This window comes from Sulfurospirillum sp. (genome assembly GCF_036802865.1).
In the GTDB taxonomy this organism is placed as follows: Bacteria; Campylobacterota; Campylobacteria; order Campylobacterales; family Sulfurospirillaceae; genus Sulfurospirillum.
In genome coordinates this window covers 115,344-230,686 of record NZ_DAIRVK010000001.1, presented here as the reverse complement: position 1 = coordinate 230,686, position 115,343 = coordinate 115,344, and the positions used below count along the sequence as shown (strand labels likewise).

Genomic DNA, 115,343 nt, shown 5'->3' with positions numbered 1-115,343 from the left:
TTTAAATTGTCTAAAACACTGTTAAATTGCATTCTTCATCCTCCACAAATATAGCTTCCAAGCCATTTAATATCGTATCTGTCTCTGTTTTCTTCGATTACTTTTTGGACATTTTCATCATCAATATGTCCTTCAAAATCCATATAAAAAATTGACTGAAACCCTTTCTCTTTTGTCGGGCGTGATTCAATCTTGGTTAGATTCACTTTTTGATCTTGAAACGTCTGTAAAAACTCCACAAGGCCACCTGGTTTATCATCTGTTTTTGCCAAAATAGAAGTTTTATTATGCACCCCTTTTTTGTTTTTAAAATCACTTAAAATCAAAAAGCGCGTTTGATTTGCCATATTGTCTTCAATTTTTCCAAATAAAATTGGCAAGTTTGACAATTTAGCAGCAATATGAGAACAAATCGCCGCAGCATCAGGATCTTCACTTGCTTTTTTTGCAGCTTCTGCGGTTGATTTGGTGGGGATAAACTCCACACCTAAAAGCATATGCTCTTCTAAAAATCTTCGACACTGATTATACCCTTGAGGATGCGAATAGATACGTTTAATTTTTTTGATATCTTCGCATACCGTTGCAAAGGAGTGATGGATATCCATGTAAAGCTCAGCCACAATCTTGGCGCTAAACTTACCTAAACAGTCCAGTGTCGTCCCAACAGCTCCTGCGGTATTGTTTTCGACAGGTACAACGCCATACTTAGCTTCACCATTTTCAAGCACATGAAAAACAGCTTCAATGGAACTCACTTCAATATAACTTCCCATCGCACCAAAACGACTCTCTGCTGCTTGATGTGTATAGCTCCCTTCTGGTCCCATAAAGGCAATTTTCTCAGGAAATTCAAGGTTACGGCTTACAGCAAACACTTCCAAAAAGATAGCATCAATGGCTTGGTTGTTAAGAGCCCCTTTATTAAGCCCCTTAAGGCGATCCAAAATTTCTTTTTCGCGCTCAGGTCTATAAATTGCTGTTCCACTGGTTTGTTTAGCACGACCAATCTCTTTAACCAACTCCATACGTTCATTCAGAAGTTTTAAGATTTGATCGTCAATCTGATCAATCTTTTTTCGATAGTGTTCTATATTATCTTGCATTATTCGCCTTTAATATGCCCAAGGGTTGGCAAAATTGCATAACTCATACGTACTCTTTCTCCAAAGCAATCACATCTTCAAAGCTCTCACGTCTACGAATCAGACGATCTTCACCATTTTGTAAAGCCACTTCTGCCACCCTACTGCGTGTATTGTAGTTGCTACTCATGGTAAATCCATAGGCTCCAGCACTTTTAACAACCAAAAGATCATCATGCTCACATGCTGGTAATTCAATATTTTTCGCAAAAAAATCACCACTTTCGCAAATAGGACCAACTACATCGCACACGCTTGTCTCTTCATGCTCTTTACCTTCAACCTCAATGGCGTGATACGCTTGATAAAGGCTTGGGCGAATAAGATCGTTCATAGCACCATCAACGATTACAAAGCGTTTAAAGCCATTGTGTTTTTCATAAAGTACTTTTGTCAAAAAGTATCCACAATCTCCAACCAAGTAACGACCTGGCTCACAGACTAATGTTACATCAAGACCCGTGAGTGCTGCAAAAATAGATTGAGCATATTCATAAAGCGCTACTGTAGTTTCATCTTTGTATTGAATGCCTATACCGCCACCCACATCAAAAAATTTAATCTCAATACCCAAGGCTTTTAAGTTTCGCAATAAATTTGCCAACACCAATGCAGCTTCCCTAAAGGGTTCAACTTCTGTAATCTGACTTCCAATATGAAAGTGAATGCCCACAGGATCAAGCGAAACACTGTTTTTAGCATGAATATACATGCGCTTCGCACTTTCTAAATCAACACCAAATTTATTTTCATGAAGTCCTGTTGAAATATACGGGTGTGTTTTAGGGTCAATGTTTGGATTAACACGAATACTGATGCGCGCTACTACGCCTAATTTTTGAGCAATGGCTTCAACGCGCTTCATCTCTTCTTCACTTTCGAGATTAAGCATCAAAATATCATTTTTCAACGCCTCTTCGATTTCATCATCTCTTTTCCCTACACCACTGAAAATAATTTTATATTTTGGAATTCCAGCAAACAGTGCGCGTTTTACTTCACCAATAGAAACACAATCACAACCAGCGCCTAATTCTGCCATATACTTCAAAACCGAGAGATTGGAATTTGATTTTACGGCAAAACAAATCAAGGATTTTCGTGCTTTAAAGACTTCTTTGAGAGCAGAAAATTTGTTAGTTATCGTATCAAAATCATAAACATATAAAGGAGTATCATATTTTTGTGCTAAAGCTTGGAATTTCGTCATTTTGAACCTTATTAGAGATAACAATAATTCTCTATTCTATCAAAAAGTTCAACAAAAAATGATTAAATACAACCTAACTTAGCGTTTAGAGTAAAAATACAAGGCTATTAAAAAAAGAATTATAATTGGTAGTATAATTGCAATCTCTGCAAAGATAACGCCATTGGATGCCAAGCGGCTTAATAAAAAGAGTCCGCTCCAAACTACAAGTGTGCTAAAAGCAAAAGAAGAAGCGATAACGGCCATATTAAAATAACGACCCATAACAGGTGCTTTATAATACAAAACAACGATCAAAAATGGTGCAAATAAAGGGAAAAAAAGTTGATAAAAAAGTGTCGCTTTGATCTTACTGGTATTAACCCCTTGCGTATCAAAAAAGCGTAATGCATCTATACCATCGGTGATAGAAAGCGTATATTCACTCTGATATACATTGTCCATAATTTTTGGCTTAAAATCTTGCATCGTTTGGAGTTTATCGACATGTTCAGTGCGATATCCATTATCATTCAATGAAGTAATTCGTGGTTTATGAATGATGCTTACGTTTTCCAACATCCAATGATTTTGAATAAATGAAGCAACGGAAGCTCTAATGATTTTGGTTAAATCCACATTATCAACTTCAAAAATAGTTACATCATAAGCGATTTGCTTCAATGGATCAAGTTTTTTGAAGTAGATATATTGATTGTCATGCTTTAAGAAAAGATCTTCTGAACTGGTTGAAATACGATTATACTTTTTGAGATTTGCACTGTACTCATAGGCATAGGCAAATTCTGTACAATTAAGTCCTATATAAAAAAGTGTTAGCACTAAAGAAGTGATAAAAAAAGGACGAACAAGTGCTTTTTTGCTAATACTGGAAGCATACATACAAATAAGTTCATTCGATTTTATCATGCTAAAATACGTTACGATCATACCAAAGACAACAGAGAGGGGCAAGACATAATTGACAGCATTCATGCCTTGAAAAAGAGCATAAAGAATTTGTAAATTTGCTGAATCAGGGATATTATTGTAATTTGTAAGAAGATCTACACCAACATAAAAAAGATCAAGTGCTAGAAAAATAACAAAGAAATTTTTGAGATAATTTTTAACAATATATTTCTCAAAAAGTTTCATACGTTATCCCCATCACACAATGTTTGTTTAAGTGAGTATTGTACCGAAACTTCTTTTAAATCCCCCGTGAGTAAAGCTTTAATGCTTTTCTTTACATGTAAAATAATTTCTGGTAAAAATTCTCGTTGACATCCCGAAAAATCAGAAAGTACATATTTGGCTACATCACTTTTATGCTCGGGTTTGCCAATGCCGATACGCACTCTAATATACTCAGCGCCAATATGTGCATCAATGGAGCGAAGTCCATTGTGTCCACCGTGACCCCCGCCAATTTTAAAACGTAAGGTTCCAAAAGGTAGGTCTAAATCATCATGAATCACAATAATCTGATCGGGTTTAAAGTAGTCATCAACCGAACGGACACTCTCTCCAGAAAGATTCATGTAAGTCATTGGTTTTAGAAGTAACATAGAAGGGGCTTTAAAAAGCTCACCTTTAAAATTTGATTTTGTGATTTTTTCGCATGAAGGGTGGTCATCGATTAATGCATCGATGACCATAAAGCCGACATTATGTCGATTATTTTTGTACTGTAAGTCTGGATTTCCAAGCCCTACGATCAGTGTCATATTAAGCGTTACTTCGCTTTAATAACTCCGGCAACGGAAACGCGTGTTTCATCCATGATTGTAACATTAGCTGGAACAGGAATATCACGTACCAAAACAGTTGCACCAACGTCTAATCCACTTACATCAACAACAAAGCTATTTGGTAAGTTCTCTGCTGTACATTTAACTGTTAAACGTTTTTTAGATTGGATTAGAACACCTTTGTTTTTTGTACCTACTGGAAGGCCTTCAAGAACAACTGGAACTAAGTATTTAGATAAAACACCTGGAAGTGCTAAACGTAAATCTACATGTAAAAGGTTGCTATTTACAGGATCTCTTTGGTAATCTTGAATTACAACATTGTACTCTTTACCCGCTACTTTAACTGGGAAAATAAGAGTCTCTTTGCTCTTTGCTGCTTTGATAAATTCATTTGCTTTAAATGCAGCATTGATGTTTTCTTCACCCTTACCGTAAATGTTTGCAATTAGATATCCATCTCTACGAAGCGCTTTAGTAGCCTTTTTTTCGATACTATCTCTAATGATGCCTTCTAACATAGTTTTCCTTTATAAAAAATAAGGCTATGATTGTACAAAAACAAACCTAAAAGCTGCATAAAGACATTATTGCTTTAAACCAATGATGTCTTTATCGTATTCTTTCATACCTTCAGGCAACTCTTCTTTACGAGCTTCCTTAAGACTTTTGTCGGCATCGTAAAAATCAAGTGCCATTGTAATGTCATTACGACTGGAAGAGGTTTGAATGGCAGCTTCGCGCGAAATTCGACTTTCTGCATAGAGTGCTAAAAGAGCTTGATCAAATGTTTGCGTTTTATAAACGTCTTTCCCCTCTTTAATGGCATCGGGAATTTCACCTTCCCTTCCTTCTAATATCAGTGCTTCGATTCTTGCATTTTTGACCAAAATTTCAACCGCAGCCGTTCGTCCATGATCAACTGTTCTAACCAAACGCTGCGCAATAACACCTTGTAAAACAGAAGATAAAGACATCTTAATTCTATTTTGCTCACTGCCAGGAAACATCCCAATAATGCGACCAATGGTCTCTTTAGCATCCATCGTATGCAATGTAGAGAGAACCAAGTGACCTGTTTCAGCCGCATGCATTGCTGTTTCTATTGTTTCAAGATCCCTCATCTCACCCACTAAAATAACATCGGGATCTTCACGAAGTGCTGCTCGAAGCGCATCAGAAAAAGAAATAGCATCTTGCCCAATGGCACGTTGGTTTACCACGCATAACTCATCTTTATAAATAAATTCAACTGGATCTTCAATAGTGATAATATGCTTTTTTTGTGTTTTGTTAATTCGGTTAATCATCGAAGCCAATGTAGTCGTTTTACCACAACCAGTTGGTCCTGTAACCAATATCAGTCCACGTGAAAGATCGCACAGTGAATTAATAATTTCAGGCAGATGAAGTGATTCTACTGTTGGGAGTACCATAGGAATCGTTCTAAATACTGCCGACACACCTTCCACTTGAAAAAACATATTGACACGAAAACGATACTCATCGTTGAGCTTAAAGGTAAAGTCAATATTTTTCTTCTCAACCAATTCAGGGAAACGACTTCTAAGCAACTCTTTTGCCAAAGTAAGACCATCAGGATAAGAGAGTATCTCTTCAGAAAAGGAGACAATTTCACCGTTAATACGCCCTCTAATCGTCGTTCCTGTTTTGACATGTAAGTCACTTCCATTTTGCTCGATAAGTTTACTGAGATAAAATCTCAGCTTTTCCATCATTTCAAATGTGAGTTCACTAACATTGACAGACTCTTTTGACATCAGACTTCCTTACTATTTGAGTTCGTTTAAAATCTCCACAAAAGCTTCTTTAAAGGCACTAAGCCCTTCATCCATTAATTCGTCACAGACCAGTTGCATATCAATTCCATTAGCAGAAAGTGAGTTAAAAAAGTTTTCAATCCAGTCAGATCTTAATTCGATGGGTGCAGACTCTTTAGAAGACGCGATAAAAGCCTTGATAGTTCCAAGAGGTGCTGTATTGATTGAATTTTCAAGCAAAAGTTCTTTAATATAATAATCAGGGCTCAAAGCATCGCCTTTAACACCTGTACTTGCGAACAATGCCCTTACATTGGATAAATGCGCTTTTTGAATAAGTTCATAACATCGCATTGCATTCATAATACCTACGCGCGAGGTCACAAAATCAATTTTTTTAAGCTGTTCATCTAGCTTGCGATCAAAACGGCTTACAAAAATGCTTATAACCGCTTTAGGAAGTTTTTTAGTCCCTTTTTGTACCAATGTTTCATTTGCACGAGAAAAAGCTTCCAAACATCCCTTCGTCTGAATATCAGAAAAAATCAGTGTAGCATTGACATTAATACCTTCGCTTAAAAGTGCTTCCATAGCGATAAAGCCCTCTTCAGTTGCAGGAACTTTAATCATCACATTGGGATAACCAATCGCTTTAAAAAGACGTTTGCCTTCTTCAACGGTTGCTTCAGCATCATCACATAAAAAGGGGTCAACTTCGATGCTAATAAAACCATCATCTCCTTTTTCATACGAAGGCAAAAGCTTTTTAGCTGCTAATTGAATATCGGTAATAGCTAATGCTTCATAAATCTCTTTGGCAGACTTACCCTGAAGCTTGACTTTGTCCTCGGCATAAGCAGGTGAACCCAAAAAAGCAGATTTAAAAATAGAAGGATTACTGGTTGCGGCATTGACAATATTTTTTTCAATTAACGCACTAAATTCACCCTCTAAAAAGCTTCTTTCAACAAAATCACACCATAATGAAAATTTTAAATCATTGTTATACATAAGTTTGCTCTTTTAAATAAATTGGAGAAGATTACGCATATCTTTCTCATCAATGACGATATTGGCCGCATTTTTCAAAATCGGTTTTGCACAAAATGCTACTTTTTTTGCAGCGCACTCAAACATCGAGATATCATTGGCACCATCACCCACAGCAATCGTATTTTCATAACTTATATGTAAAAGATTTTGTACGCGTCTTAACATATCACCTTTGGAAAAACCAAACATCATGTCGCCACCTACAAGACCACTTAAATGACCATCACGAGAATGTAGCACATTGGCAAAATCAGCATCAAATCCTAAAATTTCTTTCGCTGGTGTCGTTGCAATGCGAAAACCACCACTAAAAACAACTACGGTATAGCCTTTAGCTTTTAATCCAGCAATAGCTTCATAAGCACCTTTCATCAAAGGAAGTGCATGGCAAATTTCTTCTGCTTTTCGTGCATTCATACCTTTTAAAAGTCCTACACGAGTCGTTAAACTCTCAAAAAAATCAAGCTCGCCACGCATAGCAGCTTCTGTAATCATTGAAACTTCTTTTTCAACCCCATGCTCTTTTGCCAAAAAATCAATTGTTTCACCATCCATGAGTGTTGAATCAAAATCAAATACACACAACTTCATGCAAACCGCTCCTTCATTGCTATTAAAACCCTTATTATAGCAGTATCTTGCTTAGGTAAAAAACACTCTATAACTTTCATATTGATCAAAGGAACTACCCTCTTTTTCTACGTTTAAGTTATAATATGCAAAAGTTCACGATATGGAAAAAAAATGATTGAACCGTTTATTGAAAAACTAAAGCATGGCAGTTTCATAAGCTTAGAAACGACACCGATGCATGAACCAACCTTTGAGCCTATTATTGAAAAAATAGCACAACTAGGGCTCAATACAAAAGTAGATGGTTTTAGTACCACGGACAACCCGCTGGCCCGTCTCAAATTTAATGCCCTTTTTGGAGCACTTAAACTTCAAACGCGTTTTGGAAAACCTGTTATTGCAACCATGAGTATGAGAGATCGTAATAAAGTGGCTCTTCAGTCTGACCTTCTTGGAGCCAATGAGTTTGATCTACGAACCATTTTATGCCTTACGGGAGATCCTGCGAGCGCAAGTGATCAGCCTGCAGTTAAAGGTGTTTTTGAAGGAAATAGTACTCTTTTATTAGAAATTATTCAGTGCTTTAATGCTGGCATTGATTACTCAGGAAAACCATTTAAAACACAGCCTAAACCTATCTATCCTTTCGCTGTTTGCAACGCACATGCCAATACCCCTAAAAATTTAATGAAAAAAATGGCAACGAAGATAGAACATGGTGCTGCGGGAATTATTACGCAACCTGTTTACAGTGTTGAAAATGCAAAAATGCTTTTAGATCTTTTAAAAGATGCTAAAACAGCGGTCCATAAAGAACAGAGTCAAGCACAGCTTATTTTAGGTTTCTTCCCTATCGTAAAATTGCGTACAGCACAATTTTTGGCAGCACATGTGCCTGGGATTCATGTCCCGACATTGTGGATGGATAAACTAATAAAAGCTAAGAAAATCAGTGAAGAAGAAGAGAAAAAAGTAGGATTTGAACTCTCATTAAATGCCTTTTTAGAACTCAAAAAAGTACATCCGAAAATTCATATGATGAGTGCAAACAACTTTGAACTTGTAGCAGATTTATTGAAATATTAAGATACCTGGTAAAGAGCCAAACATTTAAGTTTGGCTCTTTAGAACTTTTAAAAATCTCTTTTTAAAAGCTGCTCTACTTTAAGAATTGTCAAGATATTATCGTCACGCATACCAATACCATAAACCAACCCTTTTTCTGCATGTATTGTCTCAGGTGGTGGTCCAATACGACTGCTTTTAATACGAATGGCTTCGGTCAAACGATCAATAACAAAGCCAGCCGTATTGTCATGACCTTTCATAACAATGTAGCGCGTATCTTCTGTCACTTTAACAGGATCCATTTTAAACTTACTTCTAAGATCAATCAAAGGAATAACACTTCCTCTGAGGTTAAAAACACCTAAGATATAAGTAGGTACACTTGGAACTCTGGTGTATTCAATTGGTTTAATAATCTCTTGAATACTCAAAATTGGCACTGCGTACTCTTCTTGTCCTATAATAAATCCAACAAGCTGAATAACATCATCCTCTTTTTTGTGTGGCTCGTCAACTTGCTCTTGCTGTTTTTTAAGAATTTGATTGAGTTTATCATTCATCGTTCTGCCCCACTTATAGTTTTATATTTTTTCTAACCACGCTCTCAAGATATTCTGGAGAGTATGGTTTAGTGATGTATTCACTCATGCCTGATTCAACACCTCTAAGTCTATCTGACTTTGAAGTACGTGATGTAACAGCGATCAATGGAAGGTTTTTATATTTAGAGTATTTACGAATCTCTCCTGCTAATGTATAACCATCCATTCTTGGCATCTCAATATCAATTAAAACCGCATCGATACTGTATTCAGCCGATTTAAGCATATTGAGTGCTTCTTGACCATTGCTTGCTTCAAGTACTTTTACACCAATAGGTTCCATTGATTTTTTCATAATATTACGATCCATCGCACTATCATCGACCGCTAAAACAATGTAATCACTTGGTACAGTTTTAGTTTTAACAACCGTTTCTGCACTCGCACGAATATCTACAGTAATGCCTTTTGCAAGATTCATCAGTGCCGCAACATCGACGATCAATGTTACACGTCCGTCCCCTCGAATGGTTGCACCCGCTATTCCTTCAATTCCTTGGAGATAATCACCGAGTGATTTAATAACGATCTCTTCTTGCCCTACTAAGGTATCGACAACAACACCTAACTTTGACTCAGCAAGACCGATGACAACAACATACGTATGCTCGCCACCTTCATAAACTTGCTTGACACCAAAGATGTCTGAAAGGCGTACCAAAGAGAGAACTTCATCACGAAGTCTTAAAACGTTTTTACCTTCAATTGTATAGATCTCATCAAGAGGAATACGAACTGTTTCTAAAACAGATGCAAGAGGAATTGCATAGTACTCTTCTTGTGCACCAACAAGCAACGCTTGAATAATGGCTAATGTTAAAGGAATTTTGAGTTTAATAACCGTACCTTGTCCCACTTCGCTATCTACATCAATAATACCGTTTAGTTTTTCAATATTTGTTTTAACGACATCCATTCCCACGCCACGCCCTGAAACGTTTGTGACAACTTTTGCTGTTGACAATGATGGTCTAAAGATAAGTGCAAAGGCCTCTTTGTCACTCATAGAATCAGCTTCTCTCTCCGTAATCATGCCTTTTTCAATTGCTTTAGTGCGAAGCAGATCAGGATCAAGTCCTTTTCCATCATCGGTAATCTCAATAACGATATGATTACCTTCATTGTAAGCTTTAAGTTGGATCAGTCCTGACTCAGGTTTACCATTTGCTCGTCTTGTTGCACCGTCTTCAATACCATGATCGCATGAGTTTCGAATAATGTGAACCAGTGGATCACCGATCTCTTCAACAATTGATTTATCAAGTTCTGTGTCTTCACCTGAAATTTCAAGCTCAATCTGCTTACCAAGCTCACGAGAAAGATCTCTAACCATTCTTGGGAATTTATTAAAGACTTTTGCAATTGGAAGCATTCTGGTTTTCATAACAGCAATTTGAAGATCTGTCGTAACCAGTGAAATCGATGAAACAACTTGATTAAGTTCTTCCAAGAATTTTTCACCCTCATAACGTTCTTCAACATCATCGTAAATTTTAAGCAATCTATTTTTGCCCAAAACAAGCTCACCAATAAGGTTCATTAAGTGGTCAAGTCGTTTAACCTCAACACGAATGGTTTGCTCCATTGCACTCGCAGACTCTTTTTTTGCAGGTGCAGTATTAGAAGATTCGCTTCCAACACTACGTCTTGCTACTGGCTCTGCCACTTTAGGCGCTTCATCATCACTATCATTGTCACTATTATCTTTTAAGCTCTCAAACGATGGAGTTGGTACAGCTGCGGCTTTTGTTGCCCCAGTGTTTTCTCTACGCTTGCGATCTTCTTCTTTTCGTACTTTTAGAAGTCGCTCAATTTCGTCTTCAACCTCTTTATCACTGAGTTTAGAATAATCTGTATTATCTTCCTCTTCAGATGAAGGTACGGCTGATTCATCCACTTCTTCTGCAACGACAACGCTTGCTGGCATTGTTTCACCATTAGAAATAATGTCCAAACGACGGCAAATGTCAGTAATATCAATACCAACAGAAGTATCGTTGCCATTATCGCGAATGGCATGAAGTAAACTTTTCATAAGATCAATTGACTCCAAAACAACATCCATAACTTCAGGTGTAAGTTTTAAATCACCATGACGCGCTTTATTAAGAACATCTTCCATATGATGTGTTAAGCCTGTTAGGATATCAAAATTTAAAAATGATGATGACCCTTTGATCGTATGTGCTACCCTAAAGATACTATTGAGTAATTCCAAATCATCAGGATTATTTTCGAGTTCCACTAAGTTTTGATCAAGTTGTTCAATAAGTTCGAACGCTTCAACCAAAAAATCTTCTAAAATTTCTTGAATATCTTCCATCGTTCTACCCCTATTGTGCTGTTTTCACGTGCGATTTAATTACTTTAGAAACTTCCTTGTAAAAAATCGACGCATCAAATTTCGTTAAATAGGCTTCACCGCCCGCCTCTTTGCCTCTGATCTCGCTAAAATGGTCACTAATGGATGAGTTAAAGACAATTGGGATATTTTTAAACCTTACATCTTCTTTCACATTAGCTGCAAAGTGAAATCCATCCATCTGAGGCATCTCGACATCGCTAATAATAATTTTAACTTCATCGGTTAAACGATCGCTGTAAGTCGCATAAAGCTCGTTCAGTCTTTGCAAGCCTTCCATCCCGTCTTTTGCCTCAATTACACGCATACCCATCTTTTTAAGTGCTTCACTGACAAGTTTTCTCGCTGTCATACTGTCATCAAGAATGAGTGCCGTGCCCTCTACTTTGAGAATTTGATCATCATTGATGTCCATCTTTGGCTGATAAATGCCAAGTGCTTGAACAACACTCTCAAGATCTAAGATCAAAAGTACTTCGTCATTTTCAATACGTGTTACACCTGTAATCTGACTTTTATCCAGTGATCCCATACCTGCAACAAATGACGCTGGTTCAATATCTTTCCAGCTAATACGACGAATTCGTTTCGCTTCATGAACCACAAAACCAATTAAAATATCGCTAAACTCTGTAATAATGATTCGAGGTTTAATCGATCCATCATCAGGTTCTTTAATATTCATCCATTTGGCAAGATTAACGACAGGAATAACGATACCACGAAGATCGAAAATTCCCTCGATATATTCAGGCACCCCTGGAAGTTCTGTGAGATTAGGAATTTTGATGATTTCGCGCACTTTTGCGACGTTCACGCCATAGATTCCCTCATATACACCGTTTTCTTCCTTTTTAAAAATACGGAAGTCCACCAACTCCATCTCATTGGAGCCTACTTTCAAAATACTTTCTTTAGCCATTGCAGCCCCTTAGTTGCTTTTGCGCAAATTCTGTCTCTGAAAAAGATTGTACACTAAAATAGCTTTGGTTGCACGCAAAAGATGAAAAATTTATATAATGCACACCAGAGTCCATAAAATGGACATTTTGATGGTAATGACCTTCTGCAATTACGTCTACTTTTGGATAGTAATGGAGCTTCTGTTGCATTAGCGTTGCAAAATTCTCAATTTGTTTGCACAATCTTTTTTTGGATTGATCATTTTGGATCTTTTTAGAAATAGCACCTTGCAGTAATACGTCCAATTTGTTTAATACAGAAAGAACGATCTTATTGCGGATTATTTTTGTGTAGCAGCGATGAATAAAACTTCCATATTTGTCACCATGTAACAAAAGACAGCTTTTACCATTAGGAAGCTCACATACAAGAGGTTGTTCTTCAATAGGAATAATCACAACATGTTTAAACAGCTTTGAAAGATTAAAGTCATGGTTACCCTCGAAGTAATAAACTTCACATTTGTACCCAATCTCTTCAATAAGATTAATATAACGCTGGTATTGGTTCACTCCATAAGTAACATTACCCACAAGCAGATCGAACATATCACCCATAAGGAAAAGTTGAGGTGGAGGATTTTGGTTTACGTGAACCAAGAAATCAAAGAAGAAAGTCCGCTCGGCTGAGTCATGCGCGTCAGCGATAAAGAAGGCTCCTTCTTTGATAATCAGTTTAGGGGACATAGGCAATAATAGGGATTCCAGCAGTCTCTTCAAAACCACACATGAGGTTAGCATTCACTACCGCTTGAGCTGAAGCTCCGCGTAAAAGATTGTCGATGCTTGAAGAGACAAAAATGGACTTACCTTTTTGGCTTACAAAAATATCACAAAAATTTGTTCCAGCCGTTGATTTAATATCCACAGGAACTTCGCGAATACGTACAAAACGCTCGTTTTTATAAAAGGCTTGAAGAACCGCTTTAGCATCAATGACTTCATTGGTTTGCAAGTAAGAGCTCACCAACATTCCGCGACTCACCGGAAGTAAGTGTGGTACAAAGTTGACCTCAAAAGGATGCCCACTCACGAGTCTGAGTTTTTCAGCAATCTCTGGCTCATGACGATGTTTGAGTGGATTGTAGGCAAAAATATTTTCATTGATAGTCACAAAATGTACTGTTTCTGTTGGTTTTTTACCCGCACCAGACACACCACTTTTGGCATCAATAAAAATAGGCGCTTCTTTATTTAAATAACTTAAAAATGGCACAATCCCCAAAATCGAAGCCGTTGGATAACACCCTGGATTTGCAATTAAATTCGCTTGTTTAATTTTTTCACGATTGATCTCAGGAAGCCCATAAATAGCCTCTTTTAAATTCTCTTTATCTTCATGCTCACAGTAATGTTTCTCATACGCTTCAAGTTCTAAACGATAATCTGCTGAAAGATCAACCACTTTAACATCTAAAGCTAAAAGCTCTTTTGCAAAACCCATGGCTGCTTTATGAGGAAGCGCTAAAAAAGCAAGCTTGGCATGTTTTGCCACATCAGTTGCATCGGCCTTTAAAACCTCTTGTTCAAAAACACTCGCTAAACTTGGGTGCAACTCAGAGGCTTTAACTCCACCTTCTGTGGTAGCAATATAGGTTATATTAAAATGCGGATGATTGATCAAAATTTTCATTAGCTCCAAGCCCGTATAACCGCTTGCTCCAATGATCGCTATATCTATTTTTGACATGATTTATCCCTCGAAATTGATCTCATGGTATGCAATCTCTAAAATTTCGTACTCTTGCTTACCCGATGGTAACTTTATAGTAACCTCTTCACCCTCACCTCGTCCCATTAACTGTATCGCTAATGGCGAATAGTAGGAGATAAGTCCACGATCAGGATTGCTCTCAGTACTTCCCACAATGGTATAAGTTACCTCTTCATTTGTATCCATATTTTCCAGCATAATGGTTGAGCCAAAACGCACTTTGTCGTGCTCATAAGAGCTTGGGTCAATCACATGCGTGCGCGAAACAAGATCACTAAGCTCCCCTATACGCCCATCAATAAACGCTAAACGCTCTTTTGCCGCATGGTATTCTGCATTTTCTTTTAAATCCCCATGACTTCGTGCAATATCAAGCTCGATGACCGTTTCTGGTCGTTGTCTTTTTTTCAAATCACTTAATTCATGTGTTAATTTTTTATAACCATATTCGGTCATTGGTTCTTTTACATTGCTCATGGTTATCTCCTTACTTCTATTTTAAATTGTTATATAGCGATTTTAGGCAAAGCCCACACTAGCGGCTATGGCATAAAACAAGGGCAATGCCCAAGATTTCTTTGAAAAACTTGTTTTTTTTGAGGCAGAAAATTCTTACAATTTTGGTAAGAATTTCAATTATACCTTCATTATGCTTATCATTGCCTCTTGGCTACCGTGCCCTAGTAGAGCACGAAGCTTTTTCGCATGGTTGAAAAATGTCTCTTTATCCATACTTTCATACGCTTGAAGTAAATTATCAACATTCACTTCTTCTTGTAAAAATTCTTGGTGTAAAGGCTCCATTTTCTCAAAATCAAAAATAAGATTGGCAAGACCTACATGTTTGAGTTTCACAAACTGCTTAGCGATCCAATAATCAATCGCCTTAGCTTTATACGCCAGTACAAAAGGAACACCAACCAGAGCTGCTTCAAGTGTGGCCGTTCCTGAACAAACAAAGGCAAACTCACTTTTTTCAAATGCCTCATAGGTATCTCGACAGATTTTAAAGTCATGTATATCGCCATAAATCTCTGCAATTTCTCGATAATCATAATGTGAAGGGATCACCAAGAGTTTTTCTTTGCCTTCTATCTTGGAAGCCAGTTCTTTGTAAATTGGCAATAAACTTCTAATTTCACTTTTACGACTTCCGGGTAAAAAAGCTATCACACCCGTCTCATCGGCTCTTAGTTTAAACAGTGGGATCTCATCTAAAAGCGGATGTCCCACATAGGTCGCTTTAGTGTAAAAATTTTGCTCAAATGGTAAGATCGAAGCTAAAACATCGCAATATTTTTCAACAACAGCTACCCGCTTAGGTTTCCATGCCCACACTTGAGGCAAAATGTAATAAATAATTTCAACATTAGGATTGATCGTCTTAATCGCTTTTGCCAAGGGAATATTGAACGCAGGCGAATCGATGAGCAAGACTTTGTCCACAAAAAAACTCATACGTGCCATCGTCTTGATCGCTTTTTTAGCTTTACGAATTTTCGGCAATGCATCTAAAAATCCCATAATCGAAAATGCTCGACTCGGAAGTAAGGGTTTTCCAAAGCGCTCATCAAAGATACCATACAGTTCACACTTTTCTAAAGCATTCAAAATAGGTTCTAAGTGTAAATTTGCCGATGGTTCTAGGGCGGAAACAAGTAATTTCAAAATTGTACCTTTTAAACTTTCTTCAAAACGAAGTCTATACAAAAATCTCTTAAAATTGTAAGCCTCTTTCGTTATAATGTAAATAAAAAATAGGTATTTCAATGAAACGTATTTTAATTACCAATGATGACGGCTTTGAAAGTCCAGGACTTCACGCTCTTGCCCGTGCCCTTCGTCCTTTAGGACATGTTACTATCGTAGCACCAACCTCTGAAAAATCCGCATGTGGACATTCACTCACTCTTACACGCCCTCTTCGCTTTGTTGCGATTGAAGATGATTTTTTTAAACTCGATGATGGCACACCAACAGACTGTATCTACCTCTCGCTCAATGCCCTTTTTGAGGGTGAAAGTAAGCCTGATTTGATCGTCAGTGGCATCAACAAAGGCTCAAATTTAGGTGAAGACATTACCTACAGTGGTACAGCAAGTGCGGCGATGGAAGCGGCATTGCATGGTGTTCCAGCCATCGCCATCTCTCAAGTCTATACCGGTGGACCTCAAAATATTGAGCTAACACACGGCTATGATCTTGCAGAGCAAACGGTATATGATCTGGCTAAACGCATTTTAGAAGGCACGTTTCCGCTCGGTGAACGTCGTTTTTTAAATGTCAACATTCCAGCTTTGAAACCCGAAGAGTGCAAGGGCTACAAAATTACCCGTGCAGGACATCGCATGTATGGCAATGACGCGCATCTGCACCGAAACCCACGAGGCGAAGAGTATTATTGGCTGGGTGTGCACACGCTTGAATGGAAAAAAAGTGAAAAAGCAGACTGTGACCTCAGTGCTATCGATGAAGGCTACATCTCCATCACGCCTATCAAACTCGACATGACCGCACACGATGAACTGGAAAATTTAAAGCAATGGATAAAATAATGGAAGATCGTTATTCACGTGTTAGAAGAGTTTTTGGTGAAGACTTTGAAAAACTGCAACGTGCAAAAGTCCTTCTTTTAGGCATTGGTGGTGTCGGAAGCCCTTGTTTGGATGCACTGTATCGCACAGGGATTAGTGACATCACCATCGTTGATTTTGATACCTACGATGTAACCAATCAAAACAGACAACTAGGCAGTGAAGCTGTAGGCGAAGTAAAAGTCTTACACATGGCAAGTCTTTATAAAGGGGTTACACCCATCGTTGCAAAAGTAACCCCTGAATGGGTTGAGAACTTTGACTTCGAGCCTTATGACATTGTAATTGACGCCATTGATGACATGGAAGCCAAAATCGCCGTAGCGCACAAAGCTCATACCAAACTTCTAAGTTCCGCTGGTGGTGCGAAAAAAATCGACCCAACCAAAATTCACTATGCTCCTATTTGGGACACATATGGCGATATGCTGGCAAAAGGCTTTAGAGATGGGCTTAAGAAAACAGGCTTTCAAGGCACATTTTTAACGGTATTTTCGGATGAAAAGCCTATTTGTAAAGAGATGGGAAGTTTGATGTGTGTGACCGCTTCGTTTGGCTTGACACTAGCTTCATTGGCGATTCGGAAGATTACGGGGAAGATGTAGTCATACATTTTGAAAAAACTTGAAAATAAGTATTAACTCTTTTATGGAATTAGCAAAAGAAAAGTTAAAAATTTAACTTCCATTGTTTAGTTTTGTTATGCCTGAATTCGTTCTTGAGATATTTCATTTATAACAATAGGGGTTGAGAAGTCTATTTGATTATCTAATGCAAGTGGAATTAACCACTTTAAATTTGGAACAATCCTATCAGGTATCTTACTAGTTTCTACTAGACAAACCTCTTCTTTCTCAACTGTCTTAACCTCATAGGCGAGATCAGAATGAGCATAATAGACATCTAGTTCGTAATAGTTTGGTCGATAAATTTTTGCATAACAAGTCCATTGATCACGTGTAATTGTAACTCCAGTTTCTTCTTCAAACTCTCTAGCCATTGCATCACATGATAATTCATTTTTTTCAATTTTTCCACCAACGCCATTTAATAAACCCTCTTGCCATGTTGGGTTTAGTTTTTTGATTAAGACTACGTGTGTAGAGTCTTTTGAAAATAAAAAACCAGTAACATACTTTTTCACGTTTAATCTTTTACTCAATTTTATCTCTTTATATGTAAAACTTTATTTGAAATGCAATGACTCTTCCATCGCTATCATCAAAAAGCCTGTAAATGAGGCGTTATCATCATGGCTTATCTTTTCACCAACATTTGCTTTCATTGTTTCTAACATGTTACTATATGCAACGTAAAATTCATAACTCGGTTTTGGCTTATACACCAAATTTTCTATTTCAAAAAAAGTGATGATATTTTTAGTAGTCGTTGGTTTAATGAAAAATGCTTTGCCTCGGTCGAAATAGTAAGGGATAAGCGTTACGATCGACCATTTTGCCAAACCGTAAAAAGACAAGACTTCAACAACAGTCTCAAAACCCTCTTTGACATCACCATACAGCATTTCGTACAAACCGATACTGAGCATATCTCTTCGCTCCATGCGCATGGACTTGACCATATCTCGCACTTTTGGTTTTTCAAAGAGTGATATAAGTGTTGACTTTGAGACGATTTTGGCAAAGTTTTCACAGATGATCTCAGACTGTGTAAAGTTCTCTTTTACAAATAGCTCGCGGACTTGCTCGCCTATTTTGGAAGTATTGTGTCGTTTGATGATAGGCAAAAGCCCTACATCTTTAAACCCCTCAGGATAGAGCTCTAAAAAATAATTTTCCGCATTTGTAAGTTTCTTGAAATTCATTAGCGTAGTTTCCTCATTTTTACTTTTCCAAGTTTATAAATGGATGAAGGTTTATTTTCAAAAAAACCTTTTTGAGTATAAACAATGACATCAGCTTTTTCTTCGGCAAATACTTCATCAAAGCCCATGCCACTAGGGTTGGACGAAGTTGAGTAGCTCCATTTAAGCTTTTTCAAAAACTGTAAATGTGCTTTATCTTTAACCACGCGAATGGCTAGACCGCATGGGTAGGCAAAGGTTGTTTTTCGGGCTCTTCTCACGCGATTTTTATGTGCTTTTGCAACTCTTGTAAAAGAGCGAAGCATGGCGAGTGAATCAACACTAATGAGAAACGATTTGCCGCTTGGGCGATTTTTGATGGTTGCTAGCGCATCCGCATTTTGGGAGAGGAACCCCGCCGTTGTCTCTGTTTGTGCTAGATAAACAAGGTCGGGATTCATGGTTTTTAGTTTAGATAGTCTTGCAACGCTCTTGGCTCAAGTGCGCTTTTGTCTTGAATGTACTCAATCGCCGTTGTTGCAGCCGCTGCTGCAGAAACAGTGGTAAAGTATGGGATTTTAAAGCGAAGAACCGCTTGGCGAATTTTCTTTGCATCGTCTTTGCTTGATTTATTATCACTCGTGTTAATCACGAGCGCAATGTCGCCATTTTTAAGTTTATCTTCGATGTTTGGGCGACCTTCAGAAATTTTATAGACAAACTCAGCATCTACACCTGCATCACGAAGTGCTTTATGTGTGCCGCCCGTTGCAACGACTTTAAAGCCAAGCGCTTCAAATTTTGTACCAATCTCTTTTGCAAATGATTTGTCGATGTCCACTAAAGAGATAAAGACTGAACCACTTTTTGGAAGCACGTTAGCCGAAGCAATTTGGCTTTTTGCAAATGATGCTGGGAAGTTTCGGCTAATGCCCATAACTTCGCCTGTTGATTTCATCTCAGGTCCTAGAATGAGGTCTGCACCTTGTAGTTTATTAAATGGGAAGACCGCTTCTTTAACAGCAACGTGGTCAAATTTCTTAGGTTTCAATATGCCATTGCCTTCGCGTACAACATCAAATTTGTCATAGAAAGCAAGTGCTTCTCTTAGATTTCCTTGGTACATAACACGTGTTGCGATTTTTGCCATTGGCATACCTGTCGCTTTACTGACAAATGGCACTGTACGACTCGCACGAGGGTTTACTTCGATCATGTAAACATCGTCTTGATAAATGGCATATTGAATGTTCATCAAACCTACAACGCCAAGGTTAAGGGCAATTTGTTTGGTTTGTGACTCAATTTTGGTAAGAATCTCATCGCTAAGGCTGATCGAAGGCAGTGAACATGCGCTATCACCACTGTGAATACCCGCTTCTTCAATGTGTTGCATAATGCCACCGATATACACCTCTTTACCATCGCAGATCGCGTCAACATCAACTTCAATAGCACGATCTAAGAATTGGTCGATAAGGACAGGTGAATTATGGCTTACGCTCACTGCTTCGTGCATATAAGTACGAAGTTCACTCTCGTTATAAACAATACGCATTGCACGTCCACCCAAAACATAACTTGGGCGAACAAGAACAGGATAACCGATCTCTTTTGCTTTTTCGATTGCCTCTTCTTCACTCGTTGCAGTTGCATTGTTTGGCTGTTTAATATTATTTTCGGTAATAAACTTTGAGAATTTCTCTCTATCTTCTGCCATATCAATCACACGAGCGGTTGTACCGATAATTTTTGCGCCCATAACTGTTAATCGCTTCGCAAGTTTAAGTGGTGTTTGTCCACCAAAATGAACAATGATACCATCTGGATTTTCTTTTTCAACTACGCTTCTGACGTGCTCTAAATCAATCGGCTCAAAGTAGAGAATATCGCTGGTGTCGTAATCTGTTGAAACGGTTTCTGGGTTACAGTTATACATAATTGTTTTAACACCCAAGTCATTTAACGCGTACGCAGCATGAACACAACAGTAGTCAAACTCAATACCTTGACCAATTCTGTTAGGTCCTCCACCGATAATCATAACTTTTTTCTGTGTGTCATTCTCTTTTACTTGTGCAGGAAGTTTTGTCACATTGGTTGTAGAGTAAAGGTATGGTGTTAATGCTTTAAACTCTGCTCCACATGTATCGACTTCATTATATTCAAAGTCAATGCCCAGTTTATTACGTGCAAAGTAGATGTCATTGGTTGTTAGCTCTAAATTGTCTTCTTTGTTGATAAGTTTTGCGATCATCTTGTCAGAGAAGCCCATTGTTTTGGCTTGACGTAACAATGTTTCATCATTCAAAATAAACATATCAATTTTTTTCTCAAAATCAATAATTTCTTTAATTTGATTTAAAAACCATGGATCGATTTTACTTAAGTTAAAGACATCTTCAACACTATAACCTCTACGGAATGCTTCACCCACATAGAGTGCTCTATCTGAATTAGGACGACGAATTTCATTTTTGAGTTTGTCTTCATCCACTTTAAGGCTTTCAAATCCACTGAGATTTGTCTCAAGTGAGCAAAGTGCTTTTTGGAAAGACTCTTTAAAAGTTCGACCAATCGCCATAACCTCCCCCACACTCTTCATCGAAGTTGTGAGCGTTGAATCTGCTAGTGGAAATTTTTCAAATGTGAAACGAGGAATTTTAGTAACGATGTAGTCAATAACTGGCTCAAAGCTTGCTGCTGTTCCTGTAATGTCATTTTTGATTTCATCGAGTGTAAAGCCAACTGCTAAAAGTGTCGCTACTTTGGCAATAGGATAGCCTGTCGCTTTTGAAGCAAGTGCAGAACTACGACTTACACGCGGGTTCATCTCAATAACTGTCATACGACCTGTACTAGGACAGATTGAGAATTGTACGTTACTACCGCCTGTATCGACACCAATTTCACGAAGAATTGCAAAGGATGCATTTCGCATACGTTGGTACTCTTTATCGGTTAAAGTCAATGCCGGAGCGATGGTAATACTATCTCCCGTATGCACACCCATTGGGTCAAAGTTTTCGATGGAGCAGACGATAATACAGTTATCGGCATGATCACGAATAACTTCCATCTCATACTCTTTCCAACCTAGGAGTGACTCTTCGATCAAAATCTCATTAATAGGACTGGCATCAATACCTGCCATTGCAAGCTCTTTAAATTCATCAATGTTATATGCAACACCACTACCACCACCTGCTAGAGTGTAAGAAGCACGAATAATAAGAGGAAAGCCGATTTTTTCAGCTGCTGCATACGCCTCTTCTAAATTATATGCATACGCGCTAATAGGTAAATCCATACCTATTTTAATCATCGCTTCTTTAAATGCTTGTCTATCTTCACCTTTTTTGATGGCAGCTGGATTTGCTCCTAAAAATTTAATGCCTTCTAACATACCTTGTTCATGCATACTCATAGCAACATTGAGTGCTGTTTGCCCGCCCATCGTTGGAAGCACAGCATCAACGCTCTCTTTCTCAATAATGCGTGCAATCACTTCAGGTGTAATTGGTTCAATATACGTTCGGTCTGCAAATTCAGGATCTGTCATAATGGTTGCTGGATTGGAGTTAACAAGAACAACTCTGTATCCAAGTTCTTTTAAAGTTTTTGCCGCTTGGGTTCCTGAATAGTCAAACTCACATGCCTGCCCGATGACAATAGGACCTGATCCGATTAATAATATGGTTTTAATATCTTGACGTTTTGGCATCTTTTTCCTTTAATCTACATGTAGTATTCAACCCAACACCTCTTAGGTTCTGGGTTCAAGACTAGTTTTGTACAATCACATGCATATAAGATGGTACATGTGTTGTTACATAAGGTTTTACAACAACGGTTTTTGATGATTCTTCATCGATTACTTCGGTTACAACACCGACTTTAATTCCCTCAAAAAAGATCTGATCCAGTCCACTTGTAATGACTTCGTCTCCGACTTGAGGCTGTAACCACTGCGAGATGTATTTAACAAGAACTTCTTTACGATTACCTTGGGCAATTCCTTGCATTTTTTGATTTCCAACATAGACTGCAAAAATAGCTTTAGGATCACTCAACAATAAACCTTGAGGATGTCCATCATTTGCTACAACAATCCCTGCCGCATAGCCTTGTTGCAGTAGCCCATAAATCTTATTTTGATCAAACGCATCAAACTTTAACCATACTTTTCCATAGTCATTAAGATTGGTATAGCCAATGGACTCAACCATTGTCACGCTAGGATGATATCCAGAGACATTGTGCTCTTTAAGCATGTCACTGAGTTTACTTGCAAAAGCGATGGAAAGAACAGCTGATTTTTGTAATGTTTGATTTTCAGAACGTAACCGCTGAATCTCTTCTTGTTGAGAAAGATGCTCATCGATTTTTTCCTGAATACGCATTTTCATATCAACATAGGAAGCGAGAATCTTTGTGTTAACGCCACCTATGATATGTCGAGCCTCTGTGCTGTACCTAAACGATACAAACACAAAGATACTCAACAAAATGATAATTTTAATTTTACTCATTCGACAATTGTTGTAAAAGTTCAATCTCTTCGAGCGCTTTTCCTGTACCTTTTGCAACCGCTAAAAGTGGCTCATCTGCAACAAAAACAGGCAACTTAACAATGTCTGAAAGGTATTTGTCAAATCCACGAATCAATGCACCGCCACCTGTAAGGACAACGCCGTTTTCAACGATATCTCCAGCAAGATCAGGCGGCATAACTTCGAGTACATCTTTGAGAGCATCGGCAATCTCTTTTAAAGGCTCTTTAATCGCATCTCTGACGTCTTCACTAGAGAGTTCAATACGACTTAAAAGTCCACTGACCTGATCGCGACCTTTAACCATCATAGAGAGTGGTTCATCCATAGGAACAGCTGAACCAATAGCAATTTTAATCTCTTCGCCGGTTCGCTCACCAATGAGAAGGTTGTATTTTTTCTTAACATAATCCACAATGGCCATATCAATTTTGTCACCCGCAACACGGATCGATTTACTGATAACCAAACCACCTAAAGATACAACACCAATCTCAGTAGTACCACCACCGATGTCAACCACTAAGCTACCTTGTGGCTCACGTACAGGAAGACCCGCACCAATCGCAGCTGCCATAGGCTCTTCAATCAAGAAAACTTCACGCGCACCTGCACTCATCGCAGACTCACGTACCGCTTTACGCTCAACTTGCGTAAGACCGTATGGAACACAAATGATAATACGAGGACGTAAAAAGCTTTTTCTTCTGTGTGCTTTTTCAATGAAGTAACGAATCATCTTTTCAGTCATATCAAAATCAGCAATAACACCATCACGCATTGGGCGGATCGCTTCAATATCACCTGGTGTTTTACCCACCATGTTTTTTGCCTCTTGACCGACTGCTAAGATATTTTGTTTACCATAGCGGTTACGTTGTACGGCAACAACGGAAGGCTCATTGATAATAATACCTTTACCTTTGACCAATACCAATGTATTTGCCGTTCCAAGGTCAATACTCATATCACTTGAGAAAAATCCTATTATCTTGTCCAAAATCATTTCATCAATCCTTTTTTACGCACTTTTTTTATCTTTTTTGATATAAAGCGGTTTTTCACCTTTTGTAACCACATCTTTGGTAATCATCACTTCATAGCCATTTAATTCTGGAAGCTCATACATAACATCTACCATAATGTCTTCCATAATACTGCGAAGTCCACGTGCACCTGTTTTACGCTTAATTGCAAGCTCAGCCACAGAATCCAGCGCTTCTTTTTCAAATGAAAGTTCAACATTATCAATTGCAAACAATTTTTTATACTGTTTGTAAATCGCATTTTTAGGCTCTGTCAAAATACGCACCATATCTTCTTGCGTAATTGGTGAAAGTTTTGCTGTTACATGTAAACGGCCAATAAGTTCTGGAATCAATCCATAATGCACTAAATCATCAGGTTCTACCAAATCAAAAAGCCCTTCATCCTGGCTCTTTGTACGTTTTTCTTGCTCAAAACCAAGCACATTTTTACCGATACGACGTTTGATGATCTCTTCTAAACCATCAAAAGCTCCTGCACACACAAATAAAATGTTAGTGGTATCGATCTGAATAAAATCTTGGTTAGGGTGTTTACGTCCACCTTTTGGTGGAATGTTTACAACACTTCCTTCAATGATTTTAAGCAGTGCTTGTTGAACACCTTCACCTGAAACATCTCTGGTGATTGAGCGGTTTTCACTCATACGGGCAATCTTATCGATCTCATCAATAAAAACAATACCTTGTTCTGCTTTTTTAATATCACCATTGGCACATTGAAGCAACTTTGTAAGAATGTTTTCAACATCTTCACCCACATAACCAGCTTCCGTTAAACTTGTCGCATCTGAGATAGCAATTGGTACATCTAAGAAACGCGCTAAAGTTTGTGCCATCAATGTTTTACCACTACCTGTTGGTCCAATGAGTAAAATATTAGATTTAGAGATTTCAGTATCATCTGCAATGGTACTTTGTTTAAAAATTCTTTTATAGTGGTTATAAACACCCACAGAAAAAATCTTTTTTGCTTGGTCTTGTCCAATGACAAAATCATCGAGTACTTTCTTCAACTCTTTTGGAGCTAAAAGCTCTTGGTTAAATGGCTCTTCACTACTACTTAGCGAAGGCTCTGGGATTTCTCCAAAAAAGATTTTATGGGCTGAAATGACACAATGCTCACAGATAAAAACATCATCACCTGCGATCAACCTTGTGTCACTACTCTCTTTCGTGCCACAAAAACTACACTCTCTATTGACCATTATTTTTCCTCTCAAATGGAATGCCTCGTGTGGACTCCATAATAAAATTGCACATTTGCAATACTTTTTCGTTCGTTTCACTTGCTAACAATTTCGCAGCAGTTTCTTTTATAGGGTTTTCACTTCTAAAAAGTTGTTTATAGGCACTTTGAATAGCCGTAATATCTTCTCGTTCAAAACGACGTTTTAAACCAACGCTATTAAGGCCTCGAACAACGGCTCGATTACCCTCAGCAAGGCAGAAATGAGGAATGTCTTGACTCACCGCACTCGCTCCACCGATCATAACACCTTCTCCAATATGGACAAACTGATGAATTGGTGTCATACCACCAATAACCGTGAAAGAGCCTATATGCACATGTCCTGCCAATGTAGCGTTATTTGCCATAATGACATTATTGCCTACTTGGCAATCATGCGCAATATGGCAATAAATCATAATAAAACAGTTATTACCAATACGTGTAACACCGCCACCTTTTTTGGTACCTGCGTTGATCGTTACAAATTCGCGGATCATAACATTGCGACCTATTTCAACGCGTACATCATCTTCTGGTGTATAGCCTGTATCTTGTGGGGGCATACCAATGACAGCGTAAGGACAGATCTTGGTATCTTCTCCAACCTTAGTCTCACCATAGATTTGCGCTCCTTGCATCACCTCAACACCACTTTTGAGTGTGGTATCTTTAGATACAAACGCATAAGCTCCGATTTTTACATCGTCAGCTAAACTCGCTCCCTCTTCAACAATGGCAGTTGGGTGAATATTTGGCATGTTATTTGTCCACAATCATAGCTTTTAATTCTGCTTCAGCAACAAGCTTGTCATCAACATAAGCTTTTGCATCTAAAACCCAAATATTACCTCTGTGTTTTAGAACAGTGAGTTTGTAAACCAGTTGATCTCCTGGTTTAACAGGACTTCTAAATTTAGCATTATCGATACTCATAAAATAAACTACTTTTTCTTTTGTATCTTCTTGCTTTTCTTCATCCATACTTTTAAATGCAAGTACCCCACCGGCTTGTGCCATACCCTCAATAATCATAACGCCTGGGTAAATAGGATGATCGGGAAAGTGTCCTTGGAAAATCTGCTCACCAATCGTAATATTTTTAAAACCTTCGATAGACTCACCTGGAACAAGCCCCGTTATTCTATCGACCAGTAAAAAAGGGAAGCGATGGGGAAGTATTTTTTGAATCTCTACAACATCAATTAACATCTTTGAAACCTTCTAACAAAATTCTAATATTTTAGCTAATTAATACTAAATTTTCTCTAATGTCAGGGTAGGTAAAACTTTGAATGAAGAGTTCATATGACTCTATTTTAACCTCATCGAGTACAATAAGAGGGGTTAAAGAGGTAAATGGTGACATTATAATACTGTTTCTAAAAGCCATTTCTACTGCAATCGTTGGAGGATTTTGTAGCATTTCTTGGACGTTTCTGTAATGCGTATTGGCAAAGGTATTGAACATTTTAAGCGAAATAAACCGTGCTTCTTCTTTATTTAAGAAACCTATATCTTGAATAATCGTCTCGATTTTTGCTTTGACATGCTCTTTTTTACATACAGAGTAAAATAAGATATAGCTAGGAATAACCTCTTTTTGGCTGTTCTTAATCCATGCACGGAGTAATCTATAATTTAAAAATTTTTCACGCACAAGTTTAAAAGGAGTCTCTTTTGTTTCAAGCTCCATCACTTTTTCATATAGGTCTATGCGATCTTCAATAGAAGAGGGTAAAATTTGAGGTCGTACAGGAGAACTTAGTTCATCTGCCCATCTTTTTTGCTGTTCTCTTTGTACACTTAACGCAAAAATGCACCCACAATAATCTTGATGATACAACATCGCCTCTTTGGCGAGTACAAACTGTTCTTGGGTACCACCATTTTTTCTAAAATCAGGTGCCACAATGTCTAAATGGTACTGATCAGCAATGGAGCGTAAAGCTTTTTCCAATTGATCCAATGATTTTTTAGGGCTTGTTAGCAATGTGGTTGTTATCACTTTTTCGCCTAGTTCTAGTGCTTTTTGAGCACTCATTTCTAACCTGTTATCGAAGCATACTTGACAGCGTTTGCCTTTTTCAGGCTCACCTTCTAAACCTCGAACTGCCTCGATCCATCCTTCATAGTTATACGCACCTACATGTAATGGAATACCCAACTTAGCGCAACTGCGTTTTACATCAAGAAGTCTGAGTTCATGTTCACTAAACGGATGAATATTGGGGTCATAAAAGAAACCTACAAGCTTCTCTCCTGGATAATTTTTTTGAAGTTTTTGTAAAAAAAAGTGACTGTCAACGGAGCAACAAATATGAACGAGCATGCTATATTCTTTAAAAGTATGTATTTTAAAAATTATAACATAGGTAACATATAACCAATCTATCCTCATAAAACTAATAGCACTTTTAAATAGAATTTTACATTTTGTAGTATAATAAATTAGCCCTATAAAAGGATGGTTCGATGCTAAAAAAGTGTCTTAAAAATGTTCTATTTTGGTTAATCTTTCTTCCCTTACTGTATACATTGAGTGGTTTTATCATTCTTCCATGGTGGGCACAAACAAAGTTACCTGATCTACTGAAAGAAAAACTTCACCTCACCATTTCAATTGAAAAAGTACTTTTTAATCCTTTTACCTTTGAATTACATATCAATAATTTTGCACTCCAAGACATTACGGGTAACAACGTAGCAACACTGGAACATCTTTATATCAATTATGAACCCTCGTATCTTTTTAAAAAAGAGTTTTTTGTTAAATCTTTGCTTGTAGAAAAACCCTTTGTTGATCTTAAAATTGATTCCAATGGAAGCCTCAAACTTCTAACTCTTTTTCCATCAAACGCTTCATCAGAAAACAATACAACACATGATGACAACATCGCAATGCCTTTTGTCATCGAACATGTTGATATTCAAAATGCTAAAACAAATTTTACCGATGAGAGACCAAGTGAGCCTTTTAAAATTGAAATTGGACCTATGAATTATTCTGTCAATAATCTTAGCTTTTACAAAGATGATCTCAGCATTCATGCCCTTAAAGTCATGCTCCAAAATGAAGAAAAAATAACACTCGCTAGCAGTGCTTCTTTTGAACCACTCAAATTTTACGGTGAACTCACTATACAGAGTCTTCCAATGGTTTCTTTTTGGAAATATGCCTTACCTACAATGCCCGCAAAACTTTCAAATGGCAACCTTTCATTAAAAGTTCCTTTTTTCATCGATCTTAGCAAAGATAAACCACTCGTTACTTTAGAAAAAGCAACGGCTTCTTTGGAAAATATTCGTTTTGAAGATGAACAGAAAAAAACAGTGATTGATATTCCTTTCATTAAAGCAGAAGAGATCGATTTTGATCTTCAAGCATCACACATTAGTATTGCTAAAACAATACTTCAAAAACCAACACTCAATCTTATTTTAGAAAAAGAGTATTCCTCTAATCTTGAACGACTTTTTACCTTGCCAAAACCCACTGTTGACGCACAAAAAAAAGTCTCTTCCACACCTTCTTCTGAATGGAAATTTTTACTCAAGCACTTGCTCGTTGACACATCACACATTCAGATTAATGATCAAAATGTTAAGGCTCCACCGATACTTCTTTCTCCACTTTCATTAAACCTTTTCCACATTACGAACAACAGCAATCAAAAAATTGATTTTGATCTTAATAGCACTATAGATGCGACTGCTTCTTTGAATTTAAAAGGTGCTTTTCTTCTGGCTAACTCCTCTTTGGAGATGAATATTGATGCCAAAGCACTTTCACTCGAAAAAGCACAACCTTACATTGTGCCTTTTACAACAGCTTTAATCCAAGATGGGACACTGTCTCTTAACGCCATGATGAAGGCTTCTTTTGATCAAAATATGACTTTTGAAATTAAGGGCAACGCAACAGTTGCAAAATTTTCACTCGGAGATAAAGACCATAAATCCCTGATTGCATGGGAAAATCTCGGCATTGATAAACTCGCATATAATCTCTCACCCGCAACACTGAGTATCCAAAACATTATGCTTGATAAACCTTACATCAACCTAGATGTTAAAAAAGATGGAAGTACTAATTTTACAGGGCTTTTAAAAACAACTACCACTCCTGCTCAAACAAAAAAAGGTGCACTAAAAACATCGGCTAGCAATGATTCTATGGCAATTTATCTTGGTAATATCACGTTCAATAAAGGAACAGCCCATTTTCAAGATGCTTCGTTACTCCTCCCTTTTGCTACCTTTGCCGATCGTCTCATAGGATCTATTTCTACCCTTGATACCAAAAGTACCAAACCTTCTTTGCTCAAATTAGAAGGAAAAGTCGATAAATACGGTTACACTAAAATTGAAGGATCCGTTTTACCCTTTGATCCAAAAAATCATGCTAATCTCAAAATACTCTTTAAAAATATTGATATGCCCTCCCTCACACCTTATTCTAGTAAATTTGTCGGATATGCCATTAAACAAGGGAAACTCTCAATGGATCTTAATTACAAGATCAAAAAAGGGTTGATGGAAGGAAGCAATAAGATCAATCTTGACTCTTTAACCCTTGGTGATAAGATCGAAAGTGAAGATGCTACTAATCTTCCGCTAGGTCTTGCAATTGCTATTTTAAAAGATTCTAAAGGGCAAATCGATCTTGATCTTCCTATTAGTGGAGATTTAAATGACCCCCAATTTCGTTACGGAAGCATTGTCTGGAAAGCTATTGGTAATCTTATTGGTAGCATTGTAACCTCACCATTTAAGCTTTTAGGCTCCATGCTTGGCATTGAAACTGAAAATCTAAAAAGTATTGATTTTGCAGCAGGAGAATATACGCTGATTGGTTCAGAAGAGGAAAAAATGGAGCAGTATCGTCAGATTTTGGAAAAAAGAAGTGAGCTCAAACTCATCATTACACCAAGTTTTAATGAAACACTCGATACCAAAATACTTCAAGAACAAAATGTAACAGCACAAATTGACGCAATCATTCCTAAAAAGAGTAGAGAAGATGACAGTTACGGTAAAGCCATCAAAAAACTCTACATTCAAAAATACTCTGATGATGCTTACAGCAAACTCATAAAAACATACAAAGAAGCAAGTTTAGATGCTGGTGCAATCAATGATGCTTTACTCTCTAAAATTACAGAGAGCGTTATCATACCACCTGAAGCGCTTCAAGCTTTAGCATCTAAACGTGCAGAAATTATCATTCAAAACCTTACAACCAAATATAAAATATCACCTGCTCGCGTTCTTAAAAATGAGCCTCAAGCCAGTGATGCTATACGTGAAGAATGGATTGGATGTGCTATTTCAGTAAGTAATTAAGCGCAACCTTTTTGCAACAAAAGAAGGCATAAAGTCTTCTTTTGTCATATCTTCTTATTGAAGTGCTTCTAATGCTTTTTTAACTTCATTGGCATGTTCTTTGACTTTGACATTGGACCAGAGCTTTGCAATTTTTCCACTTGGATCGATTAAAAACGTTGAGCGAACAATGCCCATATACTCTTTACCACAAAACTTTTTCAACTGCCAAACCCCGTAGCTTTGCGCCACTTCGGTGTTCACATCCGAAAGAAGCGTAATCTCCAAATTTTGTTTTGCAATAAACTTCTGATGCGATGTTGTGCTATCAGGGCTAACGCCTAAAACAACGGCATTAAGATCTTCAAATGAAGGAAGCGCTGCTGTAAAATCACATGCTTCTGTGGTACACCCAGGAGTGCTATCTTTAGGATAAAAATAAAGCACGATCCACTTGCCTTCTAAGTCTCTTAGAGAAATTTCTACATTATCTTGATTGGGAAGACTCAAAGAAGGAGCTTTATCGCCTATTGTTAACATCGTATGTCCTTTAGTTTATATTTTCAGCATATTACCACAGATTTTATCTGGGTATAGTCATCCATGAGAGCAAAATAAGGCCCTTCTTTACCAATGCCACTTTGTTTAATACCACCGTAAGGCTGAAGATCGAACCTGAGTGTAGGAATATCATTGATGACAATTCCGCCTGCATCAAGCTCATCAATGGCTTTTTGTGCCATGGCAAGATCGTTGCAAAAAATGGAGTATTGAAGCCCATACGATGAAGCGTTCATCTTTTCTTTGGCTTCTTCATAACCACTGACTTTCATAAGTGAAACAATCGGAGCAAACACCTCTTCACACACAATTTGCATCTGCTCTGTGACATCCGCCATGATAGTTGGCTCAAACATAAGATCGTTGCATATAGAACCGCACAGTGACTTTGCACCCTCATCTATAGCACGAGCAATCCATCGTTTGGCTTTTTCTACGGCGGCTTCATTCACCATCGGACCAATAAAGGTTTGCTCGTCATACGGAGAGCCTACCTGTAACATTTTTGTCTCCTCAACCAACGCTTTTGAAAAGCTTTCATAAATATTTTCGTTCACATAAATACGCTGCAACGAAATGCACACTTGCCCTGAGTTAATAAACGCCCCCACAGCACATCGTTTAGCGGCAATGGCAATGTTAGCCGAAACATCGATGTAAGTTGCCGCATTTCCACCCAATTCCAGTGCGACCTTTTTAATGCCTGCTTTTTGCATAATCTCACGCCCCACACCCACACTGCCTGTAAAGCTGATGACGCGAGGAATATCACTACCAATCAGTGTTTCATTCACTCCTTCGCCACTGTAAAGAATGCTGAGCGCATCGTTGGGCGCATTTGAGCTTTCAATGAAAAGCTTCACAAGCTCAAATGCGGTGCGTGGCGCTTGCGACGTAGGTTTGAGAATGACCGCATTACCTGCCACCAGAGCAGGCGCAATTTTGTGCGCTACCAAATTGAGCGGAAAATTAAACGGCGTAATCGCAAGTACAACACCTACAGGCTCTCGTTTGTAAAAAGCTAAGCTTTTTTTCCCACTGGACATGGCACTCGTATCAAACGTTTCACCGTTTACATGTAACATAGCATTAGCAGAGAGTTTAATCGTCTCAATACACCGATCAACCTCAACACGTGAAAAAGCAATCGGCTTGCCTACTTCATCGGTAATTATTTTAGCTATTTTTTCACGCTCAGATTCTAATTTTTGTGCCACATCCAAGAGCCAATTGATACGCTGATGCAATGGTGTTTGTTTTACACGTAACGCTGCTTTTTTAGCTGTTTCTAAAACGGCTTTAGCATCTACCACATCACAAAGGCAAAAGCTTGAAACTACACGTCCATCGTATGGTGAACGCACCTCTTTGTACTCATTTTTATCTTTACATGTAGAACCAATATAGAGCTTTGCTTTCATGAATGTACCTCTCTTTTTGTCACCAAATTATAACGCAACTTTTCATACTAAAACTCTCTTTAATTAATTTTTGGCTAACATAGTATCTCTTTAGAAAACGACTTTTAAGAAGGTAGAACAATGGATAAAGCAAAATACATTTGGATGGACGGCAAACTCGTTGCATGGGATGATGCAAAAGTACATATTTTGACGCATACGCTTCATTATGGTAACGGTGTTTTTGAAGGCACACGTGCGTACATGACCAAAGAGGGTTTGGCAATTTTCAAGCTTAGAGAGCACACCAAGCGCTTATTGAATTCTGCAAAAATCACCCGTATTAAAACAACCTATTCACTGGAAGAACTTGAAGCAGCACACATTGAAGTATTACGCTCAAACGACTTTACATCCAATGTTTATATTAGACCTCTTATCTATTTAGGATATGGCATCATGGGACTTAACCATGCATTAGCACCAGTCAATACTGCCATTGCGGCTTGGCAATGGGGCAGTTATCTTGGGGATGAGGGACTCGAAAATGGCATTCGTGTTAAAATCTCTTCATTTACAAGAAACCCTGTTAGCTCAACCATGGGCAAAGCCAAAGCGGCTGCAAATTACCTAAACTCACAAATGGCAAAATACGAAGCACTTGAGGCAGGTTACGAAGAAGCGTTATTGCTCGATGATGAAGGCTTTATCGCAGAAGGAAGTGGTGAGTGTTTCTTTATCGTAAGAAACGGTGTTTTAATTACACCTCCAAATGATACTTCACTTGAAAGTATCACCCAAGCAACGGTTTTAGACCTTGCAAAAGAAGCCGGTATTCCGATTGAGCGTAGACGCATTACACGTGATGAAGCGTATATCGCCGATGAGTCTTTCTTTACAGGAACAGCTGCGGAAGTTACGCCTATTAAAGACATTGACAATTATGTCATAGGTGATGGTAAACGAGGTCCTGTGACCAAGCAACTTCAAGACGCTTATTTTGATGTCGTTTACGGACGTAACCCAAAATACAAACACCTCTTAACATTTATTTAAACAACGTAAAGGAACATTATGCCAGCAGATTTGAACGATTATTTTAAAAAGAAAAATAGTGGAGGAAACAGTGGTGGAGGCGACAATGACAATCGCACACCTTTTAATATCGAACCTCCCGATTTTATGAAAAACCTTGGTAAAAAAGCAGGATTGCTCTATGTACTTATCGCAGTCGTTGTCATCGCAATTGTAGCGAAGCCTTTTGTCATTATTAACTCAGGTGAAATGGGTATTAAAGCAACTACAGGTAAATTTGAATCTACCCCAATGGATCCTGGTTTTCACCTCTTTATTCCTATTATTCAACAAGTATTTATTGTCGATACTAAAGTACGCATTATGAACTACTCTTCAACTGAAGATTTGGGTGAAGTAATGCAAAGAGGCTCAGGCATTAAACGAAATGCCGCTATTTCAGTCCTTGATGCGAGAGGTCTTCCTGTTTCCATTGAACTTACCGTTCAGTATAAACTAGAGCCAACCACAGCACCTCAAACCATTGCAACATGGGGTATGTCATGGGAAGATAAAATTATTAACCCTGTTGTACGTGACGTAACACGTGCCGTTATTGGTAAATTTAACGCTGAAGAACTTCCTCAAAAACGTAATGAAATTGCTGTCAATATTGAAGAAGGCATTCGTAAAGCGATTGATGCACAACCGGGTCAACCTGTAGAACTTCTCACCATGCAACTTCGTGAAATTGTTTTACCTTCAAAGATTAAAGAGCAAATTGAAAAAGTTCAAGTAGCTAAACAAGAAGTAGAGCGAACACGTTACGAAGTTGAAATTGCTAACCAACAAGCTCTCAAGCGTGCTGCTGAGGCTGAAGGTCAAGCCAAAGCAAGAGAGATTAATGCGCAAGGTCAGGCTAACGCTATCAAAATTGAAGCCGATGCTGATGCTTACGCCAATAAAAAGATTAGTGAAAGTATCTCGACACCACTTTTGACACTTCGTCAAATCGAAGTTCAAGGAAAGTTCAACGAAGCGCTTAAAGAGAACAAAGACGCTAAGATTTTCTTAACACCAGGGGGAGCTGTACCAAACATTTGGGTTGATACCAAAGATAGCCAAAAAGCAGCTAGTATCAGCAAATGAGTTCAACACTTTTAAATTCCATCAACTGGAATATTTCACCACTGCTACCGGTCATCGCACAAGATAGCCAAAGTGGTGAAGTGTTGATGTTAGCCTATATGAATCAAGAAGCACTCTCTTTAACATTACAAACTGGACTGGCACACTACTATTCTAGAAGTCGCCAAAGCCTTTGGAAGAAAGGTGAAACCAGCGGACACCTTCAACATGTAAAAGAAGCCTATTTGGATTGCGATAGCGATACATTGCTTCTTAAAGTAGAGCAAGAAGGCGTTGCCTGTCATACAGGACGCTCTTCATGCTTTTTTAACCGTATAGATGTTGAAGAAGCACCTAAAGAAGCTGCCAAAGAGGTTGAAGCTTATTCGATTAGTGATAAAATTTATCATATTATTCAAGAACGTAAACAAGCTGATCCTAAAAGCTCTTATGTTGCATCATTGCTTCAAAAAGGCGACAACAGCATCTTAAAAAAAGTAGTAGAAGAAGCAGGTGAATTTTGCTTTGCATGTAAAGATAATGATAGCAAAGAGATCATCTACGAAGCAGCTGATCTTATGTTTCATGCTTTAGTTGCTTTAGGGGCTAAAAATATTCATCCATCATTGATTTCTAAAGAATTAGAGAGACGCTTTGGTTTGAGTGGAATAGAGGAGAAAAATAGCCGAAATGAGCACTGATGCACTTAAATTATCGCTATTGACCTATGTTAAACACTTTGGTCTGTATGATTATTTAGCATTTGTCTGGCTACTTTTTACGTTTTTAGCATTAATTATTTTGGCAAGTTTGATCGCTAAAAAATCTTCTGTTACTTCACTTCTTTTAATTATTTTAGCGCTTGTTGTATTAATCGTTTCACCTTTTTTTATCAAAATAAAAATAGGTGAAACTTTGCGTGCGACTTCAACAGAAGTAACTATGGTCAAAAAATTAACATTCTCCGATTCATTGATCGTTGAAGGCACTCTTTATAATAACTCCAAGAAAGATTTTACACTCTGTTTAGTGCAAACCTTCGTTTTTAAACAACTTGATGAACAACAAGGTATTAAAACTTTTATCAATAAACTAAAGCCAATTGTCAATCAGTCGATATTTATTAAACAAGATTTTCCCAAAGAAGGTACTATGGAATTCCAAAGTGTCTTTGATGATTTCAAATACAGCGGTGATGTTAATGCAACGCTAAAAGCAGAATGCTACTAAAGGATCAATATTGACCTATTTTACGGTACTCCATTGGTTTGCTGTGATTGTTATCATCCTTCTTTTTACTTTGATTGTAACACTTACTCTTCGTAATAATGATGGTAAATCTTCAGTCACACCCTCTATTCTTGCTGCATTTTTTATTTCGTGTGTCTTTGCAATCTTTGCCATTTATGGTCTTGATAAATACACTAAAGTTGCACGACTTGAGAATGTTGTACAAAAAAAAGTGTTAATCAACGAGTCATTTTCAATTTCAGGTCAAATTCGTAATATCGGTAAATTTAAAATAGGACAATGTGTTCTAGAAGTTAAAATTTCTAATGAAGCTTTAGGGAGTTCAGGTTCAGATGGAATAAGTTTTGTTCCAAAATCTGCATTCGATAATCTTTTTAATTGGGGAGAAGTGACCCATACCATTGATACAACAAAGGAATTTGTCATTGCAGAGAATTTACATACTGGAGAGATGCGCAACTTTACTGTATTTATGCGTTACCCCCCATCCTATGCAAAACCTTATACACGTTATGAGCTTTTCTGCCACTAGCAGAATTTTTAATAAATTATTCCTTCTTTTTTAAGCGCCCCACGAATATTATATATCTGTTGATGCTTCGTATAGCACCATAAAGGTGAAAGTAATGAATCATCTTCGATCCCGGCACTGACACGCTGTAACATTACATTATCTGGCAAAAGTTTAATTGCTTTGATTAATGTTTGAATATAGCACTCTTCTGTTATTGGTGTAAAAGTTCCTTTATTAAAATCATTGGCTAGTGCTGTTCGCTTTACAACATAGAGTGGATGGAATTTGAAAGAGTGCACACCCAGTCTTAGTGCAAATTTAACACTTTCCAGTGCCATTTCAGGCGTTTCTCCTGGTAATCCAAATATAACATGCGCACACATTTTAAGCCCATATTGATGCGTTAAAGCAATATATTTTTCAATATTGGCACTATCATGTCCACGGTTTATGCGTTTTAGTGTTTCATCTGAAGATGATTGAACACCATACTCCACCCATATTTCATGTTCTTTGGAGAGTTCTGCCAAATAAGCAAGTACTTCTTCTGTAATACTATCCGTACGTGTTCCTATGCTAAGTCCTACAACGCCTTCAAAACTCAAAGCTTTTGTATAGAGCGCTTTCAATGTATCAAGAGGTGCATAAGTATTGGTAAATGATTGAAAATAGACAATAAATTTTTGTGCACCAAATTTTTTTGAAAGTACTTTTTTTGTTTTTTTATACTGTGCTTCCAATTGAATAAGTTGAAATTCTAAATAAGGATTTTCAGAAGTGGGATTTAAAAAAAATCGCTTTGGTTGATTGTGCTCTAAATTGGGACTAAAAGACTCATTTTCACAAAAAACACAACCACCACGAGCTACGGTTCCATCAATGTTTGGGCATGTAAATCCAGAAATAGAAATGGGGATTTTATAGACTTTTTCCCCAAATTTCCTCTTAAAGTACCGCCCCGCGGTTAAAATCTCGCGCATTATTTAATAAAATAGTTTCCATCAAAACTGACCAGTGAATACTTCATATCATTGCCAATACTCTCTTTTAGTGCTTCAATACTTAAAAAGGCAAGTGAATCTGCTTCAATATACTCTCTGACTTCTTCAACGTTTTTATTGGCACTGATAAGCTCTTTATAGCTTGGTGTATCAATACCATACAAACAAGGGTGCTCAATCGTAGGAGCTGCTATACGCATATGTACTTCAGCAGCACCTGCACGTTTAAGTAATTTGACGATCTGACGTGAAGTAGTTCCTCTTACAATACTATCATCAATCACAACGATTTTTTTGCCATCGAGTATCTTATGAATAGGTGAAAGTTTGAGTTTTACTTTAAGGTCACGTACCGCTTGTGTAGGCTCAATAAACGTTCTTCCAACGTAATGATTTCTCACAATAGCCATTTCAAAGGGAATCCCGCTCGCTTGGGCATAACCAAGAGCTGCACTTACACCACTATCAGGTACTGGTATAACAAAATCTGCTTCTACAGGAGCCAACTCTGCGAGTTTCATACCCATTTTTTTGCGCACTGAATAAACATTTTTTCCTTCAATGACACTATCAGGACGTGCAAAATAGATAAATTCAAAGGCACAGATGTGTGGATCAGGCTCAAAAAGTTGAATACTTTCAAATTCTTCTTTACCATGTTGAAATATAACCATCTCTCCAGGTCTTACGTCTCTTACAAATTCAGCATCGACAAGATCAAGTGCACAGGTTTCACTTGCAACGATATAACCACCCTCTTTCATTTTACCAATCGATAAAGGACGTACACCATAGCGATCACGCACTGCGAACATTTTAGACCTGCTTTGAATTAAAAGACAATAAGCGCCTTTGATGACATTAAGTGCTTCAATGATACGATCTTTGAGTTTTCCTTGTTGGGAACGTGCGATTAAATGAATAATATTTTCAGTGTCCATTGAAGACTGAAATATCGCACCTTGCTCAACCAATTTACTTCTAACTTCATGTTTATTAATCAAATTTCCATTATGTACAACTGAAATATCACCCAATTTATAACTTGCGGCAACAGGTTGAGCATCTCTTACAGAATCACTACCTGCCGTGGAATAGCGGTTATGACCAATTGCCATATCGCCATGTAAAAAAGCGAGTTTTTCTTCATTAAAAACTTCGGTTACTAAACCATTATCTTTAAGTGTTCGAATTTTTTTGCCATCACTGGCACTAATACCTGTAGCTTCTTGACCACGATGTTGCATCGCAAACAGAGCATAATAGGCTATTTTAGAAGCATGTTTTACATCAAATACACCAACAATTGCACACATAAGTTCATATCACCTTTTTTTAAAGACCTAAACAGTCACTAATCGTATAAAGACCATTAGGTTGATTAATGATCCACTTTGCGGCTTTAATAGCGCCTTTTGCAAAGGTATCACGACTGGTTGCAGTATGGTTCATCTCAATAAATTCGCCATCATTATAAAATCCTACGGTATGACGTCCTACGATATCACCACCGCGAAGTGCCATAATAGCAATTTCATCTTTCGTTCGCTCTCCAATGAGTCCATTACGTCCACTTATGCGTACATCATCTAAATTAAGACCACGACCACGTGCTGCGTGCTCACCAAGTGTTAACGCTGTACCACTTGGAGCATCTTTTTTAAAACGATGATGTTGTTCAACGATTTCAATGTCAAAATCACTCAAACTCTTAGAAGCAAGCTCAACCAAACGGTTCAATACTGCTACGCCTAAGGACATATTCGTAGAGTATAAAATTGGCATATTATTTGCAGCTTCTTTTAAAAGATTTTGTTGATGCTCATTCAAACCAGTGGTGCCAATAACTAAAGGTGTTGGATGTTTGAGTGCATTTTCTAATAACGCTTCAGTTCCCATAGAAATTGTGAAATCAATCACAACATCACTTTTTTGTAAAAGAGTACATACATCATCGGTAACCACAGCATCTTTAGGAGGAGTAAATCCAAAATCTTCAATTGCATGCAATACGTAAGGCTTTGCCTCTTTATCTTTCGCAAGATTATCAATAAGTAGTCTACCTACTCTACCAGTAGAGCCGTGAATTCCAACGTGTATCATTCTAAATTTTCCTTCTTCTTAATGGTTCACATATTCTAACGCTTGAATCCCAGCAGTTGCGCCATCACCTGCTGCACAAACAACTTGTTTCGAAGCTTTAATTCTCAAATCACCTGCTGCAAAGAGACCTTTGACAGATGTTTTCATATTGAGATCAACAACAACATTTCCACTCTCATCAGTCTCACATAAAAAGCTTCCGTCTTCTTGTTTTAAAATTGCATTATTAACATTCATTCCAACAAATACAAAAACGCCAGGAACAGCAATGTCTCTTTCGTTACCGGATGAATCGACAACAACAATGCCATTTAAACCCATTTTGTCACCGTATGCTTTTTTGACTGTCGCATTCAAAATAAGCTCAATTTTTGGATTATTTTTTACTTTTTCAATAGTACTTGGACTTGCTCTAAAAGTATCACGTCTGTGTACAAGATAAACTTTTGAACAGATATGTGAAAGGTAAAGTGCTTCTTCTAAGGCAGTATCGCCACCACCTAAAGCTACAACTTCTTTGTTTTTATAGAAAAAGCCATCACATGTGGCACATGTACTAACGCCTTTTCCAAAAAATTCAGCTTCACCTTCAAAATTAGCTTTTTTAGGAGTACTCCCTGTACAAACAACAACGCTTTTTGCTTGTTCACTTTTACCCCCAGCTAAAGCAATTTGAAATGTACCATCTGTATTTTTAGAGATACGTGTTACCTCTTCCATAGCATGTTTTAGACCAAAGCGCATACATTGTTCTGACCAAGGTGCCATAAAATCTAACCCACTCAATATCTCCGCAGTTCCTGGATAATTTTCTATTTCACTACTGCTGGTGATCTGTCCACCGGGAAGTCCCTTCTCAAACATAACAACGTTTTTTAACCCACCTCGTGTTGCATACAATCCTGCACTTAAACCTGCTGGACCACCACCAATAATTGCTAGATCTAACATGATTTTTCCTTATCTTTTTTAGACTGAGTAAATGACATGCTCTGCTACACAAGTCATGTTCATAGCTCGAAAGAGGTTACTGTAGTCGAGGAAGTCTAACGACTTCCTTACGAAATTTTGATTAAAGAAGTGAATTAACTTTGTCAGCTAAAACTTGTTTTGATGATGCACCAATCATTTGGTCCACTAACTCACCATTTTTGAAGAAAAGGATTGTTGGAATTGATCTAATGCCATACTTGATTGCAACATCTTGCTCTTCATCGGTATTAACTTTGCAAATTTTTGCTTTACCATCGAAATCACCTGCTAATTCTTCAATTACAGGAGCGATCATACGACAAGGTCCACACCATGGTGCCCAAAAGTCTACTAATGCAACGCCTTCAGCTACTGTACTATCAAAATTTGATGCGTTCAACTCTAAATATTTTCCCATTTTTTTCCCCTAAAACGTTATTTTATAGATAGTCAATTATACTCACTCTAACTTTAAAATTACCATAGCACATAAAGTTATTTTTTTAGTAACTAATATTTTTTATTATTTCTATATTTTCTGGCGTCACTAAAATAGCATCAATTTGATAATCATATGTGCTAGGATGGATCATTAAGTAATAGTTAACCGTTTTAATAATTTTGATCATTTTTGAAGGAGTAATTCGTGTAATGGGGTCATAATTTTTTGAAAATTTGACTTCGTAAAAATGGAGAACATTGTCTTTTAGAGCAATAATGTCTATCTCACCAAATTTAGAATGAAAATTACGAGCAAGAAGTCGATAGCCCTCTTTTACAAGATAGGAAGAGGCTTTTTCTTCAGCCTCTATTCCTATTTTTAAACTCATTTAGGCTTCGATACGTATCATTGCAGGTTTAAGTTCAACGAATTCTAATTCACTAAGCTCGTGTAGTGCTTTTTGAATATTACTCTCTTTACATGTATGGGTTGAAAAAAGAAGTACCGCACTCTCTTCACGTTTTGCATCTTGTTTTTGTAAAAAGCTACTGATAGAAATAGAATGTTTGCCCAAAATTTCTGAGATTTTGGATAAAACACCAATTTTATCGGCAACCGTAACACGTATATAATATTGTGTACAAATATTATCTCTATTCATCAATGTCAAACCACTTTTTTCAAGAGGTTTGATAAAGCCAAGCATTGGTGAATTTTGCGTATGACGAGCAATGTCGATAAGGTCTGAAACAACAGCACTTGCTGTTGCACTCCCACCTGCTCCTGGTCCATAATACATGGTCTCACCCACACGATCTCCTATAACGCTAATACCATTCATCACACCATCGACCTTAGCAATCATTTGCTTGATTGGCACAAGAGCTGGATGCACACGAAGTTCAACTTCATCACCGCTTTTTTTAGCAATCGTAAGAAGTTTAATGTTATAACCAAACTCTTTTGCAAAGTAAATATCTTCACTATTGATATGCTCAATGCCTTCAATGAGAATCTCTTCAGGCTTTACATCAATACCATAAGCAATACTCGCTAAAATGAGTAATTTGTGTGCTGCATCAAACCCACCGACATCAAAGGTAGGATCAGCTTCCGCATACCCCAACGCTTGAGCCTCTTTAAGCACATCAGCAAACTCTGCTTTTTCATTCATCATTTTGGTTAAAATAAAATTACATGTGCCATTCATAATCCCTTTAATCGCATCAATATGATTGGCACTAAGTCCTTCCCGAAGTGCTTTAATGATAGGGATTCCTCCCGCTACACTGGCTTCATAACCAATAGGCGTAGAACCTGCAAGATCACGTAATTCATAACGATGGTATGCTAAAAGTGCTTTATTGGCTGTCACAACGGCTTTTTTATTTTTAAGAGCTCGAGTGACAATTTTATATGCTTCATCCACGCCACCCATTAATTCCACAACAACATCAATTTCCGGATTTTCTAAAATATCATTGATATCACTGCTTAAAGGGATGTTAACATCTCTTTTTTTTGTAGTATCTTTGACCACTCCGATAATAGGAATAATTTTTTTGCCACTACGTGCTGTAATAATATCTTCGTTCTCTTGTAAAATTTTAACAACATGGCTACCGACAGTTCCTACACCAATAATTCCAACTTTGATCATTCTTTAACCTTCTAAACTCTTCAAATACTTCTTGATATTACGTGCAGCTTGACGAATTCTGTTTTCGTTTTCGATGAGAGCAATTCTGACATATCCTTCGCCACTTTCACCAAAACCTATACCAGGGCTTACTGCAATTTTTGCTTCTTTTAAGAGCTGCTTTGCAAACTCCATACTTCCTAAATGTTCTGCAACTTTTGGAATTTTTGCCCAAACAAACATTGTTGATTGAGGTTTTTCCATTGGCCAACCAGCATTATTAAAGCTCTCAACCAATACATCACGACGTTTACGGTATTTTTCTCTGATTTCATCCACACACTCTTGTGGACCATCTAGTGCAATGGTAGAAGCAACTTGAATAGGAGTAAACATACCATAATCAAACCAAGATTTAATTTTTTGTAATGCACCAACAAGCTTTTTATTACCCACAACAAAACCTACGCGCCATCCAGCCATATTGTAACTCTTAGAGAGTGTATAACACTCAACAGCAACATCTTTAGCGCCTTCTACTTGAAAAATGGAAGGTGTCTCATAGCCATCAAAAGAAAGATCAGCATATGCAATATCACTGATAATATAAAAGCGCTCTTCTTTAGCATAAGCAACCAACTCTTCGTAAAAAGCAATATCGGTTGTAACACAGGTTGGATTGTGTGGGAAGTTAACGACCACAAATTTTGGTTTTGGAGCTGATTCTTTAAATACTTTTTTGAGTTTAATAAAAAATTTCTCTTTATCGAGCTCATATTTCTCATTGTAATCTAAACCAAATTTATGAACATTTCCCCCTGCAATCATAAATGCATACGCATGAATTGGATATGCAGGATCTGGAACAACTGCCACATCACCTGGATTCATAATAGCTTGTGCTAAATGTACAAAACCCTCTTTACTACCAAGCGTTGCAACAGCTTCTGTGTTTGGGTCAAGTGTAACACCGTATTTACGTGCATACCAATTACAAATAGCAAGACGAAGTTTATAAATACCTTTACTAACCGAATAGCCATGGGTACCGTCTTTTTGTGCAGACTCTACGAGTTTATCAATAATATGTTGAGGCGTTCTGCCATCAGGGTTACCCATTGAAAAATCAATAATATCATCGCCTGCATGGCGTGCTGCTAACTTTATTTCATTAATTTCTGCAAAAACATACCCTGGCAATCTATCAATTGTATTAAATCTAATTTCATCAAACATAATCTTTTCCTCATTTATTCTTTTGCATGTAAAGATAATCCATGCTTTATATTCTCAAGCATAAAAGCATCGCCAATTTTGAGATAAGCGGCATTATTAGGAACCTTTAGCTTCAGCGTTCTTGTCGACTCTTCCGATTTAACATCGCTTAGCAGATGTAAATTTGCATCAAAGAAGACAACATCCGGGAACCATCTATCACCAGAATGAACCGTTACAGTAATTTCTTTCAAATTTTTCACATCAATCCAATAAGGTTTTAAAGGTTTCCCCAATGGTGTCGTGACACCACTTTCTACTTTTTTTGCACCTAAATACGCGTTATCAGAGTTAATATCATAAAACCAGTAATGGTCATCATTTTTTACAATGTTTGTTATCGTGCATCCTCTAGCCTCAAGGGCATTGGAAAAGGCTTCAGGATCAACAATATGCTCTGTCTGAAGATAAATCTCCCAAACAAAGCCTGCACTATCACGTAATGCGTTATTGGTTAAGAAATAGTTATATCCCATTGCTTCTAAAGATTCATTAACAATTTTTAAAAAAATAAGTGGGTCATGCTGCGTACGAAATGCTAATCTTAACTGTACTGGCTGAGTATAAAGTAATTGCAATAATCCATTCTTTTTGAGTACAGAGATTACTTTAACGCTATCTACTTCTCCACTTGGCTTCATAAACGTGTTACTTTGTGCAAAAAGAACTTGAATCAGATTTTTTTGTGTTTCGTATTTACTTGGTCCTACAAAACTTCGGATCTTCTCTTGAAGTGTTTGTGCTCCAAACAAAGAGAGCGAAAGGGTTAGTATAAGAAGTAACTTTTTCACCAATTTTTGCCTCGATTAAGCTCTATAAATTTTTCTTCGGAAATTTTCTTGATCGTACCATTTTCCACCAAAAAACGTGTTGAGCCTTGCTCTGTAAAATCCTCAATACTACCATCGTAAGAGAGTTTAAAGAAGCCATTACCTGTTTTGATAATTTGACGTTTACTTAAGTCAATCGTGATATTTTGATCGCTGGAACTCTCTTTACGGTTATAGGTTTCTAGGTTAATAAATCCTATCCAAATACGTCTGGTTGGTGCAATAATTGCATTATTTTTAGGGACAGTATTTACAAGTACTGTATTTGATTCTGGAAGCATAGGAAGAGGTATGCTTGTCGCATTACTGTCATTTGTTTCTGTTTTACGTGTCAAGTTTTCATCGATACTTACAACAACAGCCTGCACAGTACTGTTACTGCTATTGGTTTCAATCACGCGTTCTTCTACTTTAACACCCAAAGAAGTTGCAGTTTCTTGTACAACGGGAGCACTTTGAAAAGCACTGATCTGAGTTGTTTCACTTTTAGCTTTATCTAAAAAACTCATAATATCAAAATTAATCTCGATTTTAAAAATAGAAAAAACACCAAAAACTCCTGCTATTAAAACAATGAGCAAGAAAATCCACGCACCCTTTTTATAAGGACGATCACTTTTAGCCCGGATAAATATTTTCTCTTTTGTTGGATGCTCTTCAGCTTGAATCTCAGCCCAATAGTCATAAAAGCCCTCAAGCCAATTCGTAAGATCAAGCTTATACTCTCTGGATAAAATTTTAACAAAACCTAATGTGTTGATTTTGTTGAGCTTATCATACTGATTATTGATCATGTACTCTAGTTGTTTTACTTCGATATGGGTTCTTTTACAAACCTCTTGCAAACCAATCTTTTCCAATACCTTAATATCATTATCCATTGGCAATCCTATCACAAAGAACTGCAGCTGCAGCACTCACGTTTAAAGAGTCAAATGCTCTTGCCATTTTAATGGATACAATTGCATCCAATCGCTCTTTTACCTTAGGAGACAATCCCTTCCCTTCACTTCCCATAATCAAAGCACGTTTGGGAGCAAAAGTAATGTCTTTAACATCAACGCCACCCATATCGGCCCCATAGAGTGTAAATCCGATTTGTTTAAGTTCATTGAGCATATCACGGGTTGAGGGACATAATGCAATTGGCAATTCAAATGCTGCAGCACTACTCGTGCGTAAAATCGCTTCAAGATTACATGTTTTCATGCCACTTAATATTAAACCATCTGCTCCAAAAGCATAGGCACTTCGTACAATAGCCCCAATATTTCCTACATCGGTTACTTCATCCAATATTACCAAAAAAGAGCCATGTTTGATTTCATTAAACGGAGTCAGTTCAAGATCCTTAATCTCGGCAAGAAAACCTTGATGGTTTCCTCCATGACTCATGGCCTGTGCTTTTCGCTCATCAATCGTACAAATTTTTTGCGTTACACGCGCAATTTGCGAGAAGAGTTTAGGCTCACATTTTTTGGGTAAGAATACCGTCTCAATCCTTGAAGGATAGTGATTTAACAAATGTAAAAAGAGTTGTTTTCCATAGATTATCATAAAAAATATTTTATCCAAACTGGCTTAAAATAATACGAGTTTTTATCAAGAATGTTTTTTTTAGTACATTATTAGCTAAACTATGAGAATTGTGTAACCAAATAGAGGTATTAATTTTGAAGTTTAATGTACCACTCTTTAATGCTTTCACCTGTAAGTTTAGAGAGAAGTTTTGCTTTTTGTTTAGGAGGAAGATCAAGTGCTATCAAATCTTCTTTAGTAATTGCTTCACCACCGTGTTGTATCTCAGGAGTAATAACGACAACCCATTCACCTTTGAGATTAGCAGTTTTAGAAGCTTGTAAAATCTCTAAAGAAGTTCCTAAAAAGCGTTTTTCATACAGCTTGGTTGCCTCTTTGATTGCAAATATTTTACGTTCTGGAGCAAACTGAGTCAACTCTTCAAGAAGTTTTTCAATGCGATGAGGAGATTCATAAAGAATAACCGCATACGGAGAATTTAATGCTTCAAAAAGTTCATTTTGACGTTCCATTCCTTTATGCGATAAAAAGCCATAGAATAAAAACTGATGGGTTTCTATACCACTGGTGACATACGCAAGCAATGCTGCATTTGCTCCTGGAAGAATTTCATAAGGTAATGTATTTTCTTGGCAAAAACGCACCAATGCACTTCCTGGATCACTAATCCCTGGCATACCTGCATCACTTAAATAGCCCACGGTTTCCTCAAAAACTTTTTTATCAATAGAAGAAAGAACCGCATTTTCATTATGCGAATGCATGGAGATAAAGTTTTTAATTTGAAATTCTAAATTGTGTCGTTGAGAAAGAAGGGAAAGAAGTCTTTTGGTGATTCGTGTGTCTTCGCAGAAAAGTGTTTTACACTCAGCTAGAAGTTTTAGGCTTCTAACTGAGATGTCATCTAAGTTTCCTATAGGGGTAGGAATAAAATAGATCAATGGTTTTAAGAACTAATTTAAGCTATATTTTTTCTTAAATTTCTCAACACGACCAGCAGCATCAACAATCTTCTCACTGCCCGTGAAGAATGGATGGCATGAACTGCAAATATCGATTCTTAACTCTGCTTTGTTAGACATAGTCTCAAAACTATTTCCACATGCACAAGTTACAACGCACGGTACATATTCAGGATGAATATCTTTTTTCATAATGTTTTTCCTTAATTATTCATAAAAATAAAATCTATTATTTGGCACGTCTTGCCAAAGGGTGCAAATTATAGCACAAAAGATTCATTATTTCAAGTCATGCCAATATTTTAGAAGCTACAGCAACAACAGCCGTTTCACTTCGTAGAATGGTGTTACATTTTAGCCCCACAATGGACTGCTTTTGAAGCAACACTCTCTCTTTCTGACTAAATCCACCCTCTGGTCCAATTAAAATAGATGCTACCTCATCACACTCACGCAATTTTACTTCTGAAAAATCCAAAACATAACTATTGGAATAACATTCTAAATAATGTTGAAGACTTGGTAGAATTTCAATTTGCATGAGCGAACTTCGCCCACATTGTTGGGATGAGTTAATCAAAATTCGTTTCATACGTTCAAGATCAAGCTTATGACTTTTTTGTGAAAATTCGGCATAAAAAAAACTAATTTTTGAAACACCAAGTTCATTAAGCAATGGAAGAGTTTTTTCAATGATCTTAGAATCGATAATACTCCAGCCTACATGTAAAATATTTGAAGGGAGAAATGGTAGTTCTTTTTTGGAAATCAACGCTAATTCTGCCTCTTTTTTACCAATCTGCATAATTTCATACTCATACATAAACACATCGTCGAGATTTCGCCAATGAAGCCTCTCTCCAACACTGATGCGACGTACTTTAAAAATATGCTCATACTCTCTGGTGTCAACATTGAGTGTTGGATTACCTGCACAGGAATGATAAACAAACTGCATTCTAATGTACCGTATAAAAAAGTGCACTTGTGGCAATAAGTGCTAAAAAGTCTAAGCTATATTTTTTAATTGCGTAGCGTTTATAAGCACTTTGAGACTCTTCGGTTCGCTCTATTTTTTTATACATTTTATGCCCTCTAATACCAAAAGCAACGATTAACACCCAAACAATAATCATCAGCCAAACCGAAAAAGAGAAAGTAAATTGACGTACCGCCATAACAATAATACCCGTAAAAAAGATAGCGGAAAGTACAATATAGTACTGTGGAGCGATAAGTTCAAGTCTTTTTGAGAGTTTGAGAAATGTTTTGTCACTTTTGAGCAGATAAAGATTAAGTCCGATGAGTACGACCAAAAGAATAATAAAGACTAAGTGCAATTGACTCGCTAAGCGTATTAGCTCTTCCATGGTAAAAAATCCTTCACAAAAATAATCTCAGATTGTATCCATTTTAGTATAATAGTACCCATAAATCATAAGGTTAAACCATGCCTATTTCATATCAAGAAGCTCTTCATATTATTCGGACGGAGATTCAACCTTTACATGTAAAACAGTCATTACCTCTTTTAAAAGCGGTCAATCGCATCGCAAGTAGTAATGTTTATGCCAAATTTGCACTCCCTAAACATCCCATGAGCCTTAAAGAGGGTTATGGAATTGCCTTTGATGCCACGACAACTGTTTATACTCTCCTTAATCAACCCTATCCCGAAACTATTCCCTTAGGTTACGGCGTTAGACTATCAACAGGTGAGAGTATTCCACAAGGTGCCGATACAATCATCGCCGAAGAAGATATTCTTATTGACAAAGAAGACCGTATCAAAATTCCTTTACAGGTAACACAAGCACAGCACATTAAAAAAGAGGGGGAGGACATCGCAAAAGATGAGCTATTGCTCAAAAAATGTGAACGTATTAGTGCACAAAAAATTACCGCTCTCTCTTCTCAAGGTATCATACGCGTTAAAGCATTTCAAAAACCAACCATTAGTATCTTAAGTATTGGCACACAGCTTGCCTCCGGCGAAATTCACAACTCCAATGCTATGAGCTTAGCCGCGAGAGTTATTGAACTTGGTGGGAAAGTAGGTGAAATTGTCATTTGCGAAGAAGATGAGACGAAGATTTTAACAACATTGAAGCTTTTAATCCAAAAAGCAGATTGTGTCATAACAACAGGTGCACTCAGTCGTCATGATACTATGCGCCATTTATTAGAAACTAAAATGTTAATGCCACTTTTTCATCAAGTCCGTATTGCACCCGCAAAACCGAGTTCACTCACTTTAGTTGAGAATAAGCCTATTTTACATCTTCCAGGACTGCCACTTGGGTGTATGTTAGGATTTGAGATGCTAGGTGTTCCACTGTTGAGACAATTACAACATCAGCTCTGTATTATTCCTGATTTTATTACATGTGTTAATCAAAAACAAATTACCTGTAAAGATAATTGTATGAGTGCAATACCAGGATACAGTGATGGGAGAAATTTTGTGAATGCCCCATATTATGAGGCGGGAAGGCTCAATATTTTGAGTCAATGCAATGGCTACACGCTGGTTGAAGACAAAGAAATGATTGAAGAAGGGGAACTTATTCCCTTCTTCTACTTTACTCACCCACCTGTTTCATAAAAAGCGCGTGAAGAAGTTTCATTTTGATCATCATCGCTCCACTTATTTTTTTCAGGTTTATTGCGCAATACCTCTTTTAAAATATCGGCTGCTGCTTTGACATCGCCTTTATTAACAGCATCTTTAATGCTCATCGCCTCATCAAAATAGAGGCAAGGAATGAGCATACCCTCTGCCGTAAGACGAATGCGGTTACAATCTTCACAAAAATCGTGTTTATGTGGATCAATAATACCAAAGATATAGCCATCATCAAATTCAAACAATTGTGCAGGACTTGGACCTACACGACCTATAGCTTTAAAATGGTATTTTTCAGCGATTATCTTTTGGACTTCTTGACCACTCAGCCCTTTGAGTTGCTCTTTGGCATGGGTATTTTCCATGTATTCAATAAAGCGGATAGACATACCACGCGCTTTAGCATATTCAAGAACATCCAGCACTTCATCCGCATTGATCCCTTTGATCGGAACCATATTTATTTTAACTTTAAGCCCTACTTTGAGTGCTTCTTCAATACCCGCTTGTACTTTGGCTAAAACATCTTTTTGCGCCATTTTACCTGCAACATCAGGCTTTAAACTATCAAGAGAGATATTAACGCGTTGGAGTCCTGCATTTTTAAGTTTTTGTGCCGCATCTTTCAGTAAAAATCCATTGGTCGTCAGCGCTAAGTCCAAACCACTTTTATGATTATTTATCATAGAAATAAATTTATCTAAATCGGTTCTTAAAAGAGGTTCTCCACCAGTAATACGAATCTTTGTGATTCCTTCATCAATGGCAACTTTGACAAATAAAAAAAGTTCTTCAAAATTGAGTAAATTCTCTTTTGGTACCCATGAAAAAGGCTTTTCAGGCATACAATACTGACACCTAAAATTACATCGTTCGGTCACTGAAACCCTTAGATAAGTGACGTTTCTTCCAAATCCATCCACTAACATTATTGTTCCTTGTTGCTTTAATGCGAAGACCATTATACATAAATATAAACAATATAGATTGATTGAAAGCGGTTATCAGAACTTTCAAGCTTTCTCTAAAAAGGATTGAGCTAAAATATGTGACATTTTTCTTTATAAGGAGTATTAGGAATGCAACAGCCTATCCCTAATAACAAGGAACACAGTGTAAATGCCGATGCATTTTTAGTTTCTAAAACTGATACGCAAGGTAAAATAACATACTGCAATGAACCTTTCATCAAGATCGTAGGGGCCAGTGAACAAGAAATTCTTGGTAAACCACATAACATTATTAGACATCCTGATATGCCACGTATTGTTTTCAAACTCTTATGGGATCATGTTAAAAATAAAGAAGAAATTTTTGCGTATGTTAAGAATATGAGCTTTGACGGTGGCTATTACTGGGTTTATGCAAATGTAACTGCTTCAACAGATCAATCTGGAAAAATCATTGGCTATTATTCCGTAAGACGCAAAGCTAATCCTAAAGCGTTAGAGATTATCCAACCACTTTATGCCAAATTGTTAGAACTCGAAAAAAATGGTGGGATGGAAGCCTCACAAGCCTATCTTACCAATCTACTCAATGAAAAAGGAGTGAGTTATGAAGAACTTTCTAACACATTGCAACGATTATAAAATAGCTCTTTTTACCCTTTTTCTATTCTTGGCTTTAGGGTCATATTTTACAGGTTACACAAAAAGCTTTGCAACTTCAGGCATACTCTTTGGTGTTGCCGTTGGCTCTTTTTTTGGAAGCCGTAAAACCATGCAGTGCGATACAATAACATATGAAAAAGTACTCAATGTTGTCAAAGAAGCTGCTAAAGGTAACTTAGAACCGCGAATTGTCAATGTCGATGTAAAACAACCTATGGGTGAAGTGGCATATGCCATCAATGATCTTTTGGATCAGATGGAAGCTTTGATGAGAGAAACGAAAACATCTATCGAATCAGCGAGCCAAGGAAAAACTTACCGCAATATTTTCAATGAAGGGTTCCGTGGTCTATTTGCTATTAATGCACGCTACCTTTCAGAAGGTGTTCAAGGTATTTCTGAAGGACAAAAAGGCAAAGCAAGAGGTTTGCTTTCATCCGCATTTTCAGATCTTGGCAATGGAAACAATGGTGTACTGAGCATTCAGCAAGACCTCTCTAACAGCATAACAGAGATGCTACAAATTACCGATGTTTCGAACTTAACAGCTGAAAAATCCAATGAAAGTTTGGATACAGTTATTGCACTCTCTTCAGGTATTCAAGAGCTATTAGAACTTTTAACTAGCACCAATGAAGCTATTACATCTCTAAGTGAACGAACTTCTGAAATCTCTTCCGTGGTCAATCTTATCAAGGATATCGCAGATCAAACCAATCTTTTAGCCCTTAATGCGGCTATTGAAGCGGCACGGGCAGGTGAGCATGGTCGTGGATTTGCGGTTGTTGCGGATGAAGTACGAAAATTGGCTGAGCGTACTCAAAAAGCAACTCAAGAAATTGCTATGACGATTCAAACATTACAACAAGAGACCAATGGAATTCACTCCAATTCTGATCGCATTAGTGTTATTGCCAACACAAGTGGTAAAAATGTTATTCACTTTGAAGATGCGCTTCGTGCCTTTAACAAAGATGCTAACGATACAGCAGACATCTCTTACAAACTTGAAAATAAAATTTTCACTATTCTCGCTAAAATAGATCATATTGTCCATAAAACAAATGCTTATTCTGCTGTTCTGAACGAAAAAAGAGATACAAAATTTACAGATCATGAGAATTGCAGACTTGGTAAATGGTATCAAGATCCAACAACACAAGAACGATTTGGTAAAACAAAATCATATATATTACTTGGTGAACCGCATAAAGTGGTCCATCAATGTGTGAGTGAAAATATGCAAGAGCTACAACATGGTTACACAACCGAGACCATTTCATACTTTATTAATAATTTTAAAAAGATGGAAAATGCTAGTACAACACTCTTTAGTTTAATGGATGCAATGATCCAAGAGTCTGCTTCAGAATGTCGCGCTAAAAGAAAGTAAGAATAGGATGGGTTTACATGTAAACCCATCGTCTTAAAGAAGTCTATTTTAAATTAGCCAGTTTTAACACAAGATCAACTTCACCAATACCTATGCGTAAATCTTTCGCAATTTCTGCCTCACTTTTACCTTTAGCATAGTGAGAAATGATTACCTTTTCGTTGGACGTTGAAGGCGAAGAGGAAGAAAAACTCATCTCTTTGGCACGACTCTCAATACGGTCAATACGTGCACTTTGTTCATCCCTAAAGTTTTGCATGATTTTTTCAACATCTTTAAGCGATCCAAGAAGGGGTAACACACTTTGATGAATCTCTTCTTTTACACTTCCGAGTATTTTCTTTTCCAGTGCGTTAGTATCCAATGCAGGCTCTTTGGTAGCAGAAGATAACTCATTCAATGTTTTATTAAGAACATGATTTTGGTAGTTGAGTTCTTCAATACTTTTTTCATAAATGAGTAATTTTTTATTTACTTCACCATCACGAATATAAACCATCAAAAAGATGATAATCACAAGAGCAGCTAACGCAATAAACGCCAGTGTTTCAATACTCACTTTGACTCCCTTTCATTTGACGTATCATTGCACGTTCACATGCAACCATGTAAGTACTCCAATCTTTTTCATCATCCTCATGCATCATCACGATTTTTCCAACACTTGGGCTCAGAGCTTCAAAGAAAATTGGCATTTGGCGCTTAGGAAATGTTGGCATATCTATGCGTGCATAATAACTCTCTTTTACACTCAACACATCACCCTCACATTCTATGTACCCATGTCCAATCGCTTTGATATTCGTATTCAATGCAAGAGGAATATATAAAGGCTCATCACTGGTTACGAGATGTGTTAGTTTATCTATTTTTCGGTGAAGTTCAATCAAAAGTGTTAAAAGGACTTGGTCGCTTTCTTGAGTTTCTTTACGCACTTTAGAAGACTTAAGCCATAAGCCCAAAGGATCATCATTAAGTTGCATAAGTGCATAATATTCTTGAATAAAACGTGTATTTTCTAAGCTACTGGGTTCATACACCATCTTTAAAAATGCCGCTACAAAGCGAATATCTTCCATTCTCAAATCCTATCTAAGAAAATAAGTGCGAAAAAAATAACACCCAAGTAGCCATTGAGCGTAAAGAAAGCACGATCAATTTTGGAAAAATCTTTAAGGACGATTCGGTGTTCAAAAAAGAGTACTACTGCAGATATAACAACGCCAACATAGGCAAAGAAACCCAGTTCAGCACTGATGACAAAGAGTAACCAAAAAAGTACGGTTTGAGCATGAAAAAGACGTGAAATGAAAAACGTTGCATCTTGACCAAAACGTGAAGGTATCGAGAAAAGCCCATTGGCTTTATCATACTCCATATCTTGCAATGAATAGAGCAAATCAAACCCTGCAACCCAATACATAACACCAACCGAGAGTAATATCGACCACAAAGGTATAAACTCTTGTATCGCTACAACACCTGCAATAGGTGCAAGCCCTAAAGAAACACCCAGCACTAAGTGTGCATACGGAGAGAAACGTTTAAAGAGCGAATACCCACCTAATATAACTAAAATAGGCACACTGAGATAAAATGCAAGATCATTAATCATATAGGCTACACCTATGAAAACAAGTGCATTAAGGACAATAAAGAGTTGCATATTGGTTGTGCCAATTCTGCCATCCACACTTGGGCGATTAGCCGTTCTTGGATTGTATTTATCAATGTCACGATCTGCGTAACGATTGAATGCCATCGCAAAGTTGCGAGCACTCACTGCTGCTAAGAGTCCTAAAATTAAAAGTTTAAATCCAAACCACATTGTGCCATTGATTGCTTTGGAAGAGACGATCATTGCTACAAAAATAAATGGAAGTGCGAAAACAGAGTGTTTAAAGACGATTAAATCGCTAATATCTTTGAGTTTTAGCCAGAGTTGTTGCAATACTAACCTTTACGTTTAAGATAGCTTGATTTTACAACAAAACCCTTTAAAAGTGTTATAATTGCACGTACAGCACCGCTAAAAAACTTAAAAGTACACGTTGTGCACAGACTTCATGTAAGAGAAACTCATTGAAAACAATCGCTATTTTAGGACCAACCGCTTCAGGCAAAACAGCTCTTTCCATAGAACTTGCTCTAAAGTATAACGCCCATATTTTATCACTTGATTCACTGAGTATCTACAAAGAGATTGATATTGCTTCTGCCAAACCAACCCCAATAGAACGACAAAGCGTACACCATTTTGGAATGGATGTCCTTCTTCCAAGTGAGCACTTTGATGTCACCATGTTTTTTGATCTTTATAAAGAAGCCAATGAGGCATCTTTACGTGATGAAAAAAACCTTATTATTGTGGGTGGGACAGGTTTTTATCTTAAAGCAATGATGGAAGGTCTTAGTTTCAAACCTGAAATATCCTCACCGATAAAAGAACAAATTGACCAGCAACTGCTTGATTTGGAAGCTTCGTATGCTTTAGTTAAAGAGCATGATAATACCTTTGCACGCAAAATTGCTTCTACCGATCGTTACAGAATTGAAAAATGGCTGGAGATTTTTTTAACGACAAATGAGGTACCTTCAACCTACCTCATACACGCCAAGCAAGAACCTATTATTAAAGATGTTGTTTTGTTTGAAATCGATATACCCAAAGAGACATTAGCTCAGAAAATTGCTCTGCGCTCAAAAATAATGATAGAATCTGGACTTATTGATGAAATATTTTATTTGGAAAAGCACTATAGCAGAGCACCGCAATGTATGAAAGCTATTGGGATCAAAGAGGTATTGGATTATTTTGATGGAAAATTCAAAATTCTAGGGCTTGAAGAACGTATTACCTTCAACACACTTCATCTTGCAAAGCGTCAACGCACTTTTAACGCTTCACAATTTCCACAGCACATCAAAGATGACACTGCACATCTTTTTTGTGCCATTGAAACTTACTTTAAATCATAATCATACAGGTAGTATAAATGAAAACAATTAATCAAAATTACATCAATGGAGAATTTAAAAAAATTAATTCTACCGAGAGTTTAACGCTTAAAAATCCTACAACAGAAGAAAATATTGCTCAAATATATTTGAGTACCCCTCCTGAAATGAATGAAGCAATAGAATGTGCTGCACATGCGTTTGAATCGTTTTCAAAAACATCAATCGATGAGAGAATGAACATTTTACAGCGTATCCATGATGAGCTCCTACAACAAGAGGATATCTTAATTGATCTTGCTGTTTTAGAATTTGGTGCAACGATTATGACAACAAAAAGAAGAACTAAAAACGCTATCAATCTCTTTTTAACAATCAAAGAAGAACTTAAACATTATGATTTTGTAAAAAAAGACGCTGATTCTATAACCATCAAAGAAGGTGTTGGTGTTATCGGCGTTATCATTCCTTGGAATGCAAACTTAGCTCACCTGTGTAGCAATATTGCTCCTGCTATTGCACTTGGTTGTACACTTGTTATTAAACCAAGCGAATTTAATGCTCTTGAAACAGAAGCTTTTCTAGAGTGCCTGCATAGAGCAAATGTCCCAAAAGGAGTTGTCAATGTCGTGCATGGAACAGGTGACGTTGTGGGTAATGTCTTAACAAAACACCCTTTGGTCAATGCAATCTCGTTTATAGGAAGTACAAAAACAGGAAAAATAATTTTTGAAAACTCTGCAAAAACAATCAAGCGTATGACACTAGAACTTGGTGGCAAATCGCCAACCATCCTGTTAGAAGATGCCAATTTGCAAGAAGTTATTCCTCATGTTTTAAGCAGTGCTTATAGCAATAGTGGTCAAGCTTGTCACGCGGGCAGTAGACTTTTAGTTCCACAATCAAAGCTTGCGGAAGTAGAACGTTTACTCATTGAACATATCAACAGACTCAAAATAGGTGATCCAAAAGATAAAGAAACGCAGATTGGGCCAATGATCAATTTAACACAGTTTAATACCGTGCAATCCTACATCAAAAGTGGTATTGACGATGGTGCAAAACTTTTGTGCGGAGGTCTCGGAAAGGTTGAGGGATTTGACAAAGGATATTTTGTAAAGCCAACCGTTTTTATATGTCATAATCAAACTTTAAAAATTGTTCAAGAAGAGATATTTGGACCCGTACTATGTGTCTTACCGTATGAGAGTGAACAAGAAGCCCTTGTCATGGCAAACAATACTATTTTTGGACTGTCAGCATATGTTTTTTCAAACAATGAGACCAAAGCACTTGAATTTGCAAAACAGATAAGAAGTGGAAGGGTTTTAATTAATACAAGCTCATCCAAAGCTAAACATCCGCCCTTTGGAGGCATGAAACAATCAGGACTGGGAAGAATGGGTGGAAGATACTCTATGGATGCATTTTGCGAGATAAAATCGATACTTTTTTAAAGCAATAAATCAAGATTTTGTTGGCAAATATTTTTCCATGAACTGTTGTCTTGGATAGCGACGCATTGCGTAAAATACTCTTTGGCTTTTGCATTCTCTTTCAGTTTCAAGCTAAGTTCTCCAGCTTGATAGAAAAGTCGTATTTTATCTTTGTTTCCTAAGTTTATCGGCATCAAAGATTCTGCAATTTTTAATGCTTCCGCATCTCTTTCCAAACGCTTTAGTGCATCTATGTAACTAAACTCAACCACAGGTGTCAATGCACTGGATTTAAACTTCTTTTGCATCTCGATTGATGCTTGGGCGTACGTAACAAGTAAAAGATCATTTTTTGTATCCCCAGCCATTTTAACAATTTCATAATAAATGTCTAAATTACTTGCTTCATCAGGATACAAAATTTTAATACTCTCCGCAAGTGACGTTGCTCCTTCACTATTTTTGAGTTTAATAAATGAAAAGAAAAGATCACGAATTGTCTCTAATCCAATCTTCTCTCTCAATGAAAATGAAAGCGTTTTTAAATCTTCTTTAAAGCCAATGACCTCTTTATATTTTCCCATCATATAGAGAACTTGTACCTCTTTTTGTGCCCACGCATAACGACTCTGCAAAGAAATATCTTTAAGATGGGGACTTGAAATCTCTTGTGCTCGATCAAAACGTGACACCCTTACAAAACATTTATAAAGCTTTTCTTCGTATTCTGACTCATTGATTTGAAGCTTATACTCTTCAATCAGTCCTACGACTGTTTGGCATTCGTCTTTTTGTAGTTTTTGCAATGCTAGTGATTTTGCTGCACCATAAATAAGCTCTTCTGGTTTAATTTCATACCGATCAGGAACTTTCCCAAGCTCATTTTGGAGGGCTAGAACCTCTTCAAAACGTTGTTGCTTAAGCAATAATTTTGCTTTCTCAAGCAATGCTTTTTGCCCAATTTCATTATTATAATTTTCTATCAATTTATCATAATAGTTAGCAAGCTTTGTCTCATTATTCTCGTTCAATTTAAAAAAGAGTTCATCCAAACTCTCTGTAACTTCTTGCACATAATCGCCACTGTTTTTATAATCAGCTAAATACTCTTGATAACGTGCATGCGCTGCTTCTACCTCATTGGCCTTTGCATGCCAATCACCACTCTCTTTGAGCAGTAACTCTCGATTTTCACCTTTTTTAGGTGTCTTTTCGAGGAGTAAATCAGTAATTTTAGCCGCTAAATCATAGAGTTTATGCTCAAAAAGCCGACGTGCTAATTTATAACTTGCATCTTTGTCTTTTAAAAGAAATTGCGCATTAACATTGAGAACTTTGAGTAAATACTCTTTGGCTTCTTTCATTTTACCTGCATCCATTTGATGATCACTCAAACGAATTGCTGCTTCTGAGGCTATGTCAAGATCTTGAGCGCTGTAGAGAACATCTAAGTAAAGCTTCATGGCTTTATCTTTCTCTTTTTTTAGGAAGAGGTTATCTGCATACAATAAAATGGCTCTTTTAGTAAAAAGGCTATCAGGATGTTCATTTACCAAAATATCAATGAAATAATTTGCATCAGACTTAGAACCTGTTTTAATGTAGGCTTTTGTCATCATCATTAAAACTTCAGGAATATTTTCATCGCTTGCAAACTCTTTCGTCCATCTTTTCCCAACATTGATAATATCACTATCATTAAATCCCATGTTCTCTGCGCCATCTTCTCCTTTAGTGGTGAGGATTTTATCCATTGCACGCATATGATAAAGATCTAATTCGCTGCGAAAAATAGAGTTAGGGAAAAGCGTTAAGACACGTTTGACATCTTTGACAACACTGTCATAATAGCCACTTTCATACTCTTGCTTGATGTCTAAATAAAGTGGAATATCTTTGCTCTGTGCATAAGAAATAGGTGCACCATTAAGATCCAATGCCCCTATATAAGGTTTTTGATATTTGGGAAACTCCACAGAAAAATCAAGTCCATCACGAACATCTTTTTCTTCATAAAGAGGTTTTTCTTGAAGTAAAATTGTCCAATGTGTGTAACGTTTTTCTTGTGGTTTCGTTAAAATTTCGCTGTTTAAATACAAACTCTCTTCCACAGGGATCAACTTTGAATCGACTTTAGGTTCTACCGTAACGTAAAATTCACCATCTTTTTCGTAAAAATCAAGCTCCGCAAGCTTCATTTTTTTAGATTCTATTGGTTTATTCATGGGGCGGCTGATTTTGCAAATATAATGTTTTTTATCAAGTGCATCAGGGATAGTTTGACACCCAAAAGGCTTCGCGTCAATGACATGTAAGATTGCATAGTTTACTTTGCTCTCTTTACCGCTGTTTAAAATAATCTCCAGCGCAGAAAGTTGTACCGATGCTAAAAGGAAGATTAAAAAATATTTCATACCTACATTATAGCAAAATAAGGGGTTTTTCACCCCTTATTTAAAAACCACTGGCAGTAACGTACTTCGTGATAATCGTTAATAAAGGTTCGACAAATACGATAGCAAACATCGTGATAATCGCGGCAACACCTACAATAACTTTGAGCGGTGTTGATGCGTTGGTTGCATAGAGTCTAGCATCTGCGGTAACTGGTTCTTTTAAAAACATATAAATGACCAATTTCATGTAGTAATAAACGGCAATCGCACTGTTCAACGCAATAATCACTGCTAAGAAAATAAACTCACTGTTAATTGCCGCACTAATGAGATAAAGCTTACCCCAAAAGACAGAAAATGGAGGCATTCCTGCAAGCGCGAACATAAAAATACCCATAATCGTAGCTGTCGTTGGCATAATTTTTACAAGTCCTGAAAACTTTGTATACGGATGTTGGTAACGTTCATCCCAAAGATTTTCACGATGTCTTACAATCCAGAGCATGGTAAAAGCACCTAAATTGGTAAACATAAAAAGCGTCCAATATAAAAAGAGTGCTGTATTGGCTTGGGTTGAACCAATTAAAATTGCTGCCATCATAAATCCAGCATGCGAAATGGAACTGAATGCTAACATCCTCTTCACATCTTCTTGTACCAATGCGGTAAGGTTAGCAAGTGTCATTGTAAGAACGACTGCAATATATAAAATATGTTCTAACCAAACAACACCTGAGAAAACGAGCATCTCAAACAGACGCATTGCAACCACAAAACCTGCGATTTTTGGAACAACAGACATATAACCTGCAAGTGGAGCTGAACTGCCTTCATACACATCCGGTGTCCATGTATGCGATGGTACTAAGGAGAGTTTGAAACCAAGCGCTCCTAGCATAAAGACTGTTGCAGAAAGCACACCAATGAGTGGTTCAAAGTGGTTTTGCATCAAAACTTTTTCAATTTGATGAATCTCTACACTACCCGTTAATGCATAAAAAATTAGCGCTGACATCCCGTAAAAACCTGCGGCCAATGCACCCATCGTAAAGTATTTAATGGCTGCTTCAAACGCTTTAGCACGATTATGCATAGCAATGAGTGTATAAAGTGCGAGGCTTGATGTTTCCAACCCTATAAAGATCAAAATAAGATTATCGCTTACGACCATAAACTGAAAACCTACGATCATAAACATAAAGAGCGCATAGAACTCTGCCATTCTGAACTCTCTAAAATGACGATGGCTCAGTGATAAAGGCAAGAAGAAAGCAGATGCTACCAATATAATGACTTGTGCAATAATTGAAATACCATCAACCAATAGCACATCAAAAAATCCACGTGTCGGTCCATTGTATCCAAGAACCGCTCCAAAATCTAAAATAATAAACAGTACAGTAATCATTGTTAAAAAACTACGATTTAACCCTTTTACTGCTAAGTCAGCACATATAACTGCCAATGCACCAACCGTTAATATTGCCATAGGAAGAAGGGCTGGTAAATTGAGGCTTAAAACATCAATTGAGATAGGCTCTAACATTAGTGTGTTCCTCCTATGGTGTTGGCTTTCATAATAAGGTCTTTTGTGCTCTGCTCAATAGCTTTTTGATCCATAAGAACCAGCATTTTTTGGACACTCATATCAATGACACTAAGCACTGGTTTCGGATAAACACCCAAAATAGCTACAAGCGCTACAAGTGGAATAAGTGCTGTAAGCTCTTTTGCATTGAGATCTTGAAGCGTTTTGTTTTCTTCATGAACCACTTGACCAAAGAATGATTTTTTATATAAAACAAGCATATAAACAGCACCTAAGATAATGCCGGTTCCTGCAAACAATGTCATCACCCAACTGATGCGGTAAAAGCCTGCAAGTGACAAAAACTCACCCACAAACCCTATGGTTAAAGGAAGTCCTACGGAAGCCATAAGCATAATGCCATAAATCGTTGCAAAATTTGGCATCACAGAGGCCAGTCCCCCAAAGTCGCTCATCAGTTTTGTATGGCGCCTATCGTAAATAACACCCACTAACATAAACAGTGCTCCGCTCACAATACCGTGGCTCAGCATAAGGAAAATTGAGCCTGTAATGCCTTCTGCATTCATAGCAAAAGTTCCAAGGATAACAATCCCCATATGAGAAATCGAACTGTAAGCAATGACCTGTTTCATATCTTCTTGTGCATACGCTATCATCGCTGCGTAAATGACCATGATAATACAAATGGTTGCCACAGGAATAAGGAAATAAACTGAAGCGTCAGGAAAAAGTGGCAATGAAAAACGAACAAAACCATAGCTCCCCATTTTAAGAAGAACGGCTGCTAGAATTATCGAACCAATCGTTGGTGCTTGACCATGGGCATAAGGTAGCCATGTATGAAAAGGAAACATAGGAACTTTAATGGCAAATGCTAAAAAGAACGCTCCAAAAAGCCATAACTGTGTTGGAAATGGAATTTGTAATAGATACCAATCCGGCAATGAAAAGCTCCAAATACCTGTTGCTTCATGGTATAAAAAGCTCATATACAAGATGCCTACTAACATTAGAACAGAGCCTGCAAACGTATAAAGAAAAAACTTGATAGACGCATACATACGGTTTGCACTTCCCCATGCACCAATAATATAAAGCATAGGGACAAGAGAAAGCTCCCAGAACGCATAAAACCAAACAACATCTAAGATCACGAAAACGCCTACCATTGTCATTTCTAAGAAAAGAACCGAGATAATCAAATTTTTAATCTCATTTTTAATGCTCAGAGCAATAAATGCAATCATCGTTATAAATGTTGATAAAATAACCAAGAAAAGTGAAATACCGTCCACTCCAAGGTAATAACTCATCCCATAACTTGGGATAAAAGGATAATACTCGACAAACTGATAGCCTGCATTTGAGCCATCAAATCCAATCCATAAAACAATGGAGAGAAAAAATTCAATAGCCGTTACACTAATGCCATATGCTCTAATACTCTCTTTTGTGACCAAAAAGCCTAAGAGTCCAGCCATCGCTGGGAAAAATACAAGAAGTGATAAAATATGTTCCATGCCCTGCCCCTACACCATTGGTCTATAAAAAATTGCGAGTGCAAGTAAAACAATCATACCTACAATCATCCATCTAAGCATATCAGAGAGATTTCCACTTTGCATCTTTCTGGCATTTTGCCCTGTTGAATAAACTATCCTAGCGATCAAATCTACCGTAAAGTCTACAATTTTTGTATCTATTTTTAACCATGCAAACCTTGCAAGAGAGGTAAATGGTCGCATAATATAAAGCTCATAAAGTTTCGGAATATAGTATTGATTACTCAATAATTTATACCCCATACTCTCTTCCCATGATTTTGAAAAACCTCCACGTCGGTACATAAAAACTGCAAATGATATACCGCTGATTGCAATACCCAATGTCCCTGCAATAAGTAGCGCTTCTGTTCCATGCTCAATGTGAATTTCGTATTGGGCTAAAAGACGTGTAACAAATCCTTCAAAAGTATGCTCAAAAAATCCAGCGATAACGGCTAAAAGTCCCAATGGAAGCAATGCATAAATCACAAACGGTTGCGCTTCGTGAGGATGTACACCGTATTTAACGTACTCTTTTTCACCAAAGAAAACGAGCATTACCAAACGGAAGCTGTAAAATGCTGTAAGTCCAGCACCTATGAAAAGTGCAAACCAAAGGAAATATGCACCTTCACTAAAGGCAACTTCCAAGATTTTATCTTTAGAAAAGAAACCTGCAAACGGATAGATTCCAGCCAATGCCACCGAAGCGACACTCATCAAAATAGCCGTTGCTTTCATTGAACCATAAAGCCCACCCATCTTTTTGATGTTGAGTTCATCGTGCATCGCATGCATAACGTTACCAGCACCTAAGAACAGAAGTGATTTAAAGAAAGCATGTGTCATCAAGTGAAACAGGGCTATCCAATAAGCACCTAATCCTGCTGCAACAAACATATAGCCTAATTGTGATAGTGTTGAGTAAGCAATAATACGTTTAAGATCATTATTAACCAGTGCCATAGATGCAGCAAAGACAGCTACAAAAGCTCCCAAAGAAGCGATAGCAAAGCCCACTTCTGGAATAAGGCTGTAAAGCTCTCCACAACGAATGACGAGATAAACACCCGCTGTTACCATCGTTGCGGCATGGATGAGTGCTGAAACAGGTGTTGGACCTTCCATCGCATCTGCAAGCCATGTATGCAGTGGGAACTGTGCTGATTTACCCATTGCACCAATAAATAAAAATATACCGATCGTTGCAAGCAGCACAGGATCCATACCTTTAACGCTTGCAAACACATCATCATATTGGAATGAACCTACATTCCAATAGATAAGAAAAAGTCCCATCAGCATTCCAAGATCGGCAATTCGGTTCATAATAAATGCTTCATTGGCTGCCCATGAAGCAGAATGTTTATGATACCAAAAACCAATGAGTAACCATGAACAAAGCCCCACACCTTCCCATCCAATGAAAAGACCGACAAAGTTATCGCTCATCACCAAAATCATCATTGAGAAAACAAATGCTGAGAGGTAAGAGAAAAAGCGGTTAAAGCTCTTATCATGGTCCATATAACCAATAGAATAAATATGAACAATCGTTGAAACGAGTGTTACCGTGACCATCATAATGACAGAGACTTCATCAACAACAAAGCCAAATGGAATCTCCAAGTTACCCGCTGCGATCCAATCCATCATCGTGACATGTAACGGTCCATAGGTATTGACATCAATGAGCAAAATAAACGATGCAATCATAGAAATAGCGATAAGTAAAGAAGCAACAATACCCGTAAAAAGCATCTTTGGACGTGCCGCAAAGAAGGCGACAAACAAAGAGCTGATCAAAGGTGCAAAAAGTGCTGTATAAAGATATTTTTCCATGCTTACCCTTTCATCATCTGAAGACTGTTAAGATCAACAGAACCATTGCGTTTGTACCATAAAATAAGAAGTCCAAGACCTACAGCGACTTCACTTGCGGCAACTGCAATGATAAAAAATGCAAACATTTGCCCTGTAAGATCTCCATAATACTTTGAAACCGCAACAAAACCAATATTAATAGCGTTGAGTAAAATTTCAGTTGAGAAAAAAAGCATCAAAAGATTGGTTCTTCGCATAACACCTACAAGCCCTATAGAAAATAAAATACCTGTTAATACAAGGTAATGTGTTAAGGTAATCATTTGACCTCCTTTGCATCTTCTACTTCTTCGTCTTCGATGGCTAAATATTCATCCATCTTTTTACTTGCAAGCACAATACCTGCAATCATCGCAACCAAAAGCATAATAGCTGCTAATTCAAAAGGAACCAAATATTTTGTAAACAAAACAATTCCAATCATCTGTACATTGCCCACATTATCGATACTTGGATAAGAGGCTTGAATGTTTTCAGAAACCAATGGAGCACATAAAATAGTAACCACCAAAATAGCACTCATCACAGAAAGTGTATAGGCTATTTTCTTCGAGCGCATTTTTTCACTGATATCACGTGTCGTATCAAAAAACATCATACCAAATGCATAAAGTGCCATAATCGCACCCGAATACACAACGATTTGAACAACGCCCAAGAACTCAGCATCTAAAATAAAAAAGAAACCCGAGATAAAGATCATTCCGCCTGCTAATGCGCTCATCGAATAGAGTGCATTACGACTCATAACCACAATCCCAAACATACCAATGGTAAGTGCGGCAAAAATATAAAATGCAATAATTTCAAACATGGTTACCTCAATACGCTAATGGTGTTTGTTTTACGTTTTCATCAGCATTATCACTTAATGCACCAAAACCTGGGAACTCTTTTTGTTGTTTAGCTCTAAACGTATCAAGAGGAGTCAGCATATCGTCTTTAAGACCAAAATGAGCACGCTGTTCACTCGCATTTTCATACTCTACGCCATGAACAATAGCAAGTTCAGGACATACTTCAGCGCAATACCCACAGAAAATACAACGACCAAAGTTAATGCTATACTCACTCACAACTTTACGACTCTTCTCATCAATGTGAGTGTCCATGCGAATACAATTGGCGATACAAATTTTTTCGCACAATCCACACCCGATGCATCTCTCACTACCGCTTTCAAACAGACGAAGCAAGCGATGAATTGCCCTGTATCTAGGGCTCATCTCCATTTTTTGCGCAGGATATTGAAGCGTATGTATATCAAAACGAATCATCTCACGTAAAACAATCCAAAGACCAACAAAAAGCTCGCCTTTAATCGTCCGCTTCACAACTCGTTTAAAAGCTTGCCATCCATTTTCTGGCTTTTGTTCACCCTCAAAAAAGATGTAACCAGGGGCAATGTTGCGTTGTTTAAAATCTTTTAGTTCCATTTCTGCCTCCTAAATCAGCACAAAGCCCGTAATCAAAATATTGACTACGGCTAAAGGCATTAATACTTTCCAACAAACCCACATGAGTTGATCAGGTCTAATATGTGGCCACGCTGCTCTAACCCACAAGAAAAGGAAAACCCACAGTGAAACTTTTAACAGCATTGCAATAGCTCCAGGTATAAACCAAATAGGATTATAGCCACCCATAAAGATGATGCTCACAAGAACAGAAATAGTAATCATATTGGCATACTCACCGATGAAAAAGAGACCCCAACGCATACCTGAATACTCCGTGGCATAACCCGCAACAACTTCAGCTTCAAACTCGATGGTATCAAATGGGGCACGATTCGTTTCCATAAAACCTGCCATGGCAAATAAAATAAAGGCTAAAGGTTGTTTCCAAACAAGCCAGTTAAATACCCCACCATTTTGATAGTCGTTAATATCAATCAGTGAAAGTGAACCTATCATCATAATAGGGGCAAGGACTGACAACCCACTGACCACTTCAAATGAGAGCATCTGCACAACCGCACGTGCTGCGCCTAAAAGTGACCATTTGTTGGAACTGCTCATACCAGCGAGCAATGGTCCATAAATGCCAACCGATGCTACACCCATAACATACAAAAGCGCTACATTGATGTCTGAAATAATCGGATGAATCACATAACCAAACAACGTAAACTCTGGGAAATAAGGCACCGCAGCCATTGCCACAAACGCGGTTACCGCAGCAATCACAGGTGCGATCATAAAGATCGGCTTAACAGCATTTTGAGGGACGATATCCTCTTTTGTGAAAAGTTTAATACCATCAGCTGCAAGTTGTAACAAACCATAAGGACCTACATTCATAGGTCCAAGACGGCGTTGCATAAAAGCCAATACTTTGCGTTCTATAAATGTTGCAAACCCTGCCATACCTGCGATAACAGCTACAACCACTACCGCTTTAACAACGGTTTCAATAATGACAGCGGTTTCAAACATGCGAAACTCCTTTAATCACTACGTGAGCAAATCGATATCCCTCTTTAAAGAATGGCGTAGTGTCGATTTTAGTATCAAACGTTGGAAGATAAGCGATCAGTCCATCAATCATTTTCTCTTCTTTGAGTGCAATCACAAGTTTTTCACCTGCTTCATTTTCTACCGTAACCACGGCGCCATCTTGAAGATTTTTAGCCTCTAAGAAAGCAGATGAAACATAAAGTGCCCCTGCTTCATTAAGCTGATGCGCTTTGTTGGTAAAGGCACTAAATTGATGTACAGGATTGGCTCTATAAACTACATCGCCCTCTTTTGCTGCGAAACTCGCAATAGGTTCAACCTCATTATGGCATGGAATGTTTGCAGACGCAAGAGCATAGCCTCTATTTTCAGTACCATCGTTTTCATAACGGTTTGGCAAATTATCAAATTTCTCTGCTTTAAAACCTTTTTCACTCGGCAGATACGGCGTATAATCAATCGTCCACTCCGCTTCAAGTCCAAGGGCATTAGCAAGGTCATTAAGGCAATAACCTTTAAAATGAAGTGCTGCATTGGTAGGCACAACACGCTTGTTCATGGAAGTAAATGTTCCCTCTTGTTGGTTAAGGGCTGGCATCGCCAAATCACCTTTACCAAGAGCACTTAACGTAAAGTCACCTTTGACGTTATAGCCTAAACTAAAGCTTCCTTTTTTCTCATCCAAATCACAAATGAGTGAAACACCCAGTGTATTGGTACGAGATGGATTGATGACCAAACTAAATGCTGTAAAACGCTCAATGAAGCCTAAAAGTTTCGCGATATTCTCTGCTCTTGGATGCGTATAGAGATCTTCACCCACAATGAGACTAAAGCTATCTTTTTTATCTAAAAGTTTGGTGATTTTCTCAACCAAATCTGCCTCTGCACCGATAAGTTCAAGAAGAGCATTGGTATCGATTTCGATCTCTTTAACCATCATCTTCTCGATAGTCTTAACAACCTCTTTTTCTTCACCGCTCTCTTCGTCTTTTACCATCTCTTTGACTTCTTCTTTAACACTCTCTTGGATGGTTTTCTTCTCTATGGTGTGAAAAGATGCTAAGTATTCTACAACGCTTTTAGGCATTGCCTCTTTGTCACCAAAAAGATCGAGAAGAAGATAAGCGATGGCTTCTTCTGCACCAATTTTATGGGTAACACTGAGTAAATTTTTAGAGTAAGCTGAAACAATAGGATCAGCCACAGGATGAAAATAAAGTCCCGCACCCTTGTTCATACCAATTGCATTGTTCATCGCGTAGCCTGCATTTGGGCTATCGGTTTTAATCGCTGTACCAAAACTGACCACAAAATTGGAAGAGCGAATGCTCTCTAAATCGCCACTGTATAGGCTTTTTCCTGCTATACTTGCAAAATTTTTGAGGAAATCTTGATACGCTTTAGCATCAACATTTACAAGTTTATAACCCAACTTCTCTTTGAGTTTTTGAAGAATGAGTGCTTCCTCATTCGTAATATAACTATCAAATACGATGGTATCGACTTTAGATTTCAAAAGTTCAACAGCTTTATTAAAAGCAATTTCATCTTTACCTGCAACTTCATTTTGGAAGTCAAACCCATAACGTGCAGCAGTATGCAAAGGAGCATAATTATGTTCGCTACTCACACGGTAAATTTTAGGTTCAGTATTGTTCATACTCGTATGTTTAACATCATAAAAAAGAAGTGAGCAGTCTGAACTATGTGGGTTAGATGCTGGGATTTTTTTAAGCTCCCATGCATTAGAGGTGTATTGAAAGTCTGTTCCAACAAGTGCTCCAACAGGGCAAACTGCAGTACATTCTCCACACTGAGTACAGTCAAGTGTTTCAGCACCGCTGGCAATACCAATTATAGACTTTTGAAGCTTATTCCACATGGCATACGCGTCTTTTTCGGTTTTATCTTTCCACGATTTATCCAGTTCAGCACCACCACGAGGAACGGTTTTGAGTGCTGATTCGCCGATCATATCTTTACAAACAGTGACACAGCGCTCACAAACGATACATAAAGAAGAGTCGTAATGGATTTTGCCCCAATTTTTGGTCGGACGATGCGTATCTGCAATGCAGTGATGTTGGCTATCTACGCCCATGTGTAGGGTGTAGTTTTGCAATTCACACTCGCCACTCTGATCACATACACCACACTCTAACGGATGGTTAATGTCATAGATCTCCATAATCGCTCTACGCTCTTTTTCGATCTCTTCCGTTTTAGTGATAACACTCATACCTTCTTTAGCACGCGCGTTACAGCTGTAAGCACGTTTGCCATCAATATCCACCAAACACAAACGACACGCTAACGTGGGCGAGCAATTCGTCACATAACAGAGTGCTGGGATAAAAATATCGTTTCTGCGCGCAACGCCTAAAACGTATTCGCCCTCTGTCGCTTTACACTGTTTTCCATCTATGGTTATTAAAACATCGCTCATTGCACTTCTGCCTTCACTATTTTTACTACATGGTAGGGATAGCTAGAATCCGCTTTTGCACAGGGCATTAAAGCGATCACACCTTTTAAACTATCATCGCGTACAAAGGTACGAGGATAGACCTCTTGGTTGATAGTGACATTGATTTTGTCACCACTTTGAACTTTGGCTGCCATTTGAAATTGAGCTGAGCCTATTAAGGAATTCTCTTCCTCTTTGTTTATTACAGGACATTGATAAACCACAACACCATCAAAACTTTTAAGATCTGCAATCTCTTCTAAAACACTTTTAGTGTTTGCTTCTATAATCTCTTCAGATATTGCACCAACAACAAACAATTTAGCTTTGCCATAACGCGCTATAAGTCCTGCAAGATGCGCTATATTGGACGCTTTTGGATGACGTATTACATCATCACCTAAAACTAGCAATACATTTTTTGCCTCTTGATACAGCGATTCAATCTCTTCAATCTCTTCTTCACCAAGATTGCTCTCTGCACTGATATACCCTTCATCAAGCTCTTCAAAATAGCTTTGGATAGACTCTGGAAGCTTCACACCTTTCAGAAAACTTTTTGAAAGAAGCGCGAAAATACCCTCTTCTGAACCTACTTCATAACGGCTAAAAAAAGAACTTTTTGGAATCAATGCTTGATCTTCCATTGTAAAAAGATAAACTAATTGAGCTTCGCTCTCACTCAATCTCTTTAAAAGGGTTGTGTCATGGCGTGAAGGAAGTGTTCCTACACAAATAATAAGATCAAATCCTTTACAGGTAAAAGCAAATTGCTCTTTAGTAGATTGATTTAAGGCTTCTATAAATTGCTTTTTTACCATTACTGTACTTCACTTTTCACTTTTTTTACGACAATCGTCCAGTCTGCTTCATTGAATTTCAACGAATTCATCAGTGTCCAACCCGCTTCTTTAATCACATCGGCACTTTTTTGAACAGGAGAAAAATCACCAATCTCAAACATAAAGATGGAAACTTCACCCAAAGTTGTCTCATCAATAATCTCTAGCATACGTCCGTAAAAATCATCACCTAAATGGCGTAAGTCATAACGTTGCATTGCCTCTCCTATCTGTCAATTTCACCGAATACGATGTTTGCGTTACCAATGATCGCAACAACGTCAGCGAGATATTCACCCACTAACAGCTCTTGCAAGAAAGCGGTGTGAAAGAAACTTGGCGCGCGAAGCTTCAAGCGGTACGGATACGGATCACCTTGTGAATTGATATAAAAACCAAGTTCACCCTTAGGCGATTCAGTCGCCACATACACTTCACCCACAGGTGGTCTCATGCCTTGTGTTACCAGTACAAAATGTTGCATCAACGAGTAGTTTTGCGTCATGATCTGCTCTTTGGGCGCGGAGATGTACTGAGGTGCGTGTGCCATAATTTCAGGTGATGTTTGCTCATACATCGGAATGAGTTGCTTAAGAATGCGAACACTTTGACGCATCTCTTCCATATGCAGTTTGTACCTTCCATAACTATCGCACGTCGTACTCACAGGCACATCAAATTCCACTTCGTCGTAGAGTTCATACGGCTCTTCTTTACGAATATCCCATGCGATGCCACTACCTCGTAGCATCGGACCACTACAGCCCCAACTTTGTGCTTGCTCAGGACTTACCACGCCCACGTCTTCCAAACGCATTTTCCAGATACGGTTTTGATCCAACAAACCCTCGTAATCTGCAATGTCAATCGGTAGATGATTGATAAATTTATTGAGTCCTTCTGTCCAGCCTTTTGGCAAATCAAGTGGAACACCACCGATTCTCACCGAAGAGTGCGTCAAACGTGCTCCACAATAATCTTCAATCAAATCAAGCGTGTATTCTCTTTCTCTAAATGCGTATAGAAAAATAGTCATCGCGCCCACATCCAGCGCATGCGTTGCAAGCCAGAAAAGATGTGAAGAGATGCGGCTAAGTTCTAAAAGCATCATACGAATGACTTTCGCACGACGTGGAACTTCAAGACCGATGAGTGTTTCTACCGCTAAAGCAAAACCGTAATTGTTTGAACTCGCAGCGATGTAATCCATTCTATCGGTGGTTGGCAAGAACTCATTGTAGATCATATTCTCCGCCATTTTCTCCATACCACGATGCAAATAGCCAATATCAGGGGTTGCTTTAGAAACTTTCTCACCATCAAGTTCTAAAATCAAACGAAGCTGACCATGCGCGCTAGGGTGTTGAGGTCCAAAGTTAACGATCATGTGGTTATCTTCACGCTCAAAAGCAATATTCTCAAAAAAAGGTTTTAATCGGTTGACTTTTTGCATGATTAATATCTCTCTTTCACTATTTTAGCATCTTCTTTTTTGAGCTTTTTCACGATGAACACCCCACCTTCTTCTTGGTAGTCGGTGATCGTTTTTTCACTGCTTGGCTCGGCACCAAAAGGAACTTCATGGTTAATATGTGCAAAACGATACGTATCGTTTACATCTACGCGCGCACTATCTCGCTCTTCAGGTCCTATGATGTCGCGGTACTCTTTGCCAAAAATTTTATCAATCTCATACCATTGCGCCACTTCATCACCGTGCAACGGATAGGTTTTACGAAGCGGATGATCATACCAATCATCAGGCATTAAAAGACGTTTCATATACGGATGTCCACTGATGATGACACCAAACATATCGTACATCTCACGCTCTGCCCAATCAGCACTTTTATAAACGTTAATGACGCTTTTAAGCACCTCTTTTTCTTTAATAAAACATTTCACACGAAGACGTTTACGTTTAGAGGTTGAAAGCATTTGGTAAAAAATTTCAAATTCACCGCTTTTAGCTAGCCAATCAATCGCGCTGTGCTCGCTTAAAAAGTTATAAGAGAGTTCATCTCTAAGGGTTTGTAAGACACTCACATTGTCTTTTGGGTCAATGTAAACAACCAATTGCCCTTTTTGAATATACGCCTCTTTAATCTCAAACTTTGCTTTTAAAACGCTCAAATCACTTGTAAAAACTTCATCGCTTTCTACTGCTTCTTTAGGAATTTGAGGCACTACAAAATAACGATCACTGTAATAAGGCTTTTTTTGAACGTTTTGTTTATCGCTGTAACTTCTCATCATACCAACCTTTTAGGTGCAAGTCTGCGTGATGCTTTCTCTGTGCGGATTTTCTTTTGAAGAAGCATAAGTGCGTATTGAAGTGTTTCAGGACGAGGCGCGCACCCTGGTAAATAAATATCCACAGGCACGATGCGATCAGCGCCTTGAACGGTGGCATAGGTGTTAAACATACCACCCGTATTGGCACAACTTCCCATGCTAATCACCCATTTTGGATCAGGCATTTGATCGTACAAACGACGCATAAACGGAGCATGTTTTTTAGTGAGTGTTCCTGCAATGACGATGACATCGGCTTGTCTAGGACTCGCTCTAAAAATGGTTCCAAAACGGTCAAAGTCATAACGACTAGCCCCCGTTGCCATCATCTCAATCGCACAACAGGCAAGTCCATAGGTGAGTGGCCAAAGCGAGTTACTTCTACCCCATTGAACCAATTTATCGACTGTGGTAAGTGCCACAGGAAGACCCGCTTCTTGAAGATAATTTATCTTATGCTGTGCCATTCGAGCGCTCCTTTTTTCCATGCATATACAAAACCAATGGTTAAAATGATGACAAATAAAATCATCTCAACAAAACCAAACATGCCTAAAACTTTAAAATCCACTGCCCATGGAAACATGAAGATAATCTCCACATCAAATAAAATAAATAAAACTGCAAAAAGGTAAAAGTGTGCCGAAATTTTATTAGGCTGTTTGGTCACTTCAGGCCCGCACTCATAAATGGTAAGCTTAAGTTTTTCGGTATCCAAACGTGACATACTTCGGCTAACAACACGCGCCAATACAGTAATACCATAAAAGACAACTGCCCCAAATACGAGGAGGAAAAAAGCTCCAAAATAAGGATGGGCGAAATCCATATGCGACAAAGAGGTCATCATTATTCCTTCATTTTTTATACAACAACAAATCCATCTGAGCGTTTCAAACTAAACGCTCAGAAAGACTTGTCAAAGTCTTTAATTCATAAAGCCAACAGATTTGGCATCGCCAAAAGCTCCTTTGGTTTCACGATCAATTGAAAGCTTGAAATCTTCAAACGTAAAAAGTGGTTTTGATTTGGTAGCCACTTTTAAAGCTGTATTTTTAAGTACCACTTTTATCTGCCCACCCGTAAGAGGGTAGGAAGCTAATCTTTCTACATCCAAGCCTTCCTCATACTGAGCATTTTCAGGTAATAACTTTTTCCAAAGTTCTATGCGTTGTTTCAAATCAGGCTTTTCAAATGCAATTTTATAATCAAAACGACGGGAGAAAGCAGGATCTATCGTCTCCAAAAGGTTTGTTGTTGCAATAAGTAGTCCATCAAAACGCTCAATCTGTTCTAAAAAAATATTTTGCATCTGATTGTGCATTTTATCGGCACTTGCACCGCTATCGGTTGAACGTGCGCTTAAGAACTGATCGGCTTCATTGAGAAGCAATAAAGGCTCACTTTTGGTCTTTTTGCAAAGCTCTTTATAGGTATCAAAAATATTACGCACATTTTTTTCACTCTCCCCCACATACTTGGAGAGAATTTTAGAACAATCAAAACTGAGCACGCGCTTTTTCATCGACTTTGCCAATGAAAGAGCTGTCATTGTTTTTCCCGTGCCTGGAGGACCATAGAGAATAATCTTCGCGTCAATACCACTTCGGCGCTCTTTTATCCCCCACTCCCGTAATAATTTCACCACATTTTTATCGATCTGTTTGAGTAAATTATCAAGTACTTCTTTGGTTTTTGGATGTAAAATGACATCATCCAAATTCGTTTTAGGATCAATGAGTTCAAAAAGCTCTTGTTCACCAATCAGCATATCAAGCTTAATCTTTTTCGTTTTTTTCTCTTTATTGGGATGCATAATCTTTTGTAAAATCTCTTCTGAGATAAAAAAGCTTCGAGTAACACCTCCAAAGGTGCTCAGCATCTCATCGTAATCGATAATGAGATTTTCAATGAGCTTTGAGCCCTCTTCGAGTAAAGAACGGTTTTTGATCTTTTCATAATCATCAACACTAATAAGACTAATCAATGTATTCATATCACGAAGACTTTCAAACTCTCCTGCATACTCCTCTTTGAGAAGTGCTAAGAAAATCAGTTGTTCTTTTGGATTTAACTCATTCTCTTTGAAAATATTCTCAACAACAATCTCATTTTGTGTTACTTTTATACGCTCAACAATACGGCTTTCTAAAAGTTCGAGTTTATTTTTAAGACGCCCAATACTAGGTGAATTTTCGGTAGCATTGTGTTTTGTTTGGCTTAGTTTTTGGTAAAGTTCAATGCGAAAAAATTGATCTTTCAAATATTCAAGATGATCCTCGTAAGGCGTAACATCTGGTAACACTACTTCAAGGGTTCCTTCCTCTAGTAGTTTTAAAAAAGCAGAACTTAGTGTTACTGTACTGTTTAAAAGTTCTAAATTTGAGACATCCATCACTTTGGAACTGAGAAAACTGTTCTGAACAATCCACCCTTGTTCAATCAAATCTTTCACTAAAGGAAGTTGTTGTAAATGAGCGTATTTTTTATCGCCAAAAAGCTTGATCAAGCCATCCGCAACACCCATGTCAACACTACCAAGAACATACTCTTTGGTCATCATTTGCAAAAATTTTGCTTCATCAATAGAACATTTAAGATGCTCATAAATCTGTGATGTTTGAACCGTTTTACTCTCTAAAAAATCTACCAAATACTGCAATACGAAACCTTTTAATCCAAGTGAAAAAAATATAGTGTATCTTATAATGACAAGTTGATGATAAAAGAACCCTTTGGTTAAAAAGTTAATCTCTATCTTTTACGTAAAAATCCACCTGCTTGCACTTTTTCCTTTAATACACGCTTTAAAACTTTGCCCGTCGCATTTTTTGGAAGCTCTTCCACAAAATAAATATGCTTTGGTAATTTGAAATTTGCTAAATGTTTTTTAAGATAATGACGTAATTCCATTTCTTGAAGCTCTATACCTTCTTTGGGTTGTATAAATGCCAGTACATCTTCATCTTTTGTTTCATCTCTAAGCCCAATAACAGCCACAGAATCCACTCCATCATATTTATAAATGACCTCTTCAATTTCCCTTGGATAGATATTGATTCCTTTAGAAATAATCAAATCTTTTTTACGATCAACAATGTAAATAAATCCATCTTCATCTTTTTTACCCAAATCACCCGTTAAAAGCCAACCATTAATAATCGTCTCATCGGTTGAATCTGATTGGTTAAGATAGCCTTGCATAACGCAATCTCCTTTAACCATAATTTCGCCCACTTCACCCACTTTGACTTCCATCATCTCTTCATTAACAATTTTTACTTCATAACTAGGAAGTGGTAAGCCAACCGAAAGTGCTTTTTGACGATCAAGACGATTGACTGAAACAGCAGGTGAGCATTCGCTCAAACCATAACCTTCTAAAAGTGTCGCTTTTGTAAATTTGGCATTAAAATCATGCAATGCTTGTTCACTAAGTGGCGCACTACCAGAGATAAAAATACGCACTTTATTAAACCACATAAAATACCATGGAATTTTTGCCTTTAATAGGGCATTGTAAAGCGTTGGTACGCCTAAAAAGATAGTGACTTGTTTCAGCAGTGTCTGTTTAAGAACATTCGCAAAAGGAAAAACTGAACGGACAATAACAATACTCGAACACGTAAACATCGGAAGAAGTACCATAATGGAAAGTGTAAAAGAGTGAAACATTGGTAAAAAGACAATAAAACGATCTTTTTCAGTGATTTGAAATGAAATAGACCCTGCAATTGCATTGGAAAAAAAGTTACGGTAACTAAGCATCGCACCTTTTGGCTTACCTGTTGTACCAGAAGTATAAACAATACACGCAAGATCGTCTAACAATGGACGCTTGGCTAGACGTTCCTGTATTTCAAGATTGGCATCAATTTCCGTAAAACTGTAGTTACGCTCATCAAGATGTTGGTACTTGTCTGTCCAAACAATTTTCTCAATCTTAGTAGTATCGAGTAAATTTTTGGTCTCATTGGCAAACGAAGCCGATGAAATCAGCATACGCGCATCACAATCATTTAAAATATACTCAAATTCTTCTTTTTTCAAAAAAGTATTAAGAGGAACTGCAATCGCCCCAATTTTCGTAATGGCAAATAAAGAGACAACAAACTCTTCCGAGTTGCCAACAATCATGGCAACTCGATCTCCGCTTCTAATACCGCTAAATTCTAAAAAACGTGCAAAGGTATCGATGTTTTGCTTGAGCTTTAAATACGTAACTTTACGATCGTCGATAAAAATAGCTGTCTTTTTAGGGGCATTTTTAGCATTTGCTTCCATGACCTCGTAAAAATTCTGATACGGATAACTTAACATTTTTAGAACTTGTATTTAAATGATGCCGTCAAAAGATGGGCTGCAGAATCTGTGAATGTACCGTTTGCTGTTCCATTACTTACCGTTCTATCTTCTTTTACATCATACAAATAAGCCAGACCTATTTTAAGATTTTGTGAGAGTTTATACTCAAACCCTACCGAGTAAAGTTTTGCATCGGAATCTGGAAGTTCAAAACCAAGTGTGCTAGAAGGCACTGGTGATTTATCAATCGCAAAACCTGCCATTAATTTTAAAGTATCACTCCACTGATGACTTATACCAATACGGTAGGCATTAACATCTTTCCAATTTTTAGGAACGGGATTATCAAATGTTGCTAATGATCCTGTTAACGTATAATCGTAATTAAAATCTAAATTCTTATACGAAGACCAATATGTACGCTCATACACAAATTCAACTGTTGTTTTATCCATAGTATATGCAGTAGCTAATACCAATGAAGCAGGCAGTGGAATAGTTACACTAGCTCCCCTTCCAGGATAAGAAGAACCACCAAAGCCAGTAAGCGTTGCTTCACCTTCAACGGTTAAATCAACTTTAGAGCGATAGGTTGCAGCTAACGTCCAATCTTTAATAGGCTTATAGCTGAGTGCCAAGTTATATCCAAAGTCAATAGAATCACCAGTTAAATCTCTAGAGGTTGTTACAGCAGGATAATTACTTTTGACTACTCCATCAGTATACACACCTCTTAAGCCAAAGCCGATAGACAATTGATCAGAGACTAAATAACTCACTGTTGGATTAACTTCGATAACCTTTAATGTAAATTCTTCTGAAGTTCTCTTAGGATAAGACTCATCCCAACGTTTTGAAAGGCCAGCAGGTGCTGTGATGGAGAGACCATAACGCCAATCACCCATTTTAGGGGAAACATAATGCAAGTTTGGCATTAGAAATTGTTCTTCTTTAGAATCTCCATTAGCATTTCCAGTAGGAGGAGTCCCATTAGCAGTATAATTCACTTTAGGCAAATTAATATATGTCATTGCCACTTCAGTAAAAGCGCCATTTTCCATAAAAGACATATTTGCAGGATTGTAATAACTGGCATCTGCGCCATTGGCCCCTGCAACATAAGCGGCACTCAGTGCTACGGAGTTTAAAGATTGCTCAGGGATACGGTATCCTGAAGCTAAAAGTGTTGCCGCACTCAGACTGAGTAACGTGGCTACTTTTACAATTTGTTTCATTCATATTCCTTACATGGATTTATTTGACAAGACTATAAAGCAGTGCAATTTCTTCTGCCCATATAGAATCATCGATTGTTTCAAGCACTAAAGGGATGTCATTCATACGTTCATCATTCATAATAAATTTGAATGATTCTATTCCAATTTTTCCCTTGCCAATAGAGTCATGTCTATCGACGCGTTTGCCCAAATCAGGCTTAGAATCATTAAGATGCATACCTTTGAGATACTTAAATCCGACGATTGTAGCAAATTTTTCCATCGTTTGCCTATAGGCTTCTTCACTTCTAATATCGTAACCTGAGGTAAACAAGTGGCAGGTGTCTATGCAAACACCGACACGCTCTTTATCAATGGAGTGCTCCATCAGGTATCCTAAATGTTCCATTTTGTAACCAAGATTGCTTCCTTGCCCTGCTGTATTTTCTACCACAAGAGTAACACTGCTTGTTTGACGCAATACTTCATTCATAGAAGCACTAATAAACTCCAAACAGGCTTCCTCGCTAATCTGTTTAAGATGGCTTCCGGGATGAAAATTGAGCTTATCTAATCCTAATGCTTCACAACGCTTAACTTCATCTAAAAAGGCATTCAACGATTTTTCACGTGCTTCAAGCTCAGGATGACCAAGGTTGATGAGATAGCTATCATGAGGTAAGACATGTTTGGGTAAAATTTCTGCTTTTTCCAATTCAGCTTTAAAACGCTCAATCTCTTCTTGTGTAAGTGACTTGCCTTCCCATTGACGTTGATTTTTCGTAAAAAGAGCAAAGGCTTTTGCACCAATTTTTGTGGCATTAATCGGAGCATTAAAAACGCCACCACTCGCACTAACATGTGCTCCAACAAATTTCATTAATTTTCCTTTATTGTAATGGTTTTAGTCGCATTAAGATACTATTTTTCGTATCTCTAAATGTAAGATTCGCACCTTCAACTTTATAGATAAGATGGCTATTTGAAAGCTCTAACTCTTGTTCAAAGCCATTACTATTTTTTTGAAGATTTTTCCCACCATAAATAGGCTGTTTCGCAATAATTTCTTGCATCAACTCCGCATAATGTTCGTCTTGTAGAAACTGCTGATTGAAGCTGAGTTTATCCAAACATCTTCCATCCAAACAAATGTTGCTTCCCATAATTTCGAGATTAAATAAAACACTACCCGCGGAAAAAATTTGCACATTGGTATAGTCATTCCCTTGGTTGATAAACCCTGTATCAGAGAGTGCTATCTGCTTGTTTTTAATCGTAATCACATACGTTTCAGAACTGGTGACATCTTTTTTGACCGCACATCCGCTCAAAAGAAAGGCTAGCAAAAAGCTTATTTGTAAAAGTGTTTTCATGAATGACACTCCTTGCATGTTCCTTTAAGAACAATGCTTTTGACTTCACCTTCCACTTTGCCCAAATCAACATCCATACACGTAATTTGATGGCACTGCTCACAGATAAAATGAGCATGTGTCGTACTCGAAAGTTCAAAATACCACTTACGATCATCAGCTTCAAATTTATGCACCATTCCTGATTCTTCGAACTTAGCAATGTTGCGGTAAAAGGTTGCTTTATCCATCCCTATATTCATCTGCTCTTTGATCTGTTCATAATTCATGGGATGATGTGCCTTTTTGAGCACCCCTAAAATAGAGGAGCGTGCCGTTGTAAACTTGATGCCATGTTCTTCAAATAGTGTTTTGATCTGCTCACTCATCGTTTTCCTCGTTCATTGATGCTGAATGGTATCTAAAAAATTATTAAGTCACGACTAAGTTGCAACGGTAAGTATTCTTCCATTATTTAGTGGTCACGACAACCTTTTTTCTTCAGCTAGCATAGTAGATTTTTTGAATCATTACGTTAAACACTAAACAGCATTTTTTCTTCTGCGGTATTGCTCCATAAAGTATGAACCTAGTTCTGCGATAAGCATACCACCTAAGATCATCACTGCTCCACATATTTGTGAAAATGTTAAGAGTTCATTCGCAAAAAAGTAACCAAAAATACCTGCACTGACTGGCTCCATCGTAAAGATGATCGCGGTTTTAGCAGCAGTCGTAAAGCGCTGCATTGCTGTTTGGACCCAAAAAGCAAAAATAGTGGCAAAAATAACCGTAATGGCAATGGCATTTATAAAAAGCATGTCCGTTCGAGGAGGGATTATGGAGCCTTCCATTACAAATCCACCCATCAAAGAACAAATACCGACCATTAAAAATTGAATACTTACCAAAAGATAAACATTGTGTTTACGAGAGAGGTATCCTGTAAATACAATGTGTAATGCAAACATCATCGCACAGATAAAAGCATAAAACTCACCTAAAGAGAAGCCTAATTCAGTATTGAGCGTTAAAAAATAGAGTCCTACAGAAGCAACAATAGCGCCGAGTGTTGAAAACATCGAAGCTTTTTGTTTGAAAATAAGATAGGTCACAAAGGGAACGACGATAACACTAAGTCCTGTAATGAAGCCTACGGTGGAAGAATACGTATACGTAAGAGCGAATGTTTGAAACGCATACCCTAGAAACATAAAAAGCCCCAAAAGAGCACCTGCTTTTAAAACCGCAAGATTAAGATAACGAAGCTGTTTTAAGGAAATTAATACCATCAAAACACCTGCGAGAAAAAATCGCCAGAATAAGAAGGTATAAACGGGGGTTTCATTTACAGCAGCTTGTACCATAAAAAATGTACTTCCCCATGCAACAGCAACCATTAGCAGTAAAAAATCTGCACCTAATTCTCTTAGTTTATTACGCATCACTCCATACCTCATTACTTTGATAGAAAGGGCATTGTATCACAATGAAATAGTAAAATACAGAGCACCTAGCTAAAAAAATGTCCAAATAAGGAGAGCTTTTTACCTGTGATATTTGTACCAACCCCTTTATCTTACTTTTATATTCTACTGCTACAATTATGGTTTACGCGATATAAAGCAAAGAAAGGTTTGAATGAGTCAAGCTATCGTTCACATGGAAAATGTTAATAAATATTATGGCGATTTTCATGTTCTTAAAAATATAAATTTTTCCGTTACGGAAGGCGAAATTGTTGTTATTTGTGGACCTAGTGGTAGTGGCAAATCAACGCTTATTCGCTGTATCAACAAACTCGAAGAGATCGACACTGGCGAAATTGTTATTGATGGGTTTGATCTATACACTAAAAAAACCAATATTAACCAACTCCGCGCTGAGACAGGAATGGTTTTTCAACACTTCAATCTTTTCCCCCATTTGACTATTTTGGAAAATATCACAATCGCTCAACGCAAAGTTAAAGGCATTAGTAAACATGATGCCAATGAAGCAGCCTTAAAACTATTAGAGCGTGTAGGACTCGTGCATAAAGCTGAAGGCTACCCTAATGAGCTTAGTGGCGGTCAAAAACAACGTGTTGCCATAGCAAGAACACTCGCTATGAAACCAAAAATTATTTTATTTGATGAACCAACGTCTGCCCTTGATCCTGAGATGATTGGCGGTGTTTTGGATGTTATGCGTGAACTGGCACATGAGAATTTTACCATTGTTTGCGTAACCCATGAAATGGGCTTTGCCAAAGAAGTTTGTGATCGTATTGTTTTTATGGATGAGGGCGTCATTATTGAAGAAGCCACACCCGAAGCTTTCTTTGCTAACCCAAAAACAGAACGTGCTCAGAAATTTTTACAAGAGATATTAACACACTAAAAACTAAACCCTTAAGGAGAGTAGCAATGAAGAAACTTTTAGTAGCATTACTTTTAATGCTTGGCATTAACGCTATGGCTGATGATATCAACCTATGGCAAAAATCAACCCTCAACAGTATCGTTCAAAAAGGTGTTCTAACCGTTGGACTAGAGCCAGGTTATATGCCTTTTGAAATGAAAGATAAACAAGGTAACATCATCGGCTTTGATGTTGATATTGCTAACGAAATGGCAAAAGCTATGGGTGTTAAACTTCAACTGGTTCCAACTGCTTGGGATGGCATTATTGCAGGACTTATTACCGGTAAATACGACATTATTATCTCTGGTATGACCATTACCCAAGAGAGAAACCTCAAAATTAATTTTGCCAATCCTTACATCAGTGTTGGACAAACTCTTCTTGCTAACAAAAAACATGCAGGTAAAAAATGGAGTGACTTAGATAAACCAGAGTACACTATCGTTACTAAAATTGGTGTAACTGGTGAAATCGCAACACGTAAAATGTTTAAAAAAGCTAAAATCAGAACCTTTGAAACAGAAGCTGATGCTGCACAAGAAGTTCTTAATGGTAATGCAGATGCAATGGTTTATGATAAACCATTTAATGCAATCTTCTTTGCTGAAAAAGGCGCAGATAAGCTTACTCACTTAAGTGATGAATTGACTTATGAGCCTCTTGGTTTTGCCGTTCGTAAAGGTGACCCAGATTTTCTTAACTGGCTTAACAACTTCTTGAACCAATCTAAAAATGATGGTACGTACAAAAAAATCTATGACAGATGGTTCACTGATGCTTCTTGGCAAAAAAAGGTAATGTAAGCAGTGGCAAAAGGAAAACAACATCTTTTACACAATAAAGCATTCGGTCACTTAGTGGCCGTTGCTTTTTATGTTGCACTAGGGTATTTACTCTTCATGGCTGCATCCAATATGAACTACATTTGGAAGTGGACCAGTGTACCAAAATACTTCGCGTATGAAAAAATTGAGTCTATAACTGCTCCGATTGATGGTACTATTCAAGTACGAGGATCTGCACTTGTTATCCAAGGACAAGAAGATAGTAAAGAAATCGAAATTGATAAAAGTTATTCTCTTGTAGTTAACAATGGTGATAGTGTCTATGAAAATGATACCGTTGCTAAAAAAGCATCGATGCAAATTGGTCCCTTACTAGAGGGCTTAATCGTTACACTTGAAGTTTCTGGACTTGCAGCGATCTTAGCCTTTTCTATCGGCTCATTGCTCGCGTTTATGCGAATTTCTAATTATCAGTTCTTAAAAGATATCGCAACCGTTTATATTGCAATTATTAGAGGAACGCCTTTACTGGTTCAAATTTTTATTTTCTATTTTATTATTGCTACGATATTTGAGCTTGAACGATTTCTCGCAGGTGCTATTTCATTAGGACTTTTCTTTGGAGCTTATATTGCAGAAGTCTTACGTGGGGCAATTCAATCCATTGACAAAGGGCAGTACGAAGCAGCAAAGTCACTGGGTATGAATTACTCCCAAACAATGATCTATATCATTATGCCTCAAGCACTTAAACGTGCGCTTCCAACGCTTGTGGGAGAGATGATTGCACTGGTGAAAGACTCTTCGTTGGTATCTGTTATTTCTATTACCGATCTAACTAAAGTAGGTCGTGAGATCGTTGCCAATACCTTTTCACCTTTTGAAACATGGCTTATTATTGCAGCTGTCTATTTTTGCATTACTTTTTTACTCTCATTACTCGGACATAAAATCGAAATGAAAATGAAAAAACAAGGTGGTATGTAAGCCAAAGCTTACATACCATTACAGTACATATTCACTCAATTCGTTATTCAGCTCTTCTAAAATTTCATCTTCTCGCTTCACAATATACTGAAATATTTTTCCACTCATCTCTTGATCAGGGAACATACGCATACAATAGCGATAAGAATCTTTATACTCAATCACATTCATAACTTCAGCCTGTACCTCAATTTTTCGATCACCTTGCGTGGCTATTGAAGCACTGTTAAGCTCAAATTCTACTAGAATTCTTGCTCCGACAAAAATTCCATTATTTTCACTACTCACCACACCTAAACCATGCAAAGATATATCAAATAATCTTCCACTTGTCTGAATATTGCCAGATTGATGCAAAAATACCTTTGCCACAATATCGGGATGAACCCGAATAAACTCTCTTTGAAGTGCTGGCATATTGAGCAAATAAATGAAATTGGTAAGAACAACGGTATTGGTTTGGAAATTACAATCAACAATATCTGCTTTAAGGTGTTTATTGAAGTAATTGTTTTTCACAATAAAGGCTTTACCGTCTAGTTTCATAGCAATTTCTTGTAATTTATCAATGTAAAATGTCACGTTTTCACCCTCAATTTTTGCAATACTTGCTTCAGAACTGATAGGCACACCTTTGTAGAGATTGAGAAAGACAATGGATTGATTTGCTTCTTTCATCTGGTGAAACACTTCGAGAATATTGTTGATTGGAGAAAACATAACATCATCACTAAACCTGACATCAAAAGCGACTGTAACGTCGTTGTATATTTTAGGTGTCTCATTTTCCATAAGTGTAATAAATTGACTTACGCAGTTGATTAAAAACTCAATGTTAGAAGGAATATGATGGTTACGTACAAAAGAGAGATAGTTATCAATAAGATAAAACATACTGCGAGTAATGAGAAAACCCAACATTGCACTATTTTGGTGTATACGTATAAAAATATCCTCTTTAAGCTCCACGATCTTCAGATCAGGCTTAAAAAGTCCATGGTAAATTGTAAAAGCAATCTCTCTTGACTCTTCTTGGCTCATTGATTTATCATAGTTTGCACATAAATATGTAAAATAGTCTATAAATACAGTTTCAAACTCTTTTAAAAAAAGTGCAGAAGTGACTAAAAAATTTTCTTTCTCACTTTGAGAAATAACTTCTTTTTCCATCATTATGTCCAAGTGGTGATTTTGCATTGATTATATCATTTTTTGTTTAGGAGGTGTGAAATATCTAAGATAACTTCGGTACCTACATTTTTTTGAGAATTGATACGCATAGAAATTTTAAATTCATCACAATGGGCTTTTACCAAGCTTAGCCCTATACCATACCCTTCCTTGGTCGCATCCGCTTGATAGTAACGATTGAATACAAGGAAAAGCTCCGCTTCGCTCATGCCAACCCCTTGATCTTTGATGACAAGATTCTCTGCTTCTTGAAAAATGCGAATTTCATTATGATTTTGGTTGTATTTAAGGGCATTATGCACTAAATTAGAAACGACTTTTGCAAAACCATGCTTATCAGTAAAAAGCTCTTCATGTAAAACGTCATAGGTTATTGGTATCCCCTCAGCCATCTCTTTTTGTTTTTCAATAACACCGGCTATTAGCTCATCAAGGTAAAATTTTTCACGAACATCTTCTTGAATCTCTTTTTTAATGTAATAGTCAACCTCTTTGTAAAGTGCATAAAGATCTTTACTGGCTAACTCTATACGTCCTAAGCGTTTAAATTTTTTCTCATCGTTCTCATCTGCTTGAAGCATTTGAAGATTTGCATTAATGACGGAGAGAGGAATATTAAGTTCATGCAATGTGTCTTTGAGCAAAATATCTAAAAAGTGATTGGTTTTAAACAATGAAGCAAGGGTATAAGAGACAATCACATACCCAACAATAGAAGAAAGCGCTATCAAGGAGGCAAAAACCCATATTTTCTCTTCTACCCACTCCCACATCCAAATGCCAAAGACTACAAGCAAACAAACAGCTAGGCTAAAAGCAATAATAGAGCGAATAAAAAAGATTTTATCACTACTTCTCAAAGCGATATCCAATTCCTCGAATATTTACAATGACTTCTTTACCAAAAATCTTTTTGAGATTGTTGATATAAACCCTAATAGAACCTTCGTTAATCTCTTCGCTACTGCTCCAAAGTCGTTCGTGTATCATCTCTTTTGTAACCACATGTCCCCGCTCTTTTACCAATAAATAAAGTAATTCAAAATCTTTAAGATTGATGTCAAGCTCTTGTTGGTTGTAGAACAATCGTTTACGTGCAAGGTTTAGTTTATATGACGTATCGATGACAAGCCAATCATCGACAATACCTTTAGAACGTGCTAAAATCGCTTTAATACGCAACAGCATTTCATCCAAATCAAACGGTTTTTTAATGTAGTCATCCCCACCTAACATGAAGCCTTTGGCAAGACTCTCTTGATCGCTCAACGATGTCACAAAAATAGCAGGGGTATGATCTCCCGCAGCGCGAAGCTCTTTTAAAAAGTCAAATCCACTGAGATCAGGAACTTTCACATCTAAAAGGTAGAGATCAAATTTATGTTCATAACACTGCTTTAATGCATCCTTCCCACTTTTGACTAAAGTACATTCATAGCCATGTCCACTTAAAAAATCTTCTAGCGTTTGAAGTAACAGAGTATTGTCTTCTAAGATAAGAACTTTATACGACATGTTTAATACTCCAAGCCAATGTTTCGTTTGCAAACATAGGGACAACATCACCATAACAGTGTGTTACCATCATGGGCTCTTTTTCTAAAATAACCTCTTTATAAGGGGCTTTGTAGTTATAAATTGTTTGTGCATTGTTACTCACAAATGCTTGTAACGAAGCTAATGCGTTATGCTTTTCAAATAACTCAACCAAAGCTTGTAAAGCAATAGGAGCAGTAAAAACACCCGCAGCACACCCACAACACTCTTTTTTATGAATAGGATGTGGAGCAGAATCACTTCCAAACATTACTTTAGGATGAGCTTTGAGGCTTACTTGTAAAAGTGCTTCTTTATCTTCATAACGCTTGGCAATTGGTTTGCAAAAAAGATGAGGTTGAAGCATGCCGCCTGCAACATCGTCTAATGTTATAAGTAAATGGTGTAATGTAACGGTTGCATAAAGGTTTTCATGCTTCTCTAAAAGAGCTACACTCTCTTTAGTAGTGATATGTTCCATAACAATTTTGAGGCGAGGAAAAGCTGAAGCCAAATTTTCATAGATAGAGCCAAACTCTTTTTCGCGATCCATAACAAAACCATTGGTTTCACCATGCACGCATAAAACAAGCCCTAAATCACTCATTGTTTCCAAAACAGGACGTAATGTTTCAATATCCATACTCGCAACACCGCCCTCTGAATTGGTTGTAATGCCTGATGGATAAAGTTTAAGAGCTTTGACATGCAAAGCTGCTTTTTCTAGAAACTCTCGCGTATAATCACTGCGGAAAAAGAGTGTCATCAACGGATCAAAAACATTATTTCCAAGAGCACTTATAATACGCTCTTTATAGGCAATAACTGCTTCTATGGTCGTAAGAGGAGGAACGACATTGGGCATGATGATACCACCCGCAAAACTATATGCACTCAAAGGTGCAACTACTTTAAGCATTGCCTCGTCACGTAAATGTAAATGCATATCTAAAGGAGAAATCAGAGTGTGGGTCATCTAAAACCTTTTTATTTTAATTATATCAAAGCATCACCAAAATGTTATACTTCCAAAAACAAAGAAGGTAAGAGAGATGGAATATCGTTACATCGGTAAAAGTGGATTAAGAGTTACCCCTATTTGTATGGGTACAATGAGCTTTGGCAGTTGGAGTACCAAAGCAGAATCATTTAAAATACTGGATACTGCTTACGATAGAGGTATTAATTTTTTTGATACGGCCGAGCTTTATCCTGTTCCTCCCAAAGAAAGTTACGCCGGTGTCACTGAAGAGATCATCAGTGAATGGCTTGCCACAAAACCACGAGAGAGCATTATACTCGCGACTAAAATTGCAGGTGCAGCGAATGGCTGGTTTGTGCCACCTATTCGCCATGGCTACACGGCGATTGATCGCTTTCATATTCAAAAAGCGGTGGAAGGAAGTTTAAGACGTCTTAAAACAGACTATATCGACCTTTATCAAGTACACTGGCCCGATGAAATTGTGCCAAAAGAGGAGTCTATGCGCGCCCTTGATGAACTTGTTACATCCGGAAAAGTTCGTTACATTGGTACATCGAATGATACAGCCTATGGTCTAACCAAATCCAATACGATTTCTCACTATGAAAAACTCTCCCGTTTTGAGTCTATTCAAAATAACTTTTCACTGCTCAATCCTCGCTTTTTGGACGAACTCGCTACGGTATGTCGCAAAGAAAAAGTTTCCCTACTCCCTTATTCACCCATTGGTGGCGGTGTCTTGAGTGGTAAATACAATCAAGCCTTTATCGACCCCAAAAGCCGCTTTGGAGAGTATTTACAAGCAGGTGAGCCAAGACAAAAAGCAATGTACAAGCGTTTTGTCAATGAAAAATCGCTCACTGCTACCGCTAAGTACCTCGAAATTGCAAAAAAATATAGCATGAGTCCTGTTACGCTTGCTGTTGCTTGGAGTATGCATTTCGATTTTGTCGCTTCTACTATTATTGGTGCACGTTATGCAACACAACTGGAAGAGAGTTTTAAAGCCTTCGAAATCAAACTAACGCCTGAGATTTTAAGCGAATGCGAGAAAGTACAAAAAGAGATTTTATACCCGATGGGCTAAGTTAATCCGTAGAAAGTTACTTTTTCTTCTTTGCCCTTTGGTGCAATGGAAGAGAGATATGCAAAGCGTTGTTGCAGTATGGGCTCTAAAAGCCCATAACACGCTTCGCTAATAATCAATGGGCATCCATACATCTTACACAGCTCTTCAAGGCGTGCAGTTGTATTCACCGCGTCTCCAATAAGGGTATAATCCTTACGTTCGCCTCCAATATCACCCAATATTACCTCTCCATAATGAATCCCGATTCCAATTCCATCAAGAGGTGGTAACATTCTATTTTGCAGTTCTTTATTAATGAGATCAAGAGATGAGAGCATTTCAAGTGCTGATTTAACGGCATTATTTGCATTACGTGTCAAATCGTGATCACGATCAAAGAAAGCGAGCAGCGCATCTCCTATAAATTTATTGATCGTGCCTTGATATTTCTTAATACATTCAAACCAAATGCCATAATAATAGTTGAGCATTGACACAACATCTGAAGCATCGGCCTTTTCACTGAGCGTTGTAAAATTACGAATATCTGCATACACTAAAACGGTTTTGATTTTTGAAGAAAAAGGCTCTAAATTCTTTTGAACAAGTTTATTACGTGTCTCGGAACCAATATAGCGCACTAAAAGTGTATCTATCTTTTCACTGAGTTGTAAGATTTTAATTCGACTATAAGCAATGGTTAAAGAGAGAAAAATACCACCCATAATAATATAAATATGTGCAGGGTCATCTAAAAACTCAATAAAGCCATCATGTAAACGCCAAATAAAAAGCTCTTCCTGCGCATAGGCTTCACTAATTTTGTCAGCATCAAGGTTTTCTTGAAGCTTGAGTTTAAGATCAAAAAAGAAATAGATAAAAATAAAAATGAGAATATTGATATTTGAAACTAAAAATTCAACCGCAAAACGCACATTTTGTCTTTTGGTAACATACCCAATATATTGAAAAATCCCTAAAAGCATTGTGGAAATCCAAAAGAACAGATGCCCTGTATTAAGCAGTGATACAACACCTTCTTGCATCATTTCAAACACAGTATAGGTAAGAGGAGTTAGAAAAGAAAGAAAAAGTCGTAGAACTATTTTATGCCCATAATAAACAAGAGCCGTTGTTTGAATAATCAACGTGCACAATAAAACAACATTGCCTGAACTTAACCAAAAACTTTGAGGAGACGTAAATTTCATAAAAATAAAAAAGAGTGCATATTGCCCAGAATAAAGCGCTATTTCATTAAAAAAACGTACAAAAAAAGAGGATTCACTGCGTGTAGTATATGTCATACGAAGCTCTCCCAAAAAGTTTTACCCATTATAGCAAAGCTCTTAAATGTTTTGAGGAGAAAGCGCAAGAGGGAAAGAATGTCCCTCTTGCAAGACTCTTAGTTTTTATACTTTTGATTTTACAAATTCAGGATAAGCTTCCAAACCACACTCTTCAAGATCAAGTCCAACATACTCATGCTCTTCATCACTTCTAAGACCAAGAAGCTTCTTAATAATAATAAAAGCAATATACGCAACAGGGAATGTGAAAAGACCTGTCAGTACAATACCTTTAAGCTGAGTCATCAATGAAAAATCAGCGAAAAGTGCTACAGCAATCGTTCCCCAAATACCATTAACCAAATGAACAGACAAAGCACCCACGGGATCATCAATTTTAAATTTATCAAACAATGGAACAGCAAAGACAACTAAAGCGCCACCAATGGCACCAATGACAATTGGTTCCCAAAGACCTACAACATCAGCACTCGCCGTAATGGCAACCAATCCACCTAACGCACCATTCAAGATCATTGTGATGTCCAGTTTTTTATACTGAAAATAGACGATAAACGCTGCAATAATTGCCCCAGCAAGCCCTGCAGTATTGGTGTTGACAATAATTAAGCCTACTAAATCAGCATTTTCGACAGTAGAAATATGAAAAGCACTACCACCATTAAAACCAAACCAACCAATCCATAACAGCATCCCACCAAGCGTCACTAAAGGAATATTAGAAGCAGGAATTGCTCGAATATGCCCTTCTTTGCTATATTTACCTCGTCTTGCCCCTAAAACTAAAATACCAGCAAGTAGTGCCCAACCTCCCACAGAGTGAATAACAGTACAGCCTGCAAGATCATGTACTTCTTTTAAAAATCCTCCACCCCAGATAGCATTGCCAACCATTGGGTAGATAAATCCACTCATTAAAACTGCAAAAATCATAAAAGGAACAATACGAATACGCTCACTCACACCGCCACTCATAATAGAGACGGTTTTACTCACAAATGCCATTTGGAAGAAAAAATAAGCATACGCACTGTAGCCTTCAACTGCAACGCCTTGTAAAAAGAAGCCAGTGCCTCCAAACATCAGATTGTAGCCCCACAGTAAAAAAACAAATGACGTAATAGCATAGAGCATGACATTGCCCGTAAGTACTGCCGAGACATTTTTACTGCGAACAAGACCCGCTTCAAGCATCGCAAAACCTGGAACCATTAAAATAATTAAAACTGAAGCAAAAAGGAGAAAGAAGGTGTCAATGATATATTGAATATGAGAGAAATCCATCACATATGCCCTTTGAGTGAAATAAAGTGTAACGGATAATTGTACAAAAAAGAGGAAAAGCTTTGTGATTAAAATTTAATCACAAAGCTTTAATTTTAGATAGCATCTTCGTTTTGTTCACCTGTTCTAATACGAATAACTCTTTGAATATCGCTCACAAAAATCTTTCCATCACCTATTTTACCAGTCTTTGCAGCTTCAGCAATCGTTGAAATTACTTTGTCTACATTTTCATCAGCAACAACGATGTCAAGTTTAATTTTTGGCAAAAAGTCAACCACATACTCTGCACCTCTATAGAGTTCAGAATGTCCTTGTTGTCTGCCGTAGCCTTTTACTTCATGCACCGTCATACCTGTGACTTCAATACTAGCAAGAGCATCTTTAACCTCTTCAAGTTTAAAAGGTTTAATAATCGCTTCGATCTTTTTCATGGCTTCTCTCCTCTATTATTTCTAAATTGTGGCTATTTTACCTTAAATTATTTTAAATATGCTTTGAGAATTTTTTGTGGTTGCATCGGCATGTCTCTGCCATCAGTTACAACATTTTCAAGCTTTTTTACAACGTCCATTCCCTCGACAACTTCCCCAAAAATAGTATGTCTACCATTAAGATGTGGGGTTGGTATGGTTGTAATAAAAAACTGACTTCCATTGGTGTTACGCCCAGCATTTGCCATTGCTAAGATACCTGGTTTATTAAACATAACATTAGGTTTAAACTCATCTTCAAAAGGTTGTCCATAAATAGACTGCCCACCCCGTCCTGTTCCTGTTGGATCACCACCTTGAATCATAAAACCTTTAATAATTCGATGAAAAGAGATACCATTGTAATACCCTTTTTTTACCAACCCTTCAAAATTTTCACACGCTTTTGGTGCAACTTCAGGCTTAAGAGCGAAAACAATAGTTCCTTGTGTTGTTTCAAAAACAACCTCACTTGCGACAAGAGCGCTCCAGATACCTAAGAGTAATACTAAAATTATTTTTTTCATTTATTGATCTCCCACGAGTTTTGTATTTCTAAATCGATACATTTTGTTCTTCACTTTTTCTAAAATGCCTACTTTAATCAGTTGTTGAAACATATGTACAACGGTTGGCTTACTGACACCAATATTGTCAATAATATCTTGGTATGAACCATTAAATATTTTATTTTCGTCTAAATGGTTAATAATATATTTTAAAATTTCAATCTTTTTACCACCAATAAGCGCGGCAAGACCTTCGATAATAAATGAACACCCTTGAATCTCTTTGTTGTGCAACTTGGGAAGCATTGCACTGTAAATATTGCTGATCAAATCTTTAACATTAATCGGTTTCATAATAAAACCATCGACTTTGAGGCTAATCGCTTCCATAAGATACTCAGTCTCTGTATACGCTGTGGTAATAATCGCAGGAATATCACGATTATGCTCTTTTTTGAGCTTTTTAAGCATTTCAATGCCATTCATCACAGGCATCATAATATCAGTTACGATAATATCAATGTCTTTTTCAAGTGCTATTTTAAGCCCCTCTTCACCATTCGATGCAAGATAGACTTCTTTGACAAAATCTTTTAAAATCAATTGCGTTTGCATTTGCACTGATTGTTCATCTTCTACATATAATACTACACAATCTTTTAAGCCATTAAAATCCATATTATTTTTACTCCTTCTTTGTAAGTGGTACTAAAATTGTCATAATCGCGCATTTTTCATAACGTTTGCCATTTTGGAAACTGTATGCGATATTTGTACCAATAATGGTACCGTTCATCTGTTTTTCAATAATTTGCTTCGACATATACAGACCTATGCCTGTGCCAGAGGATTTATGTTTGGTGGTAAAATAAGGCTCAAACATCCTATCTTGTACCTCATCGCTGATCCCACCGCCATTGTCTATTACACTTATTACTGCATTGCTTGCCTCTTTCGTAATAACAACTTCAATCAATTTTTCTTCTATTTCTCGCTCTTCAAGTACATCTTTGGCATTAGAAAAAAGGTTCATCACGACTTGCGAAAATTCATTAGGATAACCACTAATCTGCATATCGTTGGGGCAATTTAAAAAGATTTCAATGCCCGATTTTACATAATACTCTTGTATCAAATGAACACTGTGCAGCACCGTCTCTTTAACACTAAAGTCCTCTTCGCTATGATTTGGCTTGAAGAAATTACGAAAATCATCAATGGTATGAGACATCAACGAAGCCAACTGAATACCTTCATTAACCTGTTTATCAATAAAGTCATCACTCAGTTCAAGACCAGCCATACGCTTCATTTGAAAACTTTGAATAATCAAAACAATAGCATTGAGTGGTTGACGCCATTGATGGGCAATATTGCCAATCATCTCACCCATCGAAGCAAGTCTTGATTGACGAAACATAATTTGATCTTTTTGACGACTCTGCTCAACTTCATACTGCACTTTCAGTTCAAGATTTCGGTTAAGCTGTTGCAACTCTTGTGTTTTAGCATCAACCATTTTGGCAAGTCGAGCATGCAAAAGTCGAATATTTTGCAATAAAACAATCGCTAAAAGTGCTGCAAAAGCAATCGTACCAATCGTAGCTACGACAATCCACTCAAAGGTATTGTCGTATACCTTTGCCGTCCTTGCATACCCCTCTTTGGCACCATCGAGATTGAGATTAATAAGACCTGTAAGATCAATATTGATCGAGTAAACACTAGGATAGAGTTCATTTTGAAGTGTATCAATCGCTTTGAAACCTTGTTTGGTTTCAAAATAACTGAACATTTTTAGCAAAATACCATCAATCGTATGAATTTTCTGTTCAATCTTAGACGTCAAAATATCATCTTCTTTCGTTTTAAAAAATGATTGGCGGCTTTCATGCATAAAACCCCATGAGCGAGCTAGTTTAATCAGCCAATCACTCTCATCAATACCCAAACTATTTTTATACTCTTGTAATTCAATTTTTATTAATTCTTGAGCAAGAACTATAACCGTTTTTCCTTCTTGAGCGCTAATGGATCCCTTTTCGATGTCACGAATCGTATCTAAGATATTGACTGTATAGATGTCTTTAAGATTTTCAAGACGAATTGTTGGAAGCATACGTTTGGTATACAAAATATCAAAATTGTCTTTAATACGGTTAATGCTCATATGCGCAAAACTACCGATAAAGAGCATGCCGACGACCATAATGAGAAAAAGAAGCGTTGTCTTCTTCGCAATCGTCATCTCATCAATGCTGCCCATAAAATCATTTAAAGGATGATGACTATTGCTCATCGTTTTTTCCTACGGAGTAAAAGTCATCATCCACATATTCACTTAAATGTACACGATGTAAACATTTACAACGCTCATCTCTATTTTTAGAAACGGCAAACTCATCAAGTGTTTTGGAAGAAGCCTCTAATGCTTTGATAAATTGTTCTTTTGTGAAATCTTTTCCAACACTTTTAAACACTTCTGTGATCATACGTGCTGCAAAATATCCTTCTAATGATACATGGCTTAGCTCTTCTTTAGGGTAATAGGTTCGCATCAAAATACGATAATTTTCGACTTCCTCAACTTCTGATGTCCAAGGAGAAGGTACCACTTGTGCAAATGTAATACCTTTTCCATTGTTTTGTAAAAGATCAATCAAAGGTTTTGGCTCAATAAAGGAAAAGAGTCCAAATTGTACCTCTTTGCGTATTTTATCGCTTTTACGTGCCCTCTTTATGAACTCCGCAACGGAGTTAGTCGAGCCTATCATCAAAATGACTTCCGGATTACATAATTCTATCTCATACAGCGCATTGCCGACAGAAAGGGTATTGCGTTTATAACTTCCTTCCCCTACCAGTACAAGATTGCGTTTAGCAAGTGCCTTTTTTATACCATTAAGTCCAGTACGCCCATAGCTATCATTTTGATAAAAAAGAGCAAAACGTTTGTATTTTAGATCTTCCGCATAGTACTGTACTAACTTTTCAATCTCATCCAGATCGCCAGCTCTTGCATTGAGTACAATAGGGTTAGGAGGATTGCGTAAAAACTCTGCACCAGAATAAGCGCCCACAAAAGGAATACGTTTATCAATCGCTATAGGGAAAACAGCTTCGGTAACAGGGGTTCCAATGACACCAAAAAGTGCAAAAATATTCTCTTTTTCAATTAACTCATGGATATTTTCAATGGCAATTTTTGGCTCATAACGATCATCTTTTGCAATAATCTCTATTTTTCTACCATTCACGCCACCATGATCGTTAAGGTTTCGTAAATAAATTTCAGCTCCACGGAGAAACTGATTACCTACACTATTAAGTCCCCCACTAAAAGGTCCACTCATGCCTAAACGAATTACATCTCCTTCAAACTTTGCGTTAGAAATGAAATACGGCAACAGCAGCAGAACAAACACAAGAAGAACCCCTCCCATGAGTTTACGCATCTTTTTTGCTTTCCTTAGACTTTAAAACACTACGATGTTTATAGGTTATCAAAGAAGTCTATTATATTTTGCGGCTATAATATCAAGTATTTTTTATAAAAACACTTAATTAGTAAAAAAATATTTACTTAAATAATGTTTTCAAGGCTAAATGAAAGAGAATTCAAAAATGAAATGCAAAATTTGTGATAATGAGACAGATATCTTTGATGACCCTCAACTCAAAAAAAGTTATTTTGTCTGTTCAAAATGCCTCTGTATAGGGCTTAATCCTTCACATTATCTCTCTTTAGAAAAAGAACAGGGTCAATATAGTCATCATCAAAATTCACTTGAAAATCAAGGTTATGTGCAGATGTTTGAGGATTTTTTGGATTATTTCTGGAATGATCTTCCCTTTAATCAAAATTCACTTGATTTTGGCTCGGGACCAACACCCGTATTAGCAGAACTTTTAAGTCGAAGAAATGTCAATGTGGATTGTTATGATAAATTCTATCAACCCCTTAAATGCTTTGAAAATAAAGAGTATGATTTTATGACGTCAACGGAGGTCTTTGAACATCTGGATGACCCAATATCGACCTTGACCCTTTTAGCACAACACCTACGACCTAAAGGCTTACTTGCCATTATGACGCTTTTTCATCAAAATGATCAAGCCCATTTTTTAACATGGTGGTATCGAAGAGATCCTACACATATCGTATTTTATACACCTAAAACATTGGAAGTATTAGCAGAAAAATGTGGATTTACGGTCATTAAAACAGATGGAAAGCGTATAGCAGTATTGCAAAAAAGGTAGCGATGGGTACCACCACTACCTTCTGAACTTTTAATGATTATCTATAAGAACGGTAATATCCATCATCATAATCACGGTGATGATGACGTGGTGGATAATAATATCTTGGAGACGGCTCAACATAGATGACCCTCTCTTGAACATAAACTGGCTCTCTATACACCACCGTTGGTCTTGGTTCATAATACGTAGAGCTTTCGACATAACGTGTTGGTTGTTGTGATGCATTAATCAAACCACCTAACAATACAACTGCACCTGCACCAAGAAGAGCACCCTTTTCTCTATCGCCCATTGCATGAGCGCTTGTGATGCCACTAAAGACTAACACAATCGAGATTAATAGTGTTTTTACGATTTTCATTTGGGACTCCTTTACTTTTATGAAGAAATCTTAACGCAAAATCGTGAATCATTTGTGAAGTTTTTGTACCCTCTTCCAATAAAAACCAATAAGTATAAAAGCCATGCCTAACATACACGTTATCATCCATAATGGCATGCCCCACTCAAACAATGATCCAATAACAAATGAAACTAACGTACAAACACCCATAAAAACCATATCGTTATACGCTATCACTCTGCCGTAAAATTCAGCATCTGTTTCGTACTGTAAAAGCGTGTACGTGTATGACCACAATGTTGTTGTAAAAAGACCGCACAAAAAAATACCCACAAAGCTAAGGTAAAAGTCATACTGCAACACACCCCATACGATAATACTTATACCTTGCGCAATAAAGAGATAAAAAAGTGTCTGAGGATTGATGTATCGGCTCAGTACCAATTGACCTAGCACTTGAGAAATGGCACGTGAAGCATTAATAAATCCCATCACTAAAGCAATCGATAAAAGATGTTTGTACTCAGTATCTGCCAACAAGGCAATTAAAGCATCGTAGGCCGTAAAACCAACACTCGCATGAAGAAAAATAAGATGCATAATCTTTGGATTTTCCCGAATATAGACAAAACCACTCCAAATCATTGTTTTTACAGCTAAAGCGTGCTTATGTGCAATAGAAGGAATATCTATCCCCATAAGTAGATAAAAACCAATGGTATACAAAAGCATATCAGCGATAAAAGCACTCGTCGTACCAAAATAGTGTATGTAAAACCCAGCTATTGCCATTCCTAGTGCATATGAAACAGACCAAATAATCGAGTGTATTTCATTGGCAATTTTAAGATCTTTATCATTCAAAAGTTTTGGCAAAAGAGACATTTCAGTTTGAAAATAAATACTTCCCGTACCCATACGAATAAAAATAAGTCCTAAAAGCATCCAAAGAGCATCTAATGATGTGATAAACATAAGCCAAAAAACCGTTACAATCTCTATAGCAGTGAGAATCAGCATAAACTTCTTGGTATCGACTTTATCAATAATTGCTCCACTAAAAGGGGCTAAAAGCATCGAAGGTAAAAAAGTAAAAGCAGCAGCAGCGCTCAGTGCCCATACAGGTGCGTGTAATTGAATCAAAAGTGTATAAATTGCCATATGACTAAACCAGGCACCAAAATAACATATCAATTGAATAATACTCAACCTTAGAAGTGTTACATTTGTACGCAACAATTCTATATAATGATTCATTTCTTCTCCTAAATTCTTTCAGCGCCATTGTAGCGCTTTTCATTAACATTTATAAATTTATTTTTGTGTTACAATGCCTTCACTAACGCATAAACCTAATAAAAATGAGGAGCCATTGATATGAAGATTTCAACCAGGATTTTAATTTCACTCATACTATCGTTGATCGTTTTAGGAGCTTGTATTATTGGCGTGGCATATAGCAACACCAAGAAAAATGCTCAAATGTTCATCGCTGAATATGAAAAAGACGCCTATGCATCCCACGAAGATGAACTGAAAAACATCATGATCATCATGAAACAAATGGCCAATGCAATTTATAAAGCAGAAAAAGCTAAAGGGACTGCGGATGAAAAAATCAAAGAAGAAATCTTAGGTAAATTTGATGAATTACGCTTTTTTGACGATAAAAGTGGCTATATATTTGCTTATCAATACGATGGAGTTAATGTTCTTTATCCTACAAATAAATCTTTGCAAGGTACTAACCTTCTAGGGCTTAAAGATGCTAATGGCGTACTTCTTATTAAAGAGCTGATTGAAGCCGCCCAAAAAGGTGGTGGACTGGTAAAATACAACTTTCCAAAAGTAAAAGACGGAAAACCGCTACCAAAGTTTTCATATGCACTTCCATTTGAACCGTATAACTGGATGATAGGAACGGGCATTTATGTCGACAATGTTGAAGAAGTAGTTGCTAAACTACAAAAAGAAATTAATGAAAACACTGCTTCACAAATTCAATCCTTTCTCGTTATTTCAGTATTGTTGCTGATTTTAAGCCTTGGTATGACACTTTTTATTATTACGCGAACTATTTCAAAACCCCTTAATGATTTGATTCAAAGAGCTGATAATCTCTCCAGCGGAGATGGTGACTTGACACGAAAACTTGAAGTCGTTGGTAACGATGAAATAGCCATTGCAAGCAGTAGCATTAACCGTTTCATTGAAAAAGTACGCATCTTAATCAGTGAGGCCAAAAATCTTTCCCATGAAAACTCTTCAATTTCACATGAACTCTCTTCTACTTCTTTGGAAGTTGGGCGAGCAGTCGAAACATCCATGCAAATTGTTGGTAATACAACTTCAAAAGCACAACTACTCAAAAATGAACTTGCAGATGGCATTGGTGAGGCAAAAGAAGGTAAAACAGAACTTATTAAAGCAAATGATTTTCTCAAAGATGCCAACAGTGCCATACTGGAACTTACGAAAGATATTCAAAAAAGTGCCACTACGGAAATCGAACTTGCACACCGCATCCAACAGTTAAGCTCAGATGCGAGCCAAGTTAAAGACATCTTGGTTGTTATTGGTGATATTGCCGATCAAACCAATCTTTTGGCACTTAATGCAGCCATTGAAGCGGCACGTGCAGGTGAACATGGGCGCGGCTTTGCCGTTGTTGCAGATGAAGTACGAAAACTTGCTGAACGCACGCAAAAAAGCTTGCAAGAGATCAATGCGACGATTAATGTTATTGTTCAAGCCATTGCTGATAGTAGTGATCAAATGACATCCAATTCCAAGAAAGTAGAATCCCTTGCAACCACCGCCAGTGATGTGGAAACTAAAATCAATAATATGTTCCAAGTAATGAACAATGCAACGAACCTATCTGATAAAACAACTGAAAATTACCTTAAAACAGGTACGGACATTGAATCTATGATAACAAATATTACTCAGATCAATGACATTTCAAGTCAAAATGCGCGCAGTGTAGAAGAGATAGCAAGTGCAGCTGAACATCTCAGTCGTATGACAGAAACACTCAACCTTAAACTCGCTGAATTTAGAACTTAACTGGCTTTGCATGTAAAGATTTGGTATAAACGCCAAATCTTTACACAATGACGTCATAACCACTTCTCGAAAACAATGTTTCTTTTTTGATCACTCCTCATTTTAGTCTTTTTTATTCCTCATGATTTTAATAAATATAAATTATATTTTGTGTTACAATCAATGCCTATAGCTTTAAAGGAGAAAAAATGAAAATTTCAACGCGAATTTTAATCTCTCTCATTCTATCCCTCGTTGTTTTGGGCGGTTGTTTAATTGGTATTTCATACACAAATACCAAAAACAATGCAGGAATGTTTGTGAGAGACTATGAAAAAAGTGCCTATGGTTTTTACGAAAATGAACTTAAAACCATCATAGAAATAATGCAACAAAGTGCGAATACAATCTATAAAACAGAAAAAGCCAAAGGTACAACGGACGACAAAATCAAAGAAATTATTGTGGCACAGCTTGATGGGCTACGTTTTTTTGATGACAAAAGTGGTTACCTTTTTATCTATGAGTCAGATGGAACCAATGTTATGCTTCCAACCAATAAATCACTCCAAGGTAAAAACTTGAGTACCCTCAAAGATGCTAACGGAGTCTTTTTTGTCAAAGAACTCATAGAGATTTCCCAAAAAGGAGGAGGACTTGTGAAATACTTTTTCCCAAAAGTTAAAGACGGACAACCCTTCTTAAAATTTGCGTATTCAGCCCCATTTGAACCCTATAAATGGACATTGGGAACAGGTATTTATGTTGACAATGTAGAAGCGGAAGTTGGGAAGCTTAAAACGCAGATTTCAGACAATGTTGCTTCTCAAATTCGTTCTTTCTTAATTATCTCGTTTATACTCGTTATTCTGAGCATTGGTGCAACAATGATTATAATTAAAAAAACCATTTCCAATCCCTTAAATGATCTTATCAACAAAGCCGATAATCTCTCCAGTGGAGATGGTGACTTAACACGTAAACTTGAAGTAGTTGGAACGGATGAAATTGCTCAAGCAAGTAATAGTATCAACCGTTTTATTGAAAAAGTTCGTATTCTTATCAGTGAGGCAAAAAATCTCTCCAATGAAAATTCCTCTATTTCACATGAACTCTCTTCCACTTCTTTGGAAGTTGGACGCGCCGTTGAAACATCGATGCAAATTGTGGGCAATACTACTGCTAAAGCAACAACACTTAAAAACGAAATGACAACAGGTATGGGAGAGGCAAAATCAGGTAAAGAAGAGCTCCTTAAAGCAAATGATTTTCTTAAAGACGCCAACAGCGCCATACTTGAACTTACCAAAGACATTCAAAGCAGTGCATCAACCGAAATTGAACTTGCACACCGTGTACAACAACTCAGTTCTGACGCCAATCAAGTCAAAGATATCTTGGTAGTCATCGGTGATATTGCTGACCAAACCAATCTTTTGGCACTTAATGCTGCCATTGAAGCAGCACGAGCGGGTGAGCATGGACGAGGTTTTGCCGTTGTTGCTGATGAAGTGCGAAAACTTGCGGAACGCACTCAAAAAAGTCTCCAAGAAATCAATGCCACCATTAACGTCATCGTTCAAGCGATTGCGGACAGCAGTGATCAAATGACATCCAATTCTAAAAAAGTAGAATCTCTCGCAACAACAGCGAGTGAGGTCGAAATAAAAATTAACAATATGTTCCATGTTATGGGCAATGCAACCAAAGTTTCTGATAAAACCGCTGAGAATTATCTCAAAACAGGTTCTGATATCGAGTCTATGATGAATGATGTTTCTCAAATCAATGACATCTCTTCTCAAAATGCCAGAAGCGTTGAGGAGATCGCAAGTGCGGCAGAACACCTTAGTCGTATGACTGAAACGCTCAACCTTAAACTTTCTGAGTTTAGAACTTGATAGGTTTTAGGGATGAATGCTGATTTTTCTATTGTTTCAACGGCAATTCTTTTATTTTTTGTGATTGATCCTTTTGGAGCAGTTCCCGTCATTCTCACTATTCTCAAAGATGTGGAGATGCAACGAAAAAAAATTGTTATTATCCGTGAAATGCTTTTTGGTCTTGGTATTTTAATGCTCTTCCTCTTTGGAGGAGAGCTTTTTTTAAACATTTTCCATCTGGAGACAGAATCTGTTCGTATTGCTGGTGCTGTGATTTTTTTTGTGATTGGCATCAAGATGATTTTCCCGGGAGAAGAAGGCAGTAGTGGACTTTATGGTACCTCTAAAGAGCCTTTTATGGTTCCTATCGCAATGCCACTTATTGCAGGCCCCTCAACACTCGCAACGCTTTTAGTACTCAGCAAATCTAACTCAGATTCTATAGGAAAACTTTTTATAGCTTTGCTTTTAGCGTGGTTTATCTCAGCACTCATTATGTACCTTTCCCCTATGCTGTATAAACTTCTTCGTGAAAAAGGACTTTCCGCCCTTGAACGTCTGATGGGAATGCTTCTTTTAATGATGTCCGTTCAAATGTTTATCGATGGCATACGAGGACTTATCCATACTTTTTAAGCTTTTCATCTAAAGGATTTGGCTACTTGACCAAATCCTTATATTCTTGTTTAAAATGACTTACTTTAGGCGAAACAACAAAAACACAATAGCCCTGATTGGGGTTATTTTTAAAATAGTCTTGATGGTATGCTTCCGCTTTATAAAATTCTTCCAAAGGTGTTACTTCTGTCACAATCGGTTTTGTAAACTTGTTAGAAAATGCTTTAATGGAAGCTTTTGCTTGTTCTTTTTGATGTTCATCGTGGTAAAAAACAATAGAGCGATACTGTGTTCCAACATCATTTCCTTGGCGATTCAGTGTTGTGGGATCATGGATGAGCCAAAAGATTTTCAAAATTTCATCGTAAGAGATTATTGTAGGATCAAACGTAATTTGTACTACCTCAGCATGACCGGTTACACCACTACACACTTGCTCATACGTTGGATTGGAAACAGTCCCTCCGGCATAGCCATTGATAACATCTAAAACGCCTCGCGTTTCTTCAAAAACCGCTTCTAAGCACCAAAAACAACCTCCACCCACTGTTGCAACTTCATACTTCATAGATACCTCCTTTGAACTAGCGTGAGTCATAACACTCAATAAAATGAGAATTAAAAAGAGCATTTTTTGCATAGACGACTCCTTCTTTTGTAAGATTATAACATGCCAAGACAAAACCCACTCTATGCCATTTTGAGTAATCTAATTATGTTATAATAAACAAAAAATTAGGGTGTCCTTTCATGAAAAAACTCCCCTCACTGGATGTAACACAAACGTACGAAGGTTTTAGTGTTTCATTGCAGGGTGTTTGGGTTAAAGAATCGATTCAAAAACTAGACCTTGCATTCAGCACTCTTACGTGCAAACCCAAAGCAAGCTACACATTTGATCTTTCAGGAATCACAGATTTTGACACACATGGAATTATGCTAATTTTGCATCATACTAAAAAACTTGAAGCACAAGGCTGCTCCATCTTTAAAATAGGAGCAAGTGAATCTTTAGAAAAACTTCTCAGTATTTGCGAACTGCATTATCCCAAAGAAAAAGTTGAAGAAAAAAAAGAACTTTTTATCCTCTCATTTCTTGAAAATGTTGGGAAAGATCTATTTGAAGGCTATAAAACTCTCTCTTCTTTCTTTGCGTTTACAGGAGAGCTAACGCATTTTGTTATAGCTGCTTTTTTTAAACCTTTTACCATTCGCCTTAAAGCAACGCTTTATCATATCGAACAAAGTGGTGCTGGGGCACTTCCCATTATTTTACTCACCTCTTTTTTGATTGGTATCGTTATTGCGTATCAAGGGGCAACACAACTTGAAAAATTTGGTGCTAATATTTTTATTGTTGAGATGGTTACAATCTCGGCTGTGCGCGAACTGGCTCCTCTTTTGACAGCTATCGTTATCGCGGGACGAAGTGCTTCTGCCTATGCTGCACAAATTGGTGTTATGAAAATAACTGATGAAGTCGATGCTATGAGTTCTATGGGCTTTTCTCCATGGAATTTTTTAGTCCTGCCTCGTTTGTTTGCACTTATTATCTCTTTACCTCTTTTGGTCTTTTTTGCAGATATTATCTCTGTTTTTGGTGGCATGGTTATCGCTACAACAAAACTGGATGTAAGTTTTGTTGAGTTTATTGACAGGATTAAACAAACAGTAGCGCTTAAACATCTCATCATAGGGTTGATTAAAGCACCTATTTTTGGCTGTATCATTGCTACCATCGGCTGTTTTCGTGGTTTTCAGATTGATAGTAGTACCGAGAGTGTTGGGAAATACACAACAATCAGTGTTGTCAATGCTATTTTTTGGGTCATCGCCGTAGATGCCATTATCTCTGTACTTCTTACGGAGATGGGCTTATGAAAAATCACGTCATTATTGAAGCAAAAAATATCGTTACTACTTTTGGCAGAAATGTTATCCATGATGGTATTAATTTTAAAATCCAAAAAGGTGAAATTTTTGGTCTTTTAGGCGGCAGTGGTAGTGGGAAAACAACCCTGCTTCGTGAAATGATTATGCTCCAAAAAACCCGTGCGGGACAAATGCTTATTTTAGGAACTGACGTACAGACTGCTTCATCGAAAATGGCACAAAAGCTCAGACAAAAATGGGGAGTGTTATTTCAATTTGGCGCTCTGTTTACCTCTTTAACCATTTTAGAAAATGTCACCATTGCAATGCGTGAGTACACAGATCTACCGGATTGGCTGATAGAAGAATCAGCTTTGATGAAACTCTCAATGGTAGGGCTTCCTCCTAAAGTTGCGAATATGTACCCTTCTGAGCTTAGCGGTGGTATGAAAAAAAGAGCAGGCTTGGCACGCGCCCTTGCCCTCGATCCTAAGCTACTTTTTTTGGATGAACCCACCTCGGGGCTTGATCCACAAAGTGCGAGGGCTTTTGACGAGCTTATTCTCACCCTTCGCGATACATTGGGTATTACCGTGGTTATGGTGACACACGATAAAGATACGATTGCAAATGTATTAGATCGTTTTGTGATTTTAGGGAACAAAATTGTACTGTTTGAAGGCACTATGGAGCTTTTAAAACAAACAACCAACGATGAGTTGAAAAAATTTTTAAGTTGAGGCCAAAATGGAAAATAGACTGAGTTATATTTTAGTAGGTGCATTTATTTTTGTATTGCTCATCGGAGGTGTTTTTTCAATTCTTTGGCTTGGAAATTATTCCGACGAAGGAACGTTTAAATTTTATAGAGTTGCTACCAAAGAGTCTGTCTCAGGACTAAACGAAAAAGCCCCTGTCAAGCTTCGTGGTGTTCAAATTGGAGAAGTACGAACCATTACCATCAATCCAAAAAATGCAGAAGAGGTCTTAGTGACCATTCGCGTTCAAGATAATTCCCCCATCAAAGAAGACACTTATGCCGTTATTGAAGCACAAGGTATTACAGGGCTTAGTTTTATTCAACTCCAAGGCGGTACGAATGATGCAAAAGATCTCAAAACTAGCGGTAAAATGGAAGAATACGGCATTATTTATTCGCGTCCATCTACTTTTTCAAGACTCGATAAAACGATAACATCATTAAGTACTAAAGCTGAGATGATTTTTGAGCGAGCTGAAAGTATTATGAGCGATAAAAATGTTAAAAATCTTGAAATTATTATTGAAAATAGCGCAAAAATTGCAGAATCTACACAACGAACATTAGCAAATATCGAAGCCCATAATAAAGAAATTAATCAATTGCTCAAAGAAGCAACTGCTGCCGCTAGTGGTATCAAAGAAATGTCATATTCTTTTACCTCAGCAGTTGATAATACAGGTGTTGATACTATGAATAAAGTACGAGAAGCAGCTTTAAATGTCACGACTGTTATGGGAGGTCTTAATCGAAAGATTGACAAAGGCTCATTTGATGTCGATATTTTAGTGAAAGAAAATTTAATGCCTCTTCAACAAACACTTCAAGAATTACACGTACTTGTCAATGAAACCAAAGATTTGGTTACGAACCTCAAAGATAGCCCGAGTGATATCCTCTTCAAAGAAGAGACCATCAAACCTGCTCCAAATGAACGATAAAGGAAAGACAATGAAAAACCTACTTTTAGCCCTTACCGCACTCTTATTTTTAAGTGGTTGTAGCGTTAAAGAAACAACCCTCAAGCCTTACAATTACACCTTAGAGCCCATGCTTAACTTAGAGCATTTTAGTGTCCACAACCAAGATGTTATCAAAGTAGCCTATATTGATTCACCCAGTGGACTCAATACGAGATCTATTTTATATAAAAAAGATGGTGCTATGCAACCTTACAAATACGGGACATGGAGTGAAACACCTCCTTTAAAACTGCAACACCTTATTACCGAAGCACTGCAAGATCAACACCATTTTGACTCTGTTGTGTCAGGCACTTCCATGGCATCCAATAATCTAGTGCTAGAACCCATACTTCAGAACTTTGAAGAGGTTTTCAGAGAAAATGGCACATCTTATGTTCATGTTAGCCTTCGTTTTAGAGTCGTTGAGATTAAAAGTGGTGAAGTGATAGGAAGTATAAAGATCGCTTCCAAAAAAGATGTTACGAACACGAATGGTGCCGAAGGAGTTGCCGAAGCTTTTAATACCGCAACCGCAGAAGTCATTAAAAGTCTTTCCATTTGGATCAACGAGGTTCGTAAATAACAATGCTAAAAATTCTTTTTGCCTGTTTGATCATACTGACTACACTGTACGCTAAAGCTGATTTTAGCGAAATGAGTACGGAAGAGTTAATCGCATTGATTGGCTATATTGATCAAGACAAAGAGACTTTTTTGTATCAAGAACTGGATAAGCGTTTAGAGACTATGAGTGAAGAGCAAAAAGCACTCTATGAGGAAGATAAAACAAGAAGAACCAATGCCCAAAACTAAACTCCTTCTTTTAGAAGACGACACAAATCTAAGTGAAACTGTATGCGAATTTTTGGAGTCTAAAGGCTATCATGTCACGCCTGCCTATGATGGAGAAGAAGCTGAAGAAATGCTCTATGAACATCATTTTGATCTTTTCTTACTGGATGTCAACGTTCCTTCCATCAGTGGTTTTGATCTGCTCACAAAAGTGCGTAAAGAAGGAAATACAACTCCTGCCATTTTTCTCACATCACTGAATGCCATCGAAGATTTAGAGCACGGCTATGCGAGTGGTTGCGATGACTACTTGCGTAAACCTTTTGCACTTAAAGAGCTTCTTTTTCGCATTGAAACCATTTTGAAACGTGAGTTTTTTCACGCACCTAACCCTAAAATAGGCATTGATGAGGGCATAGAGTATGACTCACTCAGTAACCAACTGTTAGTTAATAATTCTGTTATTAAACTTCAAAATAAAGAGGCAAAACTACTCAAACTCTTTTTACAAAAGAAAAATGAAATCATTAGCCATGAGATGATTATGGCACATTTATGGGAATACGACGAACAAGGCAGTGACGATACACTTCGCACGTACATTAAGAACCTTCGTAAAATTATGGGGAAGGATCGCATTGTTAGCATTAAAAAACTGGGATATCAATTTACGCTCGCGTGAGAAAAAAACGCTAAGATCGTTTTTGTTTCTCTACGCTTTTTTAGCACTGCTCATTTTAGCGTTCGTAGCTTTTTTGTACTATGGTTTGGAGCGTGACTTGATGCTTCAAAACCAAAGAGAAGCCCTTTCAAACCTTACAAATGAGCAAATTGTACGACTTAAATCTTTACATGTAAACCTTGACAAAGAACAAACGTATCCTAGAGATGAGCGTTTTAACTCTGCCATTTATGATAGCAGTCTCAAACAAATTTTCTCAACTCTCAGTACACCTAAAGTCAATCTGTATGAAGATATTTACCTTAAAAACGATCACATCTACTTTATCAAAGAATTAGAATCTTACTATCTGGGTGCGCGTTACATTGCAATAGAAGTTGATGCGCCACATTCATGGGATAAGAAAGTTTTTCGAAAACTTTTAATTTATGGCGCTATTATTTTTAGTATTTTAGTGGTTATAGGTTACTTTTTACTGGGTCTTTTACTCCGTCCCATGAAAGACACTATTTCACTCTTGGATCGCTTCATTAAAGATACTACACACGAACTTAACACTCCTGTTAATGCCATTCTTTCTAATATCGAAATGATTGATACACAAACACTGGATGAAAGCTTGGCAAAAAAAATCAAACGTATTACCATTGCCTCAAAAACTATTGCCAATCTTTATGATGATCTCACATATTTAGTACTATCACATCAGATTCTCTCCCAAGATGTTGAGGTCGATCTAAAATTACTCATTGAAGAGCGTTTAGAGTACTTTTCACTGCTCTTTGAATCTAAAAAAATTGAGCTAAGTGTTGAGCTTAAAGAGGGTGTCATACTCACAATTGACCGTAAAAAAGTTGCAAAACTGCTCGATAACATTCTCTCTAATGCCATCAAATACAATAAAATAGGCGGAATGATTCATCTATGCCTTACCCAAAATAGCATTGAAATTAAAGATAGTGGAAGAGGCATAGAAAAAAATAAAATCAATCAAGTCTTTGAGCGTTATTCACGCTTTGATCGAAGTGTGGGAGGTTTTGGGATAGGGCTTAGCATTGTAGCCGCCATTGCTAAAGAATATACTTTACAGGTAAATATAGACTCAATCCTTGGAGAAGGAACAACAGTGAGAATTACATGGTAAAAAAAGCTCTTATTTGTCTACTTTTCGCTTCTTGCCTTGGTGCAAAAACAGGTGTGTATGAGAAAAATTGCATCCCTTGCCATGAAGACATGGCGGTTAAAATTGACAAATTTTTTTACCGATATTTGCTGAAATACAGCAGTGAGGTCGAAGTCAAACGTGCCATGAGCCACTATCTTAAAAATCCAAAAGTTGAAAATTCTATTTTGGTTGATGGGCTCATTAATCGCTTTGGCATCAAGAAAAAAACAACCCTCAGTGACGCTGAACTCCAAGAAGCTCTTGATAGCTACTGGGACAAATACAAAGTTTTCGATAAATTAAAATAACTACTTTTTTATTTCACAATACATTCACTTTTAATCTATATAATTCTTCTATTATTTATATAAGGAGTTACAATGAAAAAGGTATTATTTCTGGCAAGTCTTGTATGTGCCACCTCTATTTTTTCAGCAGATGCGGAGACACTTTTTAAAACTTGTGCAACCTGTCATGGGGCTAAAGCTGAAAAATCGGCACTGAACAAATCGCAAGTTATTGCAGGCTGGAGCAGTGATAAAATTATTGCTGCACTTAACGGTTATAAAGAAGGTACTTACGGCGGTACTTTAAAAGGTACGATGGTACCCCAAGTTAAAAACTTAAGTCCTGATGATATTAAAGCTCTCGCTGGCTATATCTCTACGATCAAATAATCTTTGTGAAGGGAATTTTTCCCTTCGCTTCTCTTTTTCTCTCTTATCATTTTAAACTACTTGTATCTCTTTACGTAACCTACCTTTTTTATACTTCTAAATTTAACATTAAATTAACACTGCTATGTCATTGTTTTACAGAAGGAAACTTTTAGTTTTAAAGTGCAGCTTACCCGAGTTGATCGCCAAACCTACATCGGGTAAGCACAACGCGCTTGTTGCAACGCGGAAAAATTTTACTCAAACAAGGCTTAAAGACTAAGCTTTTTTCTGCGTTACATTCAAGCACCTTTTTTCATGTCACCATTATAATCTTAAAGGAGGTGTTAGGTGGAATACATTGGATTATATCCTCTATTCTATTTTCCGCAAATTGGTTCAGCTTGGCTGATGGGTATTACGGGTGCTATCCACATTATGGCGTCACATACGTCTGTGGGTGCGGCTTTATTGTTTGCTTTTTTAGCACATAAAGCCTATAAGGAAGATAGACCTGAGTTGTATGAATATATGCGAAAATATGGCATGTTTTTATTGATCTTCTCTTACGTTGTTGGCTCTATTACGGGTCCTGGTATTTGGAACACTGCTACGGTTGCGAGTCCTCGTGGTATTAGCGCTCTTATCCATAACTTTGTTTGGGTCTGGGCAACCGAATGGGTCTTCTTTATTGTTGAAGTGATTGGTGTTTTTGTGTTGGTTTATACCATCGGTAAAATCGATCGAAAAACCCATCTCAAAATCACCTATATGTTTGCCCTCGCTTCCGTTTCTACGCTCTTTTTGATCATAGGTATCATCAGCTTTATGATGTGGCCTGGGTCTGATGTATGGTATCAGACAGGATCGGCCAGTGATGCATTCTTTGGTATCAACACATTCCCACATATGTTTATTCGTATCGGTTTTATGATCGTTATGTCTGCCGTTGTTGGTTTTGTGATTGCAGGTAACTTGAAAGAACTTACCTTAAAAAATGAAATCATCCGAAAACTGGCTTTTATTGGATTGAGTGGTGGTTTTCTCATTCTTATGAGTTTTCTTTGGTATGTTCAAACCTTGCCACAAAGTGCATTAGATCTTTTTCATACTGTATTATGGCCACTCAATGGCATGAGTAGAATCATCACCGTTTCGATTATTGCAGCTTATCTATTCTTAGCGTTTGCTCTTCCAAGAATTATTAATGTTCCTGTTGCAACGATAATGCTTGCAGTTGTTTTAGTCTTGGGTATTTGGCCAGGAGAAAAAATGCGTGAGAGTATGCGTAAGCCTTATGTTGCAGGCAGATACGTTTACAGTAACCAAATCATTGGACGAGATGTTACAGGTAAAAATATCAAATCAGAGATGGCTATTATTGCGGAGAAAGGTTTGCTCACTGTAAGTCCATTTATTCCCGATAGGCTTCGTACAATTACGCCTGAAAATCAACTCGAAGCGGGTAAATTAATCGCAAAACTCGCGTGTTCAAATTGCCATGCACTTGAGAAAGGTGCTGCGTATAGACCATTGCCAGATCGATTCCCTGGGCAAGATGCAGCAACCATAGAAGTAGTCCTCAATGAAGTCATTGCTACAGGTACATTTAGCTATATGCCTCCGATTAAATTACCAGAGCACGAAACAAAAGCACTAGCAGCTTGGCTTGCTACTCAAAATTAATAGGAGAAAACTATGGATATGTCTTTAGTGTTAAATTCTCTACGCGATCCAGCGGGAGTACCATTTTATCCCATTGTCTTTCAAGCATTGTACATCCTCACATGGGCATTGCATATCGCCTTTGTTCTACTGACATTAGGTGGCATGGTTGTTTCAATTGTGGGACATATGAAAAAAAATATCGATGATAACTGGAAACTTCTTGAATCCCATATGATTCAAGTTTCGAAAATAAGCGTCTCAATGCTTATTGTACTAGGCGTTGCACCACTTTTGTTTACACAAGTTATTTACGATCCAAACTGGTATGTCACAAACACGCTCTCTGGTTTGTGGGTTGTCGCATTTATCTATATTTTATTAGCGGGTTATGCGCTTTTATATTGGTTTTACTACGCCAACAAGAGTAATTCATCCTTTGCTGGCATTGCAGGTATTCTCTCACTTATTGCATTGATTGTTGCGGGCGTTTTAATGCATGCATTTGCGCATGAATCCATTCAAGTGGATCAATGGATGAATTGGTATGCTCCTAATGGCGTTGTGGATAATTCAGGCACAAACCTTCATATAGATGTGATACGACTTGCCTTTATGGTTAGCCTCTCCGCTCCAGTTGTGGGTATCTTTTTGTTAAATTATGCCGATTATTTTTCCAAAAGAGATGATTACAGCGCAAAATACATTGCATTTACACGTAGCCTTGGTCAAAAAGTTGCGCTTGGTGGCTTGCTTCTAAGTGCCGTACTTTTTGTAGTGTGGACATTTACACTGGGCATGACTTTCCATCCATTGGTGATTGCCATTGTTCTTTTTGTACTTCTCTTATTGGCGATGGTAGCAAAAGGCATTAACAGCTATGTTATCACCCTTGTGTTAGTCGTTACAGCACTCTTGATTTCAACGCTTCGCGAAGTTATTCGTATGAACATCATGAGCAAATACGGCTATACCATCTATGACTATCCGATGAATATAGACTGGCCAACGGTCGTTATGTTCTTGTCAACATTTGTAGGTGTTGGATTTACAGCAGTTGGATTTTTGCTCACCCTTGCATGGAGAGCAGGACGAACCAAAGGAGTTTATAGTGCAGATTCTACGGTTACTAAACTAGCAGATTCTACGGTTGCGATTACGATTATTTGGGTAGTAATTTTTCTTGGCTGGGGCATTATCGCAGTCTTTAAAAATTTTCTTTAACACGCTCTATCACAAGGCTATTTTAGCCTTGTGACTCTTTACATGTAAGCATGAATCAAACTAAAGCCCCAAACAACCACAAAAATGGCAATACTTAAAAAAACAACCGCACTGCCTGCATCTTTAGCTCGCCCTGCCATCTCATGATACTCCAGTGTTACTAAGTCGGTCACACGCTCAATTGCACTGTTAATTGCCTCTGCCATAGGAATTCCCATAAGCGCAATAAACATAACAAGTTTATATAAAAGATCCAGAGGGAGTACACACAAAACAGGAAGTAAAATGAGCACCAAAATTAACTCTATTTTAAAAGAAGTCTCATTCGCAATCATATCTTTTAGCCCATTAAGCGCATAGGTTGTATTTTTAAAAAAGTGATATTTGGGTTGGTTTCTCACACTAAGCCTTTATTTTTTTTGGTATATTAGTATATCTTTTGTCTTATCATAAAGTGCTGTTTGCACACCCATAACACCTAGAATTGTATGAAAAAGGTTGTCATGTGAATACGCTTGATTTGCTCTTTGCGCAAGAGCTTTACTATCAATGCGCTCTTTACTCTTAGTGCCAAACCACATCAGTGCACCTACATGTGTCTGTTCATCAGGTGCCATAAAATAAGGAACACCATGCAAATAAAGCCCTTTTTCCCCCAATGATTCACCATGATCTGCCATATAAATCATCGCTGTTTCAAAATTTTTATCATTCTGTTTTAAAAAATCAATCGTTTTGGAAAGAAAATAGTCAGTGTATAAAATCGCATTATCATAGGCATTACCAATCTCTTCTGCGCTACATTTTTCTACTTGATTTGTCTGGCATGTGGGTGTAAATTTTTCAAAAGCTTTCGGATAACGCTTATAATAGGCAGGTCCATGATTTCCCATTTGATGCAGAACAATCACCACGTCACCTTTTTGCGCATTCACATACTCTTGCAAACCAACGAGCATCCCCTCATCACGACATTCATCTTCGCATACAGTATTGTTCCCCGCTGAGCGGTAGTCCTGATACGTTACGCGTAATGCAACACCTTTGGAGTCAGAGTTATTATCTCTCCATAAAATACTTGCACCACTACGATTTAAGACATCGATTACATTTTCGCTTGCTTTCGCTTCTTTGTCCGTATAATTTTTACGCTCCAACCCAGAAAACATACAAGGTACTGAAATTGCAGTAGATGTCCCACAAGAGTAGAGATTAGAGAAATTGATGATCTCCTCTTGTTTCAATAAAGGATTGGTTTCTCGTTCATAGCCATTGAGAGAAAAGCGATTGGCTCGTGCAGCTTCACCAACAACCACAATCGTGAGCTTACGCATTCCATCCTCAATTTTTTTGGCATCTAAGCCAATTTGTTTGAGCGTTGTCTCTTTTTTATAAAACGTATTTAAAGCATACTTCCCTGAAGAGTAGAGACAAAAGGTTGGATTGGTGTAATAACGTAAAGGCTTATTTTCTCTAAAAAATGACGTGTAAAAACGATTAAAGGCAAACAACATGACCATAATAATAACAAGCGCGATTGCAATGCTTTTTATTTTGCCCCAAACTTCTTCTTTGAAACTTCCATAAACAACAGGTACCCGGTAAATAAGAAGAGAAGGTATAACTCCTAAAAAGAAAAAATAACCTAAAAGCTTCAAATTGATAAGGTCCATAGACTCATTAGCATTGGTTTCCATAGCATTTTGAATCATCGTATCATCAAGAATAACGTTGTACGTATTCATAAAATAATTAGTCACCGAAGCCAGTAATAAAAACATTATAAGTAATGGTTTTAGGGTATAACGCGAACTAAGTAACGTTACTAACAATGCAATAACAGTTGTTAAAATAACCCCCAATGAAAATAAAAAGCCTAAATTTGACATAGAAACTTCGTACACATCTGTCACATGTTTGAAAAAAGAGACATTATCAAAAAGGACTAAAAAAATCGCTACGATAACACTCAATCTAACGCTGGTTATTTTAAATTGCATTCATTCTCACTTGATATTTCTTTATACATCTAAAGTATAGTTTAGTTTTTTAAACAAATGTTTTTAGCCAGATACCATTTGACAATTGCCATCGTTGAATAGCTCATTTCTCTCTGTTCGAAAGGAATAGATGCTATACGCATTTTAGAGCTTATTACACCACTGACCAGTGTTAAAAAAAGAAAGAAAGCGATACCTATCAAAATATTGTATACATAGCCTATCCAAATCCCTACCAAAGAAGGTGCATACGCAAGTGCCCCATACAGGCAAAACATAACAATACGACACCAAAACCCCCTTATTTTGGGGATTATTTCAATAATGGGTGGGATTTGATCCATGTGTTACTTGAGATTCGTAAAATTTACAGGAAAATCAAAATCGCATCCGCGAATGGCTTTAATCGCCTCTTGCAGATCATCAATTGCCTTACCCTCAACACGTACAACATCCCCACGAATTGAAGCTTGCACTTTGAGTTTGAGCTCTTTAATCTCTTTAACAATTTTTTTAGCATCATCACTGGAAATGGCATCCACAATACTGACCGTTACTTTCGTTTTATTGCCACCTGCGACCTCACGTTTTGTCTCTTTAAGTGCCTTAGAAGAAATCTCACGCTTAATGGATTCAGAAATTAATGCCTCAACCATAGCATCTGCTTTAGCATCACTGGTCGTAAGCAATGTAACCGTTTTTGCTTTTTCATTGTGATCAAACTCACATGTAATGCCCTTAAAATCCCATCGATTGGTAATCACTTTTTTAGCTTGTTCGTAAGCGTCTTTAAACTTTTGCTTATCGATCTCAGCTGTAATATCGAAACTATGTTCTTTTGCCATTTATTCTCCTTATTGTCTTAAAAATTCTTTAATATTTTCACCCACTAAACGGATAAGTTCCGTTCTAGCTTCAATACTTGCCCATGCAACATGTGGCGTGATAATGAGTCGTTCAGGATACTTTACATGCAAAAGTGGATGATTTTCTATCATTGGCTCAACACTCAATACATCCAGCCCTACAAAAATCTCTTTAACATCAATGACCTCTAAAAGATCTACCTCATTCACAATACCACCACGCCCTACATTGACAAGTATCGCACCTTTTTTCATCAAATTCAACTGCTCTTTA

The 115,343-nt window shown here is 37.4% G+C and carries 121 protein-coding genes (2 of these 121 cut by a window edge); 33 read left to right on the top strand and 88 right to left on the bottom strand.

Annotation, left to right across the window (positions count from 1 at the left end; all coding sequences use genetic code 11):
* From hisC to serB, 9 genes are all read right to left on the bottom strand, one after another.
* Positions 1–32, bottom strand: the 5' end (the start) of a protein-coding gene (gene hisC, locus V7Q04_RS01200; protein ID WP_333803097.1) for a histidinol-phosphate transaminase. Its footprint begins 1,069 nt before the window's first position; the window shows 32 of its 1,101 coding nt (coding positions 1–32); its start codon is at positions 30–32; its stop codon lies beyond the left edge, outside the window.
* Positions 33–35: 3 nt separating this feature from the next.
* Entirely contained in the window at positions 36–1,106 is a 1,071-nt protein-coding gene (pheA, locus tag V7Q04_RS01195; protein WP_333803096.1) for a prephenate dehydratase, read from the bottom strand.
* A 43-nt stretch (positions 1,107–1,149) separates the two neighbouring features.
* Complete coding sequence (gene lysA / locus V7Q04_RS01190) at positions 1,150–2,355, bottom strand: diaminopimelate decarboxylase (protein ID WP_333803095.1); 1,206 nt, start codon at positions 2,353–2,355, stop codon at positions 1,150–1,152.
* 78 nt (positions 2,356–2,433) lie between these two features.
* The gene (locus V7Q04_RS01185) at positions 2,434–3,492 is read right to left on the bottom strand and encodes an LptF/LptG family permease (protein WP_333803094.1); all 1,059 of its coding nucleotides are present in this window, start codon (positions 3,490–3,492) and stop codon (positions 2,434–2,436) included.
* A complete protein-coding gene (pth, locus tag V7Q04_RS01180) occupies positions 3,489–4,064 on the bottom strand; it encodes an aminoacyl-tRNA hydrolase (RefSeq protein ID WP_333803093.1) in 576 nt (191 codons plus the stop codon). The genes V7Q04_RS01185 and pth overlap by 4 nt, the downstream gene beginning before the upstream one ends.
* Before the next feature lie 8 nt (positions 4,065–4,072).
* Positions 4,073–4,609, bottom strand: a complete 537-nt coding sequence (locus tag V7Q04_RS01175; RefSeq protein ID WP_333803092.1) for a 50S ribosomal protein L25/general stress protein Ctc — start codon at positions 4,607–4,609, stop codon at positions 4,073–4,075.
* Positions 4,610–4,675: 66 nt separating this feature from the next.
* A complete protein-coding gene (locus V7Q04_RS01170; RefSeq protein ID WP_333803091.1) occupies positions 4,676–5,869 on the bottom strand; it encodes a type IV pilus twitching motility protein PilT in 1,194 nt (397 codons plus the stop codon).
* A gap of 12 nt (positions 5,870–5,881) precedes the next feature.
* Entirely contained in the window at positions 5,882–6,880 is a 999-nt protein-coding gene (locus V7Q04_RS01165; protein ID WP_333803090.1) for a transaldolase, read from the bottom strand.
* A 12-nt stretch (positions 6,881–6,892) separates the two neighbouring features.
* Positions 6,893–7,513, bottom strand: coding sequence for a phosphoserine phosphatase SerB (gene serB / locus V7Q04_RS01160; protein ID WP_333803089.1), 621 nt, complete (start codon positions 7,511–7,513; stop codon positions 6,893–6,895).
* A 153-nt stretch (positions 7,514–7,666) separates the two neighbouring features.
* On the opposite strand from serB, the gene V7Q04_RS01155 reads away from it, so the two are divergent.
* Positions 7,667–8,581, top strand: coding sequence for a methylenetetrahydrofolate reductase (locus tag V7Q04_RS01155; RefSeq protein WP_333803088.1), 915 nt, complete (start codon positions 7,667–7,669; stop codon positions 8,579–8,581).
* Positions 8,582–8,628: 47 nt separating this feature from the next.
* Here the strand turns inward: V7Q04_RS01155 and V7Q04_RS01150 are convergent, their stop codons facing one another.
* From V7Q04_RS01150 to lpxB, 7 genes are all read right to left on the bottom strand, one after another.
* Positions 8,629–9,123: a chemotaxis protein CheW gene (locus V7Q04_RS01150; RefSeq protein ID WP_333803087.1), complete on the bottom strand. Its 495-nt coding sequence runs from the start codon at positions 9,121–9,123 to the stop codon at positions 8,629–8,631.
* A gap of 13 nt (positions 9,124–9,136) precedes the next feature.
* The gene (locus tag V7Q04_RS01145; RefSeq protein ID WP_333803086.1) at positions 9,137–11,488 is read right to left on the bottom strand and encodes a hybrid sensor histidine kinase/response regulator; all 2,352 of its coding nucleotides are present in this window, start codon (positions 11,486–11,488) and stop codon (positions 9,137–9,139) included.
* Between the two features lie 10 nt (positions 11,489–11,498).
* Positions 11,499–12,449, bottom strand: coding sequence for a chemotaxis protein (locus V7Q04_RS01140; RefSeq protein WP_333803085.1), 951 nt, complete (start codon positions 12,447–12,449; stop codon positions 11,499–11,501).
* Positions 12,442–13,230 (bottom strand): UDP-2,3-diacylglucosamine diphosphatase, encoded by a 789-nt coding sequence (locus tag V7Q04_RS01135; RefSeq protein WP_333803084.1) that lies wholly within the window; start codon positions 13,228–13,230, stop codon positions 12,442–12,444. The genes V7Q04_RS01140 and V7Q04_RS01135 overlap by 8 nt, the downstream gene beginning before the upstream one ends.
* Positions 13,166–14,179 (bottom strand): N-acetyl-gamma-glutamyl-phosphate reductase, encoded by a 1,014-nt coding sequence (gene argC / locus V7Q04_RS01130; RefSeq protein ID WP_333803083.1) that lies wholly within the window; start codon positions 14,177–14,179, stop codon positions 13,166–13,168. Before argC ends, V7Q04_RS01135 begins: the two co-directional genes overlap by 65 nt.
* Before the next feature lie 3 nt (positions 14,180–14,182).
* Positions 14,183–14,680 (bottom strand): transcription elongation factor GreA, encoded by a 498-nt coding sequence (greA, locus tag V7Q04_RS01125; protein WP_333803082.1) that lies wholly within the window; start codon positions 14,678–14,680, stop codon positions 14,183–14,185.
* A gap of 159 nt (positions 14,681–14,839) precedes the next feature.
* Positions 14,840–15,871: a lipid-A-disaccharide synthase gene (gene lpxB / locus V7Q04_RS01120; protein WP_333803081.1), complete on the bottom strand. Its 1,032-nt coding sequence runs from the start codon at positions 15,869–15,871 to the stop codon at positions 14,840–14,842.
* A 101-nt stretch (positions 15,872–15,972) separates the two neighbouring features.
* Here lpxB and surE point away from each other — a divergent pair, with 101 nt between their 5' ends.
* Together surE and V7Q04_RS01110 are read left to right on the top strand one after the other, a co-directional pair.
* On the top strand, positions 15,973–16,758 hold the full coding sequence (gene surE, locus V7Q04_RS01115; protein WP_333803080.1) for a 5'/3'-nucleotidase SurE: 786 nt from the start codon (positions 15,973–15,975) through the stop codon (positions 16,756–16,758).
* Complete coding sequence (locus tag V7Q04_RS01110) at positions 16,758–17,402, top strand: tRNA threonylcarbamoyladenosine dehydratase (RefSeq protein WP_333803079.1); 645 nt, start codon at positions 16,758–16,760, stop codon at positions 17,400–17,402. The genes surE and V7Q04_RS01110 overlap by 1 nt, the downstream gene beginning before the upstream one ends.
* A 95-nt stretch (positions 17,403–17,497) precedes the next feature.
* On the opposite strand, the gene V7Q04_RS01105 is transcribed toward V7Q04_RS01110, so the two are convergent.
* The 10 genes from V7Q04_RS01105 to V7Q04_RS01060 form a co-directional block, all read right to left on the bottom strand.
* Positions 17,498–17,941 (bottom strand): NUDIX hydrolase, encoded by a 444-nt coding sequence (locus tag V7Q04_RS01105; RefSeq protein WP_333803078.1) that lies wholly within the window; start codon positions 17,939–17,941, stop codon positions 17,498–17,500.
* 42 nt (positions 17,942–17,983) lie between these two features.
* Complete coding sequence (locus V7Q04_RS01100) at positions 17,984–18,622, bottom strand: hypothetical protein (RefSeq protein WP_333803077.1); 639 nt, start codon at positions 18,620–18,622, stop codon at positions 17,984–17,986.
* A complete protein-coding gene (locus V7Q04_RS01095; protein WP_333803076.1) occupies positions 18,622–19,062 on the bottom strand; it encodes a Sua5 YciO YrdC YwlC family protein in 441 nt (146 codons plus the stop codon). Before V7Q04_RS01095 ends, V7Q04_RS01100 begins: the two co-directional genes overlap by 1 nt.
* 5 nt (positions 19,063–19,067) lie before the next feature.
* Positions 19,068–22,325, bottom strand: coding sequence for a carbamoyl-phosphate synthase large subunit (gene carB / locus V7Q04_RS01090; RefSeq protein ID WP_333803075.1), 3,258 nt, complete (start codon positions 22,323–22,325; stop codon positions 19,068–19,070).
* Positions 22,326–22,386: 61 nt separating this feature from the next.
* Entirely contained in the window at positions 22,387–23,133 is a 747-nt protein-coding gene (gene mreC, locus V7Q04_RS01085; protein ID WP_333803074.1) for a rod shape-determining protein MreC, read from the bottom strand.
* Positions 23,126–24,160 carry a rod shape-determining protein gene (locus V7Q04_RS01080; protein ID WP_041956125.1) on the bottom strand — a complete coding sequence of 345 codons (1,035 nt, stop codon included), beginning with the start codon at positions 24,158–24,160 and terminating at the stop codon, positions 23,126–23,128. The genes mreC and V7Q04_RS01080 overlap by 8 nt, the downstream gene beginning before the upstream one ends.
* A gap of 15 nt (positions 24,161–24,175) precedes the next feature.
* Positions 24,176–25,408: an ATP-dependent Clp protease ATP-binding subunit ClpX gene (gene clpX / locus V7Q04_RS01075; RefSeq protein ID WP_333803073.1), complete on the bottom strand. Its 1,233-nt coding sequence runs from the start codon at positions 25,406–25,408 to the stop codon at positions 24,176–24,178.
* Entirely contained in the window at positions 25,398–26,192 is a 795-nt protein-coding gene (gene lpxA / locus V7Q04_RS01070) for an acyl-ACP--UDP-N-acetylglucosamine O-acyltransferase (RefSeq protein ID WP_333803072.1), read from the bottom strand. Before lpxA ends, clpX begins: the two co-directional genes overlap by 11 nt.
* A gap of 1 nt (position 26,193) precedes the next feature.
* Complete coding sequence (gene fabZ / locus V7Q04_RS01065; RefSeq protein WP_333803071.1) at positions 26,194–26,643, bottom strand: 3-hydroxyacyl-ACP dehydratase FabZ; 450 nt, start codon at positions 26,641–26,643, stop codon at positions 26,194–26,196.
* Between the two features lie 31 nt (positions 26,644–26,674).
* Entirely contained in the window at positions 26,675–27,763 is a 1,089-nt protein-coding gene (locus V7Q04_RS01060; protein WP_333803070.1) for an epoxyqueuosine reductase QueH, read from the bottom strand.
* 143 nt (positions 27,764–27,906) lie between these two features.
* On the opposite strand from V7Q04_RS01060, the gene V7Q04_RS01055 reads away from it, so the two are divergent.
* Positions 27,907–30,777 carry a DUF748 domain-containing protein gene (locus tag V7Q04_RS01055; RefSeq protein WP_333803069.1) on the top strand — a complete coding sequence of 957 codons (2,871 nt, stop codon included), beginning with the start codon at positions 27,907–27,909 and terminating at the stop codon, positions 30,775–30,777.
* A 54-nt stretch (positions 30,778–30,831) separates the two neighbouring features.
* On the opposite strand, the gene bcp is transcribed toward V7Q04_RS01055, so the two are convergent.
* Together bcp and V7Q04_RS01045 are read right to left on the bottom strand one after the other, a co-directional pair.
* Positions 30,832–31,296, bottom strand: coding sequence for a thioredoxin-dependent thiol peroxidase (bcp, locus tag V7Q04_RS01050; RefSeq protein ID WP_333803068.1), 465 nt, complete (start codon positions 31,294–31,296; stop codon positions 30,832–30,834).
* Positions 31,297–31,319: 23 nt separating this feature from the next.
* Positions 31,320–32,738 (bottom strand): aldehyde dehydrogenase family protein, encoded by a 1,419-nt coding sequence (locus tag V7Q04_RS01045; RefSeq protein ID WP_333803067.1) that lies wholly within the window; start codon positions 32,736–32,738, stop codon positions 31,320–31,322.
* A 120-nt stretch (positions 32,739–32,858) separates the two neighbouring features.
* Between V7Q04_RS01045 and V7Q04_RS01040 the strand changes: the two genes are divergently transcribed.
* From V7Q04_RS01040 to V7Q04_RS01020, 5 genes are read left to right on the top strand one after another with little or no spacing between them, the layout of a single operon-like run.
* Positions 32,859–33,773 (top strand): branched-chain amino acid transaminase, encoded by a 915-nt coding sequence (locus tag V7Q04_RS01040; RefSeq protein WP_333803066.1) that lies wholly within the window; start codon positions 32,859–32,861, stop codon positions 33,771–33,773.
* An 18-nt stretch (positions 33,774–33,791) separates the two neighbouring features.
* A complete protein-coding gene (locus V7Q04_RS01035; RefSeq protein ID WP_333803065.1) occupies positions 33,792–34,880 on the top strand; it encodes a prohibitin family protein in 1,089 nt (362 codons plus the stop codon).
* Positions 34,877–35,560: a bifunctional phosphoribosyl-AMP cyclohydrolase/phosphoribosyl-ATP diphosphatase HisIE gene (gene hisIE / locus V7Q04_RS01030; protein WP_333803064.1), complete on the top strand. Its 684-nt coding sequence runs from the start codon at positions 34,877–34,879 to the stop codon at positions 35,558–35,560. Before V7Q04_RS01035 ends, hisIE begins: the two co-directional genes overlap by 4 nt.
* Positions 35,550–36,089, top strand: a complete 540-nt coding sequence (locus V7Q04_RS01025) for a DUF2393 family protein (RefSeq protein WP_333803063.1) — start codon at positions 35,550–35,552, stop codon at positions 36,087–36,089. Before hisIE ends, V7Q04_RS01025 begins: the two co-directional genes overlap by 11 nt.
* Before the next feature lie 10 nt (positions 36,090–36,099).
* Positions 36,100–36,642 carry a DUF2393 family protein gene (locus V7Q04_RS01020; protein ID WP_333803062.1) on the top strand — a complete coding sequence of 181 codons (543 nt, stop codon included), beginning with the start codon at positions 36,100–36,102 and terminating at the stop codon, positions 36,640–36,642.
* An 8-nt stretch (positions 36,643–36,650) separates the two neighbouring features.
* On the opposite strand, the gene V7Q04_RS01015 is transcribed toward V7Q04_RS01020, so the two are convergent.
* The 15 genes from V7Q04_RS01015 to V7Q04_RS00945 all read right to left on the bottom strand — a co-directional run bounded on the left by V7Q04_RS01015 (position 36,651) and on the right by V7Q04_RS00945 (position 48,757).
* Positions 36,651–37,604: a TIGR01212 family radical SAM protein gene (locus V7Q04_RS01015; RefSeq protein WP_333803061.1), complete on the bottom strand. Its 954-nt coding sequence runs from the start codon at positions 37,602–37,604 to the stop codon at positions 36,651–36,653.
* Positions 37,604–38,941: an amidophosphoribosyltransferase gene (gene purF / locus V7Q04_RS01010; RefSeq protein ID WP_333803060.1), complete on the bottom strand. Its 1,338-nt coding sequence runs from the start codon at positions 38,939–38,941 to the stop codon at positions 37,604–37,606. Before purF ends, V7Q04_RS01015 begins: the two co-directional genes overlap by 1 nt.
* Positions 38,942–38,960: 19 nt before the next feature.
* Positions 38,961–39,728: a 4-hydroxy-tetrahydrodipicolinate reductase gene (gene dapB / locus V7Q04_RS01005; RefSeq protein ID WP_333803059.1), complete on the bottom strand. Its 768-nt coding sequence runs from the start codon at positions 39,726–39,728 to the stop codon at positions 38,961–38,963.
* 18 nt (positions 39,729–39,746) lie between these two features.
* Complete coding sequence (gene trxB / locus V7Q04_RS01000) at positions 39,747–40,679, bottom strand: thioredoxin-disulfide reductase (RefSeq protein WP_333803058.1); 933 nt, start codon at positions 40,677–40,679, stop codon at positions 39,747–39,749.
* A 121-nt stretch (positions 40,680–40,800) separates the two neighbouring features.
* Entirely contained in the window at positions 40,801–41,118 is a 318-nt protein-coding gene (gene trxA / locus V7Q04_RS00995; RefSeq protein ID WP_333803057.1) for a thioredoxin, read from the bottom strand.
* An 85-nt stretch (positions 41,119–41,203) separates the two neighbouring features.
* The gene (locus V7Q04_RS00990) at positions 41,204–41,530 is read right to left on the bottom strand and encodes a YraN family protein (RefSeq protein WP_333803056.1); all 327 of its coding nucleotides are present in this window, start codon (positions 41,528–41,530) and stop codon (positions 41,204–41,206) included.
* Entirely contained in the window at positions 41,531–42,802 is a 1,272-nt protein-coding gene (locus V7Q04_RS00985) for a homoserine dehydrogenase (RefSeq protein WP_333803055.1), read from the bottom strand. It lies immediately after the preceding gene.
* A gap of 3 nt (positions 42,803–42,805) precedes the next feature.
* A complete protein-coding gene (locus tag V7Q04_RS00980; protein ID WP_333803054.1) occupies positions 42,806–44,017 on the bottom strand; it encodes an LL-diaminopimelate aminotransferase in 1,212 nt (403 codons plus the stop codon).
* A 14-nt stretch (positions 44,018–44,031) separates the two neighbouring features.
* Complete coding sequence (locus V7Q04_RS00975) at positions 44,032–44,847, bottom strand: hypothetical protein (protein ID WP_333803053.1); 816 nt, start codon at positions 44,845–44,847, stop codon at positions 44,032–44,034.
* The gene (locus tag V7Q04_RS00970) at positions 44,844–45,767 is read right to left on the bottom strand and encodes a hypothetical protein (protein WP_333803052.1); all 924 of its coding nucleotides are present in this window, start codon (positions 45,765–45,767) and stop codon (positions 44,844–44,846) included. The genes V7Q04_RS00975 and V7Q04_RS00970 overlap by 4 nt, the downstream gene beginning before the upstream one ends.
* Positions 45,760–46,443: a 23S rRNA (guanosine(2251)-2'-O)-methyltransferase RlmB gene (rlmB, locus tag V7Q04_RS00965; RefSeq protein ID WP_333803051.1), complete on the bottom strand. Its 684-nt coding sequence runs from the start codon at positions 46,441–46,443 to the stop codon at positions 45,760–45,762. The genes V7Q04_RS00970 and rlmB overlap by 8 nt, the downstream gene beginning before the upstream one ends.
* A gap of 110 nt (positions 46,444–46,553) precedes the next feature.
* Positions 46,554–47,366: a 16S rRNA (cytidine(1402)-2'-O)-methyltransferase gene (rsmI, locus tag V7Q04_RS00960; protein ID WP_333803050.1), complete on the bottom strand. Its 813-nt coding sequence runs from the start codon at positions 47,364–47,366 to the stop codon at positions 46,554–46,556.
* Positions 47,367–47,378: 12 nt separating this feature from the next.
* A complete protein-coding gene (gene rpmE, locus V7Q04_RS00955; RefSeq protein ID WP_041956074.1) occupies positions 47,379–47,579 on the bottom strand; it encodes a 50S ribosomal protein L31 in 201 nt (66 codons plus the stop codon).
* A 97-nt stretch (positions 47,580–47,676) separates the two neighbouring features.
* Complete coding sequence (locus V7Q04_RS00950) at positions 47,677–48,345, bottom strand: 16S rRNA (uracil(1498)-N(3))-methyltransferase (RefSeq protein ID WP_333803049.1); 669 nt, start codon at positions 48,343–48,345, stop codon at positions 47,677–47,679.
* Position 48,346: 1 nt separating this feature from the next.
* Complete coding sequence (locus V7Q04_RS00945) at positions 48,347–48,757, bottom strand: hypothetical protein (RefSeq protein ID WP_333803048.1); 411 nt, start codon at positions 48,755–48,757, stop codon at positions 48,347–48,349.
* 80 nt (positions 48,758–48,837) lie between these two features.
* On the opposite strand from V7Q04_RS00945, the gene V7Q04_RS00940 reads away from it, so the two are divergent.
* Positions 48,838–49,992, top strand: a complete 1,155-nt coding sequence (locus V7Q04_RS00940; protein ID WP_333803047.1) for a molybdopterin molybdotransferase MoeA — start codon at positions 48,838–48,840, stop codon at positions 49,990–49,992.
* On the opposite strand, the gene moaA is transcribed toward V7Q04_RS00940, so the two are convergent.
* On the bottom strand, positions 49,974–50,942 hold the full coding sequence (gene moaA, locus V7Q04_RS00935) for a GTP 3',8-cyclase MoaA (protein ID WP_333803046.1): 969 nt from the start codon (positions 50,940–50,942) through the stop codon (positions 49,974–49,976). The genes V7Q04_RS00940 and moaA overlap by 19 nt on opposite strands.
* Positions 50,943–51,092: 150 nt before the next feature.
* On the opposite strand from moaA, the gene V7Q04_RS00930 reads away from it, so the two are divergent.
* A complete protein-coding gene (locus V7Q04_RS00930) occupies positions 51,093–51,605 on the top strand; it encodes a PAS domain-containing protein (RefSeq protein WP_333803045.1) in 513 nt (170 codons plus the stop codon).
* A complete protein-coding gene (locus V7Q04_RS00925) occupies positions 51,571–53,019 on the top strand; it encodes a methyl-accepting chemotaxis protein (RefSeq protein WP_443070027.1) in 1,449 nt (482 codons plus the stop codon). The genes V7Q04_RS00930 and V7Q04_RS00925 overlap by 35 nt, the downstream gene beginning before the upstream one ends.
* A 43-nt stretch (positions 53,020–53,062) precedes the next feature.
* Here the strand turns inward: V7Q04_RS00925 and V7Q04_RS00915 are convergent, their stop codons facing one another.
* From V7Q04_RS00915 to mqnP, 3 genes are read right to left on the bottom strand one after another with little or no spacing between them, the layout of a single operon-like run.
* Positions 53,063–53,578, bottom strand: a complete 516-nt coding sequence (locus V7Q04_RS00915; RefSeq protein WP_333803044.1) for a DUF6115 domain-containing protein — start codon at positions 53,576–53,578, stop codon at positions 53,063–53,065.
* A complete protein-coding gene (locus V7Q04_RS00910) occupies positions 53,568–54,098 on the bottom strand; it encodes a hypothetical protein (RefSeq protein WP_333803043.1) in 531 nt (176 codons plus the stop codon). Before V7Q04_RS00910 ends, V7Q04_RS00915 begins: the two co-directional genes overlap by 11 nt.
* Positions 54,099–54,100: 2 nt before the next feature.
* Complete coding sequence (mqnP, locus tag V7Q04_RS00905; protein ID WP_333803042.1) at positions 54,101–54,970, bottom strand: menaquinone biosynthesis prenyltransferase MqnP; 870 nt, start codon at positions 54,968–54,970, stop codon at positions 54,101–54,103.
* 131 nt (positions 54,971–55,101) lie between these two features.
* Here mqnP and miaA point away from each other — a divergent pair, with 131 nt between their 5' ends.
* Positions 55,102–55,998, top strand: coding sequence for a tRNA (adenosine(37)-N6)-dimethylallyltransferase MiaA (gene miaA, locus V7Q04_RS00900; RefSeq protein WP_333803041.1), 897 nt, complete (start codon positions 55,102–55,104; stop codon positions 55,996–55,998).
* A gap of 17 nt (positions 55,999–56,015) precedes the next feature.
* Complete coding sequence (locus tag V7Q04_RS00895; RefSeq protein WP_333803040.1) at positions 56,016–57,434, top strand: aldehyde dehydrogenase family protein; 1,419 nt, start codon at positions 56,016–56,018, stop codon at positions 57,432–57,434.
* Here V7Q04_RS00895 and V7Q04_RS00890 read toward each other — a convergent pair.
* From V7Q04_RS00890 to V7Q04_RS00785, 22 genes are all read right to left on the bottom strand, one after another.
* Positions 57,431–59,827, bottom strand: coding sequence for a tetratricopeptide repeat protein (locus tag V7Q04_RS00890; protein ID WP_333803039.1), 2,397 nt, complete (start codon positions 59,825–59,827; stop codon positions 57,431–57,433). The two genes, V7Q04_RS00895 and V7Q04_RS00890, sit on opposite strands and share 4 nt — an antisense overlap.
* Positions 59,828–59,867: 40 nt before the next feature.
* Complete coding sequence (gene nuoN / locus V7Q04_RS00885; RefSeq protein WP_333803038.1) at positions 59,868–61,355, bottom strand: NADH-quinone oxidoreductase subunit NuoN; 1,488 nt, start codon at positions 61,353–61,355, stop codon at positions 59,868–59,870.
* Positions 61,355–62,881, bottom strand: coding sequence for an NADH-quinone oxidoreductase subunit M (locus tag V7Q04_RS00880; RefSeq protein WP_333803037.1), 1,527 nt, complete (start codon positions 62,879–62,881; stop codon positions 61,355–61,357). The genes nuoN and V7Q04_RS00880 overlap by 1 nt, the downstream gene beginning before the upstream one ends.
* 9 nt (positions 62,882–62,890) lie before the next feature.
* Positions 62,891–64,747 carry an NADH-quinone oxidoreductase subunit L gene (gene nuoL, locus V7Q04_RS00875; protein ID WP_333803036.1) on the bottom strand — a complete coding sequence of 619 codons (1,857 nt, stop codon included), beginning with the start codon at positions 64,745–64,747 and terminating at the stop codon, positions 62,891–62,893.
* Positions 64,748–64,749: 2 nt separating this feature from the next.
* The gene (gene nuoK, locus V7Q04_RS00870; RefSeq protein ID WP_333803035.1) at positions 64,750–65,052 is read right to left on the bottom strand and encodes an NADH-quinone oxidoreductase subunit NuoK; all 303 of its coding nucleotides are present in this window, start codon (positions 65,050–65,052) and stop codon (positions 64,750–64,752) included.
* Positions 65,049–65,603, bottom strand: a complete 555-nt coding sequence (locus V7Q04_RS00865; protein ID WP_333803034.1) for an NADH-quinone oxidoreductase subunit J — start codon at positions 65,601–65,603, stop codon at positions 65,049–65,051. The genes nuoK and V7Q04_RS00865 overlap by 4 nt, the downstream gene beginning before the upstream one ends.
* Before the next feature lie 7 nt (positions 65,604–65,610).
* Entirely contained in the window at positions 65,611–66,225 is a 615-nt protein-coding gene (gene nuoI / locus V7Q04_RS00860; protein ID WP_333803033.1) for an NADH-quinone oxidoreductase subunit NuoI, read from the bottom strand.
* Between the two features lie 9 nt (positions 66,226–66,234).
* The gene (nuoH, locus tag V7Q04_RS00855) at positions 66,235–67,227 is read right to left on the bottom strand and encodes an NADH-quinone oxidoreductase subunit NuoH (protein WP_333803032.1); all 993 of its coding nucleotides are present in this window, start codon (positions 67,225–67,227) and stop codon (positions 66,235–66,237) included.
* Complete coding sequence (locus V7Q04_RS00850) at positions 67,220–69,697, bottom strand: NADH-quinone oxidoreductase subunit G (RefSeq protein WP_333803031.1); 2,478 nt, start codon at positions 69,695–69,697, stop codon at positions 67,220–67,222. Before V7Q04_RS00850 ends, nuoH begins: the two co-directional genes overlap by 8 nt.
* On the bottom strand, positions 69,694–70,539 hold the full coding sequence (locus tag V7Q04_RS00845) for a hypothetical protein (protein ID WP_333803030.1): 846 nt from the start codon (positions 70,537–70,539) through the stop codon (positions 69,694–69,696). The genes V7Q04_RS00850 and V7Q04_RS00845 overlap by 4 nt, the downstream gene beginning before the upstream one ends.
* Positions 70,539–70,778, bottom strand: coding sequence for an NADH-ubiquinone oxidoreductase subunit E family protein (locus V7Q04_RS00840; RefSeq protein WP_333803029.1), 240 nt, complete (start codon positions 70,776–70,778; stop codon positions 70,539–70,541). Before V7Q04_RS00840 ends, V7Q04_RS00845 begins: the two co-directional genes overlap by 1 nt.
* Before the next feature lie 8 nt (positions 70,779–70,786).
* Positions 70,787–72,013 carry an NADH dehydrogenase (quinone) subunit D gene (gene nuoD, locus V7Q04_RS00835; RefSeq protein WP_333803028.1) on the bottom strand — a complete coding sequence of 409 codons (1,227 nt, stop codon included), beginning with the start codon at positions 72,011–72,013 and terminating at the stop codon, positions 70,787–70,789.
* Positions 72,014–72,015: 2 nt separating this feature from the next.
* Positions 72,016–72,816: an NADH-quinone oxidoreductase subunit C gene (locus V7Q04_RS00830; RefSeq protein ID WP_333803027.1), complete on the bottom strand. Its 801-nt coding sequence runs from the start codon at positions 72,814–72,816 to the stop codon at positions 72,016–72,018.
* Entirely contained in the window at positions 72,813–73,322 is a 510-nt protein-coding gene (locus V7Q04_RS00825) for a NuoB/complex I 20 kDa subunit family protein (RefSeq protein ID WP_067172997.1), read from the bottom strand. Before V7Q04_RS00825 ends, V7Q04_RS00830 begins: the two co-directional genes overlap by 4 nt.
* A complete protein-coding gene (locus V7Q04_RS00820; protein ID WP_333803683.1) occupies positions 73,304–73,693 on the bottom strand; it encodes an NAD(P)H-quinone oxidoreductase subunit 3 in 390 nt (129 codons plus the stop codon). The genes V7Q04_RS00825 and V7Q04_RS00820 overlap by 19 nt, the downstream gene beginning before the upstream one ends.
* 90 nt (positions 73,694–73,783) lie before the next feature.
* A complete protein-coding gene (locus V7Q04_RS00815) occupies positions 73,784–75,517 on the bottom strand; it encodes an ATP-binding protein (RefSeq protein ID WP_333803026.1) in 1,734 nt (577 codons plus the stop codon).
* Between the two features lie 92 nt (positions 75,518–75,609).
* On the bottom strand, positions 75,610–77,175 hold the full coding sequence (locus tag V7Q04_RS00810; protein WP_333803025.1) for a fatty acid--CoA ligase: 1,566 nt from the start codon (positions 77,173–77,175) through the stop codon (positions 75,610–75,612).
* A 2-nt stretch (positions 77,176–77,177) separates the two neighbouring features.
* Positions 77,178–78,395, bottom strand: coding sequence for an OmpP1/FadL family transporter (locus V7Q04_RS00805; protein WP_333803024.1), 1,218 nt, complete (start codon positions 78,393–78,395; stop codon positions 77,178–77,180).
* Between the two features lie 19 nt (positions 78,396–78,414).
* Positions 78,415–79,257 (bottom strand): deoxyribonuclease IV, encoded by an 843-nt coding sequence (nfo, locus tag V7Q04_RS00800; protein ID WP_333803023.1) that lies wholly within the window; start codon positions 79,255–79,257, stop codon positions 78,415–78,417.
* A gap of 10 nt (positions 79,258–79,267) precedes the next feature.
* Positions 79,268–79,750 (bottom strand): hypothetical protein, encoded by a 483-nt coding sequence (locus tag V7Q04_RS00795; protein WP_333803022.1) that lies wholly within the window; start codon positions 79,748–79,750, stop codon positions 79,268–79,270.
* Positions 79,747–80,118, bottom strand: a complete 372-nt coding sequence (locus V7Q04_RS00790; protein WP_333803021.1) for a Fur family transcriptional regulator — start codon at positions 80,116–80,118, stop codon at positions 79,747–79,749. The genes V7Q04_RS00795 and V7Q04_RS00790 overlap by 4 nt, the downstream gene beginning before the upstream one ends.
* A 153-nt stretch (positions 80,119–80,271) precedes the next feature.
* Positions 80,272–81,174, bottom strand: coding sequence for a DMT family transporter (locus V7Q04_RS00785; protein WP_333803020.1), 903 nt, complete (start codon positions 81,172–81,174; stop codon positions 80,272–80,274).
* A 196-nt stretch (positions 81,175–81,370) separates the two neighbouring features.
* Here V7Q04_RS00785 and V7Q04_RS00780 point away from each other — a divergent pair, with 196 nt between their 5' ends.
* Genes V7Q04_RS00780 through V7Q04_RS00770 form a run of 3 tightly spaced genes read left to right on the top strand, consistent with a single transcriptional unit; the run spans position 81,371 to position 83,907 of the window.
* The gene (locus V7Q04_RS00780; RefSeq protein ID WP_333803019.1) at positions 81,371–82,111 is read left to right on the top strand and encodes an amino acid ABC transporter ATP-binding protein; all 741 of its coding nucleotides are present in this window, start codon (positions 81,371–81,373) and stop codon (positions 82,109–82,111) included.
* Positions 82,112–82,137: 26 nt separating this feature from the next.
* Positions 82,138–82,938: a transporter substrate-binding domain-containing protein gene (locus V7Q04_RS00775; protein ID WP_333803018.1), complete on the top strand. Its 801-nt coding sequence runs from the start codon at positions 82,138–82,140 to the stop codon at positions 82,936–82,938.
* Between the two features lie 3 nt (positions 82,939–82,941).
* On the top strand, positions 82,942–83,907 hold the full coding sequence (locus V7Q04_RS00770; protein ID WP_333803017.1) for an amino acid ABC transporter permease: 966 nt from the start codon (positions 82,942–82,944) through the stop codon (positions 83,905–83,907).
* An 18-nt stretch (positions 83,908–83,925) separates the two neighbouring features.
* Here the strand turns inward: V7Q04_RS00770 and V7Q04_RS00765 are convergent, their stop codons facing one another.
* The 4 genes from V7Q04_RS00765 to pyrC are packed head-to-tail and all read right to left on the bottom strand — an operon-like array spanning position 83,926 to position 87,610.
* Positions 83,926–85,104 carry a PilZ domain-containing protein gene (locus tag V7Q04_RS00765; RefSeq protein ID WP_333803016.1) on the bottom strand — a complete coding sequence of 393 codons (1,179 nt, stop codon included), beginning with the start codon at positions 85,102–85,104 and terminating at the stop codon, positions 83,926–83,928.
* Between the two features lie 8 nt (positions 85,105–85,112).
* Entirely contained in the window at positions 85,113–85,970 is an 858-nt protein-coding gene (locus V7Q04_RS00760) for a sensor histidine kinase (protein WP_333803015.1), read from the bottom strand.
* Entirely contained in the window at positions 85,948–86,613 is a 666-nt protein-coding gene (locus V7Q04_RS00755; RefSeq protein WP_333803014.1) for a response regulator transcription factor, read from the bottom strand. Before V7Q04_RS00755 ends, V7Q04_RS00760 begins: the two co-directional genes overlap by 23 nt.
* Positions 86,603–87,610, bottom strand: coding sequence for a dihydroorotase (gene pyrC / locus V7Q04_RS00750; protein ID WP_333803013.1), 1,008 nt, complete (start codon positions 87,608–87,610; stop codon positions 86,603–86,605). Before pyrC ends, V7Q04_RS00755 begins: the two co-directional genes overlap by 11 nt.
* A gap of 76 nt (positions 87,611–87,686) precedes the next feature.
* Between pyrC and V7Q04_RS00745 the strand changes: the two genes are divergently transcribed.
* The gene (locus V7Q04_RS00745) at positions 87,687–88,706 is read left to right on the top strand and encodes an aldo/keto reductase (protein WP_333803012.1); all 1,020 of its coding nucleotides are present in this window, start codon (positions 87,687–87,689) and stop codon (positions 88,704–88,706) included.
* On the opposite strand, the gene V7Q04_RS00740 is transcribed toward V7Q04_RS00745, so the two are convergent.
* From V7Q04_RS00740 to V7Q04_RS00710, 7 genes are all read right to left on the bottom strand, one after another.
* Positions 88,703–89,995 (bottom strand): adenylate/guanylate cyclase domain-containing protein, encoded by a 1,293-nt coding sequence (locus tag V7Q04_RS00740; protein WP_333803011.1) that lies wholly within the window; start codon positions 89,993–89,995, stop codon positions 88,703–88,705. The two genes, V7Q04_RS00745 and V7Q04_RS00740, sit on opposite strands and share 4 nt — an antisense overlap.
* Positions 89,996–90,100: 105 nt before the next feature.
* Complete coding sequence (locus tag V7Q04_RS00735) at positions 90,101–91,282, bottom strand: ammonium transporter (RefSeq protein WP_333803010.1); 1,182 nt, start codon at positions 91,280–91,282, stop codon at positions 90,101–90,103.
* Between the two features lie 95 nt (positions 91,283–91,377).
* The gene (locus tag V7Q04_RS00730; RefSeq protein WP_333803009.1) at positions 91,378–91,716 is read right to left on the bottom strand and encodes a P-II family nitrogen regulator; all 339 of its coding nucleotides are present in this window, start codon (positions 91,714–91,716) and stop codon (positions 91,378–91,380) included.
* A 47-nt stretch (positions 91,717–91,763) separates the two neighbouring features.
* Positions 91,764–92,282: a peptidylprolyl isomerase gene (locus V7Q04_RS00725; RefSeq protein WP_333803008.1), complete on the bottom strand. Its 519-nt coding sequence runs from the start codon at positions 92,280–92,282 to the stop codon at positions 91,764–91,766.
* Positions 92,283–92,942 carry a response regulator transcription factor gene (locus tag V7Q04_RS00720; protein ID WP_333803007.1) on the bottom strand — a complete coding sequence of 220 codons (660 nt, stop codon included), beginning with the start codon at positions 92,940–92,942 and terminating at the stop codon, positions 92,283–92,285.
* 7 nt (positions 92,943–92,949) lie between these two features.
* A complete protein-coding gene (locus tag V7Q04_RS00715; protein ID WP_333803006.1) occupies positions 92,950–94,563 on the bottom strand; it encodes an ATP-binding protein in 1,614 nt (537 codons plus the stop codon).
* Positions 94,553–95,719 carry an ABC transporter substrate-binding protein gene (locus V7Q04_RS00710; protein WP_333803005.1) on the bottom strand — a complete coding sequence of 389 codons (1,167 nt, stop codon included), beginning with the start codon at positions 95,717–95,719 and terminating at the stop codon, positions 94,553–94,555. Before V7Q04_RS00710 ends, V7Q04_RS00715 begins: the two co-directional genes overlap by 11 nt.
* A 169-nt stretch (positions 95,720–95,888) precedes the next feature.
* Here V7Q04_RS00710 and V7Q04_RS00705 point away from each other — a divergent pair, with 169 nt between their 5' ends.
* On the top strand, positions 95,889–96,527 hold the full coding sequence (locus tag V7Q04_RS00705) for a class I SAM-dependent methyltransferase (RefSeq protein WP_333803004.1): 639 nt from the start codon (positions 95,889–95,891) through the stop codon (positions 96,525–96,527).
* Between the two features lie 37 nt (positions 96,528–96,564).
* On the opposite strand, the gene V7Q04_RS00700 is transcribed toward V7Q04_RS00705, so the two are convergent.
* Both V7Q04_RS00700 and V7Q04_RS00695 read right to left on the bottom strand, forming a co-directional pair.
* Positions 96,565–96,891, bottom strand: a complete 327-nt coding sequence (locus V7Q04_RS00700) for a hypothetical protein (protein WP_333803003.1) — start codon at positions 96,889–96,891, stop codon at positions 96,565–96,567.
* A gap of 48 nt (positions 96,892–96,939) precedes the next feature.
* Positions 96,940–98,130 carry an MFS transporter gene (locus V7Q04_RS00695; protein WP_333803002.1) on the bottom strand — a complete coding sequence of 397 codons (1,191 nt, stop codon included), beginning with the start codon at positions 98,128–98,130 and terminating at the stop codon, positions 96,940–96,942.
* Between the two features lie 120 nt (positions 98,131–98,250).
* On the opposite strand from V7Q04_RS00695, the gene V7Q04_RS00690 reads away from it, so the two are divergent.
* From V7Q04_RS00690 to V7Q04_RS00680, 3 genes are all read left to right on the top strand, one after another.
* On the top strand, positions 98,251–99,942 hold the full coding sequence (locus V7Q04_RS00690; protein WP_333803001.1) for a methyl-accepting chemotaxis protein: 1,692 nt from the start codon (positions 98,251–98,253) through the stop codon (positions 99,940–99,942).
* A 188-nt stretch (positions 99,943–100,130) separates the two neighbouring features.
* Positions 100,131–101,822, top strand: a complete 1,692-nt coding sequence (locus V7Q04_RS00685; RefSeq protein WP_333803000.1) for a methyl-accepting chemotaxis protein — start codon at positions 100,131–100,133, stop codon at positions 101,820–101,822.
* Between the two features lie 12 nt (positions 101,823–101,834).
* Complete coding sequence (locus V7Q04_RS00680) at positions 101,835–102,440, top strand: YhgN family NAAT transporter (RefSeq protein WP_333802999.1); 606 nt, start codon at positions 101,835–101,837, stop codon at positions 102,438–102,440.
* A 22-nt stretch (positions 102,441–102,462) separates the two neighbouring features.
* Here V7Q04_RS00680 and msrA read toward each other — a convergent pair whose 3' ends face one another.
* On the bottom strand, positions 102,463–102,990 hold the full coding sequence (gene msrA / locus V7Q04_RS00675; RefSeq protein WP_333802998.1) for a peptide-methionine (S)-S-oxide reductase MsrA: 528 nt from the start codon (positions 102,988–102,990) through the stop codon (positions 102,463–102,465).
* 182 nt (positions 102,991–103,172) lie between these two features.
* Here msrA and V7Q04_RS00670 point away from each other — a divergent pair, with 182 nt between their 5' ends.
* The 11 genes from V7Q04_RS00670 to V7Q04_RS00620 all read left to right on the top strand — a co-directional run bounded on the left by V7Q04_RS00670 (position 103,173) and on the right by V7Q04_RS00620 (position 112,203).
* Positions 103,173–104,303, top strand: a complete 1,131-nt coding sequence (locus V7Q04_RS00670; RefSeq protein WP_333802997.1) for an ABC transporter permease — start codon at positions 103,173–103,175, stop codon at positions 104,301–104,303.
* Entirely contained in the window at positions 104,300–105,034 is a 735-nt protein-coding gene (locus tag V7Q04_RS00665) for an ABC transporter ATP-binding protein (protein WP_333802996.1), read from the top strand. The genes V7Q04_RS00670 and V7Q04_RS00665 overlap by 4 nt, the downstream gene beginning before the upstream one ends.
* Before the next feature lie 7 nt (positions 105,035–105,041).
* Complete coding sequence (locus V7Q04_RS00660) at positions 105,042–105,995, top strand: MlaD family protein (protein WP_333802995.1); 954 nt, start codon at positions 105,042–105,044, stop codon at positions 105,993–105,995.
* A gap of 10 nt (positions 105,996–106,005) precedes the next feature.
* Positions 106,006–106,602 carry an ABC-type transport auxiliary lipoprotein family protein gene (locus V7Q04_RS00655; RefSeq protein ID WP_333802994.1) on the top strand — a complete coding sequence of 199 codons (597 nt, stop codon included), beginning with the start codon at positions 106,006–106,008 and terminating at the stop codon, positions 106,600–106,602.
* Between the two features lie 2 nt (positions 106,603–106,604).
* Positions 106,605–106,832, top strand: a complete 228-nt coding sequence (locus V7Q04_RS00650; RefSeq protein WP_333802993.1) for a DUF1104 domain-containing protein — start codon at positions 106,605–106,607, stop codon at positions 106,830–106,832.
* Entirely contained in the window at positions 106,819–107,493 is a 675-nt protein-coding gene (locus V7Q04_RS00645) for a response regulator transcription factor (protein ID WP_333802992.1), read from the top strand. Before V7Q04_RS00650 ends, V7Q04_RS00645 begins: the two co-directional genes overlap by 14 nt.
* The gene (locus V7Q04_RS00640; RefSeq protein ID WP_333802991.1) at positions 107,450–108,637 is read left to right on the top strand and encodes a sensor histidine kinase; all 1,188 of its coding nucleotides are present in this window, start codon (positions 107,450–107,452) and stop codon (positions 108,635–108,637) included. Before V7Q04_RS00645 ends, V7Q04_RS00640 begins: the two co-directional genes overlap by 44 nt.
* Entirely contained in the window at positions 108,631–108,966 is a 336-nt protein-coding gene (locus tag V7Q04_RS00635) for a hypothetical protein (RefSeq protein WP_333802990.1), read from the top strand. The genes V7Q04_RS00640 and V7Q04_RS00635 overlap by 7 nt, the downstream gene beginning before the upstream one ends.
* 72 nt (positions 108,967–109,038) lie before the next feature.
* Positions 109,039–109,335, top strand: a complete 297-nt coding sequence (locus V7Q04_RS00630; RefSeq protein WP_333802989.1) for a c-type cytochrome — start codon at positions 109,039–109,041, stop codon at positions 109,333–109,335.
* A 330-nt stretch (positions 109,336–109,665) separates the two neighbouring features.
* Positions 109,666–111,000, top strand: coding sequence for a c-type cytochrome (locus V7Q04_RS00625; RefSeq protein WP_333802988.1), 1,335 nt, complete (start codon positions 109,666–109,668; stop codon positions 110,998–111,000).
* A 12-nt stretch (positions 111,001–111,012) separates the two neighbouring features.
* Entirely contained in the window at positions 111,013–112,203 is a 1,191-nt protein-coding gene (locus V7Q04_RS00620; protein ID WP_333802987.1) for a hypothetical protein, read from the top strand.
* A 38-nt stretch (positions 112,204–112,241) separates the two neighbouring features.
* Here V7Q04_RS00620 and V7Q04_RS00615 read toward each other — a convergent pair whose 3' ends face one another.
* The 5 genes in view from V7Q04_RS00615 to V7Q04_RS00595 are tightly spaced (at most 41 nt apart) and all read right to left on the bottom strand, a layout consistent with a single transcriptional unit that may run on beyond the window.
* Positions 112,242–112,604 carry a diacylglycerol kinase gene (locus tag V7Q04_RS00615; RefSeq protein WP_333802986.1) on the bottom strand — a complete coding sequence of 121 codons (363 nt, stop codon included), beginning with the start codon at positions 112,602–112,604 and terminating at the stop codon, positions 112,242–112,244.
* Positions 112,605–112,613: 9 nt separating this feature from the next.
* A complete protein-coding gene (locus V7Q04_RS00610; RefSeq protein ID WP_333802985.1) occupies positions 112,614–114,203 on the bottom strand; it encodes a phosphoethanolamine transferase in 1,590 nt (529 codons plus the stop codon).
* A 41-nt stretch (positions 114,204–114,244) separates the two neighbouring features.
* The gene (locus V7Q04_RS00605) at positions 114,245–114,547 is read right to left on the bottom strand and encodes a hypothetical protein (RefSeq protein ID WP_333802984.1); all 303 of its coding nucleotides are present in this window, start codon (positions 114,545–114,547) and stop codon (positions 114,245–114,247) included.
* A gap of 3 nt (positions 114,548–114,550) precedes the next feature.
* On the bottom strand, positions 114,551–115,048 hold the full coding sequence (locus V7Q04_RS00600; protein ID WP_333802983.1) for a YajQ family cyclic di-GMP-binding protein: 498 nt from the start codon (positions 115,046–115,048) through the stop codon (positions 114,551–114,553).
* A 9-nt stretch (positions 115,049–115,057) separates the two neighbouring features.
* Positions 115,058–115,343: the 3' portion of a D-2-hydroxyacid dehydrogenase gene (locus V7Q04_RS00595; protein WP_333802982.1), read on the bottom strand. It continues 647 nt past the right edge of the window; 286 of the gene's 933 nt are visible here — the last part of the coding sequence; its start codon lies beyond the right edge, outside the window — the gene reads right to left on this strand; the stop codon is at positions 115,058–115,060.

Excerpts from the sequence above, each read along its gene's own strand:
- pheA (WP_333803096.1), bottom strand. The coding sequence starts at position 1,106 with ATGCAAGATAATATAGAACACTATCGAAAAAAGATTGATCAGATTGAC.
- lysA (WP_333803095.1), bottom strand. The coding sequence starts at position 2,355 with ATGACGAAATTCCAAGCTTTAGCACAAAAATATGATACTCCTTTATAT.
- V7Q04_RS01185 (WP_333803094.1), bottom strand. The coding sequence starts at position 3,492 with ATGAAACTTTTTGAGAAATATATTGTTAAAAATTATCTCAAAAATTTC.
- pth (WP_333803093.1), bottom strand. The coding sequence starts at position 4,064 with ATGACACTGATCGTAGGGCTTGGAAATCCAGACTTACAGTACAAAAAT.
- V7Q04_RS01175 (WP_333803092.1), bottom strand. The coding sequence starts at position 4,609 with ATGTTAGAAGGCATCATTAGAGATAGTATCGAAAAAAAGGCTACTAAA.
- V7Q04_RS01170 (WP_333803091.1), bottom strand. The coding sequence starts at position 5,869 with ATGTCAAAAGAGTCTGTCAATGTTAGTGAACTCACATTTGAAATGATG.
- V7Q04_RS01165 (WP_333803090.1), bottom strand. The coding sequence starts at position 6,880 with ATGTATAACAATGATTTAAAATTTTCATTATGGTGTGATTTTGTTGAA.
- serB (WP_333803089.1), bottom strand. The coding sequence starts at position 7,513 with ATGAAGTTGTGTGTATTTGATTTTGATTCAACACTCATGGATGGTGAA.
- V7Q04_RS01155 (WP_333803088.1), top strand. The coding sequence starts at position 7,667 with ATGATTGAACCGTTTATTGAAAAACTAAAGCATGGCAGTTTCATAAGC.
- V7Q04_RS01150 (WP_333803087.1), bottom strand. The coding sequence starts at position 9,123 with ATGAATGATAAACTCAATCAAATTCTTAAAAAACAGCAAGAGCAAGTT.
- V7Q04_RS01145 (WP_333803086.1), bottom strand. The coding sequence starts at position 11,488 with ATGGAAGATATTCAAGAAATTTTAGAAGATTTTTTGGTTGAAGCGTTC.
- V7Q04_RS01140 (WP_333803085.1), bottom strand. The coding sequence starts at position 12,449 with ATGGCTAAAGAAAGTATTTTGAAAGTAGGCTCCAATGAGATGGAGTTG.
- V7Q04_RS01135 (WP_333803084.1), bottom strand. The coding sequence starts at position 13,230 with ATGCTAACCTCATGTGTGGTTTTGAAGAGACTGCTGGAATCCCTATTA.
- argC (WP_333803083.1), bottom strand. The coding sequence starts at position 14,179 with ATGTCAAAAATAGATATAGCGATCATTGGAGCAAGCGGTTATACGGGC.
- greA (WP_333803082.1), bottom strand. The coding sequence starts at position 14,680 with ATGAGCAATGTAAAAGAACCAATGACCGAATATGGTTATAAAAAATTA.
- surE (WP_333803080.1), top strand. The coding sequence starts at position 15,973 with ATGAAACGTATTTTAATTACCAATGATGACGGCTTTGAAAGTCCAGGA.
- V7Q04_RS01110 (WP_333803079.1), top strand. The coding sequence starts at position 16,758 with ATGGAAGATCGTTATTCACGTGTTAGAAGAGTTTTTGGTGAAGACTTT.
- V7Q04_RS01100 (WP_333803077.1), bottom strand. The coding sequence starts at position 18,622 with ATGAATTTCAAGAAACTTACAAATGCGGAAAATTATTTTTTAGAGCTC.
- V7Q04_RS01095 (WP_333803076.1), bottom strand. The coding sequence starts at position 19,062 with ATGAATCCCGACCTTGTTTATCTAGCACAAACAGAGACAACGGCGGGG.
- carB (WP_333803075.1), bottom strand. The coding sequence starts at position 22,325 with ATGCCAAAACGTCAAGATATTAAAACCATATTATTAATCGGATCAGGT.
- mreC (WP_333803074.1), bottom strand. The coding sequence starts at position 23,133 with ATGAGTAAAATTAAAATTATCATTTTGTTGAGTATCTTTGTGTTTGTA.
- V7Q04_RS01080 (WP_041956125.1), bottom strand. The coding sequence starts at position 24,160 with ATGATTTTGGACAAGATAATAGGATTTTTCTCAAGTGATATGAGTATT.
- clpX (WP_333803073.1), bottom strand. The coding sequence starts at position 25,408 with ATGGTCAATAGAGAGTGTAGTTTTTGTGGCACGAAAGAGAGTAGTGAC.
- lpxA (WP_333803072.1), bottom strand. The coding sequence starts at position 26,192 with ATGCCAAATATTCACCCAACTGCCATTGTTGAAGAGGGAGCGAGTTTA.
- fabZ (WP_333803071.1), bottom strand. The coding sequence starts at position 26,643 with ATGTTAATTGATGTTGTAGAGATTCAAAAAATACTTCCCCATCGCTTC.
- V7Q04_RS01060 (WP_333803070.1), bottom strand. The coding sequence starts at position 27,763 with ATGCTCGTTCATATTTGTTGCTCCGTTGACAGTCACTTTTTTTTACAA.
- V7Q04_RS01055 (WP_333803069.1), top strand. The coding sequence starts at position 27,907 with ATGCTAAAAAAGTGTCTTAAAAATGTTCTATTTTGGTTAATCTTTCTT.
- bcp (WP_333803068.1), bottom strand. The coding sequence starts at position 31,296 with ATGTTAACAATAGGCGATAAAGCTCCTTCTTTGAGTCTTCCCAATCAA.
- V7Q04_RS01045 (WP_333803067.1), bottom strand. The coding sequence starts at position 32,738 with ATGAAAGCAAAGCTCTATATTGGTTCTACATGTAAAGATAAAAATGAG.
- V7Q04_RS01040 (WP_333803066.1), top strand. The coding sequence starts at position 32,859 with ATGGATAAAGCAAAATACATTTGGATGGACGGCAAACTCGTTGCATGG.
- V7Q04_RS01035 (WP_333803065.1), top strand. The coding sequence starts at position 33,792 with ATGCCAGCAGATTTGAACGATTATTTTAAAAAGAAAAATAGTGGAGGA.
- hisIE (WP_333803064.1), top strand. The coding sequence starts at position 34,877 with ATGAGTTCAACACTTTTAAATTCCATCAACTGGAATATTTCACCACTG.
- V7Q04_RS01025 (WP_333803063.1), top strand. The coding sequence starts at position 35,550 with ATGAGCACTGATGCACTTAAATTATCGCTATTGACCTATGTTAAACAC.
- V7Q04_RS01015 (WP_333803061.1), bottom strand. The coding sequence starts at position 37,604 with ATGCGCGAGATTTTAACCGCGGGGCGGTACTTTAAGAGGAAATTTGGG.
- purF (WP_333803060.1), bottom strand. The coding sequence starts at position 38,941 with ATGTGTGCAATTGTTGGTGTATTTGATGTAAAACATGCTTCTAAAATA.
- dapB (WP_333803059.1), bottom strand. The coding sequence starts at position 39,728 with ATGATACACGTTGGAATTCACGGCTCTACTGGTAGAGTAGGTAGACTA.
- trxB (WP_333803058.1), bottom strand. The coding sequence starts at position 40,679 with ATGTTAGATCTAGCAATTATTGGTGGTGGTCCAGCAGGTTTAAGTGCA.
- trxA (WP_333803057.1), bottom strand. The coding sequence starts at position 41,118 with ATGGGAAAATATTTAGAGTTGAACGCATCAAATTTTGATAGTACAGTA.
- V7Q04_RS00990 (WP_333803056.1), bottom strand. The coding sequence starts at position 41,530 with ATGAGTTTAAAAATAGGAATAGAGGCTGAAGAAAAAGCCTCTTCCTAT.
- V7Q04_RS00985 (WP_333803055.1), bottom strand. The coding sequence starts at position 42,802 with ATGATCAAAGTTGGAATTATTGGTGTAGGAACTGTCGGTAGCCATGTT.
- V7Q04_RS00980 (WP_333803054.1), bottom strand. The coding sequence starts at position 44,017 with ATGTTTGATGAAATTAGATTTAATACAATTGATAGATTGCCAGGGTAT.
- V7Q04_RS00970 (WP_333803052.1), bottom strand. The coding sequence starts at position 45,767 with ATGGATAATGATATTAAGGTATTGGAAAAGATTGGTTTGCAAGAGGTT.
- rlmB (WP_333803051.1), bottom strand. The coding sequence starts at position 46,443 with ATGATAATCTATGGAAAACAACTCTTTTTACATTTGTTAAATCACTAT.
- rpmE (WP_041956074.1), bottom strand. The coding sequence starts at position 47,579 with ATGAAAAAAGATATTCATCCTGAATATGTACCGTGCGTTGTAACTTGT.
- V7Q04_RS00950 (WP_333803049.1), bottom strand. The coding sequence starts at position 48,345 with ATGCAGTTTGTTTATCATTCCTGTGCAGGTAATCCAACACTCAATGTT.
- V7Q04_RS00945 (WP_333803048.1), bottom strand. The coding sequence starts at position 48,757 with ATGGAAGAGCTAATACGCTTAGCGAGTCAATTGCACTTAGTCTTTATT.
- V7Q04_RS00940 (WP_333803047.1), top strand. The coding sequence starts at position 48,838 with ATGCCTATTTCATATCAAGAAGCTCTTCATATTATTCGGACGGAGATT.
- moaA (WP_333803046.1), bottom strand. The coding sequence starts at position 50,942 with ATGTTAGTGGATGGATTTGGAAGAAACGTCACTTATCTAAGGGTTTCA.
- V7Q04_RS00930 (WP_333803045.1), top strand. The coding sequence starts at position 51,093 with ATGCAACAGCCTATCCCTAATAACAAGGAACACAGTGTAAATGCCGAT.
- V7Q04_RS00925 (WP_443070027.1), top strand. The coding sequence starts at position 51,571 with ATGAAGAACTTTCTAACACATTGCAACGATTATAAAATAGCTCTTTTT.
- V7Q04_RS00910 (WP_333803043.1), bottom strand. The coding sequence starts at position 54,098 with ATGGAAGATATTCGCTTTGTAGCGGCATTTTTAAAGATGGTGTATGAA.
- V7Q04_RS00895 (WP_333803040.1), top strand. The coding sequence starts at position 56,016 with ATGAAAACAATTAATCAAAATTACATCAATGGAGAATTTAAAAAAATT.
- V7Q04_RS00890 (WP_333803039.1), bottom strand. The coding sequence starts at position 59,827 with ATGAAATATTTTTTAATCTTCCTTTTAGCATCGGTACAACTTTCTGCG.
- nuoN (WP_333803038.1), bottom strand. The coding sequence starts at position 61,355 with ATGTTAGAGCCTATCTCAATTGATGTTTTAAGCCTCAATTTACCAGCC.
- V7Q04_RS00880 (WP_333803037.1), bottom strand. The coding sequence starts at position 62,881 with ATGGAACATATTTTATCACTTCTTGTATTTTTCCCAGCGATGGCTGGA.
- nuoL (WP_333803036.1), bottom strand. The coding sequence starts at position 64,747 with ATGGAAAAATATCTTTATACAGCACTTTTTGCACCTTTGATCAGCTCT.
- nuoK (WP_333803035.1), bottom strand. The coding sequence starts at position 65,052 with ATGATTACCTTAACACATTACCTTGTATTAACAGGTATTTTATTTTCT.
- V7Q04_RS00865 (WP_333803034.1), bottom strand. The coding sequence starts at position 65,603 with ATGTTTGAAATTATTGCATTTTATATTTTTGCCGCACTTACCATTGGT.
- nuoI (WP_333803033.1), bottom strand. The coding sequence starts at position 66,225 with ATGGAACTAAAAGATTTTAAACAACGCAACATTGCCCCTGGTTACATC.
- nuoH (WP_333803032.1), bottom strand. The coding sequence starts at position 67,227 with ATGTTTGAAACCGCTGTCATTATTGAAACCGTTGTTAAAGCGGTAGTG.
- V7Q04_RS00850 (WP_333803031.1), bottom strand. The coding sequence starts at position 69,697 with ATGAGCGATGTTTTAATAACCATAGATGGAAAACAGTGTAAAGCGACA.
- V7Q04_RS00845 (WP_333803030.1), bottom strand. The coding sequence starts at position 70,539 with ATGGTAAAAAAGCAATTTATAGAAGCCTTAAATCAATCTACTAAAGAG.
- V7Q04_RS00840 (WP_333803029.1), bottom strand. The coding sequence starts at position 70,778 with ATGCAACGTTATGACTTACGCCATTTAGGTGATGATTTTTACGGACGT.
- nuoD (WP_333803028.1), bottom strand. The coding sequence starts at position 72,013 with ATGCAAAAAGTCAACCGATTAAAACCTTTTTTTGAGAATATTGCTTTT.
- V7Q04_RS00830 (WP_333803027.1), bottom strand. The coding sequence starts at position 72,816 with ATGATGAGAAGTTACAGCGATAAACAAAACGTTCAAAAAAAGCCTTAT.
- V7Q04_RS00825 (WP_067172997.1), bottom strand. The coding sequence starts at position 73,322 with ATGGCACAGCATAAGATAAATTATCTTCAAGAAGCGGGTCTTCCTGTG.
- V7Q04_RS00810 (WP_333803025.1), bottom strand. The coding sequence starts at position 77,175 with ATGTTAAGTTATCCGTATCAGAATTTTTACGAGGTCATGGAAGCAAAT.
- V7Q04_RS00805 (WP_333803024.1), bottom strand. The coding sequence starts at position 78,395 with ATGAAACAAATTGTAAAAGTAGCCACGTTACTCAGTCTGAGTGCGGCA.
- nfo (WP_333803023.1), bottom strand. The coding sequence starts at position 79,257 with ATGAAATTTGTTGGAGCACATGTTAGTGCGAGTGGTGGCGTTTTTAAT.
- V7Q04_RS00795 (WP_333803022.1), bottom strand. The coding sequence starts at position 79,750 with ATGAAAACACTTTTACAAATAAGCTTTTTGCTAGCCTTTCTTTTGAGC.
- V7Q04_RS00790 (WP_333803021.1), bottom strand. The coding sequence starts at position 80,118 with ATGAGTGAGCAGATCAAAACACTATTTGAAGAACATGGCATCAAGTTT.
- V7Q04_RS00785 (WP_333803020.1), bottom strand. The coding sequence starts at position 81,174 with ATGCGTAATAAACTAAGAGAATTAGGTGCAGATTTTTTACTGCTAATG.
- V7Q04_RS00780 (WP_333803019.1), top strand. The coding sequence starts at position 81,371 with ATGAGTCAAGCTATCGTTCACATGGAAAATGTTAATAAATATTATGGC.
- V7Q04_RS00775 (WP_333803018.1), top strand. The coding sequence starts at position 82,138 with ATGAAGAAACTTTTAGTAGCATTACTTTTAATGCTTGGCATTAACGCT.
- V7Q04_RS00765 (WP_333803016.1), bottom strand. The coding sequence starts at position 85,104 with ATGCAAAATCACCACTTGGACATAATGATGGAAAAAGAAGTTATTTCT.
- V7Q04_RS00755 (WP_333803014.1), bottom strand. The coding sequence starts at position 86,613 with ATGTCGTATAAAGTTCTTATCTTAGAAGACAATACTCTGTTACTTCAA.
- pyrC (WP_333803013.1), bottom strand. The coding sequence starts at position 87,610 with ATGACCCACACTCTGATTTCTCCTTTAGATATGCATTTACATTTACGT.
- V7Q04_RS00745 (WP_333803012.1), top strand. The coding sequence starts at position 87,687 with ATGGAATATCGTTACATCGGTAAAAGTGGATTAAGAGTTACCCCTATT.
- V7Q04_RS00740 (WP_333803011.1), bottom strand. The coding sequence starts at position 89,995 with ATGACATATACTACACGCAGTGAATCCTCTTTTTTTGTACGTTTTTTT.
- V7Q04_RS00735 (WP_333803010.1), bottom strand. The coding sequence starts at position 91,282 with ATGGATTTCTCTCATATTCAATATATCATTGACACCTTCTTTCTCCTT.
- V7Q04_RS00730 (WP_333803009.1), bottom strand. The coding sequence starts at position 91,716 with ATGAAAAAGATCGAAGCGATTATTAAACCTTTTAAACTTGAAGAGGTT.
- V7Q04_RS00725 (WP_333803008.1), bottom strand. The coding sequence starts at position 92,282 with ATGAAAAAAATAATTTTAGTATTACTCTTAGGTATCTGGAGCGCTCTT.
- V7Q04_RS00720 (WP_333803007.1), bottom strand. The coding sequence starts at position 92,942 with ATGGATTTTAATGGCTTAAAAGATTGTGTAGTATTATATGTAGAAGAT.
- V7Q04_RS00715 (WP_333803006.1), bottom strand. The coding sequence starts at position 94,563 with ATGAGCAATAGTCATCATCCTTTAAATGATTTTATGGGCAGCATTGAT.
- V7Q04_RS00710 (WP_333803005.1), bottom strand. The coding sequence starts at position 95,719 with ATGCGTAAACTCATGGGAGGGGTTCTTCTTGTGTTTGTTCTGCTGCTG.
- V7Q04_RS00705 (WP_333803004.1), top strand. The coding sequence starts at position 95,889 with ATGAAATGCAAAATTTGTGATAATGAGACAGATATCTTTGATGACCCT.
- V7Q04_RS00700 (WP_333803003.1), bottom strand. The coding sequence starts at position 96,891 with ATGAAAATCGTAAAAACACTATTAATCTCGATTGTGTTAGTCTTTAGT.
- V7Q04_RS00695 (WP_333803002.1), bottom strand. The coding sequence starts at position 98,130 with ATGAATCATTATATAGAATTGTTGCGTACAAATGTAACACTTCTAAGG.
- V7Q04_RS00690 (WP_333803001.1), top strand. The coding sequence starts at position 98,251 with ATGAAGATTTCAACCAGGATTTTAATTTCACTCATACTATCGTTGATC.
- V7Q04_RS00685 (WP_333803000.1), top strand. The coding sequence starts at position 100,131 with ATGAAAATTTCAACGCGAATTTTAATCTCTCTCATTCTATCCCTCGTT.
- V7Q04_RS00680 (WP_333802999.1), top strand. The coding sequence starts at position 101,835 with ATGAATGCTGATTTTTCTATTGTTTCAACGGCAATTCTTTTATTTTTT.
- msrA (WP_333802998.1), bottom strand. The coding sequence starts at position 102,990 with ATGAAGTATGAAGTTGCAACAGTGGGTGGAGGTTGTTTTTGGTGCTTA.
- V7Q04_RS00670 (WP_333802997.1), top strand. The coding sequence starts at position 103,173 with ATGAAAAAACTCCCCTCACTGGATGTAACACAAACGTACGAAGGTTTT.
- V7Q04_RS00665 (WP_333802996.1), top strand. The coding sequence starts at position 104,300 with ATGAAAAATCACGTCATTATTGAAGCAAAAAATATCGTTACTACTTTT.
- V7Q04_RS00660 (WP_333802995.1), top strand. The coding sequence starts at position 105,042 with ATGGAAAATAGACTGAGTTATATTTTAGTAGGTGCATTTATTTTTGTA.
- V7Q04_RS00655 (WP_333802994.1), top strand. The coding sequence starts at position 106,006 with ATGAAAAACCTACTTTTAGCCCTTACCGCACTCTTATTTTTAAGTGGT.
- V7Q04_RS00650 (WP_333802993.1), top strand. The coding sequence starts at position 106,605 with ATGCTAAAAATTCTTTTTGCCTGTTTGATCATACTGACTACACTGTAC.
- V7Q04_RS00645 (WP_333802992.1), top strand. The coding sequence starts at position 106,819 with ATGCCCAAAACTAAACTCCTTCTTTTAGAAGACGACACAAATCTAAGT.
- V7Q04_RS00635 (WP_333802990.1), top strand. The coding sequence starts at position 108,631 with ATGGTAAAAAAAGCTCTTATTTGTCTACTTTTCGCTTCTTGCCTTGGT.
- V7Q04_RS00630 (WP_333802989.1), top strand. The coding sequence starts at position 109,039 with ATGAAAAAGGTATTATTTCTGGCAAGTCTTGTATGTGCCACCTCTATT.
- V7Q04_RS00620 (WP_333802987.1), top strand. The coding sequence starts at position 111,013 with ATGGATATGTCTTTAGTGTTAAATTCTCTACGCGATCCAGCGGGAGTA.
- V7Q04_RS00610 (WP_333802985.1), bottom strand. The coding sequence starts at position 114,203 with ATGCAATTTAAAATAACCAGCGTTAGATTGAGTGTTATCGTAGCGATT.
- V7Q04_RS00605 (WP_333802984.1), bottom strand. The coding sequence starts at position 114,547 with ATGGATCAAATCCCACCCATTATTGAAATAATCCCCAAAATAAGGGGG.
- V7Q04_RS00600 (WP_333802983.1), bottom strand. The coding sequence starts at position 115,048 with ATGGCAAAAGAACATAGTTTCGATATTACAGCTGAGATCGATAAGCAA.